Source organism: Caulobacter sp. GW456-12-1-14-TSB4 (assembly GCF_059424195.1).
Genome location: NZ_JBWKZF010000007.1, coordinates 1 through 115343 on the forward strand (window position 1 = coordinate 1; position 115343 = coordinate 115343).

The 115343-nt window shown below is 68.2% G+C and carries 92 protein-coding genes (1 of these 92 running past the window's edge); 44 read left to right on the forward strand and 48 right to left on the reverse strand.

The genetic code is table 11. The features are described from left to right. On the reverse strand, window positions 1-213 hold a 213-nt coding region (locus tag AC07YH_RS08470; RefSeq protein ID WP_494746560.1), incomplete at its 3' end, for a hypothetical protein. A 201-nt stretch (window positions 214-414) separates the two neighbouring features. Between AC07YH_RS08470 and AC07YH_RS08475 the strand changes: the two genes are divergently transcribed. Beyond that, on the forward strand, window positions 415-1086 hold the full coding sequence (locus AC07YH_RS08475) for a hypothetical protein (protein WP_494746561.1): 672 nt from the start codon (window positions 415-417) through the stop codon (window positions 1084-1086). A gap of 4 nt (window positions 1087-1090) precedes the next feature. Here the strand turns inward: AC07YH_RS08475 and AC07YH_RS08480 are convergent, their stop codons facing one another. Next, window positions 1091-1591 (reverse strand): PIN domain-containing protein, encoded by a 501-nt coding sequence (locus AC07YH_RS08480; RefSeq protein WP_494746562.1) that lies wholly within the window; start codon window positions 1589-1591, stop codon window positions 1091-1093. After that, window positions 1591-1833, reverse strand: coding sequence for a type II toxin-antitoxin system Phd/YefM family antitoxin (locus tag AC07YH_RS08485; protein ID WP_494746563.1), 243 nt, complete (start codon window positions 1831-1833; stop codon window positions 1591-1593). The genes AC07YH_RS08480 and AC07YH_RS08485 overlap by 1 nt, the downstream gene beginning before the upstream one ends. A 206-nt stretch (window positions 1834-2039) precedes the next feature. Here AC07YH_RS08485 and AC07YH_RS08490 point away from each other — a divergent pair, with 206 nt between their 5' ends. Beyond that, window positions 2040-3404, forward strand: coding sequence for a cation:proton antiporter (locus AC07YH_RS08490; protein WP_494746564.1), 1365 nt, complete (start codon window positions 2040-2042; stop codon window positions 3402-3404). Between the two features lie 59 nt (window positions 3405-3463). On the opposite strand, the gene AC07YH_RS08495 is transcribed toward AC07YH_RS08490, so the two are convergent. Further along, window positions 3464-4054, reverse strand: a complete 591-nt coding sequence (locus AC07YH_RS08495; protein ID WP_494746565.1) for an NADPH-dependent FMN reductase — start codon at window positions 4052-4054, stop codon at window positions 3464-3466. Window positions 4055-4128: 74 nt separating this feature from the next. Here AC07YH_RS08495 and AC07YH_RS08500 point away from each other — a divergent pair, with 74 nt between their 5' ends. After that, window positions 4129-4542, forward strand: a complete 414-nt coding sequence (locus AC07YH_RS08500; RefSeq protein ID WP_494746566.1) for a winged helix-turn-helix transcriptional regulator — start codon at window positions 4129-4131, stop codon at window positions 4540-4542. Window positions 4543-4548: 6 nt separating this feature from the next. Here the strand turns inward: AC07YH_RS08500 and AC07YH_RS08505 are convergent, their stop codons facing one another. After that, complete coding sequence (locus AC07YH_RS08505; RefSeq protein ID WP_494746567.1) at window positions 4549-6111, reverse strand: tryptophan halogenase family protein; 1563 nt, start codon at window positions 6109-6111, stop codon at window positions 4549-4551. A 312-nt stretch (window positions 6112-6423) separates the two neighbouring features. On the opposite strand from AC07YH_RS08505, the gene AC07YH_RS08510 reads away from it, so the two are divergent. After that, entirely contained in the window at window positions 6424-9090 is a 2667-nt protein-coding gene (locus AC07YH_RS08510; RefSeq protein WP_494746568.1) for a TonB-dependent receptor plug domain-containing protein, read from the forward strand. Window positions 9091-9160: 70 nt separating this feature from the next. Here the strand turns inward: AC07YH_RS08510 and AC07YH_RS08515 are convergent, their stop codons facing one another. Further along, window positions 9161-10054 carry a LysR family transcriptional regulator gene (locus AC07YH_RS08515; RefSeq protein WP_494746569.1) on the reverse strand — a complete coding sequence of 298 codons (894 nt, stop codon included), beginning with the start codon at window positions 10052-10054 and terminating at the stop codon, window positions 9161-9163. 121 nt (window positions 10055-10175) lie between these two features. Here AC07YH_RS08515 and AC07YH_RS08520 point away from each other — a divergent pair, with 121 nt between their 5' ends. Next, window positions 10176-10568: a RidA family protein gene (locus tag AC07YH_RS08520; RefSeq protein ID WP_494746570.1), complete on the forward strand. Its 393-nt coding sequence runs from the start codon at window positions 10176-10178 to the stop codon at window positions 10566-10568. Here AC07YH_RS08520 and AC07YH_RS08525 read toward each other — a convergent pair. From AC07YH_RS08525 to AC07YH_RS08535, 3 genes are all read right to left on the reverse strand, one after another. Further along, entirely contained in the window at window positions 10565-11629 is a 1065-nt protein-coding gene (locus tag AC07YH_RS08525; RefSeq protein ID WP_494746571.1) for an oxidoreductase, read from the reverse strand. The genes AC07YH_RS08520 and AC07YH_RS08525 overlap by 4 nt on opposite strands. A 74-nt stretch (window positions 11630-11703) precedes the next feature. Next, window positions 11704-12978 (reverse strand): MFS transporter, encoded by a 1275-nt coding sequence (locus AC07YH_RS08530; protein ID WP_494746572.1) that lies wholly within the window; start codon window positions 12976-12978, stop codon window positions 11704-11706. 35 nt (window positions 12979-13013) lie between these two features. Continuing rightward, on the reverse strand, window positions 13014-13835 hold the full coding sequence (locus tag AC07YH_RS08535) for a 2-keto-4-pentenoate hydratase (RefSeq protein WP_494746573.1): 822 nt from the start codon (window positions 13833-13835) through the stop codon (window positions 13014-13016). 279 nt (window positions 13836-14114) lie between these two features. On the opposite strand from AC07YH_RS08535, the gene AC07YH_RS08540 reads away from it, so the two are divergent. Then, entirely contained in the window at window positions 14115-16193 is a 2079-nt protein-coding gene (locus tag AC07YH_RS08540; protein WP_494746574.1) for a hybrid sensor histidine kinase/response regulator, read from the forward strand. Between the two features lie 51 nt (window positions 16194-16244). Here AC07YH_RS08540 and AC07YH_RS08545 read toward each other — a convergent pair whose 3' ends face one another. From AC07YH_RS08545 to AC07YH_RS08555, 3 genes are read right to left on the reverse strand one after another with little or no spacing between them, the layout of a single operon-like run. Then, window positions 16245-16499 carry a hypothetical protein gene (locus AC07YH_RS08545; protein WP_494746575.1) on the reverse strand — a complete coding sequence of 85 codons (255 nt, stop codon included), beginning with the start codon at window positions 16497-16499 and terminating at the stop codon, window positions 16245-16247. Window positions 16500-16545: 46 nt separating this feature from the next. Continuing rightward, window positions 16546-18195 (reverse strand): TadG family pilus assembly protein, encoded by a 1650-nt coding sequence (locus tag AC07YH_RS08550; protein WP_494746576.1) that lies wholly within the window; start codon window positions 18193-18195, stop codon window positions 16546-16548. Window position 18196: 1 nt separating this feature from the next. Beyond that, on the reverse strand, window positions 18197-18571 hold the full coding sequence (locus tag AC07YH_RS08555) for a TadE/TadG family type IV pilus assembly protein (protein WP_494746577.1): 375 nt from the start codon (window positions 18569-18571) through the stop codon (window positions 18197-18199). Between the two features lie 292 nt (window positions 18572-18863). Between AC07YH_RS08555 and AC07YH_RS08560 the strand changes: the two genes are divergently transcribed. Continuing rightward, a complete protein-coding gene (locus AC07YH_RS08560; protein ID WP_494746578.1) occupies window positions 18864-19754 on the forward strand; it encodes a PAS domain-containing protein in 891 nt (296 codons plus the stop codon). Window positions 19755-19877: 123 nt separating this feature from the next. Next, a complete protein-coding gene (locus AC07YH_RS08565) occupies window positions 19878-20243 on the forward strand; it encodes a BlaI/MecI/CopY family transcriptional regulator (protein WP_494746579.1) in 366 nt (121 codons plus the stop codon). Between the two features lie 7 nt (window positions 20244-20250). Here the strand turns inward: AC07YH_RS08565 and AC07YH_RS08570 are convergent, their stop codons facing one another. Together AC07YH_RS08570 and AC07YH_RS08575 are read right to left on the reverse strand one after the other, a co-directional pair. Next, window positions 20251-20514: a hypothetical protein gene (locus AC07YH_RS08570; RefSeq protein ID WP_494746580.1), complete on the reverse strand. Its 264-nt coding sequence runs from the start codon at window positions 20512-20514 to the stop codon at window positions 20251-20253. Beyond that, window positions 20511-20720, reverse strand: a complete 210-nt coding sequence (locus tag AC07YH_RS08575) for a hypothetical protein (protein WP_494746581.1) — start codon at window positions 20718-20720, stop codon at window positions 20511-20513. Before AC07YH_RS08575 ends, AC07YH_RS08570 begins: the two co-directional genes overlap by 4 nt. Window positions 20721-20979: 259 nt before the next feature. Here AC07YH_RS08575 and AC07YH_RS08580 point away from each other — a divergent pair, with 259 nt between their 5' ends. Beyond that, complete coding sequence (locus tag AC07YH_RS08580; protein ID WP_494746582.1) at window positions 20980-21219, forward strand: hypothetical protein; 240 nt, start codon at window positions 20980-20982, stop codon at window positions 21217-21219. Here AC07YH_RS08580 and AC07YH_RS08585 read toward each other — a convergent pair. The 4 genes from AC07YH_RS08585 to AC07YH_RS08600 form a co-directional block, all read right to left on the reverse strand. Next, window positions 21216-22703 (reverse strand): alpha,alpha-trehalose-phosphate synthase (UDP-forming), encoded by a 1488-nt coding sequence (locus AC07YH_RS08585; protein WP_494746583.1) that lies wholly within the window; start codon window positions 22701-22703, stop codon window positions 21216-21218. The genes AC07YH_RS08580 and AC07YH_RS08585 overlap by 4 nt on opposite strands. Continuing rightward, a complete protein-coding gene (gene otsB, locus AC07YH_RS08590) occupies window positions 22700-23479 on the reverse strand; it encodes a trehalose-phosphatase (protein ID WP_494746584.1) in 780 nt (259 codons plus the stop codon). Before otsB ends, AC07YH_RS08585 begins: the two co-directional genes overlap by 4 nt. Before the next feature lie 118 nt (window positions 23480-23597). Next, window positions 23598-26522, reverse strand: a complete 2925-nt coding sequence (locus tag AC07YH_RS08595) for a porin family protein (protein ID WP_494746585.1) — start codon at window positions 26520-26522, stop codon at window positions 23598-23600. Window positions 26523-26633: 111 nt separating this feature from the next. Beyond that, window positions 26634-28433, reverse strand: coding sequence for a glycoside hydrolase family 15 protein (locus AC07YH_RS08600; protein ID WP_494746586.1), 1800 nt, complete (start codon window positions 28431-28433; stop codon window positions 26634-26636). A 207-nt stretch (window positions 28434-28640) separates the two neighbouring features. Here AC07YH_RS08600 and AC07YH_RS08605 point away from each other — a divergent pair, with 207 nt between their 5' ends. The 4 genes from AC07YH_RS08605 (at window position 28641) to AC07YH_RS08620 (ending at window position 31782) form a co-directional block, all read left to right on the forward strand. Then, complete coding sequence (locus AC07YH_RS08605) at window positions 28641-30182, forward strand: L,D-transpeptidase family protein (RefSeq protein ID WP_494746747.1); 1542 nt, start codon at window positions 28641-28643, stop codon at window positions 30180-30182. A gap of 58 nt (window positions 30183-30240) precedes the next feature. Then, window positions 30241-30885 carry a peptidoglycan L,D-endopeptidase MepK gene (gene mepK / locus AC07YH_RS08610; protein ID WP_494746587.1) on the forward strand — a complete coding sequence of 215 codons (645 nt, stop codon included), beginning with the start codon at window positions 30241-30243 and terminating at the stop codon, window positions 30883-30885. A 101-nt stretch (window positions 30886-30986) separates the two neighbouring features. After that, the gene (locus AC07YH_RS08615) at window positions 30987-31331 is read left to right on the forward strand and encodes a hypothetical protein (protein WP_494746588.1); all 345 of its coding nucleotides are present in this window, start codon (window positions 30987-30989) and stop codon (window positions 31329-31331) included. A 97-nt stretch (window positions 31332-31428) separates the two neighbouring features. Beyond that, entirely contained in the window at window positions 31429-31782 is a 354-nt protein-coding gene (locus AC07YH_RS08620; RefSeq protein WP_494746589.1) for a GFA family protein, read from the forward strand. Between the two features lie 52 nt (window positions 31783-31834). On the opposite strand, the gene AC07YH_RS08625 is transcribed toward AC07YH_RS08620, so the two are convergent. From AC07YH_RS08625 to AC07YH_RS08650, 6 genes are all read right to left on the reverse strand, one after another. Beyond that, window positions 31835-32875, reverse strand: a complete 1041-nt coding sequence (locus AC07YH_RS08625) for a substrate-binding domain-containing protein (protein ID WP_494746590.1) — start codon at window positions 32873-32875, stop codon at window positions 31835-31837. A 113-nt stretch (window positions 32876-32988) separates the two neighbouring features. Beyond that, window positions 32989-33336, reverse strand: coding sequence for an arsenate reductase (glutaredoxin) (gene arsC / locus AC07YH_RS08630; RefSeq protein ID WP_494746591.1), 348 nt, complete (start codon window positions 33334-33336; stop codon window positions 32989-32991). Window positions 33337-33417: 81 nt separating this feature from the next. Then, complete coding sequence (locus tag AC07YH_RS08635) at window positions 33418-34785, reverse strand: efflux transporter outer membrane subunit (RefSeq protein WP_494746592.1); 1368 nt, start codon at window positions 34783-34785, stop codon at window positions 33418-33420. Beyond that, window positions 34785-35891 (reverse strand): HlyD family secretion protein, encoded by a 1107-nt coding sequence (locus AC07YH_RS08640; protein ID WP_494746593.1) that lies wholly within the window; start codon window positions 35889-35891, stop codon window positions 34785-34787. Before AC07YH_RS08640 ends, AC07YH_RS08635 begins: the two co-directional genes overlap by 1 nt. Beyond that, the gene (locus AC07YH_RS08645) at window positions 35888-37465 is read right to left on the reverse strand and encodes an MFS transporter (RefSeq protein ID WP_494746594.1); all 1578 of its coding nucleotides are present in this window, start codon (window positions 37463-37465) and stop codon (window positions 35888-35890) included. Before AC07YH_RS08645 ends, AC07YH_RS08640 begins: the two co-directional genes overlap by 4 nt. A 126-nt stretch (window positions 37466-37591) precedes the next feature. Continuing rightward, on the reverse strand, window positions 37592-38014 hold the full coding sequence (locus tag AC07YH_RS08650) for an RrF2 family transcriptional regulator (protein ID WP_494746595.1): 423 nt from the start codon (window positions 38012-38014) through the stop codon (window positions 37592-37594). 142 nt (window positions 38015-38156) lie between these two features. Here AC07YH_RS08650 and hmpA point away from each other — a divergent pair, with 142 nt between their 5' ends. Beyond that, window positions 38157-39362 (forward strand): NO-inducible flavohemoprotein, encoded by a 1206-nt coding sequence (hmpA, locus tag AC07YH_RS08655; protein WP_494746596.1) that lies wholly within the window; start codon window positions 38157-38159, stop codon window positions 39360-39362. A gap of 57 nt (window positions 39363-39419) precedes the next feature. On the opposite strand, the gene AC07YH_RS08660 is transcribed toward hmpA, so the two are convergent. Beyond that, entirely contained in the window at window positions 39420-40514 is a 1095-nt protein-coding gene (locus tag AC07YH_RS08660; protein ID WP_494746597.1) for an alpha/beta hydrolase, read from the reverse strand. A gap of 200 nt (window positions 40515-40714) precedes the next feature. Here AC07YH_RS08660 and AC07YH_RS08665 point away from each other — a divergent pair, with 200 nt between their 5' ends. From AC07YH_RS08665 to treF, 4 genes are all read left to right on the forward strand, one after another. Beyond that, window positions 40715-41248, forward strand: coding sequence for an RNA polymerase sigma factor (locus AC07YH_RS08665; protein ID WP_494746598.1), 534 nt, complete (start codon window positions 40715-40717; stop codon window positions 41246-41248). Between the two features lie 8 nt (window positions 41249-41256). Beyond that, window positions 41257-42336: a FecR family protein gene (locus tag AC07YH_RS08670; protein WP_494746599.1), complete on the forward strand. Its 1080-nt coding sequence runs from the start codon at window positions 41257-41259 to the stop codon at window positions 42334-42336. 56 nt (window positions 42337-42392) lie between these two features. Then, a complete protein-coding gene (locus AC07YH_RS08675) occupies window positions 42393-44960 on the forward strand; it encodes a TonB-dependent receptor (RefSeq protein ID WP_494746600.1) in 2568 nt (855 codons plus the stop codon). Window positions 44961-45038: 78 nt separating this feature from the next. Continuing rightward, window positions 45039-46604 carry an alpha,alpha-trehalase TreF gene (gene treF, locus AC07YH_RS08680; protein ID WP_494746601.1) on the forward strand — a complete coding sequence of 522 codons (1566 nt, stop codon included), beginning with the start codon at window positions 45039-45041 and terminating at the stop codon, window positions 46602-46604. A gap of 57 nt (window positions 46605-46661) precedes the next feature. Here the strand turns inward: treF and AC07YH_RS08685 are convergent, their stop codons facing one another. After that, window positions 46662-49007 (reverse strand): TonB-dependent receptor, encoded by a 2346-nt coding sequence (locus AC07YH_RS08685; RefSeq protein WP_494746602.1) that lies wholly within the window; start codon window positions 49005-49007, stop codon window positions 46662-46664. Between the two features lie 180 nt (window positions 49008-49187). Between AC07YH_RS08685 and AC07YH_RS08690 the strand changes: the two genes are divergently transcribed. Next, window positions 49188-50672, forward strand: coding sequence for an esterase-like activity of phytase family protein (locus AC07YH_RS08690; RefSeq protein ID WP_494746603.1), 1485 nt, complete (start codon window positions 49188-49190; stop codon window positions 50670-50672). A 22-nt stretch (window positions 50673-50694) separates the two neighbouring features. Next, window positions 50695-51099 carry a DUF1636 domain-containing protein gene (locus AC07YH_RS08695; protein ID WP_494746604.1) on the forward strand — a complete coding sequence of 135 codons (405 nt, stop codon included), beginning with the start codon at window positions 50695-50697 and terminating at the stop codon, window positions 51097-51099. A 106-nt stretch (window positions 51100-51205) separates the two neighbouring features. On the opposite strand, the gene AC07YH_RS08700 is transcribed toward AC07YH_RS08695, so the two are convergent. After that, on the reverse strand, window positions 51206-51670 hold the full coding sequence (locus AC07YH_RS08700) for a PaaI family thioesterase (protein WP_494746605.1): 465 nt from the start codon (window positions 51668-51670) through the stop codon (window positions 51206-51208). Window positions 51671-51755: 85 nt separating this feature from the next. Between AC07YH_RS08700 and AC07YH_RS08705 the strand changes: the two genes are divergently transcribed. Beyond that, window positions 51756-52337, forward strand: coding sequence for a TetR/AcrR family transcriptional regulator (locus tag AC07YH_RS08705; protein ID WP_494746606.1), 582 nt, complete (start codon window positions 51756-51758; stop codon window positions 52335-52337). Here the strand turns inward: AC07YH_RS08705 and AC07YH_RS08710 are convergent. Both AC07YH_RS08710 and AC07YH_RS08715 read right to left on the reverse strand, forming a co-directional pair. Then, window positions 52334-52510, reverse strand: a complete 177-nt coding sequence (locus tag AC07YH_RS08710; RefSeq protein WP_494746607.1) for a hypothetical protein — start codon at window positions 52508-52510, stop codon at window positions 52334-52336. The two genes, AC07YH_RS08705 and AC07YH_RS08710, sit on opposite strands and share 4 nt — an antisense overlap. A gap of 13 nt (window positions 52511-52523) precedes the next feature. Beyond that, on the reverse strand, window positions 52524-54749 hold the full coding sequence (locus tag AC07YH_RS08715) for a transglycosylase domain-containing protein (protein ID WP_494746608.1): 2226 nt from the start codon (window positions 54747-54749) through the stop codon (window positions 52524-52526). A 252-nt stretch (window positions 54750-55001) separates the two neighbouring features. Between AC07YH_RS08715 and AC07YH_RS08720 the strand changes: the two genes are divergently transcribed. Continuing rightward, window positions 55002-56204 (forward strand): histidine-type phosphatase, encoded by a 1203-nt coding sequence (locus AC07YH_RS08720; RefSeq protein ID WP_494746609.1) that lies wholly within the window; start codon window positions 55002-55004, stop codon window positions 56202-56204. Here the strand turns inward: AC07YH_RS08720 and aceB are convergent. The 3 genes from aceB to AC07YH_RS08735 all read right to left on the reverse strand — a co-directional run bounded on the left by aceB (window position 56201) and on the right by AC07YH_RS08735 (window position 59818). Then, window positions 56201-57778, reverse strand: a complete 1578-nt coding sequence (aceB, locus tag AC07YH_RS08725; protein ID WP_494746610.1) for a malate synthase A — start codon at window positions 57776-57778, stop codon at window positions 56201-56203. The two genes, AC07YH_RS08720 and aceB, sit on opposite strands and share 4 nt — an antisense overlap. Window positions 57779-57956: 178 nt before the next feature. Next, complete coding sequence (locus AC07YH_RS08730; RefSeq protein WP_494746611.1) at window positions 57957-58184, reverse strand: hypothetical protein; 228 nt, start codon at window positions 58182-58184, stop codon at window positions 57957-57959. A 14-nt stretch (window positions 58185-58198) separates the two neighbouring features. After that, window positions 58199-59818: an isocitrate lyase gene (locus tag AC07YH_RS08735; RefSeq protein ID WP_494746612.1), complete on the reverse strand. Its 1620-nt coding sequence runs from the start codon at window positions 59816-59818 to the stop codon at window positions 58199-58201. A 164-nt stretch (window positions 59819-59982) separates the two neighbouring features. On the opposite strand from AC07YH_RS08735, the gene AC07YH_RS08740 reads away from it, so the two are divergent. The 7 genes from AC07YH_RS08740 (at window position 59983) to AC07YH_RS08770 (ending at window position 70186) form a co-directional block, all read left to right on the forward strand. Next, on the forward strand, window positions 59983-61425 hold the full coding sequence (locus AC07YH_RS08740; RefSeq protein WP_494746613.1) for a helix-turn-helix domain-containing protein: 1443 nt from the start codon (window positions 59983-59985) through the stop codon (window positions 61423-61425). Window positions 61426-61495: 70 nt separating this feature from the next. Next, the gene (locus AC07YH_RS08745; protein ID WP_494746614.1) at window positions 61496-62275 is read left to right on the forward strand and encodes a transglutaminase-like domain-containing protein; all 780 of its coding nucleotides are present in this window, start codon (window positions 61496-61498) and stop codon (window positions 62273-62275) included. A gap of 64 nt (window positions 62276-62339) precedes the next feature. Continuing rightward, a complete protein-coding gene (locus AC07YH_RS08750; RefSeq protein WP_494746615.1) occupies window positions 62340-63518 on the forward strand; it encodes a hypothetical protein in 1179 nt (392 codons plus the stop codon). A gap of 63 nt (window positions 63519-63581) precedes the next feature. Continuing rightward, the gene (locus tag AC07YH_RS08755) at window positions 63582-64181 is read left to right on the forward strand and encodes an RNA polymerase sigma factor (RefSeq protein WP_494746616.1); all 600 of its coding nucleotides are present in this window, start codon (window positions 63582-63584) and stop codon (window positions 64179-64181) included. After that, a complete protein-coding gene (locus tag AC07YH_RS08760) occupies window positions 64150-65139 on the forward strand; it encodes a FecR family protein (RefSeq protein WP_494746617.1) in 990 nt (329 codons plus the stop codon). The genes AC07YH_RS08755 and AC07YH_RS08760 overlap by 32 nt, the downstream gene beginning before the upstream one ends. 134 nt (window positions 65140-65273) lie before the next feature. Next, the gene (locus AC07YH_RS08765) at window positions 65274-68468 is read left to right on the forward strand and encodes an outer membrane beta-barrel protein (RefSeq protein WP_494746618.1); all 3195 of its coding nucleotides are present in this window, start codon (window positions 65274-65276) and stop codon (window positions 68466-68468) included. Between the two features lie 86 nt (window positions 68469-68554). Continuing rightward, on the forward strand, window positions 68555-70186 hold the full coding sequence (locus AC07YH_RS08770) for an alkaline phosphatase D family protein (protein ID WP_494746619.1): 1632 nt from the start codon (window positions 68555-68557) through the stop codon (window positions 70184-70186). Window positions 70187-70299: 113 nt separating this feature from the next. Here the strand turns inward: AC07YH_RS08770 and AC07YH_RS08775 are convergent, their stop codons facing one another. The 5 genes from AC07YH_RS08775 to proC form a co-directional block, all read right to left on the reverse strand. After that, window positions 70300-71445 (reverse strand): hybrid sensor histidine kinase/response regulator, encoded by a 1146-nt coding sequence (locus tag AC07YH_RS08775; protein WP_494746620.1) that lies wholly within the window; start codon window positions 71443-71445, stop codon window positions 70300-70302. Further along, window positions 71442-72020 carry a chemotaxis protein CheB gene (locus tag AC07YH_RS08780; RefSeq protein ID WP_494746621.1) on the reverse strand — a complete coding sequence of 193 codons (579 nt, stop codon included), beginning with the start codon at window positions 72018-72020 and terminating at the stop codon, window positions 71442-71444. Before AC07YH_RS08780 ends, AC07YH_RS08775 begins: the two co-directional genes overlap by 4 nt. After that, the gene (locus AC07YH_RS08785) at window positions 72017-72841 is read right to left on the reverse strand and encodes a CheR family methyltransferase (RefSeq protein WP_494746622.1); all 825 of its coding nucleotides are present in this window, start codon (window positions 72839-72841) and stop codon (window positions 72017-72019) included. The genes AC07YH_RS08780 and AC07YH_RS08785 overlap by 4 nt, the downstream gene beginning before the upstream one ends. Window positions 72842-72844: 3 nt before the next feature. Beyond that, a complete protein-coding gene (locus AC07YH_RS08790) occupies window positions 72845-76270 on the reverse strand; it encodes a response regulator (protein WP_494746623.1) in 3426 nt (1141 codons plus the stop codon). A gap of 229 nt (window positions 76271-76499) precedes the next feature. Further along, window positions 76500-77276 carry a pyrroline-5-carboxylate reductase gene (gene proC, locus AC07YH_RS08795; protein ID WP_494746624.1) on the reverse strand — a complete coding sequence of 259 codons (777 nt, stop codon included), beginning with the start codon at window positions 77274-77276 and terminating at the stop codon, window positions 76500-76502. Window positions 77277-77361: 85 nt separating this feature from the next. On the opposite strand from proC, the gene AC07YH_RS08800 reads away from it, so the two are divergent. After that, window positions 77362-78447, forward strand: a complete 1086-nt coding sequence (locus AC07YH_RS08800) for an alpha/beta fold hydrolase (RefSeq protein WP_494746625.1) — start codon at window positions 77362-77364, stop codon at window positions 78445-78447. 10 nt (window positions 78448-78457) lie between these two features. On the opposite strand, the gene AC07YH_RS08805 is transcribed toward AC07YH_RS08800, so the two are convergent. Further along, window positions 78458-78958, reverse strand: a complete 501-nt coding sequence (locus AC07YH_RS08805) for a nuclear transport factor 2 family protein (protein WP_494746626.1) — start codon at window positions 78956-78958, stop codon at window positions 78458-78460. A gap of 77 nt (window positions 78959-79035) precedes the next feature. Between AC07YH_RS08805 and AC07YH_RS08810 the strand changes: the two genes are divergently transcribed. The 8 genes from AC07YH_RS08810 to AC07YH_RS08845 all read left to right on the forward strand — a co-directional run bounded on the left by AC07YH_RS08810 (window position 79036) and on the right by AC07YH_RS08845 (window position 94776). Further along, window positions 79036-80418, forward strand: a complete 1383-nt coding sequence (locus tag AC07YH_RS08810) for a peptide MFS transporter (RefSeq protein ID WP_494746627.1) — start codon at window positions 79036-79038, stop codon at window positions 80416-80418. Between the two features lie 311 nt (window positions 80419-80729). Continuing rightward, window positions 80730-83630: a TonB-dependent receptor domain-containing protein gene (locus AC07YH_RS08815; RefSeq protein WP_494746628.1), complete on the forward strand. Its 2901-nt coding sequence runs from the start codon at window positions 80730-80732 to the stop codon at window positions 83628-83630. Window positions 83631-83693: 63 nt separating this feature from the next. Beyond that, window positions 83694-85355, forward strand: a complete 1662-nt coding sequence (locus AC07YH_RS08820) for an amidohydrolase family protein (protein WP_494746629.1) — start codon at window positions 83694-83696, stop codon at window positions 85353-85355. A 34-nt stretch (window positions 85356-85389) separates the two neighbouring features. Further along, window positions 85390-87165 carry a DUF885 domain-containing protein gene (locus AC07YH_RS08825; protein ID WP_494746630.1) on the forward strand — a complete coding sequence of 592 codons (1776 nt, stop codon included), beginning with the start codon at window positions 85390-85392 and terminating at the stop codon, window positions 87163-87165. A gap of 11 nt (window positions 87166-87176) precedes the next feature. Next, window positions 87177-89540, forward strand: a complete 2364-nt coding sequence (locus AC07YH_RS08830) for a beta-L-arabinofuranosidase domain-containing protein (RefSeq protein ID WP_494746631.1) — start codon at window positions 87177-87179, stop codon at window positions 89538-89540. A 24-nt stretch (window positions 89541-89564) separates the two neighbouring features. After that, the gene (locus AC07YH_RS08835) at window positions 89565-91322 is read left to right on the forward strand and encodes a DUF885 domain-containing protein (protein WP_494746632.1); all 1758 of its coding nucleotides are present in this window, start codon (window positions 89565-89567) and stop codon (window positions 91320-91322) included. A 34-nt stretch (window positions 91323-91356) separates the two neighbouring features. Then, on the forward strand, window positions 91357-93138 hold the full coding sequence (locus AC07YH_RS08840) for a DUF885 domain-containing protein (protein WP_494746633.1): 1782 nt from the start codon (window positions 91357-91359) through the stop codon (window positions 93136-93138). 45 nt (window positions 93139-93183) lie between these two features. Beyond that, window positions 93184-94776, forward strand: coding sequence for a S10 family peptidase (locus tag AC07YH_RS08845; protein ID WP_494746634.1), 1593 nt, complete (start codon window positions 93184-93186; stop codon window positions 94774-94776). A gap of 59 nt (window positions 94777-94835) precedes the next feature. On the opposite strand, the gene AC07YH_RS08850 is transcribed toward AC07YH_RS08845, so the two are convergent. Continuing rightward, window positions 94836-97133, reverse strand: coding sequence for a S9 family peptidase (locus AC07YH_RS08850; protein ID WP_494746635.1), 2298 nt, complete (start codon window positions 97131-97133; stop codon window positions 94836-94838). Window positions 97134-97216: 83 nt separating this feature from the next. Between AC07YH_RS08850 and AC07YH_RS08855 the strand changes: the two genes are divergently transcribed. Then, the gene (locus AC07YH_RS08855) at window positions 97217-98440 is read left to right on the forward strand and encodes a hypothetical protein (protein WP_494746636.1); all 1224 of its coding nucleotides are present in this window, start codon (window positions 97217-97219) and stop codon (window positions 98438-98440) included. A gap of 68 nt (window positions 98441-98508) precedes the next feature. On the opposite strand, the gene AC07YH_RS08860 is transcribed toward AC07YH_RS08855, so the two are convergent. The 4 genes from AC07YH_RS08860 to AC07YH_RS08875 all read right to left on the reverse strand — a co-directional run bounded on the left by AC07YH_RS08860 (window position 98509) and on the right by AC07YH_RS08875 (window position 102743). Continuing rightward, entirely contained in the window at window positions 98509-99978 is a 1470-nt protein-coding gene (locus tag AC07YH_RS08860) for an amidohydrolase family protein (RefSeq protein WP_494746637.1), read from the reverse strand. A 69-nt stretch (window positions 99979-100047) separates the two neighbouring features. Continuing rightward, window positions 100048-100695 carry a GntR family transcriptional regulator gene (locus tag AC07YH_RS08865; RefSeq protein ID WP_494746638.1) on the reverse strand — a complete coding sequence of 216 codons (648 nt, stop codon included), beginning with the start codon at window positions 100693-100695 and terminating at the stop codon, window positions 100048-100050. 112 nt (window positions 100696-100807) lie between these two features. Further along, window positions 100808-101806 (reverse strand): 4-hydroxyproline epimerase, encoded by a 999-nt coding sequence (locus tag AC07YH_RS08870; RefSeq protein WP_494746639.1) that lies wholly within the window; start codon window positions 101804-101806, stop codon window positions 100808-100810. Window positions 101807-101843: 37 nt separating this feature from the next. Beyond that, complete coding sequence (locus AC07YH_RS08875; protein WP_494746640.1) at window positions 101844-102743, reverse strand: dihydrodipicolinate synthase family protein; 900 nt, start codon at window positions 102741-102743, stop codon at window positions 101844-101846. Window positions 102744-102818: 75 nt separating this feature from the next. Here AC07YH_RS08875 and AC07YH_RS08880 point away from each other — a divergent pair, with 75 nt between their 5' ends. From AC07YH_RS08880 to AC07YH_RS08890, 3 genes are read left to right on the forward strand one after another with little or no spacing between them, the layout of a single operon-like run. Continuing rightward, complete coding sequence (locus AC07YH_RS08880; RefSeq protein ID WP_494746641.1) at window positions 102819-104081, forward strand: NAD(P)/FAD-dependent oxidoreductase; 1263 nt, start codon at window positions 102819-102821, stop codon at window positions 104079-104081. Next, entirely contained in the window at window positions 104078-105280 is a 1203-nt protein-coding gene (locus AC07YH_RS08885; RefSeq protein WP_494746642.1) for a M24 family metallopeptidase, read from the forward strand. The genes AC07YH_RS08880 and AC07YH_RS08885 overlap by 4 nt, the downstream gene beginning before the upstream one ends. Before the next feature lie 57 nt (window positions 105281-105337). Next, window positions 105338-106759, forward strand: a complete 1422-nt coding sequence (locus AC07YH_RS08890) for an amino acid permease (RefSeq protein WP_494746643.1) — start codon at window positions 105338-105340, stop codon at window positions 106757-106759. Here AC07YH_RS08890 and AC07YH_RS08895 read toward each other — a convergent pair. From AC07YH_RS08895 to AC07YH_RS08910, 4 genes are all read right to left on the reverse strand, one after another. After that, window positions 106756-107334 carry a TetR/AcrR family transcriptional regulator gene (locus tag AC07YH_RS08895; protein WP_494746644.1) on the reverse strand — a complete coding sequence of 193 codons (579 nt, stop codon included), beginning with the start codon at window positions 107332-107334 and terminating at the stop codon, window positions 106756-106758. The two genes, AC07YH_RS08890 and AC07YH_RS08895, sit on opposite strands and share 4 nt — an antisense overlap. 60 nt (window positions 107335-107394) lie before the next feature. Further along, window positions 107395-110490 (reverse strand): efflux RND transporter permease subunit, encoded by a 3096-nt coding sequence (locus AC07YH_RS08900; RefSeq protein WP_494746645.1) that lies wholly within the window; start codon window positions 110488-110490, stop codon window positions 107395-107397. Further along, window positions 110487-111569, reverse strand: coding sequence for an efflux RND transporter periplasmic adaptor subunit (locus AC07YH_RS08905; RefSeq protein WP_494746646.1), 1083 nt, complete (start codon window positions 111567-111569; stop codon window positions 110487-110489). The genes AC07YH_RS08900 and AC07YH_RS08905 overlap by 4 nt, the downstream gene beginning before the upstream one ends. Window positions 111570-111659: 90 nt before the next feature. Next, complete coding sequence (locus tag AC07YH_RS08910; RefSeq protein ID WP_494746647.1) at window positions 111660-112283, reverse strand: TetR/AcrR family transcriptional regulator; 624 nt, start codon at window positions 112281-112283, stop codon at window positions 111660-111662. 85 nt (window positions 112284-112368) lie between these two features. Here AC07YH_RS08910 and AC07YH_RS08915 point away from each other — a divergent pair, with 85 nt between their 5' ends. Both AC07YH_RS08915 and AC07YH_RS08920 read left to right on the forward strand, forming a co-directional pair. Beyond that, on the forward strand, window positions 112369-113808 hold the full coding sequence (locus AC07YH_RS08915) for an efflux transporter outer membrane subunit (protein WP_494746648.1): 1440 nt from the start codon (window positions 112369-112371) through the stop codon (window positions 113806-113808). Window positions 113809-114025: 217 nt separating this feature from the next. Then, entirely contained in the window at window positions 114026-115228 is a 1203-nt protein-coding gene (locus AC07YH_RS08920) for a TetR family transcriptional regulator (protein ID WP_494746649.1), read from the forward strand. Here AC07YH_RS08920 and AC07YH_RS08925 read toward each other — a convergent pair. Then, window positions 115215-115343 carry the final stretch of a UbiD family decarboxylase gene (locus AC07YH_RS08925; protein ID WP_494746650.1) on the reverse strand. The gene runs 1401 nt beyond the window's last position, so the window shows 129 of its 1530 coding nt (coding positions 1402-1530); its start codon lies off the right edge, out of view — the gene reads right to left on this strand; its stop codon occupies window positions 115215-115217. The genes AC07YH_RS08920 and AC07YH_RS08925 overlap by 14 nt on opposite strands.

The following is a 115343-nucleotide window of genomic DNA, read 5'->3' on the forward strand; positions in this document are numbered from 1 at the left end:
GGCTTCTACCGTCCTGGAGAGGCTGTGCGGGTGTTCGGCGGTGCGGGGTCTGGACGGGCGCATGATCGGCTCGACCAGCTCGACGATCATGGGGGACGGCCCCTCGACGGCGTCCGGCGCCTCGGGCCGCGCCAGCCAGGCCAGGACCAGCAGGTGCAGGCCTAGGGACAGGCCGGCGATCAGCCATGTCCGTCCGCTTCGCCCCGCCGCCATAGCGCCTCGTCCCCCAACCTCAGCTTGAGCAGGGTTCCGGCCTGGTTGTGTCGAAAGCGGGGCTCTGATGAGGCGCAATCACGAACGCGCGCTTTTCGGAACGGACGCGGCGATTCCCGGGTTGATTGGCGGTCAGATCAATTTCGTGAGTTCAGGACCATGGTTTCGCCAGTTCACAGTTCCGCGGGGCGACAATGCGCCGTGGCCGTGCTGGCGCTGAGTCTCGGGCTGGGGGCGGCCGATACGGCGCTGGCGGGCAAGCAGCAGAAGACTCCTCAGACCTCCGCCGAGGCCAATACCCAGAGCCTGGGTTCGGCCGTCGCGGCCCCGCTGCGCGACATCAATGTCGTGCGTTCCGAGATACCTGACCTGCTGAAGAAGGCCCAGGTCGATCCCTATGCTCCGCCCAGCACTGGCTGCGCGCCGCTGAAGGCCGAGATCGACCAGTTCGACGCCGTGTTGGGCGACGACTATGACGACCGCAGCGACGCCAAGACCGGGCAGGGCGGCATGGCCAAGCCCGTCCTGGGCGTGGTGGCCAGCACGATCACCGACGTCATCCCGATGCGCGGCTGGGTGCGCCGCCTGACCGGGGCCGAGCGCCACGACCAGGAGGTCCGCGACGCCATCAAGGCCGGCTTCGTGCGGCGCGGCTATCTGAAGGGCCTCTACAACGCCGGGACCTGCAAGGGGAACCGACTGGTGTTCGTGGCCGCCAAGCCGGCCCCGCCGCCGGTGATGATCGCCGCCGAGCCTGTCCCGGTGATGGTCGCGGCCCAGCCGCCGACCCCGACGCCCCAGGTCGCCGCGCCGCTCGCGCCGTTCTCGATGACGGTGCGCGTCGCCGCCGCTGACGCCACGGGCGTGCAGTAGGGCTTCAGCCCCGCACGAAGATGTTCCGCAGCCACTGGGTGCCGGCCTTGGCGGCCTGACCCCAGTCTTCCTCGTCGTCCAGCGCCTCGGGCTTGTAGCCCCAGGGATTGAACAGCTTTAGCCGGGGGACCTTGGCGAAGGCCGTCGCGTCGCGGGTGGCCAGGGTCAGGCCGTGCTCCAGGGCGGTGGCGGCCAGCAGGGCGTCGCGGCTGTCAGCCAGCGGCAGGTGGGCGCGGCGGCGGACCACGGCGGCGTCGATCGCCAGGACCCGGCCGTCAAAGGCGGCCGTGACGCGGTTGTCCAGCCAGTCGCGCAGCTGCGCGCCCTGGGTCTTGTCCTTGCGCTCGGCGCGGGCGACGGCGGTGTCCAGCTCCAGCAGCGTGAGGGCCGAGATGAACAGACTGGAGCGCGAGGCGTTGGTCGCCCAGGCGGCCAGGCCGCCGTCGGTGGCGCCAGCCTTGGCGTTGCGCAGCTCGAAGACGACGTCGGTGTCGAGCAGATGCATCAGCCGCCGTCCCGCCGGTTCCAGGTTTCCGTCGAGCGCGGCAGCTCGACCGGGGCCAGGCCCGGCATGGCCAGCAGATCGACGATGGTCTCGGTCTGGCCCGTCAGCCGGCGATAGGTCTCGACGCTCATCAGCACGTGGGTAGGGCGGCCGCGATCGGTGATGAACACCGGCTCGAGTCGGGCCGCGCGCTTGGCCTGGCTGACATCCTGGTTGAAATCGCGGCTCGTCAGGACCTTCATCAGCGTGGCTCGCCCGGGAAAATGACAAGGTTGTCTGTAGGTACGTTACTACATAGTGGCGTTCCGGCAACAAAAAATGGGCAACGAAAACAATCGACTGACAAGGCTGTCAAAAATGCCGTCGTCCTGTTGCGCACGCGCCGGATTCCTGCGCGGCATGAGGCCAAGGCGTAAAGCCAGACGACATTCTTTAGGGGGCTAAGACAGTGTCAGACCTGATTTCGCAGACGATCGCCGTGGCGGGCGACCTGCTCAACAAGCACGGACCGGCCACGAAGGCCGCCGCCGCCAGCTACTCGCCGACCGATTTTTCCGTGCACTTCTTCCTGCAGCTGGCCGTCATCGTGCTGGCCTGCCGCGTCGTGGGTTGGCTCGGCCAGAAGCTGCTGAAGCAGCCCCAGGTCGTGGGCGAGATGATCGCCGGCGTGGTGCTTGGCCCGTCGCTGCTGGGCCTGCTGGCCCCCGATCTGCAAGCCGCGATCTTCCCCAAGGAAACCAAGAACATCCTCTATGTCGGCGCCCAGCTGGGCGTGGGCCTCTACATGTTTATGGTCGGCACCAGCTTCCAGGCGGGCCACTTCAAGTCCAAAGCCAAGAGCGCGATGAGCGTGTCGTTCGCCGGCATCGCCGCGCCGTTCGTCATCGCCGCCCTGATCACGCCGTTCCTGCTGAAGGTCCCGGGCCTGTTCGCCGCTGGCATCAGCCAGGCCAACGCCACCCTGTTCATGGGCGCCTGCATCGCCCTGACCGCCTTCCCGATGCTGGCCCGGATCATCAATGAGCGCGGCCTGGCCAACACCTCGCTGGGCACCCTGTCCCTGACCGCTGGCGCCTTCGACGACGCCGTGTCGTGGTGCGTGCTGGCCCTGGTGCTGGCGACGTTCGGCGGCGGCCCCGGCGTGGCGGGTCTGGCGATCGGCGGCGGCCTGCTGTGGGTGCTGTTCGTGGTCACCATGGGTCCGAAGATCCTGGCCCCGCTGGGCCGCATGGTCGAGCGCGACGGCGAGATGACCACCTCGACCCTGGCTCTGGTCATCCTGGCCTTCTGCACCTCGGCGTTCCTGATGGACGCCGTCGGCATCCACGCCATCTTCGGCGGCTTCATCCTGGGCGTGGTCATGCCGCGCGGCCTGCTGGTCGAGGAGCTGAAGAAGAAGGTCGAGCCGATCGCCGTCGTGCTGCTGCTGCCGATGTTCTTCACCTATTCGGGCCTCAACACCCGGATGGACATGGTCAACTCGCCCCAGCTGCTGCTGATCGCCCTCGGCGTCCTGGCCGCCTCGATCGTGGCCAAGTGGGGCGCCTGCTACGTCGCCGCCCGCGCCACCGGCGAGAACCACTCGACGGCCATGGGTATCGGCGCGCTGATGAACTCGCGCGGCCTGATGGAGCTGATCATCATCAATATCGGCCTGCAGAAGGGCATCATCGGCCCGACCCTGTTCTCGATGCTGGTGCTGATGGCGATCGTCACCACGGTGATGGCCAGCCCGCTGTTCGAGGTCGTCTACGGCAAGAAGGCCCGCGAGTCGGGCGAGCTGGGCGCGGTGCCGGACGGCGCGCGGGCTTAAGGCTCAAGAGCATTTCCCCACTGGGCCCGCTTCGAAGGAAGCGGGCCTTTTTCTTGGGGTCAGTTCGCCCGGGCGGCCATGGTCGCCTTGGCCCACCACGAGAGCTCATCCAGGGCGGCCGTGGCCGACGCCAGCAGGTGGCCCTCGATGTCCTCGATCGTCTGCGCGCCGCCGAGGGCGGGGTGGATGGCCATGAAGTCGGCCCCGCCGATGTGGACGGCGCTGCGGGTCGAGACCATCTGCAGCTCGACGCCGATGCCGCGCAGGTGCTCGACCGCGCGAGCCGCCCCGACGCCGCCATAGCCGATCGCCGTGAACGGCTTGTGCTCCCACTCCGTATAGGCCTGGTCGAGCGCGTTCTTCAGCACGCCGGTGATCGAGTGATTGTACTCGGCGACCACGAAGATGAAGCCGTCGAAGCGCGCCAGGGTCTGCTGCCAGCGCACCGCCTCGGGGTTCTGGCTGGGCATCCAGCGATTGCTGGCCATCTCGTCGAACAGCGGCAGGGGATGGTCGCGCAGGTCGACCAGCTCGGCGTCGAAGTTGCCGCGCGCCTGGGCCTGCTTGAGAATCCACTGGGCGGGCGCATCGGCGAAGCGCGTCGGGCGGGTCGTGCCGACGATCACGGCGATGCGGGGTTTGGTGGTCATGATAACCTCGGGTATGCTGGTTTCTAATGGAAACCGGATTACGAAAGTTCTCTGGGGCCACGTAAGGAGGCACTTTGTCGACACCAGATAACCGCGAGGAAACCGCCCCCTGCGAGGAGGCGCCTTGCGCCGGCAACCCCGCGCATTGCGAGCACATCAGCCGTCTGCTGGCGCGGATCAGCGACAAGTGGACTCTGCTGGTGGTGCGGACGCTGGGACCTGGTCCCCGGCGCTTCAACGCCCTGCGCCGCGACATCGGTGAGATCAGCCAGAAGGTGCTGGCCTCGACCCTGCGAGACCTTGAGGAGAACGGCTTCGTCTCGCGCACGGTGACCCACACCACGCCGCCGCAGGTCGAATACGCCCTGACGGAGCTGGGCTACGATCTGCTGACGCCGGTGAAGGCCTTGTCGGAATGGGTCGTGGCCAATGCGGCGCGCATGGACGCCGCGCGGGTCAGCTACGCCGAGCGTCGGGCCGCGGAGTAGCGGGGCTCACGCCCCTTCGAGCGCGAAGCCGAACTGGTTGATCTGCGCGATCAGGTCGCGGTGGCTGGGCAGGTCCTGGGTGGCGCGGTCGGCGAAGCCACGGATTTTGGCGAACAGCTTGGCGGCCGCCGCAACGTCCGGGAACTCGCCCGCGCCGTCGGCCAGGTCGGTTTTGAAGCCCATGCCGTAGAGAATGTACTGGTAGTTGAAGAAGGCGAAGGTCTCGAGATCGAGGATGAAGTCGAACCGGGCCGGCGGGCGATAGCGCCACTGTTCCAAGAGGTCGGCCAGCCGTTCGGGGATCGAGGCCGATAGCGTGTTCTCGCGCCAGAACGGCTCGGGCCGCTGGCTGAGCGCGTAGTGCAGCTTCAGGAAGACGATGATGTTGTCGTAGCGCGCCGTCATCAGCTCGTTGAAGCGGCGGGCCGGGGCGCTGACCGGGCCGTTGTGCGGGAAGAGCTCGGCGATCATCGCCACGGCGGCCTCGATCAGCACCACACCGGTGGATTCCAGCGGCTCCAGGAAGCCGGCCGACAGGCCCACGGCGACGCAGTTCTTGATCCACTGCTTCTCGCGATAGCCGGCGTCGAAGCTGATCTTGCGAGGCTCGATGTCGGCCCCGCCGAGATAGTCGCGCAGCACCGCCTCGGCCTGGTCGTCGTCCATGTGGTCGCTGGAATAGACGCAGCCGACGCCGCGCGCGCCGGCCAGGCCGATGTCCCAGGTCCAGCCGGCCGCGTGGGCGGTGGCGACGGTGTAGCTCTGGATCGGCGCGTCGGGCCGCTCATAGGGCGCGCGGCAGGCCAGAGCTCGGTCGGCGAACAGGATCGGCCTGGCCGACTTGAACGGCGAGCCCAGGGCCTTGCCGATCAGTTCGGCGCGGAATCCCGAGCAGTCGATATAGAGGTCGGCGGTCAGCTCGCCGTGCTCGGGCGAGACGATCTTGGCGATGGCGCCGGTCTCGTCCAGCGGCGCTTCGGTGACCTGGCCTTGCAGGTGGCGCACGCCCAGCGCGCGGGCCCGGTCGGCCAGCACCTGGGCCAGCTTGGCGGCGTCGAAGTGGTAGGCGTAGTTCAGCGGGCCAGCGAAGTCGCTCTCGTGCGGCCGCTTGGGCGCTCGGGCGGCGTCCGCGACGCGGGCCTGGATGGTCACGGCCTCGGCGAACGGGGCGCGAGCGGCCTCGTCCTGCAGCAGCCAGTAGGGGGCCAGCGAGGTCCCCTCGGTCGAGAACGGCGCCTCGAACGGATGGAAGAAGCTGTGGTGCTTGCCGCCCCCACTCCTGTCGCTTTCAGGCGCATGGACCCAGTCGACGAACCGGATGCCCTGCTTGAAGGTCGCCGAGGTCTCGCGGATGAAGTGCGCCTCGTCGATCCCTAAGAACCGCAGGGTGTTGCGGATGGTGGGGAAGGTGGCCTCGCCGACGCCGACGATGCCGATGTCGGGCGACTCCAGGAGGGTGATCTCCAGGTGCGCGTGCTCGGCCACGCGCAGGGCCTTGGCCAGATAGGCGGCCGTCAGCCACCCGGCCGTCCCGCCGCCCACGATGAGGATGCTTCGCCTGCGTTGCATGCGGGATTGATAGCAGAGTTCGGCGACGGGGAAGGGGCTTTCGGCGGACGGGCGGCGCCGCAATTATGGTCACGGCGCTGCGCAAAAAGCGTGGCGGGCGCCGCGCAATGGCGCAGCCAGAGCCCCAAAGACCGCCGTTACGTTCCCGGGATGGTGGTGGCTATTGCGGATATTTCGCGTCTGACGAACTGTTTCAATCGCGCAACCTCGCCGGTTGCGCCTGTATTCGAGCGTAAAAACAAGAAAATTACGTCGCCGGGAAGCTGCCCTCGAAAAGAAACAAACGCGCAAACAGCGCTACGAGGGGTTTGTATGACTAAGTTCTCAAAGACTATTCTGCTTTCGGGGATCTCGACTCTTTCGATCGCACTAGGGTGCGCCAGCCTTGCCAATGCCTCCGGCTTCCAGGCCAAGGCGTCCGAGCCAACCGCGACCGAACTCGACTCTATTATTGTCGTCGGCACGCGCAGAACCGACCGCTCGGTGGTGGACTCGCCGTCGCCGATCGACGTGTTCGGCGGCGAAGAGCTGGCCCGCCAGCCGGCCGCGGACATGCTGGACGTGGTCAAGAACCTCGTCCCGTCGTTCTACGTGCCGCAGAACACCATTTCCGACGCCTCGACCTTCGTGCGCGCGCCATCGCTGCGCGGCCTCGGCGCCGACCAGGTGCTCGTGATGATCAACGGCAAGCGCTACAACCGCTCGGCCCTGGTCCAGGTGGTGACGGGCGGCGACACCGCCCTGTCGCTGGGCGCGCAGGCCGTCGACCTGTCGATGATCCCGTCGATCGCGGTCAAGAACCTGCAGATCCTGCGTGACGGCGCGACCGCCCAGTACGGCTCGGACGCCATCGGCGGCGTCATCAACTACGGCCTGCGCGACAGCGACACCGGCTTCGAGGCCCAGGCGCGCTATGGCCAGACCTATAGCGGCGACGGCGAGAGCTATCAGTTCGCCATCAACGCCGGCTTCAAGCTGTTCGACGCGGGCTTCGTCAACGTGTCGGGCGAGTATTTCGACGACGGCGAGACCAGCCGGGGCGCCACCCGGCCCATCGCCGCCGTCTTCGCGGCGAACAATCCCACCCTCGCGGGGCAATTGCCCAACTATCCCGGCCCGGCGCAGATCTGGGGCTCGTCGCCGACCAACGGCTATAAGATTTTCGTCAACGCCGGCTACGACGTCAACGAGAACACCCACCTCTACCTGACGGCCAATGTCGGGCATCGCGAAGCCGATCAGAGCTTCAACTACCGCTCGCCGATCTCGGCGCCGACGCCGCTGGCGATCAACAACGGCACCGGCACGGCCGCCACGGGCTCGCCGGGGCGCAACGGCGCGTTCGCCCCGATCTACCTGACGGCCTGTCCGACCGGCAACGCCACGTGCCCCACGGGCGGCTTCGTCAAGGACAGCAACACCTTCAACTTCACGTCCGTCTATCCGGCCGGCTTCACCCCGCGCTTCCAGGGCGTGGTCGAACAGTTCTACGGCACGGCGGGCGCCCGGGGGACGGCCGACAACGGCCTGACCTACGACCTCTCGGCCACCGTGGCCAAGAACTCGCTGGACCTGGCGATGACCAAGTCGCTGAACGCCTCGTTCGGTCCGGCCAGCCAGAAAGAGTTCCAGTTCGGCAAGCTGATCCAGCGCGAAACCAACCTGAACCTGGACCTGACCTATCCGGTCGAGGTGGGCTTCGCGAGCCCGATCACCCTGTCGGGCGGCGCCGAGTTCCGGCACGAGGAATATGAAGCCACCGCCGGCGACCTGCAGTCCTACGCCGCCGGTCCCTATGCCGTGCAGCCGCTGTACGTGCAGGTCTCGCCGGGCGTCTACACGCGCTCGATCGTGGGCGGCAATCCCGAGACGGCGTCGCAGTCGCCGGGCGCCAGCGGCTATGGCGGCACCAGCCCGGCGTCGGCCAAGACCTCGACCCAGAGCAACTACGGCGTCTATCTCGGCGCCGAGACCGACATCACCGAGGCCTTCACGGTCGGCGTCGCCGGTCGCTACGAGGACTACGACACCTTCGGCGACACCCTGGTGGGCAAGGTGAACGCCCTCTATCACGTGTCGGACATGTTCTCGGTGCGCGGCACCGTGGGCACGGGCTTCCACGCCCCGTCGCCCGGGCAGAGCAACACCGAGATCCTGACGACCGCCTTCGCCCCTGGCGGCGAGCAGGTCCAGACCGGCACCTATCCGGTGACCAGCGCCATCGCCAAGTATTTCGGCGCCAAGACCCTGACCCCCGAGAAGTCCACCAACTACGGCGTCGGGTTCGTCTTCAAGCCGATCGACAACTTCACGCTCACCGTCGATGGCTATCAGATCAAGGTGAAGGACCGCATCAGCATCACCAGCACGTTCGATGTGGTCGCGGCCGACATCGTCGCCCAGCCCGCGCTGGCCGCGGTCGGGGTCGGCGGCGCGGTGGCCTATTTCACCAACGGCTTCGACACCAAGACCAAGGGCGTCGACGCGGTCGCCAGCTATCGCACCGACCTGGGCGGCAACCCGCTGAGCCTCACCCTGGCCTACAGCTACAACAAGAGCACGGTCACCAAATCCGACCCGGTGGCCATCGGCGCCGACCGAATCTACGACATCGAGAACATCACGCCCAAGCACCGGGCCAACGCCTCGGCCAGCTACGAGATCGGCGGCTTCCTGATCAACGCCCGCGGCAACTACTACAGCAGCTGGAGCACCAACCAGGACTATCCGGGCCAGAAGTTCGGTTCGAAGGTCACCGCCGACCTCGACGTCAGCTACACGCTGGCTGAGAAGTACACGCTGACCGTCGGGGCCAATAACCTGTTCGACGCCTATCCGGACAAGCTCAAGCCGACCACGGCCAACCCGATCTACGCCCTGACCGGCAGCACGGCCGACGGTCAGATCTATCCGCGCTCGGGCGGCCCGTTCGGCATGAATGGCGGCTTCTGGTACGCGCGCCTGAAGGTGAAATACTAGGGCGCTTTCCCTAGGCAGGAATGACGAGAGCGCCGTCCGGCTTGGTCCGGGCGGCGCTTTTGCGTGGCCGCTAGCGCCCGGTTTCCCGCACCACGTCCAGGAACGCGCGCAGGGCCGGCGGCACGGCGCGGTGGCCGGGATAGTAGACCGCCGCGGGCTCCGCGAACTGCAGCCACGGCGACAGGACCTCGCGCAGCTGGCCGGCGGCGAGGGCGGCCTGGGCGGTCGAGCTGATCACATAGGCTATCCCCAGGCCCTGGACGGCGGCGTCGACCATCAGGTCCTCGTCGTCCAGCGTCACGGGGCCGGTGACGTCGAGGCTGATCGCCTGGCCGGCCCGCTCGAACTCCCAGCGATAGAGGCGGCCGCTGGGCAGGCGATGGCCGATGCAGCGATGGGCGGTCAGCTCGTCGGGCGCGGTCGGGGTCCCGGCGCGCTCCAGATAGGCGGGCGAGGCGACGCAGACGAAGCGCAGCGGCGGGCCGATCGGCACGGCGATCATGTCCCGAGGGATCGAGCCGGCCAGGCGCACGCCGGCGTCGAAACCGGCCTGGACGATGTCGATCAGCTGGCCCTGAGCGACCAGATCGACGGTGACGTCGGGATAGCGCTCGGCCATCCGGGGCAGGACGTCGCGGACCAGGATGGCGGCCCCGGCGCGCGGGGCGTTGATGCGGACCACGCCGGCGACCTGGCCTCGGAATGGCGCGACGCTGTCCAGGGCGTCGTCCAGCGAGCTCAGCGCCGGCTGCAGGCGCTGCAGCAGCTGCAATCCGGCCTCGGTCGGCGAGACGCTGCGGGTGGTGCGGTTCAGCAGCCGCACGCCCATCCGCTCCTCCAGCGCCCGCATCGCATGGCTTAGCGTCGAGGGGGCCGCGCCCAGCTCGTCGGCCGCGCGGCGGAAGCTGCGGTGCGTGGCGACCGCCACGAAGGCGGTGAGGTCGTTGAGGGACGGACGGGGCATTGATGGGGATTTTGCATCAGCTCATGCCGATTTCAACGTCTAGTTCGTCATGCGGCGTCGACCTACTTCGAGGTCCTGCCCAGCGGAGACCGCCGGGCGCGACATCGAAAGGTATCTAGTCATGTCCAAGCGCGAAGCCATCTTCCCCGCAGGCCGCCACGCTCTGTACGACCTGCACCAGTATTCGGCCGCCATCCGCTCGGGCGACCTGTTGTTCGTCTCCGGCCAGGTCGGCAGCCGCGAGGACGGCTCGCCCGAGCCGGTCTATGAGGACCAGGTCCGGCGGGCCTTCGCCAATCTGAAGGCCGTGCTGGCCGCCGCCGGCTGCGGGATGGAGGACGTGATCGATGTCACCTCGTTCCACACCGATCCCGAGGCGCAGTTCGAGACGATGATGGCCGTGCGAGCCGAAGAGATCGGCGATCCGCCCTATCCGAACTGGACGGCGGTCGGGGTCACCTGGCTGGCCGGCTTCGACTTCGAGATCAAGGTCGTCGCCCGCATCCCGAGCTAGGGCGCGACCGGCAGCTCGCGCTGTTCGTCCGCCGCGCGCTGGGCCAGTTCCAGCAGCTCCATCGTCCGCAGCGCGCTCTCCACCGACACGGGGGAGGGCGCGCCGTCGCGGATGGCGTCGCGGACGCCGGCGTAGAACGCGCGGTAGTCGGAGGGCTGGGTCGCGACCTCGACCTGCGAGGCGACCTCGTTCTCGACCGTGGTGATCGCGCCGTGGCGGGTGTCGATCCCCCAGCCGTCGGCGCCGGGGGTCATGCCGGCCTTCAGCTGGCCCTCTTGCGGATCGAGGCCGTGCTTGACGTAGCTGGCCTTGGTCCCGTGGACCGAGAAGCGCGGGCCGGTCGCGGCGGTCAGCAGGTTGCCGTGCAGGATCACCCGCAGGACCGGATAGCGCAGGGTGACGTGGAAATAGTCGTCGGCGGTCGCGCCCTCGCGCTGGGCGCCGATGTCGGCCGAGATGGCCAGCGGCTCGCCGAACAGGGCCAGGGCCTGGTCCAGCAGGTGGGGCCCCAGATCGATCCAGGCGCCCGAGCCCGGACCGGCCCGTTCGCGCCAACGGTCGCGGACCTCGGGGCGGAAGCGGTCGTAGCGGTTCTCGCAGAGGACGATCTCGCCCAGCACGCCCTCGGCCAGCAGGCGCTTCACCGTGAGGAAGTCGCTGTCCCAGCGGCGGTTGTGGAACACGGTCAGCAGCTTGCCGGCGGCCTTGGCGGCGTCGGTCATCGCGTGGGCCTCGGCGGCGGTGACGGCGAAGGGCTTGTCGACCACCACGGCCTTGCCAGCCTCGAGCGCGGCGATCGCCTGGGGCGCGTGCAGGACGTTCGGTGTGGCGATGACGACGAGGTCGATGGCGGGATCGGCCAGGGCCGTGTCGAGCTCGGCGACGACGCGCGCCTCGGGGAAGTCGGCGGCGACCTTGGCCGGGTCGCTCGACACCACGGCGTGCAGCGAAAGGCCCGGCGTCGCGGCGATCAGCGGGGCGTGGAAGGTCTTGCCGACATAGCCGTAGCCGACAAGAGCCACTTGGAGGGGGGCGACGTTCAACGGAGGGGAGGCTGCCATCATGTCCGTCCTCTATACGAAAGAAGGCCGAGGATCGCTCCCCGGCCTTCGATATCGTGGGGTCGTGTCGATCCTTAGATCTTCACGGGCTCCATCTTGGGCATCAGCAGGTGGATGACCAGCAGGGCGATCAGATAGGCGCTGCCGGCGACCAGGAAGATCGGCGTGTAGGTGCCGATGCTGTCCAGCACCTTGCCGATGTACTTCGAGAAGGCCATGCCCCCGAAAGCGCCCAGCATGCCGCCGATGCCGACGACCGAGCCGACCGCGGCGCGCGGGAACACGTCCGACGGCAGGGTGTAGAGGTTGGCCGAGAAGCCCTGGTGGGCGGCGGTGGCGACGCCGATGATCAGCACGGCCAGCCAAACGTTGCTGGCGTTGGCGGCGAAGATCACGGGCACGGCCAGCAGGGCGCAGACCAGCATGGTCAGCTTGCGGGCCTTGTTGATGCTGGCGCCGTTCTTCATCAGCGTGGAGGACATCCAGCCGCCGGCCACCGAACCGACGTCCGACAGCAGGTAGATGGCGATCAGCGGCGGGCCGAAGGTCTTCAGGTCCAGCTTGTAGGTCTTGCCCAGGAAGTCCGGCAGCCAGAACAGGAACATCCACCAGATCGGGTCGATCAGGAACTTGCCCAGGGCGAAGGCCCAGGTTTCGCGCTTGGTCAGCAGCTTGGCCCAGCCGATCTTCTCGACGGGGTCGGCCGGATCCTGCTCGATATAGGCCAGTTCGGCGGCCGACAGGCGCTTCTGCTCGCGCGGACGGCGATAGACCAGCAGCCAGATCGGCAGCCAGATCAGGCCGGCGGCGCCGGTGACGATGAAGGCCATCTGCCAGCCGAAGGCCAGCACGATGCCGGGAACGACCAGCGGGGTGACGATGGCGCCGATGTTGGTGCCGGCGTTGAACAGGCCGGTGGCGAAGGCGCGTTCCTTCTTGGGGAACCACTCGGCCACGGCCTTGATGCCGCCGGGGAAGCCGCCGGCCTCACCGATGCCCAGGCCCATGCGGGCGGCCACGAAGCCGCCGAAGCCGGCCGCCGCCGCGTGGGCGACGTGGGCGATCTGCCAGATGGCGAAGGCCACGCCGAAGCCCCAGCGGGCCCCGATCTTGTCCATGATCTTGCCCCAGGCGAGATACGCGATCGCGTAGGCCATCTGGAAGTAGAACACGAGGTCGGCGTAGTGGGTCTCGTCCCAGCCGAATTCCTTCGACAGGTCCGCCTTCAGGAGGCCGATCGTCTGACGATCGACGTAGTTGATGACCATCGCCGCGAACAGCAAGCTGACGATCACCCAACGATACCGTCCGATCTTCTCGGACGGGGCGGGCGCTTTCGAAAAGTCCATGGACGCCTTCCTTCCCCCTTTTAGCGGGTCGTTTCTTATTTCGCCGGAACGGCGACGCAGTCCACGGTTCCGAACGGGCCGAAATCGATGTGGGCCACGTCACCGGCGGCCACGTCGTGGATGCCCGTGGTCGCGCCGGTCGTGACGATCTGACCCTTCTTCAGCGGCTTGCCGCGCGCGGCGACGGTTCCGAGCAGGAAGGCCAGGGCGGCCAGCGGAGAGCCCGGGATCGTCGCGGCGGTCGCCTTGCCCACCGACTTGCCGTTGATGATGGTCTCGACCGGCATATCCTCCCAGGCGATGTCGCGCCAGTTGGAAATGGCCTGACCAATGATCTGACCATCGTTGTTGCCGAAGTCCGACGCCACGACGGTCGGGCCCAAGGCGTTGATGGTGGCCAGCGGGCTGCCGGCGATCTCGACGCCGACCAGCAGCTCGCCGACATATTCGGCGGCTTCCTCGGCGGTCCATTCGGTCTTGTCGGCCGGAGCGTCCTTGCCCAGGCGGATGATGAACTCGGCCTCGACGGCGCAGAAGCCGCCTTCGATGGCGCGGAATTCGTTCGGCGCGCCGACCTTGGCGTCCTGGACCTTGGACTTGAAGATGCAGCCGGCCAGGCGCTCGGCGCCCAGGCGCTCGCGATGCTGCGGCGGCACCAGGCCGACCTTCCAGCCGACCAGCTCGTCCGGCCAGGCGGCGATGGCGAGGTCTTGGACGGCATAGCCCTCGGCCATGGACGAGGGAATCACGCCGCCCGGATAGCCGGGGACGCTGACGCCCTCTTGCCGGGCCTTTACGAACTGGGGAGCAATGGCCGCGGGGGCGAAAATCGCGCTGTCGGCCTCAGAAACGGTCACGCCGCTAGTCCTCCCTCGAATATTCGGCACAGGTCCCGCTTGGCGGGTGTTGTGACGTCTCTAGTGGAAACCGGTGTCATTGACAATGAGCCCGTGAACGCGCGTTCGGCGACCGGAAACCATCCAGGCAGGCGAGTGGGTCGCGCTTCGGTCGAGCGGGCAGAATGTCTTCAATTGTCAGGCGTGAGTGCTTCTCAGAAAAATGGATAAGATATAACGGTCACAAGAATTATATAGTTAAGCTCTCTTCGAGATACTTGCGTTATCTAGGTGCAACCGGTGGTATATAAGCAGGATAAGGTCCTGGATTATCTGGAACGGCGTAATCGCCACCTGCTTGAAATCTGCCGTGCGCAATCGAAGATTGCGTCTGCCGATTTCGAGATCGACGAATTCATGCAGATGTCGGTCGATCTTCTACGCTCGGTGTTCGACGCAGGCGGGGTGGCGGTCGAACTCGTGGACGGCGAGGAGATGGTCTATGTCGCCATCGACGCCGCCAACGCCCAATATCGCGGTTTGAGGCTGTCGCGGGCCGCCTCGCTGTCGGGCCAGGCCTCCCTGCAGGGGCGGCTGATGCACTGCACGGACGCCCATGCCGACCCTCGCGTCGACCGGGCCAATTGCGAGAAGATCGGCATCCGCTCGATGGTCTGCGCGCCGCTGTTCCAGGACGGCCGGGCGGTGGGGGTGCTGAAGGCCTTCGACGCCGCGCCGGACGCCTTCGACGCCGACGACATCGAGACCGTCAGCCTGGTCGCCGAGACGCTGGGCGCGGCCCTGGCCAAGCAGCTGGCGCACAGCGAGCGCGAGGGCCTGCTGGTCGAGCTGGCCATGGCCCGCGACGAAGCCGAGGCCGAGATGAGCCGCGCGCGCATGGCCGAGATCATGGGCGGCCTGGGCCGCTGGAGCTTCGACTACGTCACCGGGCGCAGCGACTGGTCGGACCAGATGTACGACCTGCACGGCCTGCCGCGCGGGGCGCCGATCTCCGGCGACGTCATCTTCTCGCGCGTGCATCCCGACGATCGGGCCCTGGTCCGCGCCCTGGTCGACCAGAGCCGGCCGCTGGGCGAAACCGGGCCGTTCATCGACTTCCGCTGGACCCGCCCCGACGACGGCCGCGAGCGCCGCCTGCAGGCCCTGACCGCCGTGGAGCTGGACGCCGCCGGCCGCAAGACGGCGCTGATGGGCGTGGTCCGCGACGTCACCGAACAGCATGAGCGCGAGGTCGAGCTGCTGAAGGCGCGCGGGGAGGCCGAGACCGCCGCCCGCACCAAGGCCGCCTTCCTGGCCAACATGACCCACGAGCTGCGCACGCCGCTGACGGCGGTGCTGGGCTTCTCGCGCCTGATCGCCCGCGACGAGGGGCTTGGGGCCGAGAACCGCGTGCTGGTCGACCGGATCATGAACGCCGGCGAGGCCCTGCTGCACACGATCAACGACATCCTCGACTTCTCGAAGCTGGAGGACGGTCATGTCGAGATCCGGCCGCGTCCGGTCGCCGTGCAGGCCTGCGTCCGCGACACCTTGGAGCTGCTGGCCCCGCTGGCCGCCGAGAAGCGCCTGGCTCTGGAGCTGGTGGTCGATCCGGCCACGCCCGAGCGGGTGCTGGTCGATCGCGACCGCGTGCGCCAGCTGCTGCTGAACCTGGCCGGCAACGCCGTGAAGTTCACCGAGACGGGCGCGGTCATCGTCACCCTGGCCCCCTCGGCCGACGGCGCGTCGCTGGTCTGGACGGTGCAGGACACCGGTCCTGGCATCTCGCCCGAGGGCGTCGAGCAACTGTTCGTGCGGTTCTCGCAGGTCGAGGGCGGCGGCCAGGGCGGCGGCGCGGGGCTGGGCCTGGCCATCTGCAAGGGTCTGGTCGAGATCATGGGCGGCCAGATCGGCGTCGAGAGCACGCCGGGCGACGGCTCGCGCTTCTGGTTCTCGCTGCCGCTGCAGGTGGCGCATGACGATGCGCCGGTCGAGGCCGACGCCGAGGACTACGCCGCGCGGGTCGACGGCCGCTCGGTGCTGGTCGCCGACGACAACGCCGCCAACCGCATCCTGCTGCGCACCATCCTGCAGGCCTTCAACATCGAGGTGTCCGAGGCCCGTGACGGCGGCGAGGCCGTGGACCTGGCCGATCGCCGCGATTTCGACCTGATCCTGATGGACCTGCGCATGCCCGGCCTGGACGGGGAGGGCGCGGCTCGTCGCATCCGCGATGCGGCCGACGGCCGGATCACGCCGATCCTGGCCTTCTCGGCCGACCGCGATCCGATCCTGGATCCGGCCCTGTTCAAGGGCGCGGTGCCCAAGCCGATCGAACCCCAGACCCTGCTGGCCGCCATGGCCCTGGCGATGGGCTAGGGACAGGTCCAGGAGATATCGGGAAGCCGCCATGCCACTGGGGTCGAAGCCCTAGCGCCTAGGCTCCCGTCGCCAGCCGTTTTCCAGCAGGTCCAGCGCCATCAGGTGGGCGACCTCCAGGGTCAGGTCCTCCAGCGCGTCGATCAGCTCGGCGCGGCGCGATTGGACGGGGGTGTGGGCATAGAGCGCGCAGATCGCGTGCAGCTGGCCCCGGATATTGGGCGCCTCGAAGACCGAACCCAGCAGGTTGAGCTCGGCCGCCGGCGTCGTGTCGACCAGCCGCAGACGGTGATAGGGCAGGGGCATCGGGGTGTTCCTTTCCTAGAGAGGGGTTCAAGTCCTAGAGAGGGATTCAGGCGACCAGCGCCGCGTCGCGGCAGCGCAGGCCGTTCATGCGCACATCGGCCTCGCCCAGGCGCACGCCGACCAAGCCGGTCAGGGCGTCCAGCACCTCGTCCAGGGGCGCGCCCAGGGGCGTCAGCAGGGCGGCGGTGGCGCTGGTGAGGGCGTTCTCGCCAAGGTTCAGTCCCAGGCCGAGGAGGTTGGCCTTCAGCGACAGCTGGCCCAACAAGGTGGCGATGCTGGCCTGGGCCAGGTCGTGGGTGGCGACCGTCTTGACCACGCCTGTCTTGATGTCGCTCTGGCTGAAGCGGACCGGCTGCCAGGTCTTGCCGCCCAGCGACACCGACGCCTTGCCGGTGACGCTGAACAGCGGGGCCTTGGCGATCGCGGCGTCGGTCGGGGTCAGGGGCGTCTTGAAGTCCGCCAGCTTGCCGGTGTCGATCTCGCCGACCGCCAGGGTCCCCAGGCCCGGACGCACGTCCAGGGTCGCTTCGCCGGCCGCGCAGGCCATGGCCTTGAGCCGGGCCTCGCCCGAGGCGGCTTCGACCAGCAGCGGCAGCTTGATCTCGGCGACCTGCAGAAGGCCTGTCCCGCCGACCTTGGCCTCCAGATAGAGGCGGGTCTGGGCCGTGCGGACGATGACGTCGCGGCTGGCGGTGATGGTCATCCAGGGGGCGTTGTTGGGCGGCTCGCCGATGGCCAGCCAGGCCTTGAGGCCGGCCAGGCCCGGAACCGCCGCGCCCAGGTCCAGGGCCACCTGCCGATCGCCGTTGGACAGCGCCAGCACCGCTTTGGACAGGTTCAGGGCGTCCAGTCGCACGGTCGCGCCATGGCCGCCGGTGACGTGACCCTGGGCGCCGTAGGGGCCCGGATCGAACAGCCTGCTCAGCTGGGCCGGCGTGCGATCGCCGGCGGCCCGCGCCAGGGCCTTGGCGGCGTTGGCGGCGCGGGTCTGGCCCTGGGTGTCGAGCGTGGCGCCCAGCGCCCGCAGGGCGCGGCCGGTGGTCAGCTTGGCGCCGAGCACATCGTTGTACGAGGCGGCCTGCAGGCCCAGGTCCAGCTTCAGCGCGTCGAGATAGTCGAACAGATCGACATCGGCGGTCGCCAGCGCCTGGTAGTCCATGACCGACAGGTTGACCTGCGAACCGGTCAGGCCCGCCAGCAGGGCGTTGGCCACGCCGCCGTTCAGCGAGGCCAGGCGCGTGCCGATCGAGAAGCTGGCCAGCTCGGCGCGGGCCGCCGTGGCCTGGCGGCGGATGGTCAGGGTCGGCTTGCCCAGCAGGGCCTGGCCGAAGAACAGCGGGGTTTCGCCGCTGAGCTTCACACGCACCGCGTCGGGGTCATTGGCGCCGGCGGTGAAGCGTTCACCGGCCGCCAGGGCCCGGTTGGCCTGGTAGCTGCCCTTCTCGACGTTCACGGCGAGAGGGCCGGTCCAGCCGTTGTCGCGGGCGGTGGCCTCGGCGGCGGCCTGGGCGTGGTCCAGGTCGCGGGCGGCGGCCATGGCGGCCAGGTCGGCCGCGCCCTGGAGGCGGCGGGTCTCCATGAACACCGAGCCCAGATCGACCGCGGCGGCCGAGAAGCCCACCAGGGTCAGCATGCTGACCGCGCTGATGATGGCGACGCCGCCATCTTGGTTCGAGGCGAAGCGCTTGCGGGCCATGTCAGTAGCCCCCCAGGCGCACCGTGGCCTGACGCACCAGCGTCTGGGGCGGGGCGGGGACCAGGCCCGTCAGCGCCCGGAAGCCGGCGTCCGAGGTGTCATAGCGGACCGAGACCACCATGCGGTCGCCAAGGGTCTCCACGACCATGGTCGCGGCGGCGGCCTTCAGGTTGGCGTAGTCGCCGACTTCCTCGCCCAGGGTGTCGCGCGCCAGGTGCTCGCGCTCGCCGGCGTCCAGTCCGGCCAGGGCCGCGCGGGCCGAGTCGTTGGCCAGCTGCTGCACCGCGTGGGACATCCAGAAGAACTGGCCCCAGACCATGATCCCCATGACCAGCACCATGAAGATCGGACCCAGGATGGCGAACTCCACCGCCACCGATCCGCTTTCGCTCCCCCGCGGTCTCTTGTTGTTCGAGCGTCCCTTCATGTGACGTCTCCTCTCCTCCGAGGGGAGAAGAGTGCATCCACACGACTTGGGATTGGTAACGAGACCGGAAGACGGATTTCCCGTGATAAGTGCGACGTCCTGCCGCAGAGGTCCCGCGCGTCTCGGCTGTTGTGACACGCGTTGTGCAACTATAGCGTTGCCGTGTGTCGCCCGGGTCCATCATCCTTAAGGCGAGGCGGTTGAGCGTTTTGCGGATTTTGCGGACAGCCAGGAGGCTGTGATGAAGACGCTGAACTCGGAACCCCTGTCGGTCACGGCCGCCGAAATCAGCCGCAACTTCGGACATTGGCAGGATCGCGCGCTAGAGGCGCCGGTCATCGTCACCCACCACGGCCGGCCGCGCGTGGCGGTGGTGTCGGCGGGCCTGTTCTTCGGCCTGACGGACGAGGGCGCCGTGCGCGCGGCGCACGGACGGTCCGAAACGGCGCTGGCGGCGCTGCTCGGCGCGATGAGCGAGGCGTTCGTGGCCTTCGACGAGTCGCTGAAGGCGGTGGTCGTCAACCGTCCGTTCGAGGCGCTGGCGGGGCTGAGCGTCGGCCAGCTGGAGGGCTTGTCGTGGTCGGAGCTTTTCCCCGCGCCCTGCCAGGCGATGATCGGCGAGCAGTTGCGACGGGCGCTGAGCGCGGGCGAGATCTGCGAGTTCGAGGCCAGCGCCGCGCCCGGCGGCGAGCGGCGCTGCAGCATGCGGGCCTTCCCCTATCCGGGCGGGGTGGCCCTGCTGCTGCTCAATCGCAGCGAGGAGCGCGACCTGCGGCGGCGGTTCGATGCGGCGGTGGCGTTCCGGACGGCGACCTCGAACCTGCACGATGTCGGCGCCGCGCGGCTGAACGTGCGCGGCGCGTTCGCCGAGCTGGACGAGCGGTTCGCGGCCATGACCGGCTTCAAGGTCGAGGAGCTGATCGACTACCGCCTGACCGACGTGGTGCGCCCGGCCGAGCGTCACGCCCTGTCGGCGCGGATCGAGGCGGTGATGCGGACCAACGAGCCGGCGGTCACCGGCGCGACTCTGCTGGTCAAGGACGGTGGCGAGCGCGAGATCGAGCTCAGCCTCGCCCCGCTGCTGGAAGACCATGCGCCGATGGGTCTGATCGTGGCGGCTAGAGCGGCCTGAGCGCGTCAGGCGAAAGTGCGTGCGGTTTCGCCTGACGCGCGTCAAATCTCAAGTTCGCGGCGCCGCGCTTGACACACGTAATAGCGGGTATAGCGTCCCCGGTGAATTACGGATGTAAGTGTCATGCACATCACCGCCGCCGAAGCGCATGTCATGGAGGCCCTCTGGCGTCGCCAGCCGATGTCGGCCGACGACCTGGTCGCCGAGGTCGGGGCGTCCCAGGCCTGGGGCGAGGCCACGGTCAAGACACTGATCAACCGCCTGCTGAAGAAGAAAGCGATCAAGTCCGAGCGCGCCGACGGCAAGCACGGCTATCGCCCGCTGATCGACCGCAGCGTCTATGTCCACTCCGAGAGCCAGGGTCTGCTGGACCGCCTGTTCGAAGGCCAGCTGGCCCCGCTGATCAGCCACTTCGCCCAGCACCGCCCGCTGAAGGCGGACGAGGTGGAGCGGCTGAAGAAGCTGATCGACGGGATGGCGGAGAAGTAGGTCGGGCCTAGGTCGCGGCCGGCTGGTCCAGGACGCTGGTGATCACGCCGCCCTCGACCACGCGGACGCCGCGAAAGTGCATCTGACCGCCCAGGTAGCTGATCTGTTCCAGCGGGATGTCGTTATCCCGCCGCAACCGCCGACCGTCGTTGAGGGTCAGGCGCAGGGTCATGGTCTTCGCCAGGACGCCACCGGCCAGCGCGGTCTCGATCTGCCCGCCGAACACGACGGCGGGCGAGGGCGGGGGTTTGGGCAGGGCGGTCTTGCTCACGACCGGGCCCAGAAGCCGGTCTCGCCGCTGACCCGGACCTGACAGGCCTGACCGGACGCGTTCAGGCTGGTCGCCCGCCGATGAGCGGCGGCTTTGGAGACCTCCTTGTCGGGCGACTGGCCGAAATAGTCGCCATCCTGCTCGACGGTCCAGCCACCCTCGTGACGCAGAACATTCAGAATAGTTCGGTTGTTAATTTCGCGCATAATCAACGGTTAACATGAAATACGCTGGTGCGTACAATTTAATTGCCAGCGAACCGAAGTGCATTTTTCTTTGAGGGCTGAAAATATTCCGTGATGGAATACGTATCGGAAACGCGCCTGGATTTCCGGTCCGCGCAAAAACGACTTTTGAAAATCCCAAGATCGTCCGTCGGCCTACGCGAAATATGCTAGGCTGAACCCACGATATCTGGTGGATGCGGCCTTGCTGGCGGCTTCGCTCTCAGCGCCGTGGAGTGACATGACCCAAGCCAAGATCGAGCTGCTGCCCGCCAACCAGCAACGCGCCCTGCAAAGCCTGGCCGAGCGCCAGCCCGGCGTGTCCTCGGGCTTCATCAATATCGCCGCCGCGCAAGCCCTGACGGTCCTGGGCTTGGCGCGTCACGGCGGTGGCGGCTGGGAGATCACGCCGCAGGGGCGAAATCATCTGCTGCGGACGTCCTCGCCGGAAATCGCCAACGATGCGCCGGCGAGGCGCTAGGCGCGCATCGCCTTGGCTTCCGGCCCGGCCTTCAGCGCCTTGGCCGCCACGTCCAGGCTGCGCACCTTCGGCGCGGGCGTTTCCGGTTTCCCGCCTTCGGGTCCCGACCGCGCCCGTAGCGCGGTGACGAAATCGTCCCGCCAGGCGGTGACGTCCTCGCGGTTGACGTTGTCGAACAGGGCCTCCCAGCGGCGCTTGCGCTCCGGCAGTTCCATGGAGAGGGCCCGTTCCAGCGCGTCGGAGATCTCTTCGGGGCTGTTGGGGTTGATGATCAGGGCGTCCTTCATCTGCCGCGCCGCGCCGGCGAAGCGCGACAGGATCAGCACGCCGGGATCGTTCGGGTCCTGGGCCGCGACATATTCCTTGGCCACCAGGTTCATGCCGTCGCGCAGCGGCGTCACCAGGGCCGCGCGGGCGGCGCGGTAGATCCCGGCCAGCTCGTCGCGGCGATAGCTGCGGTTCACATAGCGGATCGGCGTGAAGTCCATCTCGGCATAGGCGCCGTTGATCCGCCCGATCAGCCCGTCCAGCCGCGCGCGCAGGTCCTGATAGGCCTCGACCTCGTCGCGCGAGATCGGGGCGACCTGCAGCAGCATGACGTCACGGACCAGGTCCGGATGATCGTGCAGGAACCGCTCGAAGCCGATCAGCCGCTCTTCCAGGCCCTTGGAGTAGTCCAGGCGGTCGACGCCGACGATCATCTTGCGGAAGACGCTGTGGGCCATCATCCGGTCGTAGACCTTGCGGGCGGTCTCGCCCTGGACGATCTGGGCGAAGTCGGCCGCGTCGACTCCTATCGGGAAGGCCGCGGCCTGGGTGCGCTGGCCGAACGCGACCAGCTCGCCGCGCTCGTTCTTGGAGCCGTTGACCTCGTTGAAGACGTAGCCTTCGAAGGCCTGCAGCGACTCCTCGGTCTGGAAGCCGATCAGGTCGTAGTGGAACAGCGCCTCCACCAGCGCCTTATGGCGGGGCAGGGTGACCACCAGCTGGTGGGCCGGCCAGGGGATGTGCAGGAAGAAGCCGATCCGGTTGGTCACGCCCATCCGGCGCAGCTCCCGGGCCACCGGGATCAGGTGGTAGTCGTGGACCCAGACGATGTCGTCCGGCTCGATCAGCGGCAGCAGGGTCTCGGCGAAGCGCTTGTTGACCCGGTCATAGCCCTCGCCGAACGAGCGGTCATAGGCGGTCAGGTCGACGCGGTAGTGGAACAGCGGCCACAGCGTCTTGTTGGCGTAGCCGTTATAATATTCCTGGTAGTCGGTCTCCTCGAGATCGACGGTGGCGACCGTGACCCCGTCAATCCGCTGCATGTTCAGCTGGCCGGTGAACTCCGGGATAGTCTTGCCGCTCCAGCCGAACCAGATGCCGGAATATTCCCGCAGCGCGGCGGCCAGGGCCATGGCCAGACCGCCGACCGAACCTTCGCCGCCCTCCGCCGGATTCGGCGGATTGACGCGGTTGGAGACGACGATCAGCCGGCTCATGCGATCACCGGGGCAGACAGGCCCTCCAGCCATTTGAAGACCGCGTTGGTGTCCGGGAGGCTGTAGCGCGCCTCGGTCGGCCGGCGGTTGCCGACCAGTATGCCGAAGCCGCCCAGGCGATTGGCGGCGGCGAAGCCGTCCTCGTCGGTCAGGTCATCGCCGATGAACACCGGCATGGCGCCCAGGAACGGGGCCTCGCGCAGGAAGGCGGTCACGGCCGCGCCCTTGTCGGCGCCGGGGGTGCGCAGCTCGACGACCATGTCGCCCAGTTGCAGCACGAGGCCCGTGGACTGCGACAGGCGCTCGCCGGCTTCGATCACCGCCTCGGCGCAGGCCGGAGCGTTGCGGTAGTGCAGGGCGACGGACAGGCCCTTGTCCTCGAACAGCAGGCCGCGTTCGCAGTGGGCCAGCTCCACAAGGATGCGGCGGGCGTCGGCGAGGCCGGCATGCGGCTCGCGCTCGATGACCTGGCCGTCGGCGGTGCGGCGCACCAGGCCGTGCACGGCGCCGATCGCCGGCACCCCGCCGCCCAGGATGTAGTCCAGGTTGGACAGGGCCCGGCCGCTGACGACCGCCACGCGGTCCTCGAACGTCTCGCGCAGGCGGGCCAGCACCCGCGCGCGGCGGGCGTCAGGCCCGACATCGTCGGGACGCGGCATGATCGGCGCCAGCGTGCCGTCGAGGTCGAGGAACAGCGCACAGCGGCGCGGCAAATCGACAGGCGGGGGCGGGAGATCGACAGATTCCAGGCGCGAGACCGTGTGAGCCGCGGTCATGGCGAGAACCCCCTCATCAGTAAGCAACATGCGCCAAGAACGCCGCACGGCCGGGTTCGATCCCGCGAGGCGCTGAAGCTCACGGGATTTCGCACTGCTGCCTACCGAATGGGCGCCCCTAGAACAGCAGCTTCCGGACGTTGAACGACACCACCCGGCCGCGCGGATCCAGGTAATCCGGCTGGTAGGTCAGCGGGACCACGCCCGTGCCGTCGCGCACCGTCTGCTGCTCGTCGAACAGGTTGTTGATCGCGAAGGTCAGGCGCACGCCGCGCAGGATCGGATGAGCCTGGATCAACTCGCGCCGGACGCTGAGATCGGCGAACAGGCGCAGGTTGACCGTCGCCAGGTCCGAGAAGTCCAGATCGGTGGACGCCCCGCCGACGCCGCTGCTGACGTGGGTGGCGCTCTGCCAGTTGGCCGAGACGCGCGCGCCCAGGCCGTACTTGGTGATCCCCGCCTGGGCCTCGACCTCGTGACGCGGCTGGCCGCCGCCCGAGCCCAGAACGTCGCCCTTCAGCAGGTCCAGCGCCGGAATGCCGTCGGCGATCTCGACCCGCTCGCGCAGGTGGATGGTGTGGAAGAGGCCCAGCTGCAGTCGGGTGGCGCGCGGATTGCCGCCACCGCCGCCGCCCCGGCCGCCAAAGCCGCCGCCACCGCCGCGTCCGCCGCCTTCGCCACCGCCGCCGAAACGGGGACCGTCACCGCCGGCGCCGCCACGGTCGCCGAAGTTCGGGCGCGGCGGTTCCTCGCCGGTCTGAGGCGGCTGGGTCTGCTGCTGTTGGTTCTGAGCCTGGTCGTCGGGCTGCGGCGCACGGGCCGGGGCGCTGTCGCCGCCGGCGGCGCTGGGCGTGCGGCGCAGCAGGTCGGCGCCGGGGACGGTCGAGCCATCCTGGCGCTGGCCGCCTACGCCTTGGCCGCCACCCTGGCGACCGCGCCAGCCGCCGGGCGGCGGCGGCGGGGTCTTGCCGATCTGGCGGGAGAAGTTCAGGCCCCAGCGGATCTGCTCGCTCTCGCGCTTGGCGAAGTTCACGGGGCGACTATCGATCCGGGTCAGGTTGCCGTCGGCGTCGCGGGTGAAGCGGTCGGGGAAGGCCGCCTCGACCGCCGCCGTCGCGGCCGGGAAGCCGGCCACCGGGTTGTCGATGCGGGTGCGGGTGTAGTTGGCGTTCAGGGTCAGGCCCTGAATCTTCTCGGGGCGGACATTGACGCCGAACTTCAGGACGTTGCGCTCCTCTGCCCGCAGGTTGGCGTTGCCGCCGCTGATGCGGGTGACGTCGACCGTCTGGCCGGTCACGTAGTCGAAGACCCGCGCGTCGGGCGTGGTGACCAGCGGATTGCCCAGCTGGGCGATGCTGGGCGCGTTCTCCTGGCGGGTCGCCGAGACGATGAAGCTGACGGGCTTGAGCGGCGACCAGTTGAGGCCGCCGCCGATCGTGGTCAGGGTCCCGAAGTCCGAGACCTGGCGGGCGGCCAGGTTCAGGTTGGCCGAGAGGTCGCCGAGCCCCGCCCGCACGCCCTTGCGACGGCTGGCCAGCGGCAGGTCGAAGCTGACCTGGGTGTTGATGTCGCCGCGCGACTGGTCGCTGTCGGTCTCGACGCCGTTGCGGAACGACTTGGCGTTCAGCTTCGTGCCCGTCGCGCCCAGCTTGAACGTGGTCGACAGGTCCCCGGCCGCGAACTTGAACAGGGAGCGGTTGGCGACGAACTGCAGGTCGCCCGTGTCGGTGGTCGAGCGCGCGCGGTCCTGGGTCAACGACAGTCCGGCCAGCGGCGCGAACGGGTTCAGGGTCGGGTCCAGCGCGGTCAGGCGGGTCTGGACGCCGGTCAGGTCGACGCCGCGATCGGTCTCGGTCCGGCTGATGGCGTGATCGTAATTGCCGGTCAGCGACAGCCGCAGGTCTTCGGTGTCCTTGGTCAGGGTGAAGCCGGCATGGCCGGCCAGGTTGCGGCTGTTCTGCTCCAGCGGGGCCAGCTCGCCCAGATAGCGGTACAGCGCCACCGGTTGGCTGAACGGCGAGAACGGGTCGCCGCCGGGGATCACCAGCCGCGCCCGCGCCGGACCCAGCAGCGAATTGCTGCGCGAGGCGGTGAGGCCCAGGTTCAGCGTCGCCGACACCCGGTCCAGGATGTAGCGGTTGGTGACGCTGTTGATCGTCAGCTGCTGGTTCTCGGGCAACAGGGTGCGGCTGTCGCTGAGGTCGCTGGTGTTGGCCACGCCGGGCGTGAAGGCCGACAGAGCCGGGCGACCGCTGGCCGCCGAGCCCGGGACGCCGGCCACGGCGACGGGCAGCAAGGGATCGATCTGGCTCGCGCCGGGCAGGGCGGGACCGATATTGCCGACCAGGTCGTAGAGGCCGTTGTCGTTGCGGCTGATCAGGTCGCGGTCGCTCTCCAGCAGCCGGTCGCTGTTCTGGATCTTCACGGCGATGTTGGTGCGGCCGTCTCGGTTCAGCTGCAGGCGGCTGTAGTTGGCCATCTCGCTGAGCTGGCCGCCAGCCGTCGAGCCGCCGATCTGGCCCTCGATCGTGGCGGCGCGGAAGCGCTGGCGCAGCACCACGTTCACGACCTTCTGGTCGGCCGAGTAGCCGTATTTCAGGGCCACTTCCTCGGGCAGGATCTCGACCCGCTGGATCGCCTCGGTGGGCACGTCGCGGATTTCGCCCATGCCGGAGATGCGGCGGCCGTTCAGCAGCACGACCGGATCGCCGCCCAGGCCGCTGGTGGTCTGGGGCGTCAGCTCGGTCAAGAGGTCGGTGATCGACGACACCCCAAACGAGCGGACGTCGGCGGCGCTGAAGGTCTCCTCCGGCGGAATGTCGCCCATCACCGCGCCATAGGGCTTGCCGCTGGCGGTGATGGTGACGGCCTCGACCTCGGTGTCGAGGTCTTCCGGCGTCACGGGCTTCTGCGCTGCCGGCTTGGCGGGGGCTTGCTGTGGAGTAGGGGCGGGCGTAGTCGCCTGCTGCGCATAAGCGGTGGTCGCGACACACCCCCAAAGGCCCAGCAAAGAGACGCCGGCCAAGGCCAGTTTGCGGCTCACCAAAGAGCTTCTCCGAATTTTAGAGCGTCCCGCCTTCGCAGTTGCCTGCAAGTTGTGACGGCCGGATGTCAAAGCCGCAACACAGCTCTGCAAGTCTGGCGGACCCCAAGTCTATCTGACGGAGGTCCAAGGCCGACTTAGCAGCACGGCGCAATTGATCAATCCGACCAGGGAATAGGTCTGGGGATAGTTGCCCCACAGTTCGCCGTCGGCGAAGCCGATGTCCTCCGACAGCAGGCCGGCGCCCGTGCGGCGCGACAGCATGTCCTCGAACAGCGCGCGGGCTTCCTCGGAGCGGCCCGACAGGTGCAGGGCCTCGATCAGCCAGAAGGTGCAGATGTTGAACGCCGTCTGCGGCGAGCCGAAGTCGTCGGGGATGGCGTAACGCAGCAGATAGGCGCCTCGACGGAGACCGTCCTCGATCGCCGCCAGGGTGGCGACGTTGCGCGGGTCGTCGGCGGCGTGGAAGCGCAGATCGACCAGCTGGAGGAGGGAGGCGTCCAGCTCGTCGCCCTCGAAGGTGGCGGCGAAGCGGCCCAGCTTGTCGTTCCAGGCGCGGTCCTCGATGACCTGGCGCACCTGGGCGGCGCGACCGTTCCACAGGGCGGCCTTTTCCTTCAGGCCCAGCTTCTCGGCGGCGTTACCCAGGCGGTCGCAGGCCGCCCAGCACATGGCCGAGGAATAGGTGTGGACGTTGGCCCGGCCGCGGAACTCCCACAGGCTGGCGTCGGGCTGGTCGTGCAGCTGGAAGGCGCGCTCGCCGACCGGTTCCAGGGCCTCGAAGTCATCGACCGTGGCCGGACGCAGCAGGCGCTCGTCGAAGAAGGCCTGAACCGTGGACAGGATGATCTGGCCGTAGACGTCGTTCTGGATGTGCTCGAAGGCCTGGTTGCCGACACGCACGGGTCCCATGCCGCGATAGCCGGGCAGGTCGGGGGCGAAGCGCTCGGTCAGCACCTCCTCGAACCCGACCCCGAACAGCGGCTGGATGTGACCGCCGCCGGCCCGGTCGACGATGTTGCGCAGATAGCCCAGATAGTTCTCCAGGATATCGACCGCGCCCAGGCGGTTGAGGGCCTGGACCACGTAATAGGCGTCGCGCAGCCAGCAGTAGCGGTAGTCCCAGTTGCGGCCGCTGTCGGCGTGTTCGGGGATCGAGGTGGTCAGGGCCGCGACGATCGCGCCCGTCTCCTCGTGCATGCACAGCTTCAGGGTGATGGCGGCGCGGATCACCGCCGTCTGCCACTCCAGCGGCACGGCCAGGCCGCGCACCCAGTGCTTCCAATAGCTGTCGGTCTCGCGCAGCATCCGCTCGCAGGTCGCGCCGATATTGGCGTCGAAGCCTTCGTCCGCGCCCAGGAACATGGCGATCGGACGCTCCAGGCGGAACGTGCGCTCCTCCAGGATGTGCGAGACCGGCGCGTCCGTGCTCAGGCGCAGGGTCATGTCCGAGCACAGATAGCGGATGTGGTTCGAGCCGGAGGTGTGCTCGGCGATCTTGGCGCCCCAGCCGGCGGTGGGGCGCACGCGCAGGGTGATGCGGGCCACGCCGATGATCGGCCGGATCAGGCGGATGAAGGCGGTCGGGCGGAAGGTGCGGCCGTGCTGGATGTAGCGGGGCGCGAAGTCCAGGATCTCGAACCGAGCGCCGTCCTCGTCGGCGATTTCGGTGCGCAGGATCGGGGTGTTGCGCAGATAGCCCTGGCGGGTCTCGGCCCGGCGCTCGACCAGTACGTCCCAGACGCCCTTGGCCTCGGCGCTTTCGATGTCGGCGTTGTCGAGCAGGGCGCTGAACACCGGATCGGAGTCGACGCGCGGCGCGCAGGCCCACACGAAGCGGCCTTCGGTGTCGATCAGGGCGCTGACGGCGCAGTTGCCGATCGGATAGAGGTCGAGAGTCTTCTGGTGCATGCCTTACGCCGCCTGGTTTTGCCGAGGTCCCCGTTTTGAATGAAACCGACGGTGTGGCTTGCGGGTTCCTGTTGTCGGAAAACGTTGTCGGGAGCAGCCTGGAAGGCTCGCCTTTCACGCTACCTTCGTTGACGCGGAGGGCCGACGACGGCCATCTGGAAACCTTGACGCGGCAAGTCCGCGCGTATGCGGGCGGGCTGCTTGACGGTGATGCGAGTTTCGAGAACCTGCGGCGTCCTGGCGGCGGCGATGAGCCTGCTGTCGCTTGAAGCCGCGCAGGCCCAGTCGCAGCGTCCGCCCCTGGCCGGCGGCCGTCCGCCACAGGCAGCGCCCCAGCAGGCCGCTCCTCTGGTCTATGCCCCCCGGCCGTCGCCGATGCAGCCGGACTATTCCAACATCCAGCTGCGGTCCGAGCAGATCGATCTGCTGCGCCAGGTGCTGGGCGACGCGTATCTGCATGGCTTCGAGCCCGGGGCCTTTTCGCCTGACCAGGCCATCGCCCAGCTGCAGTCGCGCGACGGCATGACCCGCGTCATCGGCCAGACCCAGCTGATCAACCTGACCCTGGCCTACGCCAAGGCCGTGCGCTCGGGCCGGCTGCCGGTCAGCGCCTTCATGAACGAGTGGGGCCTCAAGCCCGCGGCCTACGACCCGGCGCCGGAGTTCTACGCCGCCGTCCAGCAGGATCGCCTGGCCGCGTGGCTGGGAACCCTGCCGCCGCCCTATACCGGCTACCAGACCCTGCAGAAGGGCCTGGCCACCTATCGCGACATCGCCGCCCGGGGCGGCTGGGCGCCGCTGGCCGCCGGTCCGGACCTGAAGGAAGGCTCGACCGGCGCCCGCGTCGTGGCGCTGGAAGCCCGCCTGGCCGCCGAGGACCCGACCATCGCCGTCGATGGCGCGCCGATCTTCGACGCCGCCCTGACCCAGGCCGTGCAGCGGGCCCAGAAGCGCTTCGGCCTCAATCCGACCGGCGTCGTGGGCAAGGCCACGCTGGAGGCGCTGAACGTTCCCGTCGAGCGGCGCCTGGACCAGATCGAGGCCAATATGGAGCGCTGGCGCTGGCTGCCGCAGGTGCTGCCGGCCGACCGCATCCAGGTCAATGTCGCCGCCGCCATCCTGTCGGTGTTCAGCCACGACACCCCGACCCTGACCATGCGCGCGGTCACCGGCCGTCCGGGCGACGAGACGCCGATGCTGTCGTCGATGATCCACTCGATCGTCCTGAACCCGCCGTGGAACGTGCCGTCCTCGATCGCCTCCAAGGAGCTGTGGCCCAAGGAGCGCAAGAGCCCCGGCTATCTGCGCCGCAACGACTTCGTCGTCATCCCGACCGGCGACGGCGGTTCGCGCCTGCAGCAGAAGGCCGGCCCGCTGGCGGCGCTGGGCAAGCTGAAGTTCGACTTCGCCAACCCCTACGGCGTCTATCTGCACGACACCCCCAGCCGCGCCCGCTTCGACAGCTTCAGCCGCCTGGCCAGCCACGGCTGCGTGCGCCTGCAGAAGCCGACCGAACTGGCCAAGGCGCTGATGGGCGACGACGCGACCTGGACGCCGGAAAAGATCGACGCGACCCTGGCGACCGGCGACACCGTGCGGGCCAAGCTGCCGCAGCAGATCGCGGTCTTCCTGCTCTACTGGACGGCCTATGTGACCCCGGACGGGCAGGTGAACTTCCGCGATGACCCGTATGGCTGGGATCGCGAGCTGGTGCAGCGTATCGCCGCACTTCGTCCTGGCTCCGCTTGATTTGTTAACATCGTTGCGGTTTCCTCCCCAACCTTAGTGTCGGGGTTTAGGCGTACCAATGCATCGACGTAAGCTGCTCCAGATGGGGCTTGGCGTTCTTGGCGCCGGGCTGTTGCCGGTCGCCGACGCGCGGGCCGATGACGATATCATCGGCGCGATCCTGGAAGGAAAAGCCCCGGCCGCCGCTCCGGTTCCGCCGGTGGGCCTGCGCCCGACGCCGGTCGAGACGTTCGCCTCGAATTCGGCCGTCGAGCCGCGCTGGATCAACCTGCGCAACATCCACACCGACGAGAAGCTGGAAGCGGTCTACTGGGACAAGGGCGAGTACGTGCCCGACGCCGTCGAGGCCCTGAACAAGGTGCTGCGCGACTATCGCAACGACGAGACCCATCCGATGGACACGGGCCTCTACGACATCCTCGACCAGATCCGGGCCAAGACCCAGAGCAAGTCGCCGTTCCAGATCATCTCGGGCTACCGCTCGCCGGCGACCAACAAGCTGCTGGCCGAGCGCAGCGGCGAGGTGGCCAAGCGCAGCCTGCACATGGACGGCAAGGCCATGGACATCAAGCTGGAGGACGTCGACCTGCGCTATGTCCGCCAGGCGGCTCTGGACCTGGGACGCGGCGGCGTCGGCTACTACCCGACCAGCAACTTCGTCCACGTCGACGTCGGTCCGGTCCGCAAGTGGTCGGGCACCTAGGACCGTCTTTCCCCTCAGGGCCGAAACGGGTAACCAAGCTCTAGTTCAGGCGTTTAGAGCGTGGTAGCCGGCTTGTATCGGCGTCAGGGGATCCCAGTCAGATGAGTGAGCGTCGCGGCAATCCGTTCGGTTGGATCATCCTCGGCTTCATCGTCGGCGTCCTGGCCACGTTCGGCACGATCCTGTTCCTGACCGCCAGCGACGGCGGCTACGAGGACGGCCCGTCCGAAACGCGCACCGCCGCCGATGATGCGGCCACCGCGGCTATGTCGGCGCGCTCGACCACGTCCCAGCCCGCTCCGCACAAGGTCGAGACCTCGGCCCCGGTCGCCGAGACGCCCGTGTTGGCCACGCCGTCCGAGCGCCAGACCGCCCCCGCGCCGACCCTCGACCCGCAAGTCGCCGACGACGCCGCCGCCGCCGGCATGACCTCGCGGACGCGGTAGCCCGCTACACGGTGCGACAACCCGCCCCATCACCCTGCTGACACATAGCTGGCGGCAGGGGAGGCGCAGAATCCTTGAGTGATCAAGGAGATGCGTATTGACGATCAAGGGTAGCTGCTTGTGCGGCGGGGTCCGCTTCGAGCTGTTCGAGCCGCCGCTGCTGATGGGGGCCTGCCACTGCTCGCGGTGCCGCAAGGCCGGGTCGGGCGTCTATGCCTATGTCCGGGCCGAGGCGTTCCACTGGCTGGCGGGGCGCGAACTGCTCACCCACTACCGTCCCGGGCCGCCGTTCCGGCTGACGCGGAGCTTCTGCAAGCGCTGCGGGACGTCGCTGGGCGATCCCGAGAGCGGCCGCATCCTGGCCATCGCCGCCGGCTGCCTGGACGACGACCCCGGCGTGGCGGTGAGCTTCGAGGAGTTTGGTCCCGACCAGCCGTCCTGGGACAAATAAAAAAGGCGGCCTCCGAGGAGACCGCCTTTCCAAACTCAAGCTCGAAGGACGCTTATTCCTTCGGAGCCGGCATGGCGGGCATGGCGCCAGCCTTGGTCTTCATCTGGGCGTGGACCGCCGGCGGCAGCGGGATCAGGCCGCGGCCTTGCAGGTAGCCGCCGCGACCCGTGGCCGAGTCCGACACGAACTCGCTGACGAAGTCCTTCAGGCCCGGCGTCACGCCGACCTGCGACTTCTTCACGTAGATGTAGAGCGAACGCGACAGCGGATATTGGCCGCTGGCGATCGAGGCCGGGGTCGGCTTCACGCCGTTGATCGCCGCGCCCTTGATGCGCGAGGCGTTCTCTTCCAGGAACGAGTAGCCGAAGACGCCCAGGGCGTTCGGGGTCTTCTCGATGGTGCCGACGATGGCGTTGTCGTTCTCGCCCGCGTCGACCCAGCCGCCGTCGGTGCGCATCGGCGAGACGGTGGCCTTGAACTTCTTCTCGTCCGAAGCCTTCAGAGCGGCCAGGAACGGGATCTTGGCGGCGCCATTTTCCATGGCCAGCTCGACGAAGGCGTCACGGGTGCCCGAGGTCGGCGGCGGGCCGTACACCAGGATGCGGTTGGCCGGCAGGGCGCCGTTGACGTCCTTCCAGGTTTTGTAGGGGTTCTTGACGGTCGCCGTGCCCTTCGCGCTCTGGTCGGCCAGACCCATATAGAGCTGCTCGAGCTTGAAGTTGAAGTCCGGCGATTTCTTGTCGGCGGCCACGACGATGCCGTCGAAGCCGATCTTGATCTCGACGATGTCCTTCACGCCGGCCTTCTGGCAGGCCAGGAACTCGGACTTCTTCATCGGACGCGAGGCGTTGGCGATGTCGGGGAACTGCTCGCCGGCGCCGCCGCAGAACATCTTGATGCCGCCGCCGGTGCCCAGGCTCTCGACCTTCGGCGACTTCTTGCCGGTCTTCTTCGAGAAGTTCTCGGCGACGCGGGTGGAGAAGGGGAACACCGTCGAGGAGCCGGCGGCCCAGACGTAGTCGCGGGCGGCGTGAGCTTGGTCGGCGACGGCGAGCAGGGCGATCGTCGCGACCGCGCCAAGGAGCTTGTTCATCTCGTCATATCCTGTGTGGTCCGGGGACACGGGGGAACGTGCCGGAGCAATGCTGGGCCTTTTGTCACGGTTCCGCGACAGTTTTACGACGTCGTGTCCGTGTGCGGACGAAATCAGACGACCGTCAGGGCCTTCTCGATCGGCCGGGCCAGCACCACGCGCTTGGGGCCGTCGACGATCGGACGGTTGACCAGGATCGGGTGCTCGACCATCGCCGCCAGGAGCGTCTCGTCCGAAACGTCCGCCTCCAGAAGACCCAGCTCCTCGGCCGGCGTGCCCAGCTTGCGCAGCAAGCCCTTGAGATCGGTGTCCGAGCGCTGAACGAGGTCCACAAGTTGCTCGCGAGTCCAGCCGGTCTTCAGATATTCCACCACCGTCGGGTTCAAGCCGGCCTCGCGCAGCAGGGCGACGGTCTTGGTCGAGGTGCTGCATTTGGGGTTGTGATAGACGGTGACGGCCATGGGGTGCTCCTGAGACGGGAGCCGGTCTAGAGCCCCGGACAGCCGCTTTCAACCGCGTCTGTACCGTTGTTCGGCGACTACTTAAGGGGCCGGCGTCCAGCCGCCGCCCAACGCCCTGGCCAGGTCGACGGCGGCGACGGCGCGGGCCTCGCGGGCCTGGATCACCGCCTGGTCGGCGGCCAGCAGGCCGCGCTCGGCGTCGATCTGCTCGAGGTACGAGGCATAGCCGGCGCGATAGCGATCCTTGGCGCGGCGGGCGGCCTCGGCGATGGCGGCGCGCTGGGCGATTATCTCGCTCTCCTGGCGCTGCAAGGCGTCGACGGCGCGCAGGGCGGTTTCGGTCTCGGCGAAGGCGTTCAGCACCACGCCGCGATAGCTGGCTGCCGCCTGGGCCTTGCGGGCTTCGGACGCCTGGACCTGGGCCTTCAGCCGGCCGCCGTTGAAGATCGGCTGCGCCAGGCCCGCGCCGACGTTCCACAAGGCCACCGGATCGGGCAGGGCGTCGGTGAACACCCGATCGGCCGACACCGACAGGCGCAGCTGCGGCAGCAGCTGGGCGCGCGAGGCGGCCAGGCTGGCGTCGGCGGCGATCAGGCTGTCCTGGGCCTGGGCGATGTCGGGCCGGCGGGCGAGGAGACTGGAAGGCGCTTCGACCGGGATTGGGTTTCTCAGCAGGGCCGAGAGATCGCCGCCGCGCGCAATAGGGCCGGGCGGATCGCCGGTCAGGGCGCTGATCGAGGCCTCCAGCCGGGCGATGGCTAGCTCCAGGGCCGGGACCTGGCGACGGACGCCGGCCAGCTCGGCCTGGGCTTGGTCGCGCTCCAGCTTGGTGGAGTAGCCGGCCCCTTCGCGGCGTTCGATCACGTGCAGACCGGCCTCGCGGGCGGCGATGGTCTGCTTGGCGACGGCCAGCTGGGCGTCCAGCGACAGCAGGCCGATATAGGCCCGGGCGACGGTGGCGGCGACGGCCAGGCGGACGCTGTCGCGGGCGGCGGCGCTGGCCTGCAGGCTGGCGCGACCGGCGGCGTCCAGATCGCGGACCCGGCCCCACAGGTCCACCTCGTAGGCGACGCGCAGGCCGATCTGTTCGGCGGTAGACTCGTAGGAGCGGCCAAAGGCATCCAGCTGCCGCGAGCCCTGGATCCCGGCCACGGCGTCGACCGTCGGGACCAAGGCCGAGTGGGCGACCCGGGCCAGGGCGCGGGCCTCGTCTACCCGGGCCGTGGCCAGGGCGATGTCGGCGTTGCGGGCCAGGGCCTTGTCGACCAGGGCGTTCAGTTGCGCATCGCCCAGCAGCGTCCACCAGTCGGCGGCCAGAGCGCCTTGGGCGTTCGGCGTCGTGCGCCACGCGGCCGGCGGCGGCACGGGCGAAGGGGGGCGCTCGGGCGCGGTGGTCGCGCAGGCGCTCAACGCCGCGCTGGCCAGCAGAAGCGGGAGCAGCCGGCGCATCAGCGGCCGCCCTTGGTGTCGACCTTGGTCACCACCGACATGCCCGGCCGCAGACGCGCGGCCAGCGGCTGGTTCGGGCTGATGGCGATCTTGACCGGGATGCGCTGGGCGACCTTGACGAAGTTGCCGGTGGCGTTCTCGGGCCGGATCACCGCGAACTCCGAGCCGGTGGCTGGGGCCAAGTCCTCGACCACGCCGCGCAGCTTCTTCTTGCCCAGGGCGTCGACCGTGAAGGTCACCGGCTGGCCGACGGCCATGCGGGCGGTCTGGGCCTCCTTGTAGTTGGCCGTCACCCACAGGCGGGCGGGGACCAGGGCCAGCAGCTGCGTGCCGGCCGAAACGTACTGGCCCAGCCGCACCGAGACCTCGCCCAGCTGCCCATCACGCGGAGCCCTGATGAGGGTGTTGTCCAGGTCGATCTGCGCCAGGCGCAAGGCGGCCCGCGCGGCCTCGACGGCGGCCTTCAGGCCATCGCGCGAGACGGCGACCGAGCGGATGTCCTGGCGGGCGATCTCCCCGCCGGCGGCGGTCTGGCGCACGGCCGCCTCGGTCTGGCGCAGGGTGGCCACGGCCTGGTCGCGCTCGCGCAGGGACACCGAGCCGTCGGAGGCCAGGTCGTTGATGCGGGCGAGGTCCGCGCGGGCGCGAGCGGCCTGGGCTTGAGCGGAGGCCTGCTCGGCCTCGCGACCCGAGAGCGCGGCGGTGCGGGCCCGCTGGGCCTGGTCGAGATTGGAGAGGTCGGCCTCGCGCGCGGCCAGGGTCGCTTTGGCCTGCTCGACGCGGGCCTTGTAGATACGGTCGTCGATGCGAGCCAGGAGCTGGCCTTGGCGGACGTGGTCGAAGTCCTGCACCGCGACCTCGACGACATAGCCGTTGACCTGTGGGGCCATGACCGTGACCTGGCCTCGGACATAGGCGTTCTCGGTCACCTGCAGGCTGGTGGCGAACGGCGGCAGGCGCCAGACGAACAGGATCACCAGCACGGCCGCGACGGCGGCGGTGACGGCGATGGCCAGGGTCCCCGGACTGACATGCGTCGGGTGGCGCAGGGCCTCGCCAGCAGCCGCGGAGGGCGCTTCGGGGGAGGGAGCAGCGGCGTCGGTCATGAGGCGGCCCTTTGCGCGGCTTTCATCTTGGCGATGACGCGGAGCGTGAAGATCGCGGTGTTGGCCAGGGTCAGCACGGCGAGGACGAGCAGGAGCAGGAAGAGATCGTTGTAGGCCAGGATGTTGGCCTCGCGCGTCGCCTGGCCGACGAGGGCGGAGGGGCCGGCGCGCAGGCGGTCGGCGACGAACGGGATCGTGGCGTCCAGCTGGCCGACCAGATGGGCGTAGTGGAAGCGCATCCGATCGTACTGGAAGGTCTGGCCCAGGGCGTTGCCGAACAGGGCGCCCAGGTTCTGGGTGACGGCGAACGAGACGACCAGGGTCGGGAACGAGCGCCAGCCGCGCTGCAGCACCTGGATGAAGCCGATCAGCAGGGTGGGGGCCAGGACCAGGGCCGTGGCGAAGCCCAGCATCGACTGGCTGACATAGAGCTGGGCCGGCCGGGTCAGGTCATTGGAATGGCTGTCGATGAAGGCGGCCACGCCGATCAGGACCACGGCGATCATGATCTGGAAGAACACGGTCTGCGGGCTGATCGTCAGGGCTCCGACGACGGCGCCGGCCAGGGTGGCCATGGTGATCACCACATAGAGGTCTCGGGTCTGCTCCTGGCCCATGCCGACGGCGGCCAGCAGCCCGGCGGCGCCGACGTTCTGCTCGGCCAGCAGCACCCGCGTCAGGAAGGCGATCAGGATGAAGCCGATGAAGTCGGGCGTGATCGCCCAGCGCAGGTCGAGCAGCGGATTGGCTCGTCCCCATTCCAGCGCCACGGCCGCGATGATCAGCACCGCCGCCACGGCCAGGGCCACGCCCATCCACGGGGCGGCGAACCACCACTCCAGCCGCCCTTGGCCCAGCACGGCGCAGATCAGGGCGATGCCGATGGCCATCAGCGGATAGGTGACGAAGTCGGCCCACTCGAACACCTTCAGCCGCTCGGACGGCGGCAGGCGCAGGGCCAGGACCGCGGCCAGGGTGGTCAGGACCAGGGCCAGCTCGATCAGGTAGAGCGTGCGGAACTGGCCCAGCTCCAGCAGGTCCGGCGAGAAGCAGCGGGCCAGGGGCGTGGCGACCAGCGGCAGGCCGAAGGCCAGCACGAAGGCCGACAATCGTCGCGCCGCCGGGAAGGCCTGCAGCAGGTAGAAGATCGCCAGGGTGGTCAGGGGCGCGGCGGCCACCCCGCTGGCGGCGCGCACGACCAGGGCCGAGGCGAAGTCGTTGACGAACAGGTGCGCCACGACGGCGGCCAGATAGGTCCCCAGCGCCAGCTGGACGAACAATCGAAGCCCGTACTGCTGGCGAAACTTCACCAGGATCAGGTTCATCGACACCGAGGTCATCGCATAGGCGGTCGGCAGCCACGAGGCCTCCGCCGGGTCCAGCCCCAGCGTGCCCTGGATGTTGGGCAGGTTCACCGTGATCAGGGCCGTGCCCATGGCGCTGGTGAAGGCCAGCAGCACGCCGACGCAGCCATAGGCGATGCGGACGGGCAGCGAGAAGTCGGGCGTCGCGGGCGAGCCAGGAAACAGCGGCCGCTCGTGCGGTTGCAGGCTGTCGATACCCGGATGACTCATGCCGTCGCCCTCGCTCCCCTAGCTGTAGCGCGCAGGTGGGCAGGGCGCGAGAGGTTGGACGAACGCCGGTTCATGATCCCGGCTTAAGCGCTCCTGGCGGCGCCCGATTGTACAATTCCACCGCCCTCAACTGCTGAGCGCCAGCAAACGCCGCGCGGCGGCCTGGTCGGTGACGATCATGTCCAGGGTCTGGCGGTCCAGCACGGCCATGAAGGCGGCGGTGGCCTCGTTCAGGGCGCGGGGCAGGCCGCAGACCGGCGCGACCTTGCAGTTGGCGCAATCGACCAGGTGCAGGCCTTCCTCCGTCTCGCGCACGACCGCGCCGACGGTGATCTGCGAGGCCGGACGCCCCAGGCGCAGGCCGCCGCCGCGTCCACGCTGGGCCGAGACCAGGCCGGCCTTGGACAGCTGCTGCACCACTTTCATCAGGTGGTCCTTGGAGATGTCGTAGGCGCGCGCGATCTCCTGGATCGAGACCGTCTGGTCGTCATGCGCCGCCAGGTGCAGCAGCACGCGGATGGCGTAGTCGGTGTAGCGGGTGAAGCGCATCGAAGGGTCGCCTAGCAGTCCGGTTCACGGCCGTCGAGCGGTGCGCCCGATAATATGTACTTAAGGTGCATCTTTTCTTGGTCCAGGGGTGGCGCGGGTATAGATGCATATTGTCTGCATATTTAAGCCGAGAGTGCTTCCGATGACCACCCCGCTGAGCGGCAAGACGATCGCCTTGGTCAAGGCCACGGTTCCGGCCCTGACCGAACATGGCGCGACGATCACCGCCGCCATGTACAAGCGCCTGTTCGAGACTCCCCATATCCGGGCCCTGTTCAACCAAGCCAACCAGGAGTCGGGAGCGCAGGTGAAGGCGCTGGCCGGCGGCATCCTGGCCTATGCCCGCAACATCGATAACCTCGGCGTGCTCGGCCCGGTCGTCGAGCGCATGGCCCAGAAGCACGTCGGCTATCACATCCTGCCCGAGCACTACCCCTATGTCGCCACGGCCCTGCTGAGCGCGATCAAGGAGGTGCTGGGCGAGGTCGCTACCGACGAGATCCTGGACGCCTGGGCCGAGGCCTACTGGTTCCTGGCCGCCATCCTGCAAGGCCGCGAAACCGACATCCGCCAGGGCGTCGAGGCCCAGGAAGGCGGCTGGAGCGGCTGGCGGGCCTTCGTGGTCGAACGGAAGATCCGTGAGAGCGCGGTGATCACCTCGTTCGTGCTGCGCCCGCGGGACGGCGGCAAGGTGGTGGCCCACAAGCCCGGCCAGTTCCTGACCTTCGCCTTCGACACGGCGACGCAAGAAGGCGTCAAGCGCAACTACTCGATCAGCCAGGCCGCCAATGGCGAGACCTATCGCATCTCGGTCAAGCGCGAGACGCATGGCGTGGCCTCGGGCCACCTGCATGACGCGATCCAGGTCGGCGACGTCCTGATGGCCACCCCGCCGGCCGGCGATTTCCACCTGAAGGCCGCCGAGCGTCCCGTGGTGCTGCTGAGCGGCGGCGTCGGTCTGACCCCCATGGTCGCCATGCTGGAGGCGATCGCCGCCGATCATCCGGACCTGGAGGCCCACTTCGTCCACGGCGCGCTGAACGGCGACGTCCACGCGCTGGGCGATCAGGTCAAGGCCCTGGCCGCCGCCCACGGCGGCACACGGGTCTCGACCTTCTTCAGCGAACCGGCGGCCGGCGACGTGCTGGGCGACAGCCATGACGTCGAGGGCTTCGTCTCGATCGACTGGCTGAAGGTCGAGACGCCGTTCGACACCGCCGACTTCTACCTCTGCGGGCCCAAGCCCTTCCTGCGGAGCCTCGTTCAAGGGCTGATCCAGGCCGGCGTGCCGGTCGACCGCATCCACTACGAGTTCTTCGGCCCCGCCGACGAGTTGCTGGCGGCCTGATCCGGCTCGGCCATCGTCCTCACCCCAAGCGCGAGGGGCGAGGACGAACCGGCGTCGCTACATCCCGAGAGCAGCCTTCAGCTTGCCGCCCGCATAGGCTTCGGCGTCCTTGGCGTCGGCCACGACCGGGCCCATGCCGAAGAACTCGTGGGTCACGCCCTGATATTCTTTCAGGTCGGTCTGGACGCCGGCGGCCTTCAGCTTGTCGGCCAGGTTGGCGCCGTCGTCGCGTAGCGGGTCGATCTCGGCCAGGATGATCGTGGTGGGCGGCAGGCCGTCCAGCTTGGCGCCGACCAGGTTCAGGCGCGGATCGGTCGCCTCGCTCGGGCTCTTCAGCGTATTGGTGAAGAACCAGGCCAGCATCGGCGTGTTCAGCGGCTTGGCGGCGGACTGGGTCATCTTCGAGCCGGTGGTCATGTTGCTGTCGGCGACCGGATAGACGGCCAGGACCGTCTTCGGGGCCTGGAGCTTCTGGTCGCGAGCGGCGATGGCGACATTGACCGCCATATTGCCGCCGGCGCTCTCGCCGGCCACGGCGATGCGGGTCGGGTCGCCGCCGATCGTCTTGGCGTTGGCCAGCAGCCACTTGTAGGCGGCGATGGCGTCGTCATGCGCGGCCGGGAACTTGGCTTCCGGCGCCTCGCGGTATTCGATGGAGACGACGATCGCGCCGCTTTCCTTGGCCAGCGAGCGCGCGCCGCCGTCATAGGTGTCGATATTGGCGATCACCCAGCCGCCGCCGTGGATATATAGCACGACCGGCGTATTGGCCCCGGCACCGGCTGGCGTATAGACGCGGGCCTTCTGCTGTCCGGCGGCGCCGGCGTACAGGATGTTCTTGGTGGTGACCGTGGCGTCGGGCGCCAAGCCCTTCTCGGTCATGATCGCCTTGACCGCGTCGGCCGGCGTCGGCTGAGCACGGGCCTCTGTCGGCGACAGCCTTTCGATCGGCGTGCCGCCGAGCGAGGCCAGCTTATCCAGCACGGCTTGCATGTCGGCGTCGGGCTTGCCGGACTCGGTCGTCTGGCTGGCCGCGGCGGGCGTGTCGCCGGCGGTCTTGGCCTCGTCGTGCTTGGGCGAGCAGGCGGTCGCCATGAGGGCGAGAGCGGATACGGCGCCCATGAGGGCGAGCGTGGTCTTGCGTTGGGTCATGGGCTTCTTTCCTGTTCCCCGAGGCCTTTGCAACGGGGCGTCGTGAGGTCGGTTCCGGAAGCATTTCTGTTTGAAATTCAGCGTGTTGAATGAGAATTCGGCGGAACGGAACCGTCGCACCGGCGCTCACGCGACGAAATACTTCGCCGGCCTTGGTGTGCGTCCCGGCGCGATGTGCGTCATGACTGTCGAGAGCAGTCATGCAGGCTGGATCGGGAGGGTACGCCGTGCGGCAGGTCGCGCCACACGATCTTCGAGGGTTGGATCGGCGCTACAGGCCAGCGCTGATGGCCTTCTTCATGCGCCGCGCCGCCACCCACAGCGACGCCGAGGACATGACCCAGGAGCTGTTCGCCAAGCTGGCGCGGGTCGAGGACCCGGCCATGGAGAACGCCGACGCCTACATCTTCCAGATGGCCGCCAACCTGCTGCGCGACCGCCAACGGCGTGAGCGGGTGCGGGCCAGCTATCGCGCCGCCGTGGCCGGCGAGGTGTTCGACCAGGAGCCGCTGGACCCCGCCCGCATCCTGCAGGGCCGCGAGGACCTGGGCGCCGTCTCCCGCGCCTTGCGCGAACTGCCCGAGCGCACCCGTGCCATCTTCCTGCTCTATCGCCTTGAAGGCATGAAGCAGGCCGAACTCGCCACGCTGTACGGCATGACCACCAGCGGCGTGCAGAAACACATCCTCAAGGCCATGGGCCACCTGACGCGCAAGCTGAGGGTGGGCGAATGAGCACTCCCATGGACGACGACAAGATGGATTTGGCCCTCGACCAAGCCGCCGAGTGGTGCGTGCGCCTTTCCGAAGGCGAGCTGACGCCGGCCGAGCAGGCGGCGCTGGACATCTGGTTCGCCGAGGACCCCGAGCATCGCGAACTGCTGGACGACGCCGTCGCCGCCTGGCGGGCGGTGGACGAGCAGGCGTCCCACCCCGGCATGATCGCCCTGCGCGGCGAGGCCTTGAACGACCTGCGCCGCGCCCAGCGCCGGCAATGGGCCAGGAAGCCCGGCCCGCGCGCCCTGATCTGGAGCGCCGCCGCGGCGGTGGTCGCCGCCGTCGCCCTGGGCGGAGCCTTCGCCTGGCAATCGAGCCTGCCGGACGTCTATCGCACCACCGAGGGTGAGCGGCGGATCGTCGAGCTGGAAGACGGCTCGCGCGTGTCGCTGGACGCCGCCACCGTGTTGAAGGTCCGCTATGACGGCGACCGCCGCCGGCTGTGGCTGGACCAGGGGCGCGCCAAATTCGCGGTGGCCAAGGACCCGCTGCGGCCGTTCTCGGTCGCGGCCGGCGGCAAGCTGGTGGTCGCCACCGGCACCACCTTCAGCGTCGAGCGCGTCGCCGACCAGATGCGGGTGGTGCTGTACGAAGGCCACGTCGCCGTATTGGACGGGGAGGGCGCCAAGAACCGTCCGCCGCCGCTCTTGAGGGTCAATGGCGCGCCGACCGAGAAATCCCTGACGCCCGACCACGAGCTGGTCGCCCAGGTCAATTCCGAGGCCGCCTCGGTCGCGCCGGCCGACCCGAACCGCGCCGCCTCGTGGGAGAGCGGTCAGCTGGTCTTCCAGGACGAGCCGATGTCGTTGGCTGTCGAGCGGGTCAATCGTTATGCCCGCGAGAAGCTGCGGATCGGCGATCCCTCCGTGGCCAACCTGCGGATCAGCGGCGTCTTCACCTCGGGCGACACCCGCGCCTTCATCGATGGCGTCACCGCCGTGCTGCCCGTGCGCGCCGTGAACGGCCAGGGCGGCGAGACCGTATTGCGCGCGTTCCAGCGCCAGCCAAAAAACTTCACGACCGGCGGTGAGTCCTCCGTCGAGTGAGGCGTCTAACTGACCGAAAGCGCCGACAGAAAAACAACGGCGCGAGGGAGGGACGAATGAGCAAGTCTTTCGATCAACGCTGGCTGCTGGGCGCTTCGGCGGCCGTGCTGATGGCCTTGGCCGCGCCTGGCGCCGTGCAGGCGCAGGCGCGGGCTGAACAGGCCTATGACATACCGGCCCAGGACCTGGCCGGCGCCCTGCGCGCCTTCGGCCGAGCCTCGGGTAAGCAACTGGCCTTCGACGAGAATCTTACCCGCGGAAAGCGGGCTCCTAAGCTGAAGGGCGCGTTCAGCGCCGACGAGGGCCTGACCCGTTTGCTGTCGGGCTCGAACCTGGTCGCCCAGCCCACCGCCAGCGGCGTCTACGCCATTCGCGAACGGCCCTTGCTGGTCTCGGCCAGCGCCGCCGGCCAGGCCGCCGCGCCCGCCACCGCCGTAGAACAAAGCCGTCCGGAAGAGCCCGCTCAGGTCGAGGAAGTGATCGTCGTCGGCACGCCCGGCGGCGCCGGCATGGACAAGCTGTCGGCCAGCTTCGCGGTCACCACCGTCAGCGCCCAGGACATCCTCAAGGCCTCGCCCAAGAGCAGCGCCGAGCTGCTGTCCATGGTGCCGGGCGTCTGGGTCGAGACCTCGGGCGGCGTCGCCGGCGCCAACGTCTTCGTGCGCGGCTTCCCCGCCAGCGGCGACGCCGAATTCCTGACCATCCAGCTGCAGGGCGCGCCGATCTATCCGCCCTCGACCCTGTCGTTCCTGGAGAATTCGTCGATCTTCCGCGTCGACGAGACGATCTCGCGGATGGAAGCCCTGCGCGGCGGTCCCAACCCGATCTTCTCGAACGGCCAGCCGGGCCTGACGACCAACTTCATGCTCAAGGAAGGCGGCGAGGAGACCAAGGGCCTGGTCAAGGCCACGACCTCCGACTATGGCCTGCGCCGCATCGACGGGGTGATGAGCGGCAAGCTGGGCGATGATCTCTACTTCATGGCCGGCGGTTACGTGACCCGCTCGCCAGGCGTGCGCGACACCCAGTTCGACAATGAGAAGGGCCAGCAGTTCACGGTCAACCTGACCAAGAAGCTGGAGCGCGGGAAGGTGAACTTCTACGCCCGCTTCACCGACGACCACGGCGCCTGGTACCTGCCGTTCGCGGTCAATGTGCCCGGCATCGACAAGGGGACCTATACCCAGCTGGGCGAGTTCTCGCGCCAGCAGACCCTGCAGGTCCACGCCAACGGCGCGACCCGCAGCTTCGACCTGGCCGACGGCCGGGGCTGGAAGGGCTATGTCGCCGGCGGCAGCTTCGAGCATGAGTTCGGCGACGGCTGGACGGTGCGCGACCGCTTCAGCTTCACCAAGGGCGACGCCAACACCTACGGCCTCGTGCCCGACGGCGGGGCGGTGACGGCCAGTTCGGTGGCGACCGTCATCGGCGGCCCGGTCCGCACGCGCGGCGGGACCACCCTGGGCGCGGGCGACTACGTCCAGGCCTGGGGCGCGTGGATCGTCGAAAAGCAGATCCAGGCCCTGACCAACGACTTCAGCATCGCCAAGACGTTCGGCGCCCACGCGGTGTCGGCCGGCTACTACGCCTCCAGCTTCTCGTCGGACGACTTCTGGACCATCGGCAACTTCAAGCCGATGCAGGTGAAGGCCAATGGCGACTACCTGGCCGCCAATGTCTCTTGCGCCAACCTGGCCACCGCCGGCAGCGGCACGGGCTGCTGGGCCTATGGCCTGAACTCCAACGGCGACGGCAAGGTCAATGCCTTCTATCTGGCCGACAGCTGGCAGATCATCGAGCCCCTGCGCCTGGACGTCGGCGTGCGCCGCGAGAAGTTCTCGACCGACTATGTGGTCGACGACGGCAATGGCTATCCGGACGGCCTGGCCATCCGCACGGTCGACTACAGCCAGTCCAAGACCTCGTACACGGTCGGCCTGAACTACGACCTGTCGGAGACCTCGGGCGTCTTCGCCCGCTACTCCAAGGGCTACAAGTTCCCCAGCTTCGACAACTTCCGTGAGAACCTGACCGACACCTTGAGCGTCAAGCAGTACGAGCTGGGCTACAAGCTGCGCTCGGGACCGTTCGAACTCTACGCCACGGGCTTCGCCAACACCTTCGACGGGGCCAAGTTCGCCGATGTCGGCGGCACGCTGGAGACCAACAGCAACAAGGCCCACGGTCTGGAGCTGGACGGTCGCTGGCGCTCGGACTTCGGCCTGTCGCTGGCCCTGAACGGCACCTTGCAGAAGACCGAGATCAAGAAGTCGTCGATCGTGGCCAACAAGGGCAACAGCGCCCAGCGCCAGCCCGACTGGCAGATCCGCTTCACGCCCAGCTACGACGTCCGGATCGGCGAGGTGGCCACCACGCTCTACGGCACGGTCAGCGCCGTGGACGACCGCTGGGGCGACAACGCCAACACCCAGAAGCTCAAGGGCTACACCAAGGTCGATCTGGGCGCGATCTTCAATGTCGGCGACTTCAGCGTCCAGGTGGCCGCCGACAATCTGACCGACAGCCATGGCCTGACCGAGGGCGACCCGCGCTCGACCAGCGGCGCCAACGCGCGGCCGATCCTGGGCCGGTCGGTGCGGCTGTCTGTCGGCTACAACTTCTGATCCACGAACTTATCCCCTAGACTTCATGCGCGGGCCGGCTCGCCGGTCCGCGTTTTTCTGTTCCGAGAGGCTCCCCGTATGGTCCGCCTGTTCGCCGCGTCGCTTGCCGCGCTCACCCTGTCCACGGCCGTCCAGGCGCAGGAGGCGGCGAAAGTCCCAACGCCGGCGGACACTTACCAGGAGCTGTTCCACCAGGTTCAGACGCGGCGGATCTTCCCGGACGGCAAGACCTTCGTCGACGCGGTCCCCAAGCGCGCGCCGGCGAAAATCATGGCCGACTATCGCGCCCGGGCCCGGTTCAGCGACGCCGAGCTCAAGCGCTTCGTCGCCGCCAACTTCACGGTCCCGCAGGCGGGCAAGGCGCCCAAGCCCAGCGCCGCGCGGCCGCCGATCAAGGCCCACATCGCCGCCCTGTGGCCGCACCTGACCCGGCCGCTGGTCAAGCCCGTGGCGGGCGGCTCGGCCCTGGCCATGGACAAGCCGTTCGTCGTGCCCGGCGGGCGCTTCCGCGAGATCTACTACTGGGACAGCTACTTCACGATGCTGGGCCTGAAGGCCGACAAGCGCGACGACCTCGTCGAGAATATGATCGACGATTTCGGCGGCCTGATCACGGCTTACGGCCATATCCCCAACGGCGCGCGGACCTACTATCTGAGCCGCTCGCAGCCGCCGTTCTTCTTCGCCATGGTCGGGCTGTCGGCGGCCACCGATCCCAAGACCATCAAGGCGCGTGTCGATCTGATGCGCCGCGAGCACGCCTTCTGGATGGAGGGCGAGGCCGACCTGAAGCCGGGCGAGGCCCACCGCCGCGTGGTGGCCATGGCCGACGGCGGGGTGCTGAATCGCTACTGGGACGACCGCGAGACGCCGCGCGACGAGTCCTATCGCGAGGACCTGGAGACCGCCGCCAAGAGCGGCCGACCGCCGGCCGAGGTGTTCCGCGATCTGCGGGCGGGCGCCGAGAGCGGCTGGGACTATTCCTCGCGTTGGATGGCCGACGGCAAGACCCTGGCGACGATCCAGACGACCGCCATCGCCCCCGTCGACCTCAACAGCCTGATGTACGGCCTGGAGAAGGCGATCGGGGCGGGCTGCGCCAAGATCGCCGATGCCGACTGCGTGACCGAGTTCGACCGCCGCGCCCAGGCGCGGGCCCAGGCGATCGACTTCTACCTCTGGGATTCGGCCAAGGGCGCCTATCTCGACTACCAGTGGAAGACCGGCCAGCGCCTGGATCGGCTGAGCGCGGCGACCTTCTATCCGCTGTTCGTCGGCGCGGCCGAGGAGGCGCGCGCCCACATCGTCGCTCAGAAGGCCTGGGACGAGTTGCTGGCCCCCGGCGGCCTACGCACCACGACCATCCGCACCGGTCAGCAGTGGGACACCCCCAACGGCTGGGCGCCGCTGCAGTGGGTCGCCGTCTCGGGCCTGCGCCGCTATGGCGAGGACGCCCTGGCCGGCGAGATCTCCAAGCGCTGGCTGGCCACGGTCGAGCGCGAATACAAGGCCAGCGGCAAGATGCTGGAGAAGTACGACGTCGAGGAAGCCAAGGCCGGCGGGGGCGGGGAGTATCCCACCCAGGACGGCTTCGGCTGGACCAACGGCGTGGCCCGCGCGCTGATGGAGCCTGCCGCAAAGTAAAAGGCTCTCCCCCGTCGCCGGGGAAGAGCCTCTTTCAGGTCAACGCTGTAAGGGCGCTTAGAACTCGAAGCCGATCGTGCCGAACACCTGGCGCGGGGCCGACGAGTGGAACACCAGGATGCTGCCGGCGGCGTCATCCGGGGCGAACACGCTGTTGTCGAAGTTGGCCGCGTGGCGCTCGTTGGTCAGGTTGGTGACGTTCAGCGAGGCCTTGGCGCCCTTCATGAAGCTGGTCGGCGCGAACTTGTAGCTGAGGCCCAGGTCGAAGGTGGTGTAGCCGCCGAAGCCCTGGTCGTTGGTGTAGGTGTAGTAGCGGCGGCCGGTGTACTTGCCTTGCAGCGAGGCCGAGAAGCCGCCTTGCTTCAAGGTCAGCACGCTGGCCAGCATGGTCTTGGGCGTATCGACCTGCTGCTTGCCCTTGGTCTGCTTGATCACGCAGGTGGTCGTGCACCAGTTCAGGTCTTCGTCGTAGGTCGACTTGCTGTACGAGGCCGAGTTGTACCAGCTCAGGAACGACGTGGCCTTCCACAGCACGCCGATCTCGGCGCCCTTGCTGGTGACGCCGCCGGCGTTGTGGAAGGAGTTGCCGCAGCCGGGGTTCTGCTGCTGGTTGGTCGGGCAGGGGTTGTACTGCAGCAGGCGGTTCTGGAACTTCACGTCATAGGCCGCGAGCGAGACTTGCAGCGGGCCGCTGATGTAGCGATAGCCGGCGTCGAAGCTCTTGGAGGTTTCCGGCTCCAGGTACTTGCCCTGGGCGTCCCAGACGGCCTGCGAGACCGACTGCGGACCCAGTTTGAAGCCGCCCTGGAACATGGCCATGTTCTCGGCGTAGCTGGCGAAGACCTCATGGCCTTCGGCGATGCGCCAGCGCACGCCGGCTTCCGGCAGGAAGTTGTCCTTGGCGTACAGCGTGCCGCTGGCGAACTGGCTGGACGCCGTCACCGGAGCCTTGGCGATGCCGCGCAGGGCCTGGGCGGCCGACTTGGAGTAGGTGCTCTTGAAGCCGAAATCGATGCTCAGGGCGTCGTTCAGCAGGGTGACCGTGTCCTGGACGTAGAACTGACGGGTGGTCCAGTCGGTCTGCTGCACCCACTGGGCGGTGTCCGGCGTGCCTTGCAGATACTGGGCCAGGCTGAACGGGCCGGTGACATTGGTCCAGATGTAGCGCGCGGCGCTGCTGGTGTTGTCTTCCAGCCAGAGACCGGCCTGCAGGTGGTTGAAGCCCAGCTGCCAGGCCAGGCTGGCGACCACGCCCTTGCGGTCGATGGTGTAGCGGGTGTCGCGGATCTGGACGGGCACGTCGTCGGAGGTGTCCGTCGTGCCTTGGGTCGACCAGCCGGTGATGAAGTTGTTGCCCGCGCCCTTGTCGGTGTGCTGGTAGATCTGGGCGTGGGCGGTGATCGCCGAGGTGATGTTGTAGTCGCCCGACACGTACCACAGGTTATCGTTGCGCAGGATCTGGCCGTTCGTGAAGGTCACGTCGGCGTTCTTCTGCGGCGACGGCGCGGTGACGCACTTGGTCGGGGCGGTCGGGGCGGTCACCGAGCAGTAGGCGCGGCTGACATAGTCGGCCCAGTTCGGCGCATAGCCGGCCCAGTCCCAGCCCAGGCGCGTGACCATGTCCTTGGACAGGTAGGTGTCGTCGGCCTGGTTGGTGCGCGAGAAGTCGACGAAGGCGGTCAGGACGCCGCGGTCGAACTTATACTGCGCCTTGCCGTTGAGCTGCTTGCCGGTCGACTTGTTGTAGGCCGGCTGGTTCACGAACAGGTCTTGCTGGCTGTACTGGCCCGAGATGTAGGCCGAGAAGCCGTCATGCTCGCCGGTGTCGAAGCGCATGAAGGTGCGGGCGGTGTCCTCGCTGCCGACGGTGCCGTTGATCGAGAAGCCCAGCTCCTTCTTCGGCTCGGCGGAGGTGTAGATCAGCGCGCCGCCCAGGTTGCTGGTCGACGGGATCGACAGGCCGGCGATGCCGGTGGCCAGGTCCGCGCGGCCCAGGTTCTCCGAGATCAGGGCGCGGCTGATGGTCAGGCCGTTGTAGTTGTTGTAGGCGCCGTCGCCCAGCGGCATGCCGTCCAGCGAATAGCCCAGGTGGGTGGTGTTGAAGCCGCGCACCTGCAGCGACAGCGACTGCTCGTTGACGCCCAGGGCGTCGATCGACTGGGCGTTGACGCCGGGCAGGAAGTTCAGCGCCTTCTGGACGCTGGTCCCTGGCGGCAGGACTTCCAGGCTGGCCGGGGTCAGGGTCGAGACCGAGCGGGTCTGCCCGCTGCCGACGATGACGACGGCGTCCAGTTCGGTGTTGTCGGCAGCGGTCGCGATGGGCGCCTCATCGGCGGCGTAGGCCTGGCCGGAGAGCATGAGGCAGGCGGCGATGGCCACCAGACTGGCGGAGCGAAGCAGCATTTGTGGATATCCCCCTGGATATCGAGCGCCACGCGGATTCCCGTCTACGGCGCCGATTGTTGTTGAGCGCCGCGTCTATTCCATACGTGCATGACGTTTTTGCTGCGTCCGCATGACACTGATTGTCACAAAACCTATGCAGTCGCCCCCTAAGAGCCGGCAAAGCTCAAGGAGACCTCCATGTCGCGCGCTCGTCTGATCGGAACCGTCGCGGGAATGGCGGCCCTGGCCCTGGCGGGCGCGGCCGCCGCCCAGAGCGCGACCTACACCACCTCGCACTGGGACAAGACGCCCGGCGATGTCACGGTCCAGTTCGGCGGCAAGACCTATGTCAATCATGGCCTGGTGGCGGTGGGCTGGCTGCCGGCGGCGACCCGCGACTTCAACGGCGAGACCCTGGGCTCGTTCTCCAGCATGGCGCTGTCGAACTGGAAGAAGGCCGCCGACGGGTCGTACACGGGCACGCTGCGCACCCTGCCGGATCGCGGTCCCAACAATGTCGGTCCGTTCAAAAGCACGACCGACTACGCTAACCGCGTCCACACGCACGCGATCAAACTCGTTCCGGGGAAGGGCCTGACGCTGACCCCGACCGGCGGCTTCCTGCTGAAGGACCAGACGGGCAAGCCGTTCACCGGCATGGATCCGGGGTCGAACGTCGTCGAGCGCGGCGGTGTCCGCTATCCGTCGCCAGCCAGCGGGGAGGGCGCGGGCAAGCTCAGCCTGGACAGCGAGGCGATCGCCTATCTGCCGGACGGGAGCTTCTACGTCTCGGACGAATATGCGGCAGGGATTTATCTGTTCGACAAGTCCGCCAAGCTGGTCGGCGCCATCCAGACCGTGCCGGCGCTGCTGCCGATGAAAGCCGGCAAGCTGGACTTCGGGGCAGAGAAGGCGCCGACCACCGGCCGCCGCAACAACCAGGGCCTGGAGGCGCTGAGCATCAGCCCCGACGGCAAGCGCCTTATCGCCGTGCTGCAAAGCGCGACGATGCAGGACTCCTCGTCGAACAACGCCACCCGCAACAATACCCGCGTGCTGGTCTACGACATCAGCAAGAGCAAGCTGCCCAAGGCCCCGATCGGTCACTACGTGCTGCAACTGCCGACCGTGCGCGAGAACGGCGACGGCCAGGCCGCCGACGTCACCGCCGCCCAGTCCGAGGCCGTGGCGCTCAGCGAGGACCGCATCCTGGTCCTGGCCCGCGACGGCAATGGTCGCGGCAAGGGCACGGCCAACGCCCCGGTCTACAAGAGCATCCTGCTGGTCGACCTGGCCGGCGCCACCAATCTGGCCGGCACGCCATACGAGCTTGAAGCCAAGCCGCTCGCCAAGGACGGCGTGCTGAACCCCGACATCAAGCCGGCCGCCCAGGCCGAGCTGGTCAACATCCTGAACCCGGTCCAGCTCGCCAAGTTCGGGATCGACCTGTCGGTCTCGCCCTCGACCCAGACCAGCCTGCCCGAGAAGATCGAGGCCATGGCCATCGGCTCGGCGTTCGACAAGACCGGCGACGTCTTCCTGCTGGTCGGCTCGGACAACGACTTCGCCACGGCCAAAGGTCATGTGAACGGCCAGGACTTCGACGCCTCGCTGCACGGCGACACCGGGACCGGCGACAACGACAACCTGGTGCTGGTCTACCGGCTGTCCTTGCCGAAATGAGCTTCAGCCTCTAGGGCGAGGCATGGCTATTCTCCGCGACGCCGACGACGGGACCGCCGTCGTGGTCTGCAACACCTGCCGCTTCTCCGCCGAGGAGCGCGAGACGCCGGACGGCGTACGCGGCGGCGCCCTGCTGGCGGCGGCTTTGCGCGAGGCGGCGGCCGGTTCGGGCGTGGCGATCCAGGAGATGCCCTGCCTGTTCAACTGCGCGCAGCACTGCTCGATCCACCTGCGCGCGCCGGGCAAGATCGGCTACGTCCTGGGCCGGTTCGAACCGACGCCCGAGGCGGCGCAGGCGATCATCGACTACGCCGTGGCCTATGCGGCCAGCGAAGAGGGCGTGGTGCCGTATCGCCAGTGGCCCGAGGGCGTGAAGGGCCACTTCATCGTACGGGTGCCGCCGGCGGGGAAACTGGTGGGGGATTGAGTGCGTGATCCTCGTCCTTCGACAGGCTCAGGATGAGGATCATGGATAGGGCGGTTCACTAGAAACCTCATCCTGAGCTTGTCGAAGGACGAGGTTTCGGGCCCGCCTAACCCAGCTCTTCCACCGCCTCGCGTTCCGCCGGCCAATGCTCGAACGCCAGCACGATCTGCTGGGCGGTGGCGTCGGCGATCAGCGCGCCGTCCTCGCGGCGAAACTCGGCGCGGACGGTGATCAGCTGGCGGGTTTTGGCCACGACCTTCGCCTCGATCGCCAACGGCCCGTCGCGGCCGACCTTCAGGAAGTTCACCTGCAGGTTCACCGTCCGATAGAGCCGATCCCCCGGTACGACCGTCATCGCCGCAAACGCCAGCACCTGGTCGGCCAGCGCCGCCAGATAGCCGCCGAACAGCGAGCCGTCGGCCGTGGCGAGTTCCGGCGCCGGGCGCCAGGACTTCCGCACCCAGCCTTCGCCCCAGTCGTCGATGAGGCCCAGCTTCAAGGTCTCGACGATCGGCGGTGGGGTCGCGGTCCCGGCCTTCAGCGCGTCGAGGCGTTCGGTCGCCCAGGTCATGTCCGTCCCTCCATGTGATCCCACGGAAGGCTAGGGGAGCGGCGCGGCCTCTGTTACTCGACTTTCCAAGGGACGGAGGGCCGCGATGAGCCTCATTGAAAACATGCGGGAAATCCCACGTCAGGGCCGCGCGCAGGCGTCGGTCGATGTCGTATTGGAAGCGGCGGCTCAGGTTCTGGAGGCGACCGGCGAAGCCGGTTTCAACACCAATGCCGTCGCCGAGCGGGCAGGGGTCAGCATCGGCACGCTCTACCGCTACTTCCCCGACAAGCAGGCGATCCTGCGGGCGTTGGCGCTGCGTGAGACCGAGGCTTATCGCGACCGGATGACGGCGGCGCTGGAGGGCGGCCAGGGCGTGGCGCGCGACCGGGCGATGATCCGCGCCTTCGTCCAGGCCTTCGCCGGACGAACCCAGGCGCGGCGGATCGCGGCCTCGGCGCTGTTGGCCCAGGCCGACCACGCGGAACTGGCCGCGAAGTTCTCGGCGGCCGAGGAAGGCCTGACCGACGCCCAAGGCCGGCCTCTGACCCGCGTGCAGGCCTTCGTGCTGTCGCGCGCCATCCACGGCGCGATGCGGGCGGCGGTGCTGGAGGGCGCCGACTTCCTGGAAAGCCGCGAGTTCGAGGACGAACTGGTGCGGCTGGGCCGCGCCTATCTGGCGTCCTAGCGGACCGGCCGCCGCACGGCCCAAACCAGCAGCGCCGCCGACAGCAGCACGCCGCTCATCACCACGCCGAAGGTGATCAGGCCTTCGCGGGTGGCGCGGGCCTCGGCGCGGGCGTGGAAGGGGCCGGCCTTGGCCTCTGCGAGAGCCGACAGGTCTTCACGGTCGTCGGACATGTCGGCTCTCCTGCTAAGCGCGGGGTTCGGGCGGCGGAGCCACGGGGACGGCGGGCGCAGCTGGCGCCGGCGGGGCCGGATCGGTCGGGACCGTCAGCGGCGCCAGCGGCAGGCCGTCCGGGCCGATCTCGCCTTCCAGCGGCAGGCCCAGATCGTCCAGCGGGTCCTCGATGATCGCCGGCCCGGCGCTGCGGCCCAGGGCCGACAGCATGAAGGCCTTCCAAATCTTGGCGGGCTCGCCGCCGCCGACCACGCCGTTCATCGAGCTGTTGTTGTCATTGCCGACCCAGACGCCCACGACCAGGTCGTCGACGTAACCGACGAACAGGGCGTCGTGATAGTCCTGGGTGGTGCCGGTCTTGCCGAACGCGCCGTCGATGGCCGCTTCCAGGCCCGTGCCGCGATGGGTGGCCGAGCGCAGCAGGTCGCGCATGCCGGTCAGCACCTTGGGGTCATAGGCGGTGGTCTTGGGGGCCTTGAAGCTGTCCAGGGCGTGCGGCGTGATCGGATATTCGCCGGCCGCGATCGAGGCATAGGCCGCCGTCAGGTGTGTCAGGCTCATGCCGCCAGTGCCCAGGGCCATGGTCAGATCGTCGGGAATCTTCTCGGTGACGCCCAGCTGGCGGGCGACCTTGATCACCCGGGCCGGACCCAGGTCGTGGGCCAGGCGCACGGCCGCGACGTTCGACGAGGCGGCGAAGGCGCTGATCAGCGGGATTTCGCGATCGCGGTATTTGCCCTCGTGGTTCTTGGGCGTGTAGCCGCTGACCTGCACCGGAGTGTCGAGGATCGGGCTGGTGGTGGTCATGCCCGACTGCAGGGCGGCCAGATAGACGAACAGCTTGAACGACGAGCCCGGCTGGCGTTCGCCGTCGGCGCGGTTGAACTGGCTGGTCTTGTAGTCGCGGCCGCCGACCATGGCGACGACGCGGCCGTCCTTGCGCATGGCCACCAGGGCGCCCTGGGTGATGTTCAGGACCTTGCCGTCACGCTCGATATAGTCGTTGAGAATGCGCTCGGCCTTCTCCTGCAGCTCCGGGTCCAGGGTGGTCTGGACGACCGTCTCGCCATAGCGGGCGCCGATCGAGGCGCGGGCCTGGGGCAAGGCCCAGTCGGCGAAGTAGGAGCCGGTCGGCAGCTTGTCCGGATTTTCGACCGCAGAGACCTCGCCGACCGCGTCGGCCTGGGCCTGGGTGATGGTCTTGGTCTCGACCATGGCGCCCAGCACCACGCGCATCCGCTCGCGGGCGCCTTCGATATTGTTGGTCGGCGCCAGGCGGGAAGGGGCTTTCACGAGGCCTGCCAGCATGGCGGCTTCGCCGACCGACAGCTGCTCGGGCTGCTTGCCGAAATAGTGCCGGGCCGCGGCGCGCAGGCCAAAGGCCCCGTCGCCGAAATAGACCGACGATAGATAGCGCGACAGGATCTCGTCCTTGGAGAGACGGGCTTCCAGATAGACGGCGATCATCGCTTCTTGCGCCTTGCGACGCAGGTTGCGGTCGCTGCTGAGGAAGGCGTTCTTGGCCAACTGCTGGGTGATGGTCGAGCCGCCTTCCGACACGCCGCCGGCCTGGGCGTTCTTGCCCAGCGCGCGCGCGATGGCCTTCGGGTCCACGCCCATGTGGCTGTAGAAGCGGCGGTCCTCGATGGCGATGAAGGCGCCCGGCACGTACTTCGGCAGCTTGGCGACGTCGATCGGGGCTTCCTTGTACGAGCCGCGACGGGCGATCGGCGAGCCGTCTTCGGCGACCAGCACGATGGCCGAATTGTTCAGCGGCTCCAGGGCGCGGCTCAGCGGCAGCGACCAGAACAGCGAGGCGACGAGCACGACGGCCAGCACGACGGCGACGGCCGCGCCGATCAGCCAGGCGGGGCGCTTCCAGATCGGCGGCTTCTTGGTCGGGGCGGGTTCGGCCGGCGAGAGGGCCGCTTCCGGGATCGCCTCGACGGCTTCCGGCAACACGACCTCGGCTTCGGGCGCGGGGGCTTCTTCGGGCAGGGCCTCGGGTTCAGGCGCCGGGACCGCTTCGACCGCTTCCGGCGTCTCGACGACAGCCTCGACCGGCGGCGTCGGCGCGGGCGGCTTGCGCGGACGGCGCGGCTTGGGCGCTGGCGCGGGCTCGGCCGGGGTCTCGGGCAGGACGGCCGCCGAGGTCATCGCCGCCTGGGCGCGCGGCTTGCGAGGCTTGCGCGGCTTCGGAGCGGGCGGGGTGTCGGCGGGATCGGTCGGATCAGACATGGACTGGCGCTTTACCACACGGCCCCGCCAAGCCAAGCGCGTTGAAACCGAAGTTTTTTCGAGGCTGCCCTTGAACGGTGTTCTTCCGGGCATAGATGAACACCCGTGAGGCCCGAGGCCTCTGCCCTTCCTGGGGCGTTTCCTCCCTACTTCTCAAGCCCGGCCATTCGCCGGGCTTTTCTTTTGCTGTCATGCTTGCGTCGCCGATCTAGCCTAGAGCCCGTCGCAGAAACGACACGGGGCGAGGGATCGATGGCGGGGATGCGAAACATGCTGATGGCGGCGGCGATCGCCGCGCCGGCCCTTTTCCCCATCGCGGCGCACGCCGCCGATCCCACCGATAGCCTGAAGCTGGAACGCGTGGTCATGGTCATGCGCCACAGCGTCCGTCCGCCGACCAAGGCCCAGGCCACGCCGGCCGGCACGACCGCCCAGCCGTGGTTCAGCTGGACCACCCCCTACGGCGACCTGACCCCGCACGGCGCCGACGGCGCGCGGCTGATGGGCGCGTACTACCGCACCTTCCTGGGCGCGCGCGGGATCCTGCCGCGCGAGGGTTGCGCGCCGAGCGGCGACATCGTCGCCTGGGCCAGCAGCAAGCCGCGCGCCATCAAGACCGCCGAGGCCTTCGTCGAAGGCCTGCAGCCCGGCTGCGACTTGAAGGTCGCCCGTCCGGACAGCGAAGAGACCGACGTGATCTTCCACCCGGCCTCGATCATCGACGGCGACATCGCCCTGAAGGCCTCGCAGCGCCAGAAGCCGGGCATCGCCGCCGAGACCAAGGCGATGGCCAAGGAGTTCGCCATCCTGGACCGCGTGCTGGGCCGTCGCCTGGACCGCGCGTCGCACCTGGAGGCCGCCAAGGATGACAACGCCTCCCTGGAAGGCGCTCTGGGCGTGGCCTCGACGGCGGGGCAGACGGTCCTGCTGGAATATGTCGAAGGCAAGCCGATGGACCAGGTCGGCTGGGGCCGTGCCTCCAAGGCCGACATCCAGGCGCTGTTGCGCTTCCACACCGTCAAGTTCCGCTACGAGGTCGGCAACCCCTACGTCGCCCAGCGCTATGCCGCGCCGGTCGCCGCCGAGATCCTCAAGGCCCTGGGCGGCGAGGCCGGGACGGGCAAGCTGACCCTGCTGGTCGGCCACGACACCAACATCGCCGCCCTGCGCGGTATGCTGGACGTCCACTTCACCGCTGCCGACTATCCGCAGGACGATCCGCCGCCCGGCGGGGCCATGGGTTTCGAGCTGCTGCGCAACGCCAAGGGCGAGGCCTTCGTGCGCGCCTTCTACACGGCCCAGACCATGGACCAGCTGCGCGAGCTGCAGCCGCTGACGGCCGCCAATCCGCCAGCCTATTCGTACTTCCAGATCCCGGGCTGTGCGAGCCTGTGCCCGCTGACGACCTTCCAGAAGATCGTCAGCGGCAAGTTGGCCAAGCCGGCGCCGAACTAGATCAGTTCGTAGGCCGGCAGGGTCAGGAACTCTTCCAGGCTGTCGGACAGCACCATGCGGGTGAAGAGTTCGGCCGCCGCTTCCAGGCGCGGCGAGCCGAAGTCGCGGCGCAGGTCGGCCATCTCCTGGGTGAACAGGCTGACAAACAGCTCCGAGGTCAGCTCGCGGCCGTCGTCCAGCGCGGCGCCGAGACGGATCCACTGCCACAGCTGGGTGCGGCAGATCTCGGCCGTCGCCGCGTCCTCCATCAGATTGTAGAGCGGCACGGCGCCCCGGCCTTCCAGCCAGGCCTGGGTGTAGCGCACGCCGACGCGGATGTTCTCGCGAACCCCGGCCTCGGTGCGGACACCCTCGTGCAGCTCCAGCATCTGGGCGGCGGTGATGGCGACGTCCGCCAGCGTTTTGTCGCGCTGGTTGGCGGCCGGCATCAGGCGGTCGAAGACCTCCATGGCCACCGGGACGAGGTCGGGGTGGGCGACCCAGGTGCCATCGTGGCCGGCTCCGGCCTCGCGCTCCTTGTCGGCCTTGACCTTGGCGAAGGCGGCCTGGTTGGCGGCGTCGTCGCCCTTGACCGGGATCTGGGCCGCCATGCCGCCCATGGCGAAGGCGCCCCGGCGGTGGCAGGTCTGGATCAGCTTCAGCGAATAGGCGCCCAGGAACGCCTTGCCCATGACCATGGCCGAGCGGTCCGGGGTCAGGAAGGCGGGCGTGCGGCCCAGGCGCTTGATGAACGAGAAGATGTAGTCCCAGCGGCCGCAGTTGAGGCCGACGATGTGGTCCTTCAGCTCGAACAGGATCTCGTCCATCTCGAAGGCGGCGGGGATCGTCTCGATCAGCACCGTGGCCTTGATCGTGCCGACCGGCAGGCCGAGCGCTTCCTGGGCGCGGACGAAGACGTCGTTCCAGAGGCGGGCCTCCAGATGGCTCTCCAGCTTGGGCAGGTAGAAGTAGGGCCCCGAGCCGGCGGCGATGGCGGCCTTGGCGTTGTGGAAGGCGTAGAGGCCGAAGTCGAACAGCGCCCCGGCCACGGCCTGGCCGTCGACCTCCAGGTGGCGCTCCATCAGGTGCCAGCCGCGCGGGCGGATCTTCAGCACCGCCGGGGTCGGGCCCATGGCGTAGGCCTTGCCGGATTTGGCGTCGACGTGGGTGAGATCGCCGGACCAGCGGTCCTTCAGATTGACCTGGCCCTCGACGACATTGGCCCAGGTCGGGGCGGTGGCGTCCTCGAAGTCGGCCATGAACACCTTGGCCCCGCAGTTCAGGGCGTTGATGATCATCTTGCGGTCGACCGGGCCGGTGATCTCGACGCGGCGGTCCAGCAGGTCGGCGGGGACGGGGGCGACGCTCCAGTCGGCGGCGCGGACGTGGGCGGTTTCGGCTAGGAAGTCCGGCAGCTCGCCGGCGTTGAACCTGGCCTGCCGCGCGTCGCGGGCGGCCAGCAGCGCGCGACGGCGCGCGTCGAAGCGACGGTGCAGGTCGGCGACGAAGTCGAGGGCTTCCGGGGTGAGTACTTCAGCCGCGCGGCCTTCGACCGGACCGGTGACCTGGATGTTGGCGGCGATGTCGAGCGGCATGGGAAGCTTTCCGTGGGTCCGAAACCTCGCCCTTCGACAGGCTCAGGGTGAGGTTTCTACTGAAGCGTTTCTGCTGGGAATTCTGACTGCAAGCAACGAAGTTGGGGCGCCTGCAATGGTCCTCATCCTGAGCTTGTCGAAGGACGAGGACCACGCGAGGCGTCGGACTCTCTCGGTTCTAAGCGCTCTTTTCGGCGCCGTTGGGACGGACGGTGGGGACGATCTGATCGCCCCAGTTACCCGTTCCGTCGTGGTGACGCGAGGCGCGCACCAGTTCCACCGAGTAGCCGGCCTCGATGGCGCGGCGCACGGCTTCGTTCAGCCGGTGGGAGGCCTCGGCGACGCGATCGATGGCGCGTTGCTCGGCGTTGGTGTCAGGCATGTTGGCGGGGGCGAAGGCATTCATGACTAGGCTCTCCTCTATTCGGCCGCGAATTGGTTCATGGTGTTGGCGTGACCGCCGGCCTTCAGGGCGCGCTCGCCGGCGACCATCTCCTTGAAGGTGTCGCCCAGGTCCGAGCCGACCTCGTGCTGGTGCTTCACGGCCGAGACGCCGCGGCGGATCTCCTCGCGCTGCACCGTGTTGACATAGGCCTGCATCCGCTCGTCGCCGAAGTAGCCGCGCGACAGTTCGTCGACGCTCTTGGCGGTGAGGTGGAAGGTCGGCAGGGTGATCAGGTTGTGGAACACCCCGGCGCGGGCGGCGATGTCGACCTGGAAGCGGGCCAGGCGCTCGTCGGCCTCACGGCCCAGGTCGCTGTTGTCGTACTCGGCCGACATCAGGACGTTGCCGTCCGGATAGCTGTCCTTGTGGATCTTGCCCTCGGCGATCCACTGGTCGCGGACCTGCTTGCGCAGATTGAGCGTCCAGTTGAACGACGGCGAGTTGTTGTAGGTCAGCTTGGCGTTCGGCACGACCTTGCGGACCTCGGCCACCATCGCGGCGATCTCGTCGACGTTGGGGGTGTCGGTCTCGATCCAGAGGAGGTCGGCGCCGCCTTGCGTCAGGTTGGCGATGCAGTCCTCGATGACGCGCTGGCGGCCGGTGCCGTCCTGGAAGGCGAACAGGCCGTTGGGCATGCGCACGGGCTTGTGGAAGGCGCCGTCCTTCATGATCGCCAGCTCGCCGTCCTTCAGCGGGTTTTCCGGCGTGATGGCCTCGGTCTTCAGCCACTTGATGTAGTCGGCGGCCAGGTCGCCTTCGCCCGTGCTGACCGGGATCTTCTGGGTCAGGCCCGCGCCCAGGCTGTCGGTGCGGGCGACGATGACGCCTTCGTCGACGCCCAGCTCCTCGAAGGCCAGACGGCAGGCGCGCAGCTTCTCGATGAAGTCCTCGCGCGGCACGGTGACCTTGCCGTCCTGGTGGCCACACTGCTTGGCGTCCGAAACCTGGTTCTCGATCTGCAGGCAGCAGGCGCCGGCCTTGATCATCTCCTTGGCCAGCAGGTAGGTCGCGTGCTCGTTGCCAAAGCCGGCGTCGATGTCGGCGATGATCGGAACGACGTGGGTCTCGAAGTTGTCGATCGCCTTGATCGCGGCCTGCTCGGCGACCTGGTCACCGGCCTTGCGGGCGGCGCTGAGGGCCTTGAAGAGGTCATTGATGCCGACTTCATCGGCCTGGCGCAGCGAGACATAGATCTCCTGGATCAGATCGACGACCGAGGTCTTCTCGTGCATCGACTGGTCGGGCAGGTGGCCAAAGCGGTTGCGCAGGCCCGCGACCATCCAGCCCGACAGGTAGACATAGGCGCCCTTGGTCGTGCCGCGCAGGCGCTTGACCGACTTGATCATCTGCTGGGCGTGGAAGCCCGACCAGCAGCCCAGCGACTGGGTGAACTTGGAACTGTCGGCGTCGTAGGCGGCCATGTCGGCGCGCATGACCGGAGCCATCGCGCGGGCGATGTCCAGGTGGGTGTTGAAGGTGTTCTGCAGCTTCAGCTGGATGATGTCGTCGATGTCGACGCCGCCCGGCGTCACGCCCTGGGGATAGCGCGCCAGCAGGGCGTCGCGGTGGTCGGCATAGGTCTTGCGCTGCGTCATGGTCGTTCGATCCCACTACGGTGGCCGTGGCTGAGAGCCTTGCGGGCCAAGGAAAACTCGTGAGGGAGAGCTAGCGCTGCACTGCGGTGGCGGTCGAACCTATTGAAGGAAATTTGTCAAAGATCGACTTTGTAATTTCTGTAAAGTCGTGACAAGTTGACCGAATGGCGACGCTCGCACAAAAGCAAAATGACAAGAAGCTGTTCCTGGGCGGGCGGCTCAAGCGGTTGCGGCGCGATCTGGGCGTGACCCAGGCGCGGATGGCCGAGGAGCTGGGCGTTTCGGCCAGCTACCTGAACCTGCTCGAGCGCAACCAGCGGCCGGTGACGGCGCAGATCCTGCTGCGGCTGGCCGACGCCTACGATCTCGATCTGCGCAGCCTGTCGGCCGACGACCCGGGCGGCGGGGCGGGGCTGGAAGAGGTGCTGGCCGACAAGATGTTCGCCGACCTGGGCGTCTCGCGCCACGAGGCGGCCGAGGTCGCCGAGCTGTCGCCGGGGCTGGCCGAGGCCATGGCGCGGCTCTATCGCGCCTATCTGGATCGCGGCCGGATGATCGACCTGGGGGCCTTCGAGCGGCCGGACGGGACGGGGCCGGCGTCGGACCAGTCCTCGCCCACCGACTGGGTCCGCGACCTGGTCGGCGCCCAGCGCAACCACTTCGCCGAGCTGGAGACCCTGGCCGAGAAGATCGTCGTCCAGCTGAAGGCCGATCCGCAGGACCTGGCCCCGGCCGTCCGCGAGCGTCTGCAGAGCAAGTTCGGCATCCAGACCCGGATCATGCCGGTCGAGGTGATGACCGGCTCGCTGCGCCGCTACGACCATCACCGCAAGCGCCTGATGCTGTCTGAGACCCTGGCCCACGCCAGTCGCACCTTCGGCATGTGCTACCAGCTGGGGCTGATGGAGGGCGGCGAGGTGCTGTCGGACCTGACCGACCGCTTCAAGGCCCCCGATCGCGCCACGCGCCAGCTGCTGAAGGTGTTCCTCGACAGCTATCTGGCCGCCGCGATCATGATGCCCTACGAGCCGTTCCTGGCGGCCATGGAGGCCAGCGGCTACGACATCGAGCGGGTGCGGCCGCGCTTCGGCATCAGCTACGAGCAGGCGGCCCAGCGGCTGACCACCCTGGGTCGCCAGGGCTCGCGCGGCGTGCCGTTCTTCATGATGCGGCTGGACGCGGCGGGGAACATCTCCAAGCGCTTCGCGGCCGGGCCTTTCCCTTTCTCGCGCTTCGGCGGCGCCTGTCCGCGCTGGAACGTCCACGACAGCTTCAAGACTCCGGGTCGCATCGTCACCCAGGTGATCGAGACGCCGGACAGCGAGCGCTATTTCACCCTGTCGCGGACGGTGCGCCGGACGTCCGGCTTGCAGGCCGGGCTGGAGGACGAGCTGGTCGTCGGCCTGGGCTGCGAGCTGAAATACGCCTCCAAGCTGGTCCACGCGCGGGGCCTGGACATGGCCGCGCCGATCACCACCGAGATCGGGCCTTCGTGCCGGATCTGCGAGCGGCCGGCCTGTCCGCAGCGGGCCGCGGCGCCGATCAATCGCACCCTGCTGGTCGAGGAAACGAGCAAGTCGCTGTCGCCTTTTCCGTTCGCGCGATAGAGGTTCTGAACCGAAGCCATCCTGGCGGATTGTTAGGCGGCGCGACCCTCGCGCCATCCTCAGGATTTCCATGCGTCTCGATGTCGAAGCCTCGCTGACCTACGACTTCGCGACCCCGTGCGAGGTGCTGCTACTGGTCGAGGCCGCCCATGGCCCGGACCAGGTGGTCGGGCTGGAGGCCCTGACCTTCTGGCCCAATGTCGATGCGGTGCGGGTCGATGATCCGGTGACCTTCGAGCGGCGGACGGTGTTCACAGCCTCGGGAACGGTCAACGCCCTCTACCGCGCCCAGGTCGAGATCATGCATCGCGACCACGACCTGATCGATGCGCCCGCCATGGCCATCCGCGACCTGCCCAGCGAGGTGCTGCCGTTCCTGCGCGCCAGCCGCTACAGCCCGTCCGACCGGCTGGAGAGCTTCGTCGACCGAGAGTTCGGCGAGCTGAAGGGCGGGGTCAAGGTCCAGGCGATGCTGGACTGGATCGCCGAGCACATCGACTACGTCGCCGGGGTCAGTCATTCGGGCACGACGGCGATCGACACCCTGGTCGACCGGGCCGGCGTCTGCCGCGACTTCACCCACCTGATCATCGGCCTGTGCCGCGCCGCCGATATCCCGGCGCGGGCGGTCAGCGCCTATGCCTGGAAGCTGGAGCCGCCGGACCTGCACGCCATCGCCGAGGTCTATCTGGGCGGCCGTTGGCGCTTGGTCGACGCCACGGGGCGTGCGCCGATCGACGGCCTGGTGCGGGTGGCCACGGGCCGGGACGCGGCCGACATCGCCTTCATGACCATCTTTGGTCGGGCGACCCTGGTCGAGCAGAGCTTCTCGATCCGCGAAGTCGCCTGACTGTCATCAAGCTGTCGCCAAGACGCCCTAGCTCCGCCCGCCAACGCAAGGTCGGGGTCGTCGCATGTCCGTTCGTCGTCATCTGGCCCTGGCCGCTTCGATCCTGGCGCTCGGCTTCGCGGGTCCCGCGCTGGCGGAAGGCGGCCTAGCCAAGCTGCCGCTGACCCAGAATGGCGGGACCTGGAAGGCCGGCCACGTGCAGGGCGTCGCCGTCGATGTGAAGGGCGGGTTCATCTACTACTCGTTCACGACGCTGCTGGCGAAGTACGACTTCAGCGGCAAGCTGATCGGCACGCTGGTGGGGTGGACCGGACACCTGGGCGACCTCGACTTCAACGCCGCCGACGGCAAGGTCTATGGCTCGCTGGAGTACAAGGACGACAAGGCCTTCTACATCGCCGTGATCGACGTCGCCCGGCTGGACCGGGTCGGGATCGAGGCCTCCAAGAGCGAACTCTTCCGCACCGTCTATCTGCCCGAAGTGGTCAAGGACTACAGCGCCGACCTGAACGGCGACGGGGTGTTCGAGGGCGATGATGGCAAGTTCAAGGGTGACGTCGTGGCCTCGCCCGATCACCGCTACGACGCCTCGGGCATCGATGGGGTGTCGTTCGGTCCGGCGTTCGGCCAGACGGACGGCAAGCGCTATCTGACCGTGGCCTACGGGATCTATGGCAACACCACGCGGACCGACAACGACCAGCAGGTGCTGCTGCAATACGACATCGCCGACTGGGGCCGCTACGCCAGCCCGCTGACCGAGGCCGCGCCGCACCACAACGGGCCGGCGACCGTGGACGCCAAGGTCTTCGTCCGCACCGGCAACACCCGCTACGGCGTGCAGAACCTGGCCTATGACGATGCGTCCAAGCGCTGGTTCATGGGCGTGTATCTAGGTCAAAAGCCCAACTGGCCGAACTACGGCCTCTACGCGTTCGACGCCGCCGCAAAGCCGAAGACCGGTGAGCTGATCGGCGTGGGCGAGCAGGGCAGCCTGATCCCGCTGGCCGAGGACGGCCTGAAGGACCCGGCCACTGGCGTGCGCGGCTGGAGCCAAAAGGCCGACGTGGGCCTCCAGCCGGTGGGGCAGGGGCTGTTCTACTTGGCGGTCAACGCCAAGACCCCGGACGGCCAGACCGCCGACCTGACCCTCAATCGCTGGACCGGCGAGCCCGCCAAGCCCTTCGTCCCCGTCACCGCCGAGGAGTTGCGAAAGCTCTCGGACAACCTTTCCGCGCGCTGAGGTCCAGGTGTCACATTTGACCTCTAGGCGAGGGCTCCGGGGTGAGCAGTCAGCGGACAGACAATGAGCGCCGACAGGGAAAGAACGCGGTGGTTCCTGCGGAACATCCTGCCGCACGAATCCGCGCTGCGGGGCTGGCTGACGCGCAGCGCGCCGGTCGGGGTCGATCCCGACGACGTCATCCAGGAATCCTACGCCATCCTGGCCGAGCTGGAGAGCGTCGAGGGCATCCGCCATCCGCGCGCCTATCTCTTCCAGGTGGCCCGCTCGATCGTGGTGCGCCACGTGCGCCGGGCCCGCATCGTCTCGATCCAGACGGTCGAGGACCTGGAGCGGCTGGAGCATCCGGACGAAGCCGCGACGCCCGAGCGCTTGGCGATCGATCGCGATGAACTTCGCCAACTGGCCCAGGCGATCGCGGCGATGCCGGCCAAGACCCGCGAAGCTTTCGTGCTCAGGCGGGTCAAGGGATTGCCTCAGCGCGAGATCGCCGCGCAGATGCGGATTTCCGAGAATACGGTCGAGACTCACATATCCCGAGGCGTCCTATTTTTGATTGATTGGTTTGGTCGTAGCGGAAACCGGCGGCCTCAAACCTCTAAGACTTTGAAAGCGGAGATTGCGCCCGTAGATGGCACAGCGAGAATCCAGTCGAGACATTGATCAGGCGGCGTCCGACTGGACGGCGCGGCTGGACCGTGGACCTCTGACGACGCAGGACGAAGAGGCCTATCAGGCCTGGCTGAAGGGCGATCCGCGCCGCAAGGGCGCGATGCTGCGCGCCCAGGCCCTGTCGATGATGAGCGAGTCGGCCCAAGCGCTGGGCGACGGTTTCGATCCCGCCGACTTCAGCGAACCGAAGGTCGCGCGCCTGTCCCGCCGCCAAGCGCTGGCGTGGGGCGGCGGCGCGGCCGTGGCCGCGTCCATGGCCGCCCTGGCCGTGGGCCTGCCCGCCGCCGCCGGCACGGTGATCAGCACCGAGCGTGGCGAGATCCGTCTGGCCCCGCTGAAGGATGGCTCCACCGTCCTCTTGAACACCGAGACCAAGATCCGCGTCCGCTACGACAAAGGCCGGCGCGTCGTCACCCTGCTGAAGGGCGAGGCCTATTTCTCGGTGGCGCGCGACGACCAGCGGCCGTTCATCGTCGAGGTCGACGGGCGGCAGCTGAGCACGGCGCAGGCCAATTTCCGCGTCCGCAAGCTGGAACAGGCGCCCGTCGACGTGCTGGTCAACCAGGGCCTGGTCGAGGTCGCGCCGGTCCTGATCTCGGCCCACGCGGTTCGCCTCGCCAGCAATACGCGGCTGCTACTGTCCGACCATCCCGCCGCCGAACGCCCGCAGGCCATCGCGCCCGAGACGGTCACGCGCGAGCTGGCCTGGCGCGAGGGCAAGCTGGCCTTCGAGGGCGAGACGCTGAGCCAGGCGGCGGCCGTGTTCGCCCGCTACAGCGGCACCCGCATCCAGGTCGACGACCCTGTCCTGGCGCGCGAGCCGGTCACGGGCCTGTTCGCGGCAAATGATCCGGTGGGTTTCAGTCGGGCCATCGCGCGGGTGTTCGACGCGAAACTGGACCAGACGGGCGACACCGTGGTGCTGAGCCGTCGATCGGTCGCCGAATAAGAAGTTTTTGTTACCGTTAGCGGAAGGCCTCGGGCGGTTCCTCTCAATCGCGAAGGTCGCGACCAACGCGATGACTTTGGGGGCACTGGCCTATGACTTCCCGTTATTCCTTCCTCGCCTGCGGGGCGTCGATCATGACGCTTGCGATCGCCGTGCCCGCCATGGCGCAGGAACGCGTCTTCGACATCCCGGCCCAGGCGGCCGTCCGCGCCATCCCCGAGCTGGCCCGTCAGGGCCAGGTGCAGATCGTGGCGCCGGCGCGCGACCTGAACGGCGTCCAGACCCCGGCCGTGAAGGGCACGATGGACGTGCGTGCGGCGCTGCGTCGCCTGATCGCGGGCACCGCCCTGCGCATCGACAGCGACGACGGCCAGATCATCACCTTGAAGGCCGCGTCCGCCGCGGGCGCCTCGCGCCCCCAGGCCGGCGTGGGCTCGGGCATGGTTCGCGGCCGGGTCTTCAACACCGCGACCAATGAGTACGTCCGCAACGCCGAGGTCCGGGTCGAGGGCACGCCGATCGTCGCCCTGTCCGAGAACGGCGGCGACTTTCGACTGACCGGCGTCCCGGCCGGCGACGTGACCGTGGTGGTCAAATATGCGGGCCTGCAGGAATCCAAGCAGGTCGTCACGGTCACCTCGGACCAGACGGCGACCGTCGAGTTCTCGCTGCAGCCGCTGGCCTCGGCCACCGAAGGCGTCGAAGCGGTGACCATCACCGCCAAGCGCGAAGGCCAGGCCGCCGCCATCATGGAGCGCCGCGCCTCGACCAACGCCAAGACCGTGGTCGCCGCCGACAACTTCGGCGCCCTGACCATGGGCGACGTGGGCGAGTTCATGAAGAACATGCCCGGCCTGTCGATCGACTACACCGAGGTCGACGCCACGGCCGTCCGCATCGGCGGCCTGGACCCGAAATACTCGACCTTCACCACCGACGGCGCCCGCATGGCGACCGCCACCTCGAACAACAACAACGGCCGCCAGAACTCGTTCGAGCAGATGTCGATCACCGGCATCGACTCCATCGAGCTGAACAACACCCTGCAGGCCAGCATGGACGCCGACAGCCCCGGCGGCGCCATCAACCTGCGCAGCAAGTACGCGTTCCAGCGCAACAGCCGTCTGCTGCGCTTCCAGCTGGGCGGCGTCGGCACGTCCGACTCCACGCTGTCGCGCCAGTACCTGCCGGACGACAAGAAGCACTCGACGATCTTCCCGTCGGCCCAGGTGGGCTATGCGGACGTGTTCCTGAACGGCCGCCTGGGGATCGCCTTCAACGCCAGCTACAACGCCAACTTCGTCCAGCAGGACCGCATCCAGACCGACTGGTCGTACCTGGCGAGCGGCCGGGTGATGCCCTATCAGGTGATGTGGCGCCCGGGTCCGAAGCTGACCCACCGCAAGGCCGCCAACCTCAGCGTCGACTACAAGATCAACGACCAGTGGGCGGCGTCGCTGCGCTCGAGCTACTCGTTCTACGACGTCGAGTACTTCAACCAGTACACCTTCCTGATCTTCGGCACGACGACGGCGTCGCAGACCACGGCGGACTCGACCCCGACCCACATCGTGGTCAATCCGAACGGGACCAACACCCGTCTGCACACCCAGTATTCGCACCGCTACGCCGGCACGCCCTCGTGGGTGTTCTCGCCGAAGCTGGAATATCGCGGGGACACCTTCGAGGCCCTGCTGCGCGGCAGCTATTCCAGCTCGGAGTTCAACTTCCGGGACAATTCCAAGGGCTTCTTCCAGCGCACCGACGACTACCTGACCCGTATCGGTTTCACGCTGGACCGCGCCTCGACGGAGTCAAACGAATGGACCCTGAAGCAGACCGCCGGCCGCTCGTGGAGCGATCCGACCAGCTTCAATCGTGACGACGACATCGGCAACAACATCCGCACGTCGGAATCCGACGCTGGCAACCGCATGTACGGCGCCAATCTGGACCTGAAGAAGAAGCTCACCCTCGGCGATGTGCAGCTGAAGATCCTGGCCGGCGGCACCTACCGGACCAACGTCTGGAAGACCAATGAGGGCTCGTTCCAGCAGTTCCAGTATGTCGGCCCGACGGGCGACCTGACCCAGAAGGCCCCGGAAGCCGTCATCCCCTGGACCAAGGGCTATCAGTTCCTGATCCACGGCTTCGACGCCGGCAACCTGAACGACCAGCACTGGCGCGCCGACAGCAACTACGCGACCTACGACATCTACGCCCAGCACCCCGAGTACTTCGTGCCCGACACCGTCGGCAATCTGAAGCGCCAGCTGGACAACAACAAGAAGGTCGGCGAGACGGTCCAGGCGGCCTATTTCGAAGTGCAGCCGCGCGTCGGCAAGGCCCAGTTCGACCTTGGCCTGCGCTACGAGAAGACCCAGACCGACGCCCGCGTCGCCGACATCCGCTCGGCCAAGGAAGTCACCGCCGCCGGCCTGTCGGTCAGCACCGTGCCGGGCCTGCTGTACCAGTACCGCAACGGCGCCTACACGACCCGCCACGGCGAGTATGACGACTGGTTCCTGAGCGGCGGCGCCAAGTACGACTTCACCAAGAAGCTGGTCGGCCAGCTGGCCTTCAGCCAGTCGATCCTGCGTCCGGACTACGGCAATCTGGGCGGCGTGGTGGCCGTGGACGACACCAACCTGTTCGTCACCGTGCCCAACCCGCTGCTGAAGCCCGAGCACTCGACCAAGTACTTCGCCAGCCTGCAGTACTATCTGGAGCCGTCGGGCGTGATCGGCATCTCGGCCTATCAGCTGGACGTCAAGGACATGCAGGTCACCGGCATCACGGTGAACCCGGAAGACGTCGGCTACAACCCGGCCGACTATGCTGGCTACACCTTCCGCAGCGCCCAGAACCTGCCGGGCACCAGCACCAACAAGGGCATCGTGCTGGAATACGACCAGCAGCTGACCTTCTTGCCGGGCATGCTGCGGGGCCTGGGCCTGCGCGGTTCGATCACCAAGCTGGATCCGGACGGCGTGCGCGTGAACACGCCGAAGACGGCGGCCAACTGGGGCCTGCGCTACAGCTACGGCAAGTTCGACTTCCAGCTGACCGGCAACGCCCAGGGCAAGTACCGCACCAGCGCGCTCAGCAATACGCCGACGACCGCCAACAACGGCATCCTGTACCACGCCCCGCGCGAGCTCTGGAACGTCAGCGCCAGCTACAAGATCAACCGTCAGTTCGAGGTCATGCTGGCCGGCCGCAACATCTTCAACGCGCCGGACATCATCTATTCGAACGATCGCAGCCGGGTGCAGCAGTACAGCATCTACGGTTCGATGTGGAACGTCGGGATCAAGGGCACCTTCTAGGTCGCTCAGGTTCCGTCCATGGCCGCGCCGCCCCCTTCGGCGCGGCCATTTCCTTTTCCGAAAATCCAAAGCTCGAGGACCGCGTCATGGTTCTGAAGATCGATCGCCGCAACCTGATCCTGGGCGGCAGCCTGGGCCTGGCCGCCCTGGCGCTGCCGGCCGGCGCGGCCCTGGCCCGCCAGCTGCTGACCGCCACCGGCTTCACCCACAGCGTCGCCAGCGGCGAGCCCGCCTCCGACGCCATGCTGCTGTGGACACGCTATGTCCCGGCGGCGGGCGAGGGGACCCTGCGCCTCGACGTCGAGCTGTCCCTGGACCCCGGCTTCGCCAAGGTGGTCGCCGGTGGAACCGTGCGCACCGGCGTCTGGCGCGACTGGACCGCCAAGGTCACGGTGGATGGCCTCAAGCCCGCGACCGTCTACTGGTTCCGCTTCGTGGCGCCGGACGGGACCAAGTCACCGGTCGGCCGCACCAAGACCCTGCCGGTCGGTCCCGCCGCGCGGTTCGGCCTGGCGGTGTTCTCGTGCTCGAACCTGCCGTACGGCGTGTTCAACGCCTATGGCCACGCCGCCGAGCGCAAGGACCTCGATTTGTGGCTGCACACCGGCGACTACATCTATGAGAACGGCGTCGCCTCGCTGAAGGACGGCGACTGGGGGCCGGGCCGCACGCTGCTGCCGGCGACCGAAATCCTCAACATCGCCGACTACCGGATGCGTTATTCGCTCTACCGCGCCGACCCGGACCTGCAGCGCCTGCACCAGGTCGCGCCGATGGTGGCGCTGTGGGACGACCACGAGTCGGCCAATGACAGCTGGGAAGGCGGGGCGGCCAACCACCAGCCGGCCAAGGAAGGCGACTGGAACGTCCGCCGCGCCGCCGCCATGCAGGTCTATCGCGAGTGGATGCCGGTCTCGGACGAGCCTTGGAAGGCCTATCCGATCGGCACGCTAGCGACGCTCTACCGCACGGAGTCGCGGCTGCTGGCCCGCACCCAGCAGGCCGACATCGGCGCGACGTTCAAGGCCGAAGACCCGGATGCGGCGCTGAAGGCGTTCCGCGACGGACCGTGGCGGGACCCGTCCGCGACCATGATGGGCTCGACCCAGGAAAGCTGGTTGGCCCACAGCATGAAGGCCAACGCCAAGTCCGGCGGCTGGCAGATGATCGGCATGGGCACCATCCTGGGCCGCACCGTCATGCCCAAGGGCGCGGTCGATTGGCTGCGGCCCGAGACCAACGCCCGCAAGGTCGCCAGCTACCAGAACAACATCCGCGCGGCGGCTCAAGGGCTGCCGATGTGGATGGACCGCTGGGACGGCTATCCGGCCGCGCGCTCGCGCCTCTTAAAATCCGCCCAGGCCGCCGACGCCGACCTGGTCATGCTGTCGGGCGACAGCCACAACGCCTGGGCCTACGGCCTGATGGAGGGCGGCAAGCCCGCCGGGGTCGAGTTCGCCGGCCAGGGCGTGACCTCCAGCGGCCTGGAAGGCGACATGGGCGCCGATCCCAAGGTGGTGGCGGCGGGCTTCATGGCCGCCAATCCCGAGATGAAGTTCGCCGACACCAGCCAGCGCGGCTACATGATGATGCAGATCACGCCCCAGCGCGTGACCGGCGAGTGGCTGTTCCTGCAGACCATCAAGGCGCGCAGTCTGGAGATCGCCGGGACGCACCGGATGTCGGTGGAGAAGGGGCGGAGGGTGTTCGCGGCGTAGGGCAGCGGGGCCGTCCTCGTCCTTCGACAAGCTCAGGATGAGGACTACTTTCAGGCCGTGGCGGTAGAAAACCTCATCCTGAGCTTGTCGAAGGACGAGGTTTTCGGCTCCGCCTAGGCCTCGTCCACCGCGATCGGCACGCGCACCGTGAACACGCTGCCCTGGTCCTGACCGGCGCTGGCCACGCCCAGCGTGCCGCCGTGCAGGGACACCAGCTGCTTGGCCAGGGCCAGGCCGATGCCGAGGCCGCCTTGAGCCTTGGTCAGGTGGTCCTCGACCTGGGCGAAGATCTCGAAGATGCGCGACTGCATCTCGGGCGGGATGCCGACCCCGGTATCGGACACGCGGATCTCGGCCATGGCCCCGTCGGCGACCGCCGTCAGGGTCACGGTCCCGCCCTCGGGCGTGTATTTGGCGGCGTTGTTCAGCAGGTTGGACACCACCTGGGCCAGGCGCGTGTGGTCGGCGTCCAGCCAGACTGGCTCGGCCGGCATCTCGACGACGAACTGGTGCTTGCCGGCGTCCAGATTGTGCTGGCTGGCCTCGATCGCCGAGTGCAGGATCTCGGTCAGCTCGATCCGCGACTTGCGCAGCGAGATCTTGCCCTGGCTGACGCGCGAGACGTCCAGCAGGTCGTCGACCAGATGCGACAGGTGGGTCAGCATCCGGTCCATGCGGATGCGGATGTCGGTAGCGCGTTCGGGCGCCAGGTCCTTGCCCAGCAGATGCAGGCCGCCGCTCAGCGCCGCGACCGGGTTGCGCAGTTCGTGGGCCAGCACGGCCAGGAAGCTGTCCTTGTGTCGATCGGCGCGCCGCAGGGCCTGGGCGGCCAGGTCCAGCTCGTCGCGTTGAGCCTCGATCTGCTGGCGCTGGCGATAGAGGTCGAAGAACACGGCGGCCTTGCTGCGCAGCACGTCGGCCTCGACCGGCTTCTGGATGAAGTCGACGGCCCCGGCCTCATAGCCCCGGAAACGGCGACGGGCGTCGGCGACGCCGGCGGTGACGAATATGATCGGCACGTGGCTGGTGCGAGTGTTGCCGCGCATGAACTCGGCCAGCTCGAAGCCGTTCATCTCCGGCATCTGCACGTCCAGCAGGGCCAGGGCCACGTCGTGGACCAGCAGCAGCTCCAGCGCCTGCTCGCCCGAGCGCGCCTTCAGGCAGGTCAGGCCCTCGCGCTGCAGCAGGGCCTCCAGCGCCAGCAGGTTCTCCTCCAGGTCGTCGACCAGCAGGAAGTTGATCGGTTTGTCCGCCGTCATCGTGCGGTCCCCAGACTCGACAGGTAGGATACGATTTGCGCGTGGTTCATGATCGTCGCCGAAGGGGTGGCCTCCAGCGCCGCGTTGGGCATGGCCGAGGCGTAGGCCCCGTCCGGGTTCTCGACGATCGCCACGCCGCCGACATCCATCACGGCCTTGAGGCCGGCGGCGCCGTCGTGATTGGCCCCCGTCAGGATCACCCCGACCAGGCCGTCGCGGTAGAAATCCGCCGCGCTCTCGAACAGGACGTCGATCGAGGGGCGGGAATAGTTCACCAGCTCGTCGGTGGATAGGGCCAGGCAGCCGTCCGTCTCGACCAGCAGGTGGTAGTCCGACGGCGCGAAATAGATGACGCCGTTCTGGATCGGCTCCTTGTCCTCGGCTTCCTTGACGGTGATCCGGCATTTGGACTGGAACAGCGGGACCAGCACGTTCGAGCGGTCGGCCGGCACGTGCACCACCACCAGCACCGGCAGCGAGAAGCTGGCGGGCAGGGCGGGCAGGATGGTCAACAGCGCCTGCACCGCGCCCGCGGAGGCCCCGATCGCCACCGCCTTTGTCGGCGTCGCGGTCATGGCTCGCGCCTCTGATAGATCTTCTCGCCGGGCACGAAGTCGTTGAAGCCGCCCGCGTGACTGGAGAAGCGCAGGCTCTCCTTCGAGCCCAGCCCCAGGAAGCCCTTGCGGGCCAGGGACTCGTGGAACAGGCCGATGGCGCGGTCCTGCAAAGGGCGATCGAAATAGATCATCACGTTGCGGCACGAGATCAGATGCATCTCGGCGAACACCGCGTCGGTGACCAGGCTGTGGTCGGAGAACACCACCCGCTCGCGCAGGCCCTTGTCGAACGCGGCGCGGCCATAGGCGGCTGTGTAGTAGTCCGAGAGCGACGACTTGCCGCCCGACTTCTGGTGGTTCTCGGTGAACTTGCGGATGCGATCGATGGCGTAGACGCCGGCTTCTGCCGCCGCCAGAGCCTCGGGATTGATGTCGGTCGCGTAGAAGATGGTCCGGTCGTAGAGGCCTTCCTCCTTGAACAGGATGGCCATCGAATAGACCTCCTCGCCGGTGCTGGAGCCGGCGATCCAGACCTTCAGCGAGGGGTAGGTTCTAAGGTGCGGCAGCACCTTCTCGCGCAGGGCCTTGAAGTAGGTCGGGTCGCGGAACATCTCGCTGACCTGGACCGTCAGGAAGTCCAGCAGGCGCGGCAGCATCGAGGCGTCGTGCAGCACGCGGTCCTGCATGCCCGAGATGGTCGGGAAACCCAGTTGCAGGCGCGCCTGGATCAGGCGGCGTTTGATCGACGCCCGCGCATAGTGGCGGAAGTCGTAGTGATAGCGCTGGAACAGCGCCTCCAGCAGCAGCTGGATCTCGAGGTCTTCGACTTGGTCTGACACGCCCTACCTCGGCATCCAGACCCGGACCAGCGACAGCAGCTTGTCCACGTCGATGGGCTTGGCCATGTAGTCGCTGGCGCCGGCGGCGATGCAGCGCTCCTGGTCGTCGGGCATGGCCTTTGCGGTCAGCATCAGGATCGGCAGCTTGGCCCAGCGCGGGTCCTGACGGATTTCGCGGGTCGCGGTCAGGCCGTCCTTCACCGGCATCATCACGTCCATCAGGACCAGATCGACGGCGTTGGCCGGGTCGCCCTGCGCCGAGCGATCCAGGGCCTCGATGGCTTCCTGGCCGTTGCGGGCGATCTCGATGATGGCGCCGCGCGGCTCCAGCACATTCGTCAGCGAATAGACGTTGCGGATGTCGTCCTCGACGATCAGCACCCGGCGGCCTTCCAGCACCGCGTCGCGGTTGCGGGCCTTCTTGATCATCTTCTGCTGCTCGGGCGGCAGCTCGGCCACCACCTGGTGCAGGAACAGCGACACCTCGTCCAGCAGGCGCTCGGGCGACTTGGCGCCCTTGATGATGATCGAGCTGGAATAGCGGCGCAGGCGCGTCTCGTCGTCGGCCGACAGGTCGTGGCCGGTATAGACGATGACCGGCGGGAAGGCGTGCTCGCCGTCCTGGCTCAGCGTTTCCAGCAGGCTGAAGCCCGAGGCGTCCGGCAGCGACAGGTCCAGGACCATGCAATCGAAGGTCTCGGTCTTCAGCAGTTCCAGGCACTCGGCGGCGGTGCCGACGCCGACGGTCTCGACATCGCCCGAGGACAAGAGCTTGCCGACCGCGTCACGCTGCACGTCGTCGTCCTCGACGATCAGGACGCGACGCACCGTGCTCGCCAGCTTCGATTGCAGGTTGGTCAGCACCTCGGCCAGGGCCTCGCGCTTGACCGGCTTGACCATGTAGCCGATCGCGCCCAGCGACAGGGCGGTCTGGCTGTGATCTGAGCCCGAGATGACGTGGATCGGGATGTGGCGGGTGGCGTCGTCGCGCTTCAGGCGGTCCAGCACCATCAGGCCGGACTCGTCGGGCAGGCCGACGTCCAGCACCACGGCGCTGGGCTTGAACTGGCGGGCCAGCTTCAGGGCGTCCTCGGCGGTGCCGGCGACCAGGCACTGGAAGCCGAGCTCCCGCGACAGGTCGCGGACGATGCCGGCGAACTTGTCGTCGTCCTCGATGACCAGCAGCACGCGGCGGCCCGTGGTCAGGTCGTGACGGTCGTCGTCGATCGTCATGGTCATCGGCTTGGCGGCGCGGGCCGGCGCGCTCGGCGCGGGGGCCGGGGCGGCCGACGGTTCGGGACGCGCCGCGACGCGGGCCGGGTCGTAGGCGCGCGGGATGGTGACGGTGAAGGTGCTGCCTTCGCCCGGCGTGCTTTCCAGCGTGATCTTGCCGCCCAGCAGGCGCGACAATTCACGGCTGATCGACAGGCCCAGGCCCGTGCCGCCGTACTTGCGGCTGATGGTGCCGTCGGCCTGGCGGAAGGCCTCGAAGATGCTTTCCTTCTGTTCCGACTTGATGCCGATGCCGGTGTCGGTCACCGCGAAGGCGATCTCGTCGTCGCCGACCGGGGCGATGGCCAGGGTGACGCCGCCGCCTTGCGTGAACTTGAAGGCGTTCGACAGCAGGTTCTTGAGGATCTGCTCCAGCCGCTGGCGATCGGTCTCCAGCAGGGCAGGGGCGTCCTTGGCCAGCTTGATCTGGAAGTCCAGCTTGCGCTCGTCGGCCACGGGCTGGAACAGCGAGCGCAGGTCGCCGGTCAGGCGTTGCAGCGGCACGCTTTCGGGACGCACCTCGATATGGCCGGCCTCGATCTTCGACAGGTCCAGGATGTCGTTGATCAGGGTCAGCAGGTCGTTGCCCGAGGACTCGATGGTCTGGGCGAACTTGACCTGCTCGCCCGACAGGTTGCCGGCCGGGTTGTCGCTGAGCAGCTTCGACAGGATCAGCAGCGAATTGAGCGGCGTGCGCAGCTCGTGGCTCATATTGGCCAGGAAGTCGGACTTGTACTGGCTGGCCTGGGCCAGTTCGCGGGCCTTCAGCTGGATGGCGGCGCTGGTGCGCTCCAGCTCGTCGCGCTGGGTCTCCAGGGTCTGGGCCTGTTCCTCCAGCTGGCTGTTGGTCTGCTCCAGCTCGACCTGCTGCTGCTCCAGGCGGGTCTGGGATTCCTTCAGGGCGCGGCCCTGTTCCTCCAGCTCCTCGTTGGAGACGCGCAGCTCCTCGCTCTGGACCTGCAGCTCCTCGGACTGGCGCTGGGTCTCTTCCAGGGCGTTCTGCAGCTGCGAGCGGTAGCGGGCCGAGCGCAGCGAGACGCCGATCGAGGTCGAGGCCTGCTCCAGCAGTTCCAGCACCTGGCTGTCGACCGCGTGCAGGAAGCCCAGCTCGATGACGGCGTTGACGATGTCGTCGGCGTGGGTCGGGACCAGGACGAGGTGCTTGGGCTTGTCGTGGCCCAGGGCCGAGCCGATGGTCAGGTAGCCGTCCGGCACGTCGCGGACGATGGTCGCATGGCCCTCGGCGGCGACCTTGCCCAGCAGGCCTTCCTTGATGTCGAAGCGCAGCGGGGTGTCGGCGTCGGCCGGGATGCCCAGGGCCGCGGCGCGGTAGAAGTGGCCGTTCTCGCCCTTGAACAGCGCGCCGGCCTGGAAGCCGACGTACTGGGACAGGAAGCGCAGGATGCTGTCGCTGAGCTCCTCGACGGTCTTGTCGCCCATCATCGCTTCGGACAGGCCGACCTGGCCGACCTGCAGCCACTGCTGGCGGGCGTGGGCCTGGCCGCTGCGGCGGATCAGAGCGAAGATGGCGAAGGTCAGCACCGCGCCCAGCAGAGCCGACAGCACGCTGCTGATCGTGGCCGTCCGATGCGCCACGTCCATCTCGGCCAGGCGGATATCGCGCAGGCGGTTCTCTTCGGTGCGCATGACGCTGATCTGCTGGCGGATGGCGTCCATCTCGGCCTTGCCGCGATCGGTGGTGACGACGGCCAGCGCGGCCGCCGCGCTCTGCGTGCGTCGCAGTTCGACGGTCTCGGCCAGCTCGGCCAGCTTGGCGTCGATGTGGCGCTTGAGCTGGACGTGGTTGGCCTGCTGGGTCGGGTTGTCCTTGGTCAGCGAGGCGACCACTTCCGTGCGCGTGGCGACGTCGGTCACGGCGCGCTGATAGGGCTCCAGATAGCGGTCGTTGCCGGTCAGCAGGTAGCCGCGCTGGCCGGTCTCGGCGTCCTGCGTGGTCGACAGCAGGTCGTCCAGCGCGATCAGCACCTCGTGGGTATGCCAGATCTGCTCGCTGCTGGTGCGCAGGGTCTCGATGTTGCGATAGGCGATCGTGCCGCTGATCAGGAAGAAGGCCAGGGCCAGGCCCATGCCCAGCGCGGACCACAGCTCCGCTCGGGTGCGGGCCATCGACGCGTTGCGCGGTTCGATCAGGGACATGGCGTTCTCTGTGTCGGAAAGGTTCGGGGGAGCGATCTGGCGGAGGTCAGCGCGGGCGCGGAACGGCGTAGAGGCGTTCGCACGCGCGGACAGTCGGCCTGCCGACGCAAAGCTTCTTAGTACGCTTTAAAATCACTGGATATCCCCGAACCGCGCACCCCATCGCAAGGCCTCTAACGGCGCGGCGCGGTTAAGGTTCCGTCCGATCGCGGAGAAAGCTTGGCCTTAGTCAGCCACCGCCCATTTCGACGCTGCGATCGCGGGCCGCGATCAGGGTGCGCCGCATCAGGGTTTCCAGCGCCGCGTCATGATCCAGGACCTTCAGGCCCTCCAGGGTGACGCCGCCCGGACTGGCCACGCGGGCGGCCAGTCGGCTGGGCGGATCGCCGGAACGCAGCAGCAGTTCGACCGAGCCCGACAGGGTCGCCTCGACCAGCTTCGTGGTCATGGCGGCGGGCAGGCCCAGGTCCTGGCCGGCCTTGATCATCGCGTCGGCGAAGCGGAACAGGAACGCCGGACCGCAGCCGGCCACGGCGGTGACGGCGTCACACTGGGCCTCGTCGTCCAGCCAGAGCACCTGGCCCAGCGGCGCGAGCAGTCGTTCGGCCAGATCGGTGACCCGGGGCGAGGGCGGCTCGGCGAAGACGGACGTGATCCCTTTGCCGATAGAGGCAGGGAGGTTGGGCACGGTGCGGATGATCGCCGCCGCGCCAGGGAAGGCGGCCTTCAGCGCGGCGATGCCCGGCGCGGCCAGCACCGACAGGATCACGGTCTCCGGCCCGACCAGCGGCTGCAAAGGCGCGATCACCTCGTCCAGCTTCTGCGGCTTGACGGCCAGGACCACGACGGCGGCCGGCGCGGCGTCCGCTGGGACATGGGGCAGGTAGGCCGCCTCGCCCTCCGGCTGCTTGGGATCAACCACCGTCATCCCGCCAAGACCCTGCGCCAGCCAACCGCGCAGCAGGGCGCCGCCCATGTTGCCGCATCCGATCAGCCAGATGTTCATGCGCCCCTCGCTTGGGTCTGGACCTTATCGGAATCCATAACGTATACGATTACTCGAAACACAAGCGGCGCAAGGGGAGAAGCGCATGAGGATCCTGGCAGCGGCGTTCAGCGCATTGCTCCTGGCCACGGCTGGCTCGGCCATGGCGGCGACGCCTTACGCGGAGCAGGTCACGCAGGGCGACTACGTCGTCCCGAACTTCACCTTCAAGTCGGGCGAGACCCTGAAGGACCTCAAGCTGCACTACCGCACGCTGGGGCAGCCCAAGCGCGACGCCCAAGGCCACGTGACCAACGCGGTGATGGTGCTGCACGGCACCGGCGGCACGGGCGCGCAGTTCCTGTCGCCGCAGTTCGCCGACGAGCTCTACGGCCCCGGCCAGCCGCTGGACATCACCCGCTACTACATCATCCTGCCCGACGGCATCGGCCACGGCGCCTCGTCCAAGCCCAGCAACGGCCTGCGCGCCAAGTTCCCGCACTATGGCTATGCCGACATGGTCGAGGCCCAGCGCCTGCTGCTGGTCGATGGCCTGAAGATCGACCATCTGCGCCTCTTGATGGGCACCTCGATGGGCTGCATGCACGGCTTCATGTGGGGCGAGCTGCATCCCGACTTTGCCCAGGCGATCATGCCGATGGCCTGCCTGCCCGTGCAGATCGCGGGCCTGAACCGCGTCTGGCGCAAGGCGGCGATGGAGTCGATCAAGGCCGACCCGGCCTGGATGGGCGGCGACTACCAGCAGCAGCCGGTCCTGGGCCTGCGCGGCGCGGTCAGCCTGCTGCTCGTCGCCGGCTCGGCCCCGCCGAACTGGCAGGCCGCGGCGCCGACCCGCGACGCCGCCGACGCCTTCTTCGAAGAGCGCTTCGCCAAGGACCTGCCGACGCGCGACGCCAACGACCTGCTCTACCAGATCGCCGCCTCCAGCGACTATGACCCCTCGAAGGACCTGGAGAAGATCACCGCGCCGATGACCTGGGTGAACTCCAGCGACGACTTCATCAACCCGCCCAGCCTGGGCATCGCCGAGCCGGCGGCCAAGCGGCTGAAGAACGGCAAGTTCATCCTGATCCAGGCCACGCCCGACACGCGCGGCCACGGCACCCACACCTGGGCCAAGTTCTGGAAGAAGGACCTGGTCGAGCTGCTGGCCAAGTCGGAGAAGCGCTAGGCGCCAAACACTAGGCAGGCGAGGGGGCTTCCTCGGCCGAGACGTGGTTCAGGGCGATGACCCATCGCCCATCGACCTTGCGCATCAGCCGGGTGTTGATCCCCCGCTGGCCCTGCTTGGGCCGGTTCAGCTCGTAGCGGCTGATCAGCTGGGCGGCGTCGGGGCCCAGCATCTCGACCTTGATGTCGTAGAACCGCACCTCGCCGCGCGTCTCGACCGAGGCGCCGTAGTCGCGGATGTAGTGGTCCAGCGTGCCCTGCCATCCGCTCTGGAAGCGGCCCTTGGACACGAACACCACGCCGGGGTTCAGGAACCCGGCCATGTAGCCGTGGAAGTCGCCGCGGTTCCACGCCGCCTGCATGTCGGCGATCACCTTGAGGATGGCGCTGGTCTCGACCGCCGGGTCGATGCTCGCGCACGCCTTGGGCGCGGCCAGCGCCGGCGCCGCGGTCATCGCCAGGGCCAGCGCCGCCAGGCCGCGCCGGCTGGCGCCTTCGATCGATCCAGCCATTTGTAATGTCTCCCTGCCTTGCGTCGCTATAGATACAGTATACGGTATTATAAATAACCACGTCTGGGGAGGCGTGAATGCCGACCGTTCGGCCCGCCTCGGCGCGCGGCCTGCTCTATCTCGCGTTCACCGAGGTGTGGGAGCGCTTTTCCTTCTACGGCATGCAGGCGCTGCTGGTGCTCTACATGGTCGACAGCCTGCTGCGCGGCGACGTCGACAGCAAGGTCATCGGCTTCGAGCCGTTCCGCCACGCGCTGGAATCGGTGACGGGGCCGCTGTCGACCCAGGCTCTGGCCTCGCAGATCTTCGGGCTCTATGCCGGTCTCGTCTACCTGACCCCCGTATTCGGCGGGATCATCGGCGACCGGGTGCTGGGACGCCGGCGCACGGTGGTGCTGGGCGCGGTGCTGATGGCGGCCGGGCACCTGCTGCTGGCCACCAGCGCCGGCTTCCTGATCGCCCTGGCCTTGCTGATCGTCGGCTGCGGCTGCCTGAAGGGCAACATCTCCACCCAAGTGGGTCTGCTCTATCCGCCCGAGGACGCCGAGGGGCGACGGCGGGGCTATCTGCTGTTCAATGTCGGCATCAACACCGGGGCCATGGCCGGGCCGCTGATCTGCGGCGCGCTGGGCGAGACCCTGGGCTGGCACTGGGGCTTCGGCGCGGCCGGGATCGGCATGCTCGTGGGCATGGGGGTCTATCTGGCGGGCGCCAGGCATCTGCCGCCCGATCCGCCCGTCCAGCAGGCGAGGGCCGCCGCGCCGCTGACCCGCCACCAGCGCCTGACCGTCCTGGCCCTGATCGGCGTCTTCGTCCTGGCCACGCTGTACAACATCCCGTTCGGCCAGAGCTCCAACGTCCTGCCGCTGTGGCTGCGGGAGATGACCGACCGCCAGGTGTTCGGCTTCCAGGTTCCGGTCAGCTGGTACCTGGCCGCCGACGGCCTGTTCACCGTGGCCTTCACGCCGCTGGCCCTGGCCTTCACCGGAAGGCTGGCCGCGCAAGGGCGTCCGTTGAGCGCCATCGGCAGCATCGCCCTGGGCTGCGGCTGCGTGGCGGTCGCCGACGTCCTGCTGGCGCTGCTGCAGGCGACCTCGGCTGGGCCGGGGACGCTGCACGTGCTGTGGGGCTTCGTCTATTTCGCCATCTGCGACTGGGGCTATCTGTTCACCTGGCCGATCGTCCTGGCCCTGGTCGCGCAGAGCGCGCCGCCGTCGCTCAAAGCGACCCTGATGGGCGTGGCGTTCCTCAGCCTGTTCACCGCCAACCTGACCGTCGGCTGGCTGGGACGGTTCTACGAGACCACGCCCCACACCACCTTCTGGCTGGGCCACGCCGCGATCGGCGCGGTCGGCGTGGCGGCCTGCCTGGCTTTCAAGGGCGCCCTCGCGCGCCGTCTTTCCGTGACCGATCAGCCAGAGGAGAGGGCGCCTGAAGGCTCGATCGCGAGCGTGATCTGATTGTTCAGAAGGCAGGTCGGAGGTGGCGATCCACAGGCCTTCACAAATTGGAAACACGGGGTTGACCAAACGCTGATCCTATATACCGTATTCTGTATACGGTTGCTGATCGCGGTCACCCTCGGTCTTGAAATGTTTCTTCAACGGTATCTGCCGGTCACATGGCGGGTATCGAGCGCTTCCTCGTGCGTCAAAGGCGTGGCGCACGGCCGTATTCGCAAACAGTGGTGAGAACTAACGGTCCGGCAATATCGACACACTCGACCAGGATTGGGGGATTGAGCATGAGAAATAGTGATCAAGGCGCGAGCATGGTGCGCAAGAACCTTCGCTCCATCGTTCTTTGTTCCAGCATGATCGGCGGCTTTCTGGCGCTCGGCGCGCCCGCGCTGGCCCAGACCCAGTCCGGCGACGCGCCCGCGACGGTCGAGGAGATTATCGTCACCGGCTCGCGCCTGCCGCGCACCGACCTGACCGCGCCCAGCCCGACCACGGTGGTCGGCGACCTGGAGATCAAGCAGTCTGGCAACGTCACGCTGGAAAAGACGCTGAACCAGTTCCCGCAGCTGGCCTCGGGCAACACCTCCACCGTCAACAACGGTGGCGGCTCGGGCGTGCTGACCGCCAACCTGCGCGGCCTGGGTTCGACCCGGACCCTGGTTCTGGTCAACGGCCGGCGCTTCATCCCGGCCAACTCGGCGGCCGACGTCGACCTGGCCAGCATCCCGGACACCTTGATCGCGCGTACGGAGATCATCACCGGCGGCGCCTCGGCCGTGTACGGCTCCGACGCCATCGCCGGCGCGGTCAACTTCATCCTCAAGGACAATTTCGAGGGCTTCGAGGCCGCGGGCCAGTACGGCGTCACCGATCGCGGCGACGCCAAGTCCCAGAAGCTGGACCTGACCATGGGCGCCAACCTGGACGGCGGGCGCGGCAATGTCGCCATGTCGCTGTCCTACACCAAGCAGGACCCGATCACCCAGAACGACCGGGACTTCTCGAAGGTCCCGCTGGGCGAGGTGAACGGCGCTCTGGTCTATTCGGGCTCGGGCAGCATCCCCGGCACCCGCGTGCCGCTGAGCGCCAGCCAGCGCGCCGCGCTGGTCGGCGTCAACCTGACCCCCGGCGGGACCTGCACCTCGGTCACCGGCATCCGCTTCGGCGCGGGCGGCGTGGTGCTGCCGTACTGCCAGCCGGAAGACACCTACAACTACGCGCCGTTCAACCTGCTGCAGCGCCCGCTGGAGCGCTACAACGTCTCGACCATCAGTCACTACAACCTGACGGACCATGTCACGGCCTATGCCGAGGCGTTCTTCGTCAATTCGCGCAACAACTCGATCCTGGCCCCGGACTCGTTCACGCCGGTGACGCCGGGCGCGGCCTCGTCGACCCTGCTGGTGCCCAACTACGCCACCAACGCGGCGCTGACGCCGGCCCTGCGGCAGTTCTTCATCGACAACGCCGCGATCTTCGACCCGACCCGCAGCGGCACGGCCTCGGTGGTCGGCGGCGGGCGGCGCGCCGACGAGCTGGGCACCCGCAACTCGTTCTATGAGCGGCAGTCCTACGAGATCACCACCGGCCTGCGCGGCGACTTCGACGTCGCCGACCACACCTGGCGGTGGGACGCCTTCTACCAGTACATGCGCAACCGCACCGACACCCATAACGAAGGCACGATCAACCAGACGCGCCTGAGCCAGGGCCTGGACGCCATCGTCAACGGGGCCGGCCAGGTGGTCTGCCGCAGCGGCGCGCAAGGGTGCGTGCCGGTCTCGATCTTCGGCCTGGGGTCGATCAGCGCCGCGGCCGGCAAGTTCCTGACCCCCGACCGCGACGCCCACGACGTCTTCGAGCGCCAGGTGGCGGGTGGTTCACTGGCCGGTTCGCTGTTCACCCTGCCGGCCGGCCCGGTCGCCATGGCGGTCGGTACGGAATACCGCAAGGACCAGTACGTCTCGACTCCCAGCGCCTTCGACCTGAACGGCGAATACGGCGCGGCGTCCTCGAACGCCCTGAAGGGCTCGTTCGACGTCAAGGAGGTGTTCGGCGAACTGCGCGTGCCGATCCTGGCCGACCTGCCGTTCATCAAGACCCTGTCGATCGAGGGCGCGGCCCGCTATTCGGACTACTCGTCGATCGGCGGGGTGTTCGCCTGGAAAGCCGGCGGTGAATACGCCCCGCTGGACTGGTTCCGCTTCCGCGGCGCCTATAACCGCGCGATCCGCGCCCCGAACATCGCCGAGCTCTATTCGGCCCGGGCGCAGGGCTTCACCGGCGGCACCGACCCGTGCGCCACCGCCCAGAAGCCGACGGCCGCCCAGAAGCAGCTCTGCATCGCCCAGGGCGTGCCGGCCGCCGACATCGAGACCTTCACCCAGGCCACCCTGGGCCTGACGGTGGAGAGCGGCGGCAACCCGAACCTGACGGAAGAGAAGTCCAGCACCTTCACGATCGGGGCCGTCATCTCGCCGCCGATCATCCCGCGCCTGAACGTCACGGTCGACTATTTCAGCGTCGAGGTGAAGAACGCCATCACGACGATCAACGCCCAGCAGACGCTGAACGACTGCTTCACCAACCTCAACGCCGCAAGCGTCACCTGCCAGGCGGTCAAGCGCCTCTCCAGCGGCCAGATCGACTTCGTCCGCACCAGCAACAGCAATATCGGCCTGTTGAAGGTGCGCGGCATCGACGCCCAGGTCGACTACAAGCTGCCGCTGCCGGAAGTGCTGGAACTGGGCGGGCCGGCCAACCTGTCGCTGACCGCCGTGGCCAGCTGGCTGATGGAGCGCTCGACCCAGGTGCTGGTCAGCCAGAAGCCGCAGGACTGCGCCGGCTTCTATGGCGCGGGCTGCTCCAGCGGCACCGGCGGCTTCATCACCCCGGACTTCAAGCTGAACCTGTCGGGCACCTATACCAGCGGCGACGTCACCCTGCGCCTCGGCGCTCGGATGATCGGCAAGCTGGAACTCTATCCGACCGCGACCAACGTCGTGAAGTCGGTCGATCCCACTTGGTACGTCGACAGCTCGTTCTCCTGGAACGTGACCAAGTCCGTGAACCTGTTCGGCGGGGTCAACAACCTGTTCGACAAGCAGCCGCCGATCCTGGGCACCACCCTGGTCGGCGACGCCAACACCGACGTGTCGCTCTTCGACACGCTGGGCCGACGCTACTTCATGGGCGCGCGGCTGCGCTTCTAGACGAATACTCGGAGGGCCGCGGGCGACACGCTCGCGGCCTTTCGACCTTGGGAGGGGGAAACGATGAAGAGACTGGCCCTGACGCTGCTGATCTCGGTGGCGGCCGTGATGATGGCGACGGCGACGCCAAATGTGTCTGGAGCCGCGCCGCTGGACGACGCGCCGTCCGTGGCGGCGGGCAAGATCGCCGATCCGATCCCGAAACGGACCGAAGGCATCGGTCCGTTCAACCGCGTCGTGCTGCGCAACGTCACCATGATCGACGGCACAGGCGCCCCGGCCCAGGGTCCTGTCGACATCGTCCTGGTCAACGACCGCATCGCCGAGATCCGCAGCATCGGCGCGCCCAAGGCCATCGACCCCTCGGCCCGCGCGGCCAAGGGCGACTACGAGCTGGACCTGACCGGCTACTACGTGATGCCCGGCTTCGTGGACGCCCACGTCCACCTGCACAGCCTGAACGACGCGCAGCACGTGCCGTCGGACTACATCCTCAAGCTCTGGATCGCCAACGGCGTCACCTCGGTGCGCGAGGTGGGCTCCAGCCGGCCGATCGAGTGGCTGGCCGACATCAAGGCCCGCAGCGCCCGCAACGAGATCGTCGCGCCGCGCATCGACATCTATCCGTTCTTCCACAAGATCCGGAACACGCCGGTCAACGACCCGGTCCAGGCCCGCCTGGCCGTGCAGGAGGCCAAGGCGCGCGGCGCCGACGGCATCAAGTTCATCGGCGGCTCCGAGGACGTGCTGTTCGCGGCCATCGAGGAAGCCCACAAGCTGGGCCTCCACACCACCATGCACCACGCTCAGCCCAGCGTGGCCTTCGCCAATGTGCTGACCACCTCGGCCCACGGTCTGGAGTCGATGGAGCACTGGTACGGCCTGCCCGAGGCGATGTTCACCGACAAGCGCCTGCAGCGCTGGCCCAACGACTTCGTCAACAACGACGAGCAGGACCGCTTCGGCGAGTCCGGCCGCCTGTGGGCCCAGACCGCCGCGCCAGGCTCGGCCAAGTGGGAAGAGGTCATGAAGACCCTTCTCGACCGCAAGTTCACGCTGGACCCTACCTTCACCGCCTATCTGGCCAGCCGCGACCTGATGCGCATGAGCCGGGCCACCTGGCACGACGACTACACCATGCCGGCGCTGTGGGACTACTACCGCCCCAGCCGCGTCAATCACGGCTCGTACTGGTTCGACTGGACCACCGAGGACGAGGTCGCCTGGAAGGACAACTACCGCCTCTGGATGCAGTTCGTGAACGAGTACAAGAACCGCGGCGGGCGGGTCACGGTCGGCAGCGACAGCGGCTACATCTACAACCTCTATGGCTTCGGCTACATCCAGGAGATGGAGCTGCTGCGCGAGGCCGGCTTCTCGCCGCTGGAAGTGATCCATTCGGCCACCCAGGAAGGCGCGCGCCTACTGGGTCACGAGGACCAGGTCGGCACTATCCGCGTGGGTCGCAAGGCCGACCTCGTGGTGGTCCAGGGCAACCCGCTGGCCAACATGAAGCTGCTGTTCGGCACCGGCTCGCTGCACCTCAATGACGACACCGGCAAGGTCGAGCGCGTCGGCGGCGTGGCTTGGACCATCAAGGACGGCATCCTCTACGACGCGCGCAAGCTGCGGGAAGAGATCCGCCAGTCGGTGCTCAAGGAAAAGACCGCGCGCGGTCTGCCAGGCGGTCCGATGCCGATCGAAGCAATCGACCTGACACATTGATTTTCCAAGGTTCGCGTGAAGTGGGAGTAGGGGCATGAACAAGGGTTCGATGATCGCGGCGCTGCTGGCCGCGACGATGCTGGCGGGGGCGGGTCATGCCGCCGCCCAGGCGTCCGCCGCCGATACGCAGCTGAAGGCGCTGTACGAGCGGGAGTGGGCCTGGCGGCAGAACGAGCTGGGCCGGGTCCGCGACGAGACCGGCCGTTGGGGCGACGGCGCCGACCATCTGCCCAAGGTCGACGCCAAGAGCCAGGCCGCGCGCCTGACCTACTGGACCGCCGTCCTCGCCGAGCTGGACAAGATCCCGGTCGCCCAGCTGTCGCCGGAAGAGAAGATCAACGGCGAGATCTTCCGCGCCTCGGTGAAGTCCCTGGCCGACAACGCCCGCTTCAAGACCTATGAGGCGCCGTTCAACGCCGACACCTTCTTCTGGTCGGGCCTGGCCCCGCGCGGCGCGCTGAAGACGGCCAAGGACTATCGCAACTACATCGCCCGGATGCGCGATATCCCGCGCTATTTCGACGAGCAGACGGCCAATATGCGCAGCGGTCTCAAGCGCGGCTACAGCGTGCCGCGCGTGGTGGTCACCGGTCGCGACAAGACCATGGAGCCCAACCTCTCGACCGGCGCGGACAACCCGTTCCTGGCCCCGTTCGCGACCATGCCGGCCTCGATCCCGGCCGACGAGCAAGCGGCCCTGAAGGCCGAGGCCCAGCAGGTCCTGACCCAGTCGGTGATCCCGGCCTATGCGAAGCTGCTGGCCTTCATCCGCGACGAGTACATGAAGCAGGCCCGCACCACCCTGGCGGCCGAGGCCGAGCCGGACGGCAAGGCCTTCTACCAGTCGCAGATCGAGGGCTTCACGACCCTGAAGCTGACGCCCGATCAGATCCACAAGATCGGCCTGGAGGAGGTCGCCCGGATCAGCGCCGAGATGGAGGCGGTCAAGGCCCAAACCGGCTTCAAAGGCACGATGCCGGAGTTCCTGAAGTTCCTGCGCACCGACCCGCAGTTCTATCCGAAGACCCCGAAGGAGCTGCTGTCGTTCTCGGCCTATGTGGCCAAGCGCGTGGACGGCAAGCTGGCCGACACCATCGGCTTCCTGCCGCGCCGGCGCTTCGCGATCCTGCCCGTGCCGCCGGCCCTGGCGCCGATCTACACCGGCGGGCGCGGCGGCCTCGATAGCTGCCTGATGAACACCTACGACCTGCCGTCGCGGCCGCTGTACACCCTGACCGCCCTGACCCTGCACGAGTGCAATCCGGGCCACGCCTTCCAGGCCGCCGTGGCGGCCGAGGCCAAGGGCCGTCCCGACTTCCGCCGGCAGACCTCGTTCTCGGGCTATGGCGAGGGCTGGGCGCTCTACATGGAGTGGCTGGGGACGAAGATGGGCGTCTACGACACGCCCTATGAGAACTTCGGCCGGCTGTCCTACGAGATCTGGCGCGCCAGCCGCCTGGTGATCGACACCGGCATCCACCACGACGGCTGGACCCGCGAGCAGGCCCAGCAATATCTGCGCGACCACACCGCGCTGTCCGAGCACGAGATCGAGACCGAGATCGATCGCTACATCGCCTGGCCCGGCCAGGCGGTGGCCTACAAGCTGGGCGAGATGGTCATCCGCAAGAAGCGCGCGGAGGCCGAGGCCAAGCTGGGCGCGAAGTTCGACCAGCGCGACTTCCACGACGCCATCCTGGCCCTGGGCTCGGTGCCGCTGTCGACCCTGGAGGAGCGGCTGGACCAGTTCATCGCCGACGGCGGGGTCAATCCGCCCGGCTTCAACCCGGCTCTGCCTGAAACCAAGTAGGGGCGGGGCGCGTGGAGCTGATCGATCGTCGCATGTTGCTGGCGCTGGCCGGGGCGGCCGCCTCGGCTCCGTCGCTGCTGAGCGCCGCGCCGCTGGCCCCGCTGGGGCCGGCCAGCCCGTTGCCGTTGGCCGACGTGCGGCTGCTGGACTCTCCGTGGCTGACGGCGGTGGAGGCCAATCGCCGCTACCTCCACGCCCTGGAGCCCGACCGGCTGCTGCACAACTTCCGCACCAGCGCCGGGTTGGAACCGAAGGGTAAGGTCTATGGGGGCTGGGAGAGCGACACGATCGCCGGCCACACCCTGGGCCACTACCTGACGGCCCTGTCGCTGATGTACGCCCAGACCGGCGACGCCGAGTGCAAGCGGCGGGTGGACTACATCGTCGGCGAGCTGGCGGTGGTCCAGGCCAAGCAGGGCGACGGCTATGTCGCCGGCTTCACCCGCAAGCGCGGCGACATCGTCGAGGACGGCAAGGCGATCTTTCCCGAGCTGATCGCCGGCGACATCCGCTCGATGGGCTTCGATCTCAACGGCTGCTGGGTGCCGTTCTACAACTGGCACAAGCTTTTCGCGGGCCTGTTCGACGCCCAGCTCTATTGCGACAACCAGCAGGCCCTGAAGGTCGCGCTCGGCCTGGCCGCCTATATCGACGCCGTCTTCGCCAAGCTCACCGACGCCCAGGTGCAGGCGGTGCTGGACTGCGAGCACGGCGGCATCAACGAGAGCTTCGCCGAGCTCTACGCCCGCACCCGCGACGTGCGCTGGCTGGACCTGGCCGAGCGCCTGCATCACGCCAAGGTCCTGGATCCGCTGAGCCAACGCCGCGACTCGCTGCCGTGGATCCACGCCAACACCCAGATCCCCAAGGTCATCGGCCTGGCGCGGCTGCACGAGCTGACCGGCCGGGCCGACCAGGCGGTGGCGGCGCACTTCTTCTGGGAGACGGTGACCCGCGACTACAGCTACGTGATCGGCGGCAACGCCGACCGCGAGTACTTCACCGCGCCCCGCACCATCTCGCGGCACATCACCGAGCAGACCTGCGAGAGCTGCAACACCTACAACATGCTGAAGCTGACCCGGCATCTCTATGGCTGGCAGCCGCGGGCGGCGATGTTCGACTATTACGAGCGCGCCCACCTAAACCACATCCTGGCCCACCAGGACCCGGCGACCGGCATGTTCGCCTATATGGTGCCGCTGATGTCGGGCTCGGCGCGCAAGTTCTCGCGGCCGTTCGACGACTTCTGGTGCTGCGTCGGCTCCGGCATGGAGAGCCACGCCAAGCATGGCGACTCCATCTGGTGGCGCAGCGGCGACACCCTGCTGGTCAATCTCTACATCCCCTCGACCGCCCGCTGGGCCGAGCAGGGGGCGAAGTTCCGGATGGAGACCGCCTATCCGTTCGGCGAGCGGGTCGAGATCGTGGTCGAGGACCTGGAGGGCGCGAAGGAGTTCGGCCTCGCCCTGCGCATCCCCGGCTGGTGCCAGGGCGCGAAGGTCAGCGTCAACGGCGAGCCGATGTCGGCGGGACCGGCCGGCGACTACACCGTTCTGCGCCGTACTTGGCGCAAGGGCGACCGCATCGCGCTCGACCTGCCGATGAAACTGCGGACCGAGGCGACGAACGACGACTCCTCGGTGCTGGCCGTGCTGAAGGGGCCGGTGGTGCTGGCCGCCGACCTGGGCCCGTCCAGCCAGCCCTATGACGGACCCGCCCCGGCGCTGGTCGCCCGCGATCCGCTGACGGGTTTCGTTCCCGTCGAGCCGGCGCTCGGCAAGTACCAAACCAAGGGGATTGGCAAGCCCGCCGACCTGTCGTTCGCGCCGTTCTACCAGCAGCGCGACCGCCGCACGGCCGTCTATTTCGCCACCTTCGACGAGGCCGGTTGGAAGGCGCAGCAGGTCGCCTACGCCGCCGAGCAGGCGCGGCTTCAGGACCTGGCGCGGCGGTCGGTCGACGTCATGCACTTGGGCGAAATGCAGGCCGAGCGCGACCATGGCCTGACCGCCAAGAACAGCTACGCGGTCACCTATCGCGGCCGCCACGGCCGCGACGCGCGCACCTTCGGCTTCTTCGAATACCGGGCCGCGGTGAAGCCGGGCCCGCTGATCCTGCAAGCCACTTTTTGGGGTGAGGAGCGAAACAAGCGCTTCGACATCCTGATCGATGGCGTCCGCATCGCGACCCAGGCGCTGACCGGTCAGCATCCGGGCGATTTCTTCGATGTCGACTATCCGATCCCGCAAGAATTGACCCGGGGCAAGGAAAGCGTGACCGTGCGCTTCCAGCCCGCCGACGACACGACCCGCTGTGGTCCGGTCTTCGGCGTGCGGGTCTATGCGCCGGCGGGGTCTTCAAGAACAACCTGACCAGGGCATGGGGAGGAGGGGCGTATGAAAAGAGTTTCCGGAGTGGTGATCGCGCTGGCGCTAGCGGCCCAGCCGATGCTGGCGCACGCGCAAGCCGCGAAGCCGGCGGTCGCGGCCACCAGCGCCGACGGGCGCCTGAAGGCCCTTTATGACGCCGAGTGGAACTGGCGCGCCAAGGAGTTCGGCCGAGACGCCGATGACGAGGGCGGCGGCCTGGGTGATCGCCTGCCGCATGTCGACGCGGCCAGCCAGCAGCGCCGGCTGACCTACTGGACCAACGCGCTGGCCCAGCTCGACAAGATCCCCGTCGCCCAGCTGTCGCCCGAGGAGAAGGTCAACGCCGCGGTGTTCCGCACCGCGCTGGAGGCCTTCGTCAGCCAGATCAAGTTCAAGGAATACGAGGACCCGTTCGGCTTCTGGACCTGGATGGCTCCGCGCGCCGGCTTCGGGACGGTCGCCGAGTACCGCGCCTATCTCGGCCGCCTGCGCGACATGCCGCGCTATGTCGACGAGCAGATCGTCAACATGAAGGCCGGCCAGGCGCGCGGCTTCACCAAGGCCAAGGCTTCGATCGAGGGCCGCTACACCACCATCGCGCCGCTGGCCGCCAGCGACCCGACGGCCAACCCGTTCTTCAGCCCGTTCGCCAACATGCCGTCGTCGATCCCGGCCGGCGAGCGCGACAAGCTGATCGAGGAGGGCAGGGCGGCCATCACGGGCAGCGCCGCGCCGGCTTTCGGCAAGCTGCTGGCCTATGTCCGCGACGACTACATCCCGCACGCCCGGACCAACACCGCCGCCGAGAGCCTGCCGGACGGCAAGGCCTTCTACCAGGCCAAGATCCGCGAATACACGACCACCGAGCTGACCGCCGACCAGATCCACCAGATCGGCCTGAAGGAGGTGGCGCGCATCGACGCCGACATGCAGGCGACGATGAAGCAGGCCGGCTGGACCGGCGACTTCCAGGGCTTCCTGAAGTACCTGAAGACCGACCCGCAGTTCTACGCCAAGACGCCCTACGAGCTGATCGCCAAGTCGGCCTATGTGGCCAACAAGGCCAACGGCCAACTGAAGTTCACCATCGGCCTGCTGCCCCGCTATCGCTTCACCATTGTGCCGACCCCGGCGGCGATCGCGCCGTTCGGGACGGGCGGCAATGGCGGCCTCGAGAGCTGCCTGATGAACACCTACAATCTGCCGGCCCGGCCGCTCTACACCATCCCGCCGCTGACCCTGCACGAGTGCGTGCCGGGCCACAGCTTCCAGGCGGCCCTGGCGCTGGAAGGCCCCAACCGCCCGGCGATCCGTAAGCGCACCTACTTCTCCGGATACGGCGAGGGCTGGGCGCTCTACATGGAGTGGTTGGGGACCAAGATGGGCGTCTACGAGACGCCCTATGACGAGTTCGGCCGCGAGACCTACGAGATGTGGCGCGCCGCCCGCCTCGTCGTCGACACCGGCCTGCACCACATGGGCTGGTCGCGCCAGCAGGCGCTGGACTACCTGTCCAGCCACACCGCCCTGTCCGACCACGAAGTCACCATCGAGGTCGACCGCTACATCAACGATCCCGGCCAGGCCCTGGCCTACAAGCTGGGCGAGATGCTGATCCGTCGCAAGCGCGCCGAGGCGGAAGCCAAGCTGGGCGCCAACTTCGACCAGCGCTGGTTCCACGACACGATCCTGGGCCTGGGCTCGGTGCCGCTGCCGACCCTGGAAAAGGCCATCGACGACTGGATCGCCGGCGGCGGCAAGAACCCCAACGCGACCAAATCCTGACCCCAGCTTTCCAAGTTTTGGATGGAGACTTCCCTTGTTCGTTCGGTCCCTGATGCTCGTTTCCGCCCTGGCCCTGATGGCCGGGGCTCCGGCCGTTTCGCTGGCCCAGACCGCCGCCGCGACGGCGGCTACGGCCACCGACGCCGACAGCCGCCTGAAGGCGCTCTACGACACCGAGTGGGCCTGGCGACAGAAGGAGTTCGGCCGCCTGGCCAGCGACGCGCCGTTCAGCGGCGGCGCCGGCACGTTGCAGCATGTCGACGCGGCCACCCAGGAAACTCGTCTGGCCTACTGGACCAAGACCCTGGCCGAGCTGAACAAGATCCCCGTCGACCAGCTGTCGCCCGAGGAGAAGATCAACGCGGCGGTGTTCCGCACCAGCCTCGAGGCCTTCGTCGCCCAGGGCAAGTACCGGACCTGGGAAGCGCCGTTCAACGCCGACAGCCAGTTCTGGTCGGGCCTGGCCGCGCGCAGCAGCTATTCCAGCGCCGAAGGCTATCGCCGCTACATCGGCCGCATGCGCGACGTGCCGCGCTATTTCGACGAGCAGATCGCCAACATGAAGGCCGGCGTGGCCCGCGGCTACACCGTGCCGCGCGAGGCGCTCAGCGGCCGCGACGCCACCATCGCCGCCTTCACCGACGTCGACCCGGCCAAGAACGGCTTCTACGAGGCCTTCGCCAACATGCCGTCGAGCATCCCGGCCGAGGAGCAGGAGAAGCTGCGCGCCGAGGCCAAGCAGGTGATCGCCCAGTCGGTGGCCCCGGCCTACGGCAAGCTGCTGGCCTATTACCGCAACGAGTACCTGCCCAAGGCCCGCAAGACGATCGCCGCCGAGGCCCTGCCGGACGGCAAGGCCTATTACCAGGCGCAGATCAAGGAATACACGACCACCGACCTGACCGCCGAGCAGATCCACCAGATCGGCCTGTCGGAAGTCGCGCGCATCTCGGCCGAGATGGAGAAGGTCAAGGAGCAGAGCGGCTTCAAGGGCGACATGCCCGCCTTCCTGAAGTTCCTGCGCACCGACCCGCAGTTCTACGCCAAGACCCCGGACGAGCTGCTGGGCGTGTCGGCCTATGTGACCAAGCGCGTGGACGGCCAGCTGAAGAACACCATCGGCCTGTTGCCCCGCTACCGCTTCACCATCGTGCCGGTGCCGGCGGCGATCGCGCCCTACTACACGTCGGGCCGAGGCGGGCTGGAATCCTGCCAGATGAACACCTACGACTTGCCGTCGCGGCCGCTGTACCAGATCCCGGCCCTGACCCTGCACGAGTGCAATCCGGGCCACAGCTTCCAGGCCGCCGTGGCGCTGGAGCAGACCGGCCGGCCGGCCTTCCGCAAGCAGACCTACTTCTCGGGCTATGGCGAAGGCTGGGCGCTCTACATGGAGTGGCTGGGCACCAAGATGGGCATCTACCGCACGCCCTATGAGGACTTCGGCCGCCTGTCGTTCGAGATGTGGCGCGCCGCGCGCCTCGTGATCGACACCGGCATCCACCACGACGGCTGGACCCGTCAGCAGGCCATCGACTACCTGGCCAGCCACACGGCCCTGGCCCAGCACGACATCGAGACCGAGGTCGACCGCTACATCAGCTGGCCCGGCCAGGCCCTGGCCTACAAGCTGGGCGAGCTGAGCATCCGCAAGAAGCGCGCGGAAGCCGAGGCCAAGCTTGGGCCCAAGTTCGACCAACGCAAGTTCCACGACGTCATCCTGGCGCTCGGCTCGGTGCCGCTGCCGGTGCTGGAAGCGCGCCTCGACCAATACATCGCCGACGGCGGGCAGAGCCCGACCACCCCGGCGTCCTAAGACCTCCCCGCAGTCCAGAAAACCGTATTCCACCTGGAGAATTTGATGCGTGCGTATCCTCTCGTCGCCGCCCTGGGCCTCGCCGCCCTGACGGCCCAACCCGTCCTGGCCCAGGAGAAGCCTCCGGCCGTCGAGGCCCCGGCCAAGGGCCCCGAAAAGGCCGGCAAGGCCGACGCCCCGGACCTGGCCCAGGCCACCGCCGAAGAAGACGCCCAGCCCAAGCGCGGTTCGGTCACCGTCGCCGGCAAGGTCATCGGCTACACCGTCACCCCCGGCACGGTGGTCATCCGCAACGACGACGGCGAGGCGATCGCCTCGATGTTCTACGTCGCCTATGTCGCCGACCGTCCCAAGGGCTCGGCGCCGCGTCCGGTGACCTTCACCTATAACGGCGGCCCGGGTTCCTCGAGCATGTGGCTGCACATGGGCTCGATCGGTCCCGTGCACGTCGAAACCCCGCTGGTCGATGTCGCCGCCCCGGCGCCGTACAAGATCACCGAGAACCACGAGACGATGCTGGACAAGACCGACATCGTCTTCATCGACGCCATCGGCACGGGCCTGTCGCGGCCGATCGGCAAGATGAAGGGGCCGGAGTTCTACGGCGTCGACCAGGACATCGACGCCTTCGCGCGGGGCATCATGCGCTACCTGACGATCAACGACCGTTGGGACAGCCCCAAGTTCCTGTTCGGCGAGAGCTACGGCACCCTGCGCTCGGCCGGCCTGGTCCAGGCCCTGCAGGAACGCGGCGTGCAGATGAACGGCGTGGTGCTGCTGTCGTCGATCCTGAACTACGGCGTGCGCCAGCCGGGCTTCGACCAGATCTTCGTCACCTACCTGCCCAGCTACGCGGCGACGGCCTGGTACCACAACCGCCTGCAGAACCGCCCGGCGGCGCTGGAGCCGTTCCTGACCGAGGTGCGCGAGTGGGCGCGTGGTCCCTATGCCACGGCCATGGCCAAGGGCTCGGACCTCAGCGACGCCGAGCGCGCCGCCATCGCCAAGCAGATGAGCGCCTATACCGGCCTGTCGGAGAAGTTCCTGCTCAGCGTCGACCTGCGCGTCGAGCTCGGGCGGTTCCGCAAGGAGCTGCTGCGTGACCAGGCCCGCACGGTCGGTCGCCTGGACTCGCGCTTCAAGGGCATCGACGTCGACGCCGGCGGCGACGGCCCGGAGTACGACGCCACCGACACCTCGATCAGCGGGGCCTATATCGGCGCGCTGAACAAGTACCTGTTCGGCACGCTGGGCTATAAGACCAAGCTCAGCTATCGCCCGAACTACTACGCCCAGATCGGCGGCGGGAAGTGGGACCAGAAGCACAAGGCCCCGGGCGGTCGCGGTGGCGGCGGTGGCCAGATGGCCCTGGCCGACACGGCCCTCGACCTGTCGATGGCCATGCGCCAGAACCCGAAGCTGAAGGTGCTGTCGCTGAACGGCTACTACGACATGGCCACGCCGTTCTTCGGCGCCGAGTACGATCTCAAGCACATGCAGATCGACCCGACCCTGCAGAAGAACCTGACCTACAAGTACTACGAATCCGGGCACATGGTTTACATCAACCCGGCGGTGACGACGCAGTTCAAGAAGGACCTGGACGGGTTCTACGACGGCGCCGCCCAGGCCAACTAAGTTCTCTCTGGGCTAATTGAAGAGGCTCCCGATCAGACCGATCGGGAGCCTCTTTTCGTTCAGCGCGCCGCCACCGGCGTCACCATCGACCGGGCGTTCCAGTTCGGTGGTTCTTGGCCGGCCAGATGACGCAAGAAGAACTCGAACTCCTTGCGCTGGCCGTAGTCGATCGGGCCGGTGGAGCGGCCGACCGAGTGGCCTTCGCCCGGCATGACCAAGAGGTCGAACTCCTTGTCCGCCTTGATCAGCGCATCGACCACCTGCATCGTCGAGGCCGGGTCGACGTTCTTGTCCTGCTCGCCGACGATCATCAGCAGCTTGCCTTGCAGCCGCCAGGCGTTATCGACGGCGGAAGCCGCCGAATAGCTCTGGTCGACCGGCCAGCCCAGCCACTGTTCGTTCCAGCTGATCTTGTCCATGCGGTTGTCGTAGCAGCCCGCGAAGGCCACCCCGACCTTGTAGACTTCCGGATGATAGAGCAGGGCCAGCGCCGTCGACTGGCCGCCGGCCGAGCCGCCGTAGATGCCGACGCGGCTGGCGTCGTACCACGGGTACTTCGCGGCGGCGGCCTTGTGCCAGAGGATGCGGTCGGGGAACCCGGAGTCGGCCAGGTTCTTCCAGGCCACGTCGTGGAAGGCCTTCGAGCGGTTCAGCGTGCCCATGCCGTCGATCTGCACGACGATGAAGCCCAGGTCCGCCAGCGACTGCATGCCCGTCACCTTGTCGCCGCCCGCGTGATAGCCGAACGGCCACCAGGTCTTGGGCACGAAGCTGGAGTGCGGGCCGGCATAGATGTTCTCGATCACCGGATAGCGCTTGCTGGGATCGAAGTTCCGTGGGCGGACGATAAGGCCGTAGATGTCGGTCTTGCCGTCACGGCCCTTGGCGACGAATGGCTCGGGCGGCTTGAAGCCGGCGGCGACCAGCTGGCTGATGTCGGGCTTCTCCAGCGTGGCGACCAGGCTCTGGTCGCTGGTGCGGCGCAGCTCCGAGACCGGCGGCAGGTCCACCCGCGAATAGGTGTCGATATAGAGACTGCCGTCCGGCGACAGCGCCACGTCGTGATAGGCGTCGGCGGTGGTCAGGGCGGTCAGGCCCTTGCCGTCGAAGCCGATGCGATAGACCTGCTGGAAGTAGGGGTCCTGGCCCGCGACCATGCCCCCGGCCGCGAAATAGATCTGCCGCTTGGCCTCATCGACCTTCAGCACCTGGCGCACCAACCACGGGCCCTTGGTGATCTGGGTCTTCACCGCGCCGGTCTTGCCGTCGAACAGGTAGAGGTGGTTCCAGCCGTCGCGCTCGGACATCCAGATGACCTCGCGGCCGTTGTCGATGTCCTGGCGGAAGCGGCGGCCCTCGTTGATGAAGGTCTTGGCGGCCTCGGTGACCACGGCGCGCGGCGCGCCCGTCTTGGCGTCGATCTCGATCACCCGGGCCAGCTGGTGGCCACGCTGTTCGTAGATGAACGACACCGTGGCGCTGTCTTTGCGCCATTCCAGCTTCGAGAGATCGTAGGGGTTGCTGAACAGGGTGTCCGGCGTAGCCAGTTGTTTGCCCTCGGTGGCCAGGAAGACGACCGGCTGCTCGATGTCCACCGCGTCGCCGGGCTTGGGATAGAGCTGGGTCTGCAGCTTGGGCTGCACCTGGTCGGCGGGACTGCTCTCGACGCGGGTGACGATACGGCGGAAGCCGGGGCGCACGCGGTAGGCGGCCAGCTTGGCGCTATCCGGCGACCAGGCGATCGACTCCGGATCGTAGAAGTTGGCGTCCGAGCCGTCGGTGCTGATCCGCTTCCACGCGCCGCCGATCGGGCGCACGGCGATGTTGAAGTTCTCGACATGGGCCTCCCACTTCCCGTCGGGCGAGCGGCGCGGGGGATTGGCGGCGGGGACGGCGAGGTCACGCACGACGCCAAAGCCGCTAGGCCGGCCCTGCCGGGGCGCCTCGGCGCAGGTGTAGTCCGTCAAGGTGCAGCGCCAGCCGGTCTCATTGAACGAGAACCGGATCGCCGCGCCGTTGTCGGCGAAGGTGAAGCTCTCGAACGGCAGCCGCAGCGGGGCGTAGGCGGTGTTCGTCGCCTTGCCCAGGCCGGCGGCGATGCGGGCCTGGTCGAAGCTCGCCGTCTTGGCGCCGGTCTTGACGTCATAGGTGACGAAGGCGAATCCGCCCTCGACCGTCTTGCGGTAGAAGAGCTTGTCGTCGCCCGACCAGGCGGCCGGATCGGCGACGTCCCGCGTCAGGTACATCAGCTTCTCGCGCAGGTGCAGCGAGCGGGCCATGTCTTCGGCCGTCACTTGGGCTAGGGCCGGCGTCGCCTGCAGGGCCAACGCCAGTAGGATCAATCCGCCAGTCCGCATGTACAGTCCCCAAAGCGCTACCGCTGTTATCGTATTATGTATACGTTGCCTGGGCTCGACGTGAAGCCAAAGGGGAGGGAAGTATGTCGGTATTTCGCAAGGCGCTGGCCGGGACGGCTCTGACGCTGCTGCTGGCGGGCCCGCTGCACGCGCAAACGGCGACGACGCCTCTGCAGCAGACCGAGTCCGACGGCTATACCCGCTACGAACTGCTCGGCCCGGGCAGCCACAAGTTCCGGATCGTCTACGAGATCACCGCCAGCTCGGCCGGGGCGACCGCCTATTACAATCCTATCCGGCCCGGCAGCGTCGCCACCGACGAGAGCGTCAACGACCGCGCCACCGGCAAGCCGCTGAAGTTCGACGTCGTCCCGGGCGACGTGGCCAAGGCCGGCGGCGTGCGCGGCGCGACGCCGGACGGCAGCTACATCAAGGTCGAGCTGGCCCATCCCGTGCCGGCCGACGGCGGCGAGGGCCGGGTGCTGATCGACAAGACCTATGAGGACGCCAAGAGCTACTACCAGGACGGCGAGATGATCGTCTTCGACCGGCCGCTTGGCGTGAAGCGCAATGCGGTGGTGCTGCCGGCGGGCTACGAGCTGGTGTCCTGCAACTACCCGGCCCAGGTGCTGCAAGAGGCCGACGGCCGCATCAAGATCGCCTTCTGGAACAACACCCCGGCCCAGGCGCCGCTGATCATCAAAGCCAAGCCCTCGCCGAACCTGAAAGCCGGCGCCTCGTCGCAGGCCGACGAGTTCGACGAGCGCGCCTACCAGAACCGCGAGATCATGTACTTCCTGCAGCCGCCGGAAACCCACAGCTTCGATCTCTATCACGACTACACCGAGACCCGGCCGGGCGTGGGCGTCTACGTCAACATCGTCCGGGCCGGCAGCGCCGCGTCCAAGCCGTCGGCGCGCAATCTCGACACTGGCGCGGCCCTGAAGTGGGAGATGCTGAAGGGCGACGCCATCCTGAAGGCCGCGCCCGACGAGAAGGGCGTGAAGCCGGAGACCGAGGCCATCGTCTTCCGCTTCGATCCGGTGAAGCCCGGCCAGAGCGCGCGCCTGCGCTTCAGCGAGACCTATACCGACGCTGAGCGCTACAAGCTGGTCGGCGACGAGCTGGTCTGGCGGCGGTCGTTCGGCCGGCCGCTGAACACCGTGGTGCTGCCCGCCGGCTGGGTGCTGACCAACAGCTCCGTCCCGGCGACGGTCAAGACCATGGCCGACGGCCGCGTGCAGCTGGAGTTCATCAACCCGCGCGTCGACCAGATCGACACCATCATCACGGCGCGGCGGCGGTAGAGCGTGGCAGCCGAAAGTGTGAGCGGTTTCGGCGTCCGCCACGCTCCAAGTGTAAAAGCTGGATCCTTCTAGGATCCAGCCTTGCCGTAGAAGACCGGCCGCTCGGGCAGGGCGGCCGGATCGACCCAGCGGCCCTGGGCGATGACGCCGTCGATCTTCTCGATGTTGCGGATGTCGGCCAGCGGATCGGCTGACAGCAGCACCATGTCGGCGATCTTGCCGGGCGCGATCACGCCCAGGTCGTTGGACATCGCCGCGGCCGCCGCGCCGTTCTTCGTCGCCGCCACGATCGCCTGCATCGGCGTCAGGCCCAGTTCCACGAAGCCCTCGATGGCGCGCAGCGTGCCGATGCCCGGCTCGGCCGTGTCCGGCTTGGGCGTCCGGCGGAACTCCGGCGCGTCGCCGAAGAAGGCGTCGGTGGCCGGCGTCACCCGGCAGCCGGCCTTGATCAGCCGCTCGGCGTTGCGGCGCTGGACGTCCTCGTTGTCGCCCAGCTGATCCAGCCGCCGCCAGCGCTCGGCGCTGGTCGTCGCGGCCGGCAGCTTGTCGATCTTGGCTTGCGTTTCCGCACGCTGGGCCAAGTGCTTCTGGCGGGCCGCGCCGGTGATCATGTTGGCCCGCATGCCGCACAGCACGTTCTTCTCGACGATCAGCTGGATAAGGTCGTCGGGCAGGTCGCGGCTCATCAGCTCGGGATGCTGGATCAGGTCGATGCCGGCCTCGACGGCCAGGCGCAGGCCCTCGGAGCTGGTGGCGTGGGTCTCGACCGGCTTGCCGCGCTTGTGGGCTTCTTCGACGATCACCGTCTGTTGGCGTGGCGAGAAGCCGATCAGCGACGGGCGGATGAAGTGGCTGGTGCCGCCGTACTTGATGAAGTCGACGCCCTTGTCGAGATAGCGGTTCATGGCCACCCGCAGCTCGTCGGGCGTCATGTCCATGATCTCCTCGCCCATGTCCTGGGCCAGCAGGTCGTTCCACTGCTCCTGGAACACCGACAGGTCGCTGTCCTTGGTCAGCGAGAAGGATAGCGAGAACGGCCCGCTCCAGCCCAGGATGTTGCCGGCCGCCTTGATCCGCGCGCCGACGGCCTCGCCGCGACCGATGCGGTCGCGCACCGCCAGGGTCGGCGGCAGGACGCCATAGCTGTCGCGCACCGTGGTGACGCCATATTTCAGGGCCCGCTGGGCGAATTCCAGGGCCAACTCCTCGCCGCGATCGGCATATTTCAGTGAGGTGTCTCGCCGCGCGGGCGTGCCGTAGACCGAGACGTGGGCGTTGCTGTCGACGAAGCCGGGCAGCAGATAGCGGCCCTTGCCGTCGATGACCCGGGCCTTCTTTGGCGGCTTGGCAGGCGCGTCAACGATCGAGACGATGCGGCCGTTCTCGATCCGGACGGCCGTGTTGGGCCGAGGCGCGGCGCCCGTGCCGTCGATCACCGTGACGTTGGTGATGAGCAGAGCTTCAGACGGCTTGGGCGCGGCCTGCGCCGAGACCCCCGCCAGCCAGACGGCCAGTCCGATCGTCCATCCGCGCAGCATGATCCACCCCCGTGCTCCCAGAACACAAGACTGTATACGGTATCAGATTGGGTGCAATAAGCGCGGCGGCTAGGTCGACAGCTGCTGCTGCAGGTCCTTCATGGTGCCGCGAATGTGGGCGGCGGTCAGGGACTCGACCTTGGCGGCGTCGCCCTTCATCCAGACGTCCAGCAGTTCGCGATGCTCCTCGGCGGCGCGGGCCTCGCGGCCGTACGGCTCCAGATGGACGCGGACATAGCGCTCAGCCAGGACCTGCAAGCGCTCGAGCAGCTGGAAGGTCACCAGGCCGCCGGAGGGACGGATCATCGCCATGTGGAAGGCGCGGTTCATCGACACGTGATCGCCGGGCGCGCCGCTCTGCTGGGCCGTCTCCAGCGCGGCCAGGGCGGCCTTGACCGCCTGCTGGTCTTCGGGGGTAGCTTTCTTGGAGCCGGCGCCCGTCGCGGCGGGCTCCAGCTTCAGACGCAGGTCGAACACCTCGTGGGCCTCGTCGATCGACAGCGGCCGAACGACATAGCCACGGTTCGGGTACGAGCTCAGCAGCCCGTCCTGCTCCAGCCGGCTCAGGGCCTCGCGCAGCGGGATCTTCGAGACGCCCAGTTCCTCGGCGATCGTGTCCTGTCGCACCGGCGTCCCTGGGGCCATCTGGCCCAGCAGGATGCGCTTGCGGACCAGCTCATAGGTCTGGTCGGAGAGGGTGCGGACGACGATGGTCATCGGGTGGGCGTATCTCTGAAGAAGCGCAAAGGCTTTGCGGCGCGAAGCACGCCTTCAACGGTCATAGGTCCCTGTAACCGGCCAGTGCAAATAAGAAATCGTCGATTTCACCCTAAATGACTTGAAAACCACGCCAGAACTGGTCGGCCTGATCAATCCAGATCGTATTGAAGCCAGTCGAGATCGCCGAGCCCTCGACAGACGGGATGATCGCCCGTTGGCTGCCGATCGTGGTTTCGGCTTCGACCTTGCCGATGAAACGGCTGCGAATGAAACTCTCATGCACAAAGGTCTCGCCGACCTTGAGCCTGTTCTTGGCGTGCAGGTGCGCCAAGCGGGCGGAGGTGCCGGTGCCGCAGGGGCTGCGGTCGATGGCCTTGTCGCCGTAGAACACCGCGTTGCGGCCGTCAGCGCCTTCCGTGCTGGGACCGTCGGCCCACAGCACGTGGCTGACGCCTTGGATCGTCGGGTCCAGCGGGTGGACCGGGGTGGTCTTCTCGCGGACGAGCTCACGGACGATGGGGCTGTAGTGCAGGATGTCCTGGGCGCTGAAGCTCTCCAGGCCCTTGTACGCGCCCTGCGGTTCGACGATGGCGTAGAAGTTGCCGCCGTACGAGATGTCCAGCTTCAGCGGACCCAGGCCCGGCACGTCGATCTCGATGTCGGTGACGGCCAGATAGCCGGGCACGTTGACGATCTTTACCGCCGTGACCTTGTCGCCCTGCGTCTTGTACTCGATGTCGATGACGCCGGCCGGCACCTCAAGCTTCAGGCGGCCCGGCGCGCGCGGCGTGATCAGGCCGTTCTCCAGCGCGAAGGTGACCATGCCGATGGTGCCGTGGCCGCACATCGGCAGGCAGCCGCTGGTCTCGACGAACAGGATGCCCGCCTCGGTGTCGTCGCGGGTCGGGGGATAGAGGAACCCGCCCGACATCATGTCGTGGCCGCGAGGCTCGAACATGAGGCCGGTGCGGATCCAGTCGAAGCGCTCCAGGAAGTCCTGGCGGCGCTCGCTCATCGACGCGCCCTTCAGGAGGGGCGCGCCGCCGACGATCAGCCGTACGGGATTGCCGGCGGTGTGGCCGTCAATGCAGAAGAAGATGTGACGCATGGCTGATCGCCAGTCCTTAACTTGATCGGGAGTTCCGCTAGCCGACGGGGCGGGTGGCGGCGGCCTTCTCGACCATGGCCGTCACCTCGGCGCGGCGAGCGCCTTCCAGCGGCAGGCGCGGCGCGCGGACGCGTTCCGACCCCCGGCCCATGATCTGCTCGGCCAGCTTGATAGACTGGACGAGATCATGTTCGGCGTCGAGGTGCAGCAGCGGCATGAACCAGCGGTAGATGCGCAGGGCCTCGGCCATGTCGCCACGGTCGAACGCGGCCACCAGGGCCACCGATTCCTGCGGGAAGGCGCTGGTCAGGCCCGAGACCCAGCCGTGGGCGCCCAGGATCAGGCCTTCCAGCGCGACGTCGTCCAGGCCGGCCATCAGGATGTAGCGATCGCCAAAAGCGTTCTTGAGGTCGGTGAAGCGGCGGGTGTCGGGCGCGCTTTCCTTGACCGCCACGATGTTCGGCACATCGGCCAGGCGCTCCAGCACCTTGGTCGTGATCGAGACGCGATAGGCCGGCGGGTTGTTGTACAGCATGATCGGCAGGTTCGTCGCCGCCGCGACCGTACGGAAGTGGTGCTCCAGCTCCAGTTCGGTCGGCACATAGACCATGGCCGGCAGCACCATCAGGGCGTCGGCGCCGATGGCCTCGGCGTCCTTGGCGAACTTGGCGGCGCGGTCGGTGGTCATTTCCGAGACACCGACGACAACGGGGACGCGCCCGGCGACCACTTCGACGGCGGCTTTCAGCACCGCGCGCTTCTCATCGGCTTCAAGCGAGTTGTTTTCGCCGCAGGTGCCGAGCACGATGAGACCGTGGACGCCGTCCTTGATCAGCGCGTCGAGGACGCCCTGAGTCGCCTCGAAATCGATGGACGAGTCCGCATTGAACTGAGTGGTCGCCGCTGGATAGACGCCGGACCAGGAGATCGAATTCATACCGCTTGCACCTCTGTGATGTTCGTCTACCATATACGATATTGGATTTGGAGGTAAAGGCCTGGTGGCTATCCAATGAGTTTGGTTGTTGTGGGCGGAGGCGTTGTGGGGCTTGCCTGCGCGCTGGATCTTCGACGCGCGGGCGCATCCGTTCTGCTCATCGACGAAGGCCCAAAGGGGGGCGCTTCGCCATCGGCGTCCTGGGGCAATGCCGGCCACATCGCCATCGAACAGGTCGAGCCGATCGCGTCGATGAAGGCGCTGAAATCGGCGCCGGCGCGGTGGTTCCCGCGCGGCGGGGCCTTGGACTTCAGATTCGGCGACATCCTCACATGGGGCGGCTGGGCCGGACGCTATGTCCAAGCCTGTTCGCCGCACGCCTTCGAACACGGCAAGGTGGCGCTGGGCGCGCTGCTCAATGATGCAATGTCGGCTTGGCGGCGCCTCGTCGAAGCGGCCGGCCGGCCGGACCTGCTGCGCGAGGATGGCCATATCGTCGTCTGGGAAAGCCTGGCCAGCGCCGAGAGGGGCAGGGCCGCCTGGAGCGAAGCCGACATCGGCAAGGCGCGCATCCGCGACCTGCAAGGCGTCGAGCTGATGGAGGTCGCCAGCCGCCTGAACGTCGCGCCGGCCGGTGGCTTGCGCTTCGAGAACAGCGGCCAGATCAGCGATCCGGGCCTGGCTCTGCGGACCCTGCGCGAGGCCTTTGAGGGGCTGGGCGGGACGATCCGGCAGGCGAAGGTCTCGGCCTTGGGCCTCGATGGCGGTCGCGCCATCCTGAAGCTCGACGACGGCGAGATCCTACGGCCTGAACAGCTCGTGCTGGCCGCCGGCGTCGGCAGCGGCGCGCTGATGCGGGGCCTGGGCCATGTCGCACCGATCGTCGCCGAGCGCGGCTACCACATCGAAGGCGATGTCGGGGCCTGGGGCGACCTGCCGCCGATGGTCTTCGAGGATCGCTCGATGATCGTCACCCGGTTCGGCGACCGCCTGCGAGCCGCCAGCTTCGTCGAGTTCGCCCGCCGCGAGACCCCGGCCGATCCGCGCAAGTGGGCGCGCCTGCACCGCCACGTCGACGAGCTGAGCCTGCCGATGGCCAAGCCGCGCAGCCAGTGGATGGGCGCGCGGCCGACCTTGCCCGACTACCTGCCGGCCATTGGCGTCAGCCGCCGTGCGGGCAACCTGATCTACGCCTTCGGGCACCAGCATCTGGGCCTGACCCTGGCGGCCACGACCGGCGAGATCGTCACCGCCCTGGCCGGCGGCGGCGCGGCGAAGGTTGACTTGGCGCCGTTCGACCTGGACCGTTTCGCGCGCCGCAGGGAGATGGCCGCATGACCACCGGCATCGGCGGCTCGACCGCGCAACAGCAACTGGCCGACCTGGCGCCGCCGCCCGGCCGGCCCGCGCCGATCGACGTCGCCGAGCGCCGGGCCCGGCTGGCCAAGGCCCGCGACCTGACGCGGAGCCTGGGCGCGCAGGCGCTGCTGATCGGCGCGGGCGCCAGTCTCCGCTACTTCACCGGCGTGGCCTGGGGCGCGACCGAGCGCCTGGTCGCCATGCTGCTGCCCGTCGACGGCGACCCGATCATGGTCTGCCCGGCCTTCGAGCTGGGCTCGCTGGAGGCCAGCCTGGGTCTCGAGGCCGAGATCCGCCTCTGGCAGGAGGACGAGCCGCCCGGCGGGCTGGTCGCCGAGGTGCTGAAGACGCTGGGCGTCACCACCCTGGCCTTCGATCCGGCTCTGTCCTTCCAGGCCTTCGATGACGTCCGCCGAGCGGCGCCGAACCTGACCGTCCTCAACGCCGCGCCCGTGGTCGACGGCTGCCGGGGCGTCAAGTCGCCGGCCGAGCTGGCCCTGCTGCAATACGCCAAGAGCCTGACCCTGGACGTCCACCGCCGCGCCGCCGCGATCCTGCGGCCCGGGATCGCCACCGGCGAGGTGAAGCGCTTCATCGACCTGGCCCATCGCGCCTGCGGGGCCGACAACGGCTCGACCTTCTGCGCGGTGCAGTTCGGCGTCGCCAGCGCCTACCCGCACGGTGTGCCGGGTGAGCAGAGCCTGGCCGACGGCGACCTCGTCCTGATCGACACCGGCTGCCAGATCGACGGCTACCACTCCGACATCACCCGCACCTACGTCTTCGGGACGCCCAGCGCCGAGCATCGCCGCATCTGGGCGATCGAGCACGAGGCTCAGGCGGCCGCCTTCGCGGCGGTCAAGCCCGGCGTGCCCTGCGAGGTCATCGACCAGGTCGCGCGCGAGGTGCTGCAGCGCCATGGCCTGGGCCCCGATTACGCCCTGCCGGGCCTGCCGCATCGCACCGGCCACGGCATCGGCCTCTCGATCCATGAAGGCCCGTACCTGGTGCGCGGCGACACGACCCCGCTGGCGGTCGGCATGTGCTTTTCCAACGAGCCGATGATCGTGCTGCCCGACCAGTTCGGCGTCCGGCTCGAAGACCATTTCCACGTCACGCCGAGCGGCGCGGCTTGGTTCACCACACCTTCGGCCGCGATCGACCGGCCGTTTTCCTAAAGCGCGGACCGGCGAGGGGGCCGGGGTCGCGGACCACAACGAGAGGGGACTTTAGTCATGAGCTTTTGGACGCGCCGCAAGGCGCTGGATGCGGTGCTCCGGGTCGAGGAGAACCGCCGCCTGAAGCCCACGCTCAGCTGGCCGCACCTGATCGCCCTGGGCATCGGCGCGATCATCGGCACCGGCATCTACACCCTGACGGGCATCGGCGCCGAGCGCGCCGGTCCCGCCGTGATCCTGGCCTTCGGGGCCTGCGGCATCCTCTGCGTGTTCGCCGCCCTGACCTATGCCGAGATGGCCACCTTGGTCCCGGCGGCGGGCAGCGCCTATACCTATGCCTATGCCGTGCTGGGCGAGGGGCTGGCCTGGATCGTCGGCTGGAGCCTCATCCTTGAGTATTCGGTGACCTGTAGCGCCGTGGCGGTGGGTTGGTCCGGCTACATGGTCGGCCTGCTGAAGAGCGCCGGCATAACCCTGCCGGCGGCCTTGCTGGCCGGACCGCATAGCGGCGGCATCGTCAACCTGCCCGCCGTGCTGATCGTGGTGGCCGTCACGGCCCTGCTGATCCGTGGCGCCAAGGAAAGCGCCGTGGTCAATATCGTGCTGGTGGCCATCAAGATCCTGGCCCTGGCGGTGTTCGTGCTGCTGACCATCACCGCGCTGAAGCCCGAGAACTTCACGCCCTTCATGCCCTATGGCTTCGCGTCCGAGACCGTGAACGGCCACACGCGCGGGGTCATGGCCGCCGCCGCCATCGTGTTCTTCGCCTTCTTCGGCTTCGACGCCGTCTCGACCTCGGCCGAGGAGGTCAAGAACCCCAAGCGCGACCTGACCATCGGCATCGTCGGCTCGATGATCGTCAGCACCTTGATCTACATGCTGGTCGCGACCTGCGCGGTCGGCGCCTGGCCGTTCGGCGACTTCGCCCGCAGCGGCGAGCCGCTGGCCTTCATCCTGCGCAGCCTGGACCACCCGGTCGCGGCCTTCGCCATCGCGGCGGCGGCGGTCATCGCCCTGCCCAGCGTCATCCTGGTGATGATGTTCGGCCAGACGCGGGTGTTCTTCGTGATGTCGCGCGACGGCCTGCTGCCGCACGGCCTCAGCCGCCTACACGAGCGCAGCGGCACGCCGGTGAAGCTGACCCTGATCGTCGGGACGTTCGTGGCCGTCGTGGCGGGTCTCTTCCGCCTGGACGAGATCGCCGAGCTGTCGAACGCCGGCACCCTGCTGGCCTTCATCTGCGTAGCCGTCTGCGTGATGGTGCTGCGGGTGACCAAGCCGGACCTGCCGCGCCTGTTCCGCTGCCCGGCGGTGTGGGTCGTGGGACCGCTGGCGGTGGTCGGCTGCCTCTATTTCATGATCAGCCTGCCGCCGGCGACCTTGGGCCGCTTCCTGGTCTGGAACGTGGTCGGGCTGGTCGTCTACCTGCTGTATGGCCGCCGCAAGAGCTTCCTGAACACGCCTTCGGCCCAGGCCTAGGCGGGAAGATCGGCGCTGGCGATGATGGCCTCGACGCAGCCGGCCAGGCCGTCGGCGGCGATCGGACCCAGCGCCCGGACTCCGGCGCTGGCCCCGCAGATGGCCAGGATCAGTTGTTGAGCCACCGGACCGGCCGCTTGCGGCTGGTCCGGGACGATCAGGGCCGCCAGCTGGTCCTGTAGGGCCTGGGCCTGCGCCCGGATCGCCATCCGGACGCGGCCGTCGGCCTCCGGGAATTCCACGGCCACGCTCAGGGCCAGCAACCCACGATCCGGCGCGTCGCCGAGGTCTCGGGCGTAGTGATGTCCAATGGCGCGGATACGCGCGGCGGGCCCTTTGGCCGCCTCGACCGCCGACGCCAACGCTTGGCGCCGCGCCAGTCCTTCCGCCTCCAGGCACGCGACCAGCACGTCCTCCTTGCCGGGGAAGTGGCGATAGAGCGTGGGCTTGGTGACGCCGGCCGTCGCGGCGATCTCGTCGACCGAGGTGGCGTGGACGCCGGCGCGATGGAAGAGGGCGGTCGCCGCTGTGATCAAGCGCTCACGGGTCGAGATGCAGGGGCTCGGTTCGGTCATGACGCGTCTCGCATGGAGGTCGTCCCCGGCGCGGGAGGGCGGCGCCGGGGACGACGGGCCCTAGACCGGAACGGCGTCCAGGGCCGGGGGCGCGGAGGCGTCGGTCGTCGACCCCTCGCGGATCTTGAACCACAGGGCGTACAGCGCCGGCAGGAACACCAGGGTCAGCACCGTGCCGCCGATCGTGCCGCCGATCAGGGTGTAGGCCAGCGACGACCAGAACACCGAGAAGGTCAGCGGCACGAAGGCCAGCACCGCCGCTAGGGCGGTCAGGATCACCGGCCGGGCCCGCTGGACCGTGGCCTCGACCACGGCGTGGAACGGGTCCAGGCCGTCCTTCTCGTTGGTGTGGATCTGGCCGATCAGGATCAGGCCGTTGCGCATGATGATCCCGGCCAGGCCGATCAGGCCCAGGATGGCGTTGAAGCCGAACGGCTGGTGGAAGATCAGCAGCGTCGGCACCACCCCGACCAGGGCCAGCGGCGCGGTCAGCAGCACCATCCACATCGCCGACAGCGAGCGCACCTGGAAGATGATCACGATCATCATCAGGATGAACATCAGCGGGAAGACCGCCGCTAGGGCCGCATTGGCCTTGCCGGCTTCCTCGATGTCGGCGCCGGCCTCGATGCGGTAGCCGGCCGGCAGCTTGGCCTGGATCGGGGCCAGCGCCTTGATCACCTCGGCCGAGGCGGCGGGCGGCTGGAACTCGGCCCCGACGTCGGCGCGGACGGTGATCGTCGGCAGGCGGTCGCGGCGGCGCAGGATAGGATCCTCCATGCGGATCTCGGCCTTGCCGATCTGGTCGAGCGGCACGCGCTGGCCTTCCGAGCCCAGCAGGGTGAAGGCGCCCAGCTTGGCCGGGTCCAGGCGGTTGGCGCCGCTGGTGCGGGCGATCACCTCGACGGTGCGGATGTCCTCGCGGACCTGGGTCACGGGCGCGCCGGTCAGCAGGAATTGCAGCTGCTCGGACGCGTCGTGGCTGGACAGGCCCATGGCGCGCAGGCGGTCCTGGTCGAGCACGAAGTGGATGCTCGGCACGCGCTCGCCCCAGTCGGTGTTGACCTGGCGCAGGGACGTGTTGGCCTGCATGACGCCCCGGACCTGCTCGGCGATCTCGCGCACCTTGGCCTGGTCGGGACCCATGACGCGGAAGGCCACGGGCCAGGGCGAGGGCGGGCCGAAGACGATCTGGGTGGCGCGGATGCGGGCGCCCGCGACCGAACCCTGCTGGGCGAACTGGCGGACGCGGTTCTTGAGGGTGTCGCGCGCCTTCTCGTTGCCGGTCAGCACCACGATCTTGGCGAAGGACGGATCGGGCAGCTCGGGCGACATGGCCAGGAAGAAGCGCGGCGCGCCCTGGCCGATATAGCTGGTGACGATCTTGGCCTCCGGCTGCTTGCCCAGCCACGCCTCGACCTTGGCCGTCGCCTGGCTGGTGGTCTCGATGCTGGAGCCCTCGGGCGTCTGCACCTCGATCAGCACCTCGGGACGGTCGGAGATCGGGAAGAACTGCTGCTTGACCATGCCCATCATCACGAAGGACACGACCAGCGCCGCCGCCACGCCCAGCACCACCTTCAGCCGGTTGGCGACGGTCCAGCCGATCAGGCCGCGGAACTGGCGATAGCGCGGGGTGTCGTAGATGGCCGCGTGGCCGCCCTTGACGGGCTTGATCTTCGGCAGCAGCACCACGCCCAGATAGGGGGTGAAGATCACCGCCACGAACCACGAGGTGATCAGGGCGAAGGCCACGACCCAGAAGATGTTGCCGGCATATTCGCCGGCGCTGGACTTGGCGAAGCCCACCGGCATCAGGCCGATGATCGTCACCAGGGTGCCGGCCAGCATCGGCGCGGCCGTGTGGCCCCAGGCATAGGTCGAGGCGAAGATGCGGTCGCGGCCTTCCTCCATCTTCACCACGATGGTCTCGATGATGATGATGGCGTCGTCGACCAGCAGGCCCAGCGACAGGATCAGCGCGCCCAGGGTGATGCGGTCGAAGTCGCGGCCGGTGGCCAGCATGATCACGAACACCGCCGCCAGGGTCAGGGGCACGGCCAGGGCCACGACGACCCCGACGCGGAAGCCCAGGCTCAGCAGGCTGACGGCGATCACGACCGCCAATGCCACGAAGAACTTCAGCATGAACTCGTCATAGGCCTCGGTGATGTTCACCGCCTGGTCGGTGACCTTGGCGAAGGTCAGGCCCAGCGGCAGCTCGCCGGCGATGGCCTTGGCTTCCTTCTCCAGGTCCTTGCCCAACTGCAGGCCGTTGTAGCGCTCCTTCATCACCACCCCGAGCTCCAGGGCCGGCTCGCCGCCGTTGCGGATGAAGAAGGTCGCGGGGTCCTCGTAGCCGCGCTTGACCTCGGCCAGGTCGGACAGCTTCAGGGTCTTGCCGCCGACCACGATCGGCGTGTCCTTGATGGTCTGCAGGTCGTCCAGCGCGCCATCCAGGCGCATCTGCACCTGCGGGCCGTTGGTCTCGATCGAGCCGGCCGGCGTGACCAGGTTACGCTCGTTCAAGGCGGCGAAGATCTCGCGCGGGCTGACGCCTAGGTTGGACAGGCGATCCTGCGAGAACTCGACGAAGATGCGCTCGGGGCGCTCGCCGATGATGTTGACCTTCTTGACGCCCGGCACGTGCAGCAGGCGCTGGCGCAGGGTCTCGGCCTGGCGCACCAGTTGGCGGTGCGGCTCGCCCTTGGCCTTCAGCGCGTAGAGCGCGAAGGTGACGTCGCCATATTCGTCGTTGATGAACGGGCCCAGCACGCCGCGCGGCAGGTTGGCGGCCTCGTCGCCCAGCTTCTTGCGGGCCTGGTAGAACTGCTCCTGCACCTCCTTGGGCGGGATCGGATCCTTCAGGGTCAGGGTGGTGAAGGCCAGGCCCGGACGGGTGAAGGTCTCGGCGCGGTCGTACCACTTCAGTTCCTGCAGGCGCTTTTCCAGCGGCTCGGCTACCTGATCCTGCATCTCCTGGGCGGTGGCGCCCGGCCAGGCGGTGACCACGGTCATCACCTTGATAGTGAAGCTGGGGTCCTCGGCCCGGCCCAGCTTGAAGAAGGCGAAGGTCCCGGCCAGCACGACGGCGATGATCAGGAACAGGGTGACGGCGCGCTCGCGCACCGCCAGGGCGGAGAGGTTGAAGCTCATTGCGCGGCTCCGGCCTGCAGGCTGACGCGTTCGCCCTGGTGCAGCATGTGCGCGCCCAGGGCCACGAAGCGTTCGCCGGCGGCGAGGCCGGCGGTGACCGTGGCGGTCTCCTCGCCGACGGCGGCCAGCTGCACGGCGCGCCAGCTGACCGTCGAGGTCTTGGCGTCGACGATCCACACCCCCGGGCCCTTGCCGGAGTCATAGAGGGCGCCGAGAGGGACGGCGCGGCCGCCGGTCTTGTTGGCGCCAGGCAGGGCGATGCTCACCGTCGCGCCCAGCGGCGCCGAGGCCAGGGCGCCGTCCAGGACGTAGCGCGCCTCGAAGGTGCGGGTGCGGGGATCGGCGGCGTCGGAGAGCTGGCGCAGGCGGGCGGAGGCGGCGGTGGCGTTGCCGAACACCGAAGCCGTGGCGGTCGAGCCGACGGCGGGGCGCAGGGTCTCGGGCAGGGCGATCGTCGCCTCGCGCGGACCGGCATGGGCCAGTCGCACGACGGTCTGGCCGGCGGCGACCACCTGGCCGGGCTCGCCCAGGGTCTCGACCACCACGCCGTCGCTGTCGGCGACCAGCACGGCGTAGCCGGCGGCGTTGCGCGACACCCGGGCCTGGGCCTCGGCGGCCTGTAGCTGGGCGCGGGCGGCGAGGGCGGCGGCCTTGATCTGGTCGTAGGTCGAGCCCGACACCGCGCCGGCCCCCACCAGGTCGCGGTAGCGGGCTTCGTCGGCCTCGGCCTGGACGGCGCGGGCCTTGGCGGCGGCCACGGTCTGGTCCTGGGCGGCCTGGGCCAGGGCGTAGTCGGCGGCGTCGATGCGCATCAGGGGCTGGCCCCGGCGCACCGTCTGGCCGGTGTCGACCAGACGCTCGACGATCTTGCCCGGGACGCGGAAGCCCAGCTGGCTTTCGATGCGGGCGGAGACGACGCCGGTGAACTGGCGCTCGCCGTCGATCGCGGCGGGGGCGGTGGCGACCCGCACGACCGGCGGCTGGGTGCGGGGATCGACGGCGGCGTCGTGACCGCCACAGGCGGCGAGGGGCGCGGTCAGGCCGCCAATGACGGCGGCGAGGAGCAAGCGGTGCGACATGGCGAAAAGGGTCCTGCCTTGAGCGGAGACCCCCACATCGTGCCGAGTGACCAATTTGTCAATTAGTCACTATCGAATTTTCCTAAGGGATTACGGCGCGAGGCTGCGCAGGATCATGTTGATGACCATGGTCTGGGTCTCGGGCAGGCCGTCCAGATTGAACTCCAGCAGCAGCGGATGCATGAACGGCTGCATGGCCAGCATGATCGCCGAGCAGGTCTCGTCGATCGGCGTCTTGCGCTCGAACTCGCCCGCCTCGCGGCCCAGCAGGATGATCTCGCGCAGGGCCGCTTCGACCCGCTGGAGATAGGCCAGCGCGGAGGGCCAGTTCTCGGTCGCCGAGTTGGCGGCCAGGTCGTAGAGCAGCTTCTCCTGGAACAGGAGTTCGGTGCTTTTCGCCGTTATAACGCTGAAAAGTTTGCGAAACTTCTCAGTCGGCGTGCGCGCTTCGGCGGCGCTGGCGAAGGCGGCCGACATGATCTTGTCCAGGCACTGGGCGCAGATCGCCTCGCCGATCGCCTGCTTGGACTCGAAGAACTTGTAGATGTAGGCCTTCGAGAAGCCGACGGCCTTGGCCAGGTCCGCGACCGTGGTCTTGCCGTAGCCGAAGCGCGCGAAGTGGGCGTCGGCGGCGTCGATGATCTGCTGGCGGATGGCGTGGTCGGCCGGGCCGCGCTGGCCGGCGGCCTCGGGGTGCGCGTTGTCAATGGTCATGCCCAAGTAAGTAGCATCGAGGGTCGTGATTGACAACGAGTGACCGTATTAGCATATGGTCACTATAAATCACGAGGAGGTCGCGATGCGATCGGTTTCGAGCTTGGCTCTGCTGGCCCTCGCCGGCGTCACCCTCGGCGCTTGCGCCGTGGGTCCCAACTATGTCGCGCCGCCGTCGGCGGTCTCCGGGACCTTCATCGGCGCGAACGCCGTGGCCCAGCGCGCCGCGCCGCCCGCGCCCATCGATCAGGCGGCCTGGTGGAAGGGCTTCAACGATCCGGTGCTCGACGGTCTGGTCGATCGCGCCCTGGCTCAGAACCTCGACTTGGCCCAAGCCACCGCCCGGGTGACCCAGGCGCGGGCCGGACTGTCGGCGGCCACCGCCGCGTTGCTGCCGTCCGGCGGCGTGCAGGCCAGCGCGGCCCGCGCCCACCTCTCGACCCAGACGCCCACCGGCCGCCTGGCGTCCAGCGCGCCGGGCTTCGACCGCGACGGCTCGCTTTATGAGGCCGATGTGACCGCCGGCTGGGAGATCGACGTCTTCGGCGGCCTGCGCCGCGATCGCGAGGCGGCCGTGGCCGACTATCAGGCCGCCAGGGTCGGCGTCGCCGCCGCCCGCCTGTCGGTCGCCGCCCAGACGGCCGACACCTATCTGGTCATCCGAGGCCTGCAGGCGCGGTTGGCCGTCGCCCGGGGCCAGGTCGAGACGCAAGGCAAGCTGGTCGAGACCGTGCGCCTGCAACAGAGCCGCCAGGTCGCTTCCGAGCTGCAACTGCATCAAGCCGAGGGCGCTCTGGCCCAGACCCGTGCGCAAGTGCCGGTGCTGGAGGAGGGGCTCGAGGCGGCGATGAACGCACTGGACGTGCTGCTGGGCGCCCAGCCCGGCGCCACCCGCGCGCAGCTTGAGGCCGCCACGCCCGTGCCGCAGGCCCCGGCCATCACCGAAGCGGTCGGTCCGGCCGACCTGATCCGCCGCCGCCCCGACCTGGCGGTCGCCGAGTGGCGGCTGAAGGCCTCGAACGCCGCGATCGGCGCGGCGGTCTCGGAATACTATCCGAAGTTCTCGCTGACCGGCCTGGTTGGCACGGCCTCGACGGCCACTGGCTCCTTGTTCACGGGCTCGGCCAACCAGGCCCAGGGCGTCTTGGGCCTGCGCTGGCGCCTGTTCGACTTCGGCCGGGTCAATGCCGAGATCAAGGCCGCCAAGGGCCGTAACGCCGAGAGCCTGGCCGCCTACCAGCAGTCGGTGCTGCGGGCCACGGCCGATGTCGAGGACGCCTTCTCCAGCCTGGTCAAGCGCGAGGACGAGGCGCGGATCCTGGTCGGCGGCGAGCAGTCGTTGTCCAAGGCCCGCTCGGCGTCCGAACTGGCCTACAAGGCCGGCGCTGTCAGCCTGATCGAGGTGCTGGACGCCGACGCCCGTCTGCTGGCGGCCCGCGACGCCCGCGCCCAGGCCGATACCGAGGCCGCCCGCGCGGCGGTGCGCTCATTCCGGGCGCTGGGCGGCGGCTGGCGCGACGCCTGATCCTCACTGGCGCCGCCTCTCTGTGGACACCGGCCTTGCGGGGCTGGTAGTCGAGAGGGGCGGCGACCCGATCAGCCTTGAATCGAAGGGCGAATTGCCTAGCGTCGATGTGTGACAGTCTTGGTACGATTGTACGGACTTAGTCATCTATCTTTTCAGTAGATAATGCTATTCTCGAAACTATTGTGCGACGCTCTATCGACGCCTGAGTGACGCCATGGACAGCAAGCCCGCCGACCTGCAGCCGGTTCTCCAAGCGGCCCTGCGGCTGGTCGACGCCTATGGGCTGAAGGGACTGAGCCTGCGGCCCCTGGCCGAGCAGCTGGGCACGACGGCGCCGGCCTTGATCCGCCGGTATGGCAGCAAGGACGAACTGCTGGCGCTGCTGGTCGAGGCGGCGGTGGCGGAGGAGGGCGTCTTCCTCGACGGCTGGCTGGCGCGCATCCGGGCGATGGACGTGCGGGACGGCGCGAAGATGGTCGAGATCGCCGAGGCGGTGATGTCCGACCTGGCTGGTCCCGAAGCCGCCCGCGCGCGGTTCTATTGCGAATTGCTGCTGGCCGCCGCCACGCGGCCGGAGATCGCCGCCAGCGTCGCGGCCTGGTCGACGCGGCGCCTGGCCTTCTGGACCGATGCGACCCAAGGACTGGACCTGGCCGAAGCAGGCGAAATCCTGCACGCCTACAGCGTCGGCGAGGCGGGCTATGGCCTGGCCCTGGGCGACGTGGCCGCCTATCGCTGGCTGCGCCGGTTGAACCTGCGCCGCCTGTGCTGCGGGCTGGTCCCGGCCGATGGGGCGCGCGACCTGCGCGAGTTCGCCATCTTCAGCGCGGCGCTGGGCGAGCTGCTCGACGATCAGCCTGAAAATGCGCCGATGACCGAGTGGCAGGCCGGGGCGGTGGGCTACATTTCCGAGCTGATCATCGCCGAGGGCGCCGACGCGGTGACCCACCGGGCCATCGCCGCCCGCGCGGGCCTAGCCAACTCGACCCTGGCCTATCACTTCCCCCGGCAGGAGGACCTGTTGCGAGCCGGGCTGGACGACGTCGTCGCCCGTGTGCGCAGCGCCTCCGGCACGATCGCGGCCGACGCGATGCCGGAATTCTACCTGACCTCCATCCAGAGCGCCCGCGCGACGCTGGCCGTGTCGCTGGTGACCCAGCGCATGCCCAGCCTGAAGGCGGTGGCCGCCGACCTGCGCCGGCGTCGCGGCGAGAACTATGTCGGCTATCTGGAGCGGCAGTTGGGCGAGAAGGTGTTCGACGCGCTGTCCAGCCAGGCGATGTCGCTGACGGGCCTGGGCCAGCACACGCTGGACGCCGTGCTGGCCCCGACCCCCGCCGTGTCCGCCGGCCTGTTCATTCGCGACCGGCTGCGCGACGCTGGGCTGGCGGCGCGCAACGCGTCTAGGGTTTCGTGAAGCCCCAGTCGGCCCACTTGGCCTTGATCTGGTTCTGCAAGGGGACCGGATAGTTCTCCTCGAACGACAGCACCGGCTCCAGCGGATGGTTCACCTTCTCCTGGATCTGCAGGCA

Coding starts and splice junctions, on each gene's coding strand:
- AC07YH_RS08480 (WP_494746562.1), bottom strand. CDS start 1,591: ATGCATCTGCTCGACACCGACGTCGTCTTCGAGCTGCGCAACGCCAAG.
- AC07YH_RS08485 (WP_494746563.1), bottom strand. CDS start 1,833: ATGAAGGTCCTGACGAGCCGCGATTTCAACCAGGATGTCAGCCAGGCC.
- AC07YH_RS08495 (WP_494746565.1), bottom strand. CDS start 4,054: ATGACCACCAAACCCCGCATCGCCGTGATCGTCGGCACGACCCGCCCG.
- AC07YH_RS08505 (WP_494746567.1), bottom strand. CDS start 6,111: ATGCAACGCAGGCGAAGCATCCTCATCGTGGGCGGCGGGACGGCCGGG.
- AC07YH_RS08510 (WP_494746568.1), top strand. CDS start 6,424: ATGACTAAGTTCTCAAAGACTATTCTGCTTTCGGGGATCTCGACTCTT.
- AC07YH_RS08515 (WP_494746569.1), bottom strand. CDS start 10,054: ATGCCCCGTCCGTCCCTCAACGACCTCACCGCCTTCGTGGCGGTCGCC.
- AC07YH_RS08520 (WP_494746570.1), top strand. CDS start 10,176: ATGTCCAAGCGCGAAGCCATCTTCCCCGCAGGCCGCCACGCTCTGTAC.
- AC07YH_RS08525 (WP_494746571.1), bottom strand. CDS start 11,629: ATGGCAGCCTCCCCTCCGTTGAACGTCGCCCCCCTCCAAGTGGCTCTT.
- AC07YH_RS08530 (WP_494746572.1), bottom strand. CDS start 12,978: ATGGACTTTTCGAAAGCGCCCGCCCCGTCCGAGAAGATCGGACGGTAT.
- AC07YH_RS08545 (WP_494746575.1), bottom strand. CDS start 16,499: ATGCCCCTGCCCTATCACCGTCTGCGGCTGGTCGACACGACGCCGGCG.
- AC07YH_RS08550 (WP_494746576.1), bottom strand. CDS start 18,195: ATGGCCCGCAAGCGCTTCGCCTCGAACCAAGATGGCGGCGTCGCCATC.
- AC07YH_RS08560 (WP_494746578.1), top strand. CDS start 18,864: ATGAAGACGCTGAACTCGGAACCCCTGTCGGTCACGGCCGCCGAAATC.
- AC07YH_RS08565 (WP_494746579.1), top strand. CDS start 19,878: ATGCACATCACCGCCGCCGAAGCGCATGTCATGGAGGCCCTCTGGCGT.
- AC07YH_RS08575 (WP_494746581.1), bottom strand. CDS start 20,720: ATGCGCGAAATTAACAACCGAACTATTCTGAATGTTCTGCGTCACGAG.
- AC07YH_RS08580 (WP_494746582.1), top strand. CDS start 20,980: ATGACCCAAGCCAAGATCGAGCTGCTGCCCGCCAACCAGCAACGCGCC.
- AC07YH_RS08585 (WP_494746583.1), bottom strand. CDS start 22,703: ATGAGCCGGCTGATCGTCGTCTCCAACCGCGTCAATCCGCCGAATCCG.
- otsB (WP_494746584.1), bottom strand. CDS start 23,479: ATGACCGCGGCTCACACGGTCTCGCGCCTGGAATCTGTCGATCTCCCG.
- AC07YH_RS08600 (WP_494746586.1), bottom strand. CDS start 28,433: ATGCACCAGAAGACTCTCGACCTCTATCCGATCGGCAACTGCGCCGTC.
- mepK (WP_494746587.1), top strand. CDS start 30,241: ATGCATCGACGTAAGCTGCTCCAGATGGGGCTTGGCGTTCTTGGCGCC.
- AC07YH_RS08615 (WP_494746588.1), top strand. CDS start 30,987: ATGAGTGAGCGTCGCGGCAATCCGTTCGGTTGGATCATCCTCGGCTTC.
- AC07YH_RS08625 (WP_494746590.1), bottom strand. CDS start 32,875: ATGAACAAGCTCCTTGGCGCGGTCGCGACGATCGCCCTGCTCGCCGTC.
- arsC (WP_494746591.1), bottom strand. CDS start 33,336: ATGGCCGTCACCGTCTATCACAACCCCAAATGCAGCACCTCGACCAAG.
- AC07YH_RS08635 (WP_494746592.1), bottom strand. CDS start 34,785: ATGCGCCGGCTGCTCCCGCTTCTGCTGGCCAGCGCGGCGTTGAGCGCC.
- AC07YH_RS08640 (WP_494746593.1), bottom strand. CDS start 35,891: ATGACCGACGCCGCTGCTCCCTCCCCCGAAGCGCCCTCCGCGGCTGCT.
- AC07YH_RS08645 (WP_494746594.1), bottom strand. CDS start 37,465: ATGAGTCATCCGGGTATCGACAGCCTGCAACCGCACGAGCGGCCGCTG.
- AC07YH_RS08650 (WP_494746595.1), bottom strand. CDS start 38,014: ATGCGCTTCACCCGCTACACCGACTACGCCATCCGCGTGCTGCTGCAC.
- hmpA (WP_494746596.1), top strand. CDS start 38,157: ATGACCACCCCGCTGAGCGGCAAGACGATCGCCTTGGTCAAGGCCACG.
- AC07YH_RS08660 (WP_494746597.1), bottom strand. CDS start 40,514: ATGACCCAACGCAAGACCACGCTCGCCCTCATGGGCGCCGTATCCGCT.
- AC07YH_RS08665 (WP_494746598.1), top strand. CDS start 40,715: ATGCAGGCTGGATCGGGAGGGTACGCCGTGCGGCAGGTCGCGCCACAC.
- AC07YH_RS08670 (WP_494746599.1), top strand. CDS start 41,257: ATGGACGACGACAAGATGGATTTGGCCCTCGACCAAGCCGCCGAGTGG.
- AC07YH_RS08675 (WP_494746600.1), top strand. CDS start 42,393: ATGAGCAAGTCTTTCGATCAACGCTGGCTGCTGGGCGCTTCGGCGGCC.
- treF (WP_494746601.1), top strand. CDS start 45,039: ATGGTCCGCCTGTTCGCCGCGTCGCTTGCCGCGCTCACCCTGTCCACG.
- AC07YH_RS08685 (WP_494746602.1), bottom strand. CDS start 49,007: ATGCTGCTTCGCTCCGCCAGTCTGGTGGCCATCGCCGCCTGCCTCATG.
- AC07YH_RS08690 (WP_494746603.1), top strand. CDS start 49,188: ATGTCGCGCGCTCGTCTGATCGGAACCGTCGCGGGAATGGCGGCCCTG.
- AC07YH_RS08695 (WP_494746604.1), top strand. CDS start 50,695: ATGGCTATTCTCCGCGACGCCGACGACGGGACCGCCGTCGTGGTCTGC.
- AC07YH_RS08700 (WP_494746605.1), bottom strand. CDS start 51,670: ATGACCTGGGCGACCGAACGCCTCGACGCGCTGAAGGCCGGGACCGCG.
- AC07YH_RS08705 (WP_494746606.1), top strand. CDS start 51,756: ATGAGCCTCATTGAAAACATGCGGGAAATCCCACGTCAGGGCCGCGCG.
- AC07YH_RS08710 (WP_494746607.1), bottom strand. CDS start 52,510: ATGTCCGACGACCGTGAAGACCTGTCGGCTCTCGCAGAGGCCAAGGCC.
- AC07YH_RS08715 (WP_494746608.1), bottom strand. CDS start 54,749: ATGTCTGATCCGACCGATCCCGCCGACACCCCGCCCGCTCCGAAGCCG.
- AC07YH_RS08720 (WP_494746609.1), top strand. CDS start 55,002: ATGGCGGGGATGCGAAACATGCTGATGGCGGCGGCGATCGCCGCGCCG.
- aceB (WP_494746610.1), bottom strand. CDS start 57,778: ATGCCGCTCGACATCGCCGCCAACATCCAGGTCACCGGTCCGGTCGAA.
- AC07YH_RS08730 (WP_494746611.1), bottom strand. CDS start 58,184: ATGAATGCCTTCGCCCCCGCCAACATGCCTGACACCAACGCCGAGCAA.
- AC07YH_RS08735 (WP_494746612.1), bottom strand. CDS start 59,818: ATGACGCAGCGCAAGACCTATGCCGACCACCGCGACGCCCTGCTGGCG.
- AC07YH_RS08740 (WP_494746613.1), top strand. CDS start 59,983: ATGGCGACGCTCGCACAAAAGCAAAATGACAAGAAGCTGTTCCTGGGC.
- AC07YH_RS08745 (WP_494746614.1), top strand. CDS start 61,496: ATGCGTCTCGATGTCGAAGCCTCGCTGACCTACGACTTCGCGACCCCG.
- AC07YH_RS08750 (WP_494746615.1), top strand. CDS start 62,340: ATGTCCGTTCGTCGTCATCTGGCCCTGGCCGCTTCGATCCTGGCGCTC.
- AC07YH_RS08755 (WP_494746616.1), top strand. CDS start 63,582: ATGAGCGCCGACAGGGAAAGAACGCGGTGGTTCCTGCGGAACATCCTG.
- AC07YH_RS08760 (WP_494746617.1), top strand. CDS start 64,150: ATGGCACAGCGAGAATCCAGTCGAGACATTGATCAGGCGGCGTCCGAC.
- AC07YH_RS08765 (WP_494746618.1), top strand. CDS start 65,274: ATGACGCTTGCGATCGCCGTGCCCGCCATGGCGCAGGAACGCGTCTTC.
- AC07YH_RS08770 (WP_494746619.1), top strand. CDS start 68,555: ATGGTTCTGAAGATCGATCGCCGCAACCTGATCCTGGGCGGCAGCCTG.
- AC07YH_RS08775 (WP_494746620.1), bottom strand. CDS start 71,445: ATGACGGCGGACAAACCGATCAACTTCCTGCTGGTCGACGACCTGGAG.
- AC07YH_RS08780 (WP_494746621.1), bottom strand. CDS start 72,020: ATGACCGCGACGCCGACAAAGGCGGTGGCGATCGGGGCCTCCGCGGGC.
- AC07YH_RS08790 (WP_494746623.1), bottom strand. CDS start 76,270: ATGTCCCTGATCGAACCGCGCAACGCGTCGATGGCCCGCACCCGAGCG.
- proC (WP_494746624.1), bottom strand. CDS start 77,276: ATGAACATCTGGCTGATCGGATGCGGCAACATGGGCGGCGCCCTGCTG.
- AC07YH_RS08800 (WP_494746625.1), top strand. CDS start 77,362: ATGAGGATCCTGGCAGCGGCGTTCAGCGCATTGCTCCTGGCCACGGCT.
- AC07YH_RS08805 (WP_494746626.1), bottom strand. CDS start 78,958: ATGGCTGGATCGATCGAAGGCGCCAGCCGGCGCGGCCTGGCGGCGCTG.
- AC07YH_RS08810 (WP_494746627.1), top strand. CDS start 79,036: ATGCCGACCGTTCGGCCCGCCTCGGCGCGCGGCCTGCTCTATCTCGCG.
- AC07YH_RS08815 (WP_494746628.1), top strand. CDS start 80,730: ATGGTGCGCAAGAACCTTCGCTCCATCGTTCTTTGTTCCAGCATGATC.
- AC07YH_RS08820 (WP_494746629.1), top strand. CDS start 83,694: ATGAAGAGACTGGCCCTGACGCTGCTGATCTCGGTGGCGGCCGTGATG.
- AC07YH_RS08825 (WP_494746630.1), top strand. CDS start 85,390: ATGAACAAGGGTTCGATGATCGCGGCGCTGCTGGCCGCGACGATGCTG.
- AC07YH_RS08835 (WP_494746632.1), top strand. CDS start 89,565: ATGAAAAGAGTTTCCGGAGTGGTGATCGCGCTGGCGCTAGCGGCCCAG.
- AC07YH_RS08845 (WP_494746634.1), top strand. CDS start 93,184: ATGCGTGCGTATCCTCTCGTCGCCGCCCTGGGCCTCGCCGCCCTGACG.
- AC07YH_RS08850 (WP_494746635.1), bottom strand. CDS start 97,133: ATGCGGACTGGCGGATTGATCCTACTGGCGTTGGCCCTGCAGGCGACG.
- AC07YH_RS08855 (WP_494746636.1), top strand. CDS start 97,217: ATGTCGGTATTTCGCAAGGCGCTGGCCGGGACGGCTCTGACGCTGCTG.
- AC07YH_RS08860 (WP_494746637.1), bottom strand. CDS start 99,978: ATGCTGCGCGGATGGACGATCGGACTGGCCGTCTGGCTGGCGGGGGTC.
- AC07YH_RS08865 (WP_494746638.1), bottom strand. CDS start 100,695: ATGACCATCGTCGTCCGCACCCTCTCCGACCAGACCTATGAGCTGGTC.
- AC07YH_RS08870 (WP_494746639.1), bottom strand. CDS start 101,806: ATGCGTCACATCTTCTTCTGCATTGACGGCCACACCGCCGGCAATCCC.
- AC07YH_RS08875 (WP_494746640.1), bottom strand. CDS start 102,743: ATGAATTCGATCTCCTGGTCCGGCGTCTATCCAGCGGCGACCACTCAG.
- AC07YH_RS08880 (WP_494746641.1), top strand. CDS start 102,819: ATGAGTTTGGTTGTTGTGGGCGGAGGCGTTGTGGGGCTTGCCTGCGCG.
- AC07YH_RS08885 (WP_494746642.1), top strand. CDS start 104,078: ATGACCACCGGCATCGGCGGCTCGACCGCGCAACAGCAACTGGCCGAC.
- AC07YH_RS08890 (WP_494746643.1), top strand. CDS start 105,338: ATGAGCTTTTGGACGCGCCGCAAGGCGCTGGATGCGGTGCTCCGGGTC.
- AC07YH_RS08895 (WP_494746644.1), bottom strand. CDS start 107,334: ATGACCGAACCGAGCCCCTGCATCTCGACCCGTGAGCGCTTGATCACA.
- AC07YH_RS08900 (WP_494746645.1), bottom strand. CDS start 110,490: ATGAGCTTCAACCTCTCCGCCCTGGCGGTGCGCGAGCGCGCCGTCACC.
- AC07YH_RS08905 (WP_494746646.1), bottom strand. CDS start 111,569: ATGTCGCACCGCTTGCTCCTCGCCGCCGTCATTGGCGGCCTGACCGCG.
- AC07YH_RS08910 (WP_494746647.1), bottom strand. CDS start 112,283: ATGACCATTGACAACGCGCACCCCGAGGCCGCCGGCCAGCGCGGCCCG.
- AC07YH_RS08915 (WP_494746648.1), top strand. CDS start 112,369: ATGCGATCGGTTTCGAGCTTGGCTCTGCTGGCCCTCGCCGGCGTCACC.
- AC07YH_RS08920 (WP_494746649.1), top strand. CDS start 114,026: ATGGACAGCAAGCCCGCCGACCTGCAGCCGGTTCTCCAAGCGGCCCTG.